The organism is Rhizobium sp. USDA 3886, assembly GCF_056279785.1.
Genome location: NZ_JBWCDC010000001.1, coordinates 1,231,063 through 1,342,582 on the forward strand (window position 1 = coordinate 1,231,063; position 111,520 = coordinate 1,342,582).

At 60.4% G+C, this 111,520-nt stretch carries 115 protein-coding genes and 4 pseudogenes (1 of these 119 cut by a window edge); 59 read left to right on the forward strand and 60 right to left on the reverse strand.

All coding sequences use genetic code 11. The features are described 5' to 3' along the window. Positions 1–87 precede the first annotated feature (87 nt). On the reverse strand, positions 88–471 hold the full coding sequence (locus ACZ9BX_RS06390; RefSeq protein ID WP_027511915.1) for a YciI family protein: 384 nt from the start codon (positions 469–471) through the stop codon (positions 88–90). 319 nt (positions 472–790) lie between these two features. Here ACZ9BX_RS06390 and ACZ9BX_RS06395 point away from each other — a divergent pair, with 319 nt between their 5' ends. After that, positions 791–937 (forward strand): hypothetical protein, encoded by a 147-nt coding sequence (locus ACZ9BX_RS06395; protein ID WP_476216508.1) that lies wholly within the window; start codon positions 791–793, stop codon positions 935–937. 10 nt (positions 938–947) lie between these two features. Here ACZ9BX_RS06395 and ACZ9BX_RS06400 read toward each other — a convergent pair whose 3' ends face one another. Beyond that, positions 948–2,114, reverse strand: coding sequence for a GGDEF domain-containing protein (locus tag ACZ9BX_RS06400; RefSeq protein WP_476216510.1), 1,167 nt, complete (start codon positions 2,112–2,114; stop codon positions 948–950). 144 nt (positions 2,115–2,258) lie between these two features. Beyond that, a complete protein-coding gene (locus ACZ9BX_RS06405; protein WP_476219906.1) occupies positions 2,259–3,509 on the reverse strand; it encodes an MFS transporter in 1,251 nt (416 codons plus the stop codon). A gap of 385 nt (positions 3,510–3,894) precedes the next feature. Here ACZ9BX_RS06405 and ACZ9BX_RS06410 point away from each other — a divergent pair, with 385 nt between their 5' ends. The 4 genes from ACZ9BX_RS06410 to ACZ9BX_RS06425 all read left to right on the forward strand — a co-directional run bounded on the left by ACZ9BX_RS06410 (position 3,895) and on the right by ACZ9BX_RS06425 (position 8,647). Next, positions 3,895–4,716 carry a helix-turn-helix domain-containing protein gene (locus ACZ9BX_RS06410; protein WP_244914964.1) on the forward strand — a complete coding sequence of 274 codons (822 nt, stop codon included), beginning with the start codon at positions 3,895–3,897 and terminating at the stop codon, positions 4,714–4,716. Positions 4,717–4,853: 137 nt separating this feature from the next. Then, positions 4,854–5,462 (forward strand): (2Fe-2S)-binding protein, encoded by a 609-nt coding sequence (locus ACZ9BX_RS06415; protein ID WP_476216513.1) that lies wholly within the window; start codon positions 4,854–4,856, stop codon positions 5,460–5,462. Positions 5,463–5,465: 3 nt separating this feature from the next. Beyond that, positions 5,466–6,443 carry an FAD binding domain-containing protein gene (locus tag ACZ9BX_RS06420; protein WP_476216515.1) on the forward strand — a complete coding sequence of 326 codons (978 nt, stop codon included), beginning with the start codon at positions 5,466–5,468 and terminating at the stop codon, positions 6,441–6,443. Next, positions 6,440–8,647, forward strand: coding sequence for a xanthine dehydrogenase family protein molybdopterin-binding subunit (locus ACZ9BX_RS06425; RefSeq protein ID WP_476216516.1), 2,208 nt, complete (start codon positions 6,440–6,442; stop codon positions 8,645–8,647). Before ACZ9BX_RS06420 ends, ACZ9BX_RS06425 begins: the two co-directional genes overlap by 4 nt. Before the next feature lie 7 nt (positions 8,648–8,654). Here the strand turns inward: ACZ9BX_RS06425 and ACZ9BX_RS06430 are convergent, their stop codons facing one another. Next, positions 8,655–8,981, reverse strand: a complete 327-nt coding sequence (locus ACZ9BX_RS06430) for a hypothetical protein (RefSeq protein ID WP_476216518.1) — start codon at positions 8,979–8,981, stop codon at positions 8,655–8,657. 30 nt (positions 8,982–9,011) lie between these two features. Next, a complete protein-coding gene (locus ACZ9BX_RS06435) occupies positions 9,012–9,671 on the reverse strand; it encodes a dihydrofolate reductase family protein (protein WP_476216520.1) in 660 nt (219 codons plus the stop codon). A 203-nt stretch (positions 9,672–9,874) separates the two neighbouring features. On the opposite strand from ACZ9BX_RS06435, the gene ACZ9BX_RS06440 reads away from it, so the two are divergent. From ACZ9BX_RS06440 to uvrB, 4 genes and pseudogenes are all read left to right on the forward strand, one after another. After that, positions 9,875–10,438 carry a GNAT family N-acetyltransferase gene (locus ACZ9BX_RS06440; RefSeq protein ID WP_476216522.1) on the forward strand — a complete coding sequence of 188 codons (564 nt, stop codon included), beginning with the start codon at positions 9,875–9,877 and terminating at the stop codon, positions 10,436–10,438. 253 nt (positions 10,439–10,691) lie between these two features. After that, positions 10,692–11,138 (forward strand): SRPBCC family protein, encoded by a 447-nt coding sequence (locus ACZ9BX_RS06445; protein ID WP_476216524.1) that lies wholly within the window; start codon positions 10,692–10,694, stop codon positions 11,136–11,138. Between the two features lie 96 nt (positions 11,139–11,234). Next, a pseudogene (locus ACZ9BX_RS06450) lies at positions 11,235–12,294 on the forward strand (adenylate/guanylate cyclase domain-containing protein). Between the two features lie 93 nt (positions 12,295–12,387). Beyond that, the gene (gene uvrB / locus ACZ9BX_RS06455; RefSeq protein ID WP_476216526.1) at positions 12,388–15,393 is read left to right on the forward strand and encodes an excinuclease ABC subunit UvrB; all 3,006 of its coding nucleotides are present in this window, start codon (positions 12,388–12,390) and stop codon (positions 15,391–15,393) included. 82 nt (positions 15,394–15,475) lie between these two features. Here the strand turns inward: uvrB and ACZ9BX_RS06460 are convergent, their stop codons facing one another. Beyond that, positions 15,476–15,787: a putative quinol monooxygenase gene (locus ACZ9BX_RS06460; RefSeq protein WP_476216528.1), complete on the reverse strand. Its 312-nt coding sequence runs from the start codon at positions 15,785–15,787 to the stop codon at positions 15,476–15,478. 564 nt (positions 15,788–16,351) lie between these two features. After that, positions 16,352–16,957 (reverse strand): J domain-containing protein, encoded by a 606-nt coding sequence (locus ACZ9BX_RS06465; RefSeq protein ID WP_027511930.1) that lies wholly within the window; start codon positions 16,955–16,957, stop codon positions 16,352–16,354. A gap of 367 nt (positions 16,958–17,324) precedes the next feature. Between ACZ9BX_RS06465 and ACZ9BX_RS06470 the strand changes: the two genes are divergently transcribed. After that, positions 17,325–17,624 carry a hypothetical protein gene (locus ACZ9BX_RS06470; protein ID WP_476216530.1) on the forward strand — a complete coding sequence of 100 codons (300 nt, stop codon included), beginning with the start codon at positions 17,325–17,327 and terminating at the stop codon, positions 17,622–17,624. Positions 17,625–17,945: 321 nt separating this feature from the next. Beyond that, positions 17,946–18,158: a cold-shock protein gene (locus ACZ9BX_RS06475; RefSeq protein WP_027511931.1), complete on the forward strand. Its 213-nt coding sequence runs from the start codon at positions 17,946–17,948 to the stop codon at positions 18,156–18,158. A gap of 66 nt (positions 18,159–18,224) precedes the next feature. Here the strand turns inward: ACZ9BX_RS06475 and dusA are convergent, their stop codons facing one another. Further along, entirely contained in the window at positions 18,225–19,262 is a 1,038-nt protein-coding gene (gene dusA, locus ACZ9BX_RS06480; RefSeq protein WP_476219908.1) for a tRNA dihydrouridine(20/20a) synthase DusA, read from the reverse strand. A gap of 94 nt (positions 19,263–19,356) precedes the next feature. Here dusA and ACZ9BX_RS06485 point away from each other — a divergent pair, with 94 nt between their 5' ends. From ACZ9BX_RS06485 to ACZ9BX_RS06495, 3 genes are all read left to right on the forward strand, one after another. Continuing rightward, positions 19,357–20,439, forward strand: coding sequence for a site-specific integrase (locus ACZ9BX_RS06485; protein WP_476216533.1), 1,083 nt, complete (start codon positions 19,357–19,359; stop codon positions 20,437–20,439). Positions 20,440–20,532: 93 nt separating this feature from the next. Beyond that, the gene (locus ACZ9BX_RS06490; protein ID WP_476216535.1) at positions 20,533–20,808 is read left to right on the forward strand and encodes a hypothetical protein; all 276 of its coding nucleotides are present in this window, start codon (positions 20,533–20,535) and stop codon (positions 20,806–20,808) included. A gap of 107 nt (positions 20,809–20,915) precedes the next feature. Further along, positions 20,916–21,833: a hypothetical protein gene (locus ACZ9BX_RS06495; protein ID WP_476216537.1), complete on the forward strand. Its 918-nt coding sequence runs from the start codon at positions 20,916–20,918 to the stop codon at positions 21,831–21,833. Between the two features lie 372 nt (positions 21,834–22,205). Here the strand turns inward: ACZ9BX_RS06495 and ACZ9BX_RS06500 are convergent, their stop codons facing one another. Both ACZ9BX_RS06500 and ACZ9BX_RS06505 read right to left on the reverse strand, forming a co-directional pair. After that, entirely contained in the window at positions 22,206–22,502 is a 297-nt protein-coding gene (locus ACZ9BX_RS06500; RefSeq protein WP_476216539.1) for an HNH endonuclease, read from the reverse strand. Continuing rightward, positions 22,468–22,803, reverse strand: coding sequence for a hypothetical protein (locus tag ACZ9BX_RS06505; RefSeq protein ID WP_476220084.1), 336 nt, complete (start codon positions 22,801–22,803; stop codon positions 22,468–22,470). The genes ACZ9BX_RS06500 and ACZ9BX_RS06505 overlap by 35 nt, the downstream gene beginning before the upstream one ends. Before the next feature lie 103 nt (positions 22,804–22,906). On the opposite strand from ACZ9BX_RS06505, the gene ACZ9BX_RS06510 reads away from it, so the two are divergent. From ACZ9BX_RS06510 to ACZ9BX_RS06555, 10 genes are all read left to right on the forward strand, one after another. Continuing rightward, a complete protein-coding gene (locus ACZ9BX_RS06510; RefSeq protein WP_476216541.1) occupies positions 22,907–23,236 on the forward strand; it encodes a helix-turn-helix domain-containing protein in 330 nt (109 codons plus the stop codon). Between the two features lies 1 nt (position 23,237). Continuing rightward, complete coding sequence (locus ACZ9BX_RS06515) at positions 23,238–23,729, forward strand: hypothetical protein (protein WP_476216543.1); 492 nt, start codon at positions 23,238–23,240, stop codon at positions 23,727–23,729. A 63-nt stretch (positions 23,730–23,792) separates the two neighbouring features. After that, on the forward strand, positions 23,793–24,371 hold the full coding sequence (locus ACZ9BX_RS06520; RefSeq protein ID WP_476216545.1) for a hypothetical protein: 579 nt from the start codon (positions 23,793–23,795) through the stop codon (positions 24,369–24,371). Positions 24,372–24,545: 174 nt separating this feature from the next. Continuing rightward, positions 24,546–24,914, forward strand: coding sequence for a hypothetical protein (locus ACZ9BX_RS06525; protein ID WP_476216547.1), 369 nt, complete (start codon positions 24,546–24,548; stop codon positions 24,912–24,914). Positions 24,915–25,073: 159 nt separating this feature from the next. Further along, positions 25,074–26,627 (forward strand): IS21 family transposase, encoded by a 1,554-nt coding sequence (gene istA, locus ACZ9BX_RS06530; protein WP_027513949.1) that lies wholly within the window; start codon positions 25,074–25,076, stop codon positions 26,625–26,627. A gap of 18 nt (positions 26,628–26,645) precedes the next feature. After that, positions 26,646–27,422 carry an IS21-like element helper ATPase IstB gene (istB, locus tag ACZ9BX_RS06535; RefSeq protein ID WP_132568962.1) on the forward strand — a complete coding sequence of 259 codons (777 nt, stop codon included), beginning with the start codon at positions 26,646–26,648 and terminating at the stop codon, positions 27,420–27,422. Between the two features lie 225 nt (positions 27,423–27,647). Next, positions 27,648–28,091 carry a helix-turn-helix transcriptional regulator gene (locus ACZ9BX_RS06540; RefSeq protein ID WP_476216551.1) on the forward strand — a complete coding sequence of 148 codons (444 nt, stop codon included), beginning with the start codon at positions 27,648–27,650 and terminating at the stop codon, positions 28,089–28,091. Then, entirely contained in the window at positions 28,088–28,630 is a 543-nt protein-coding gene (locus tag ACZ9BX_RS06545; RefSeq protein WP_476216553.1) for a helix-turn-helix transcriptional regulator, read from the forward strand. Before ACZ9BX_RS06540 ends, ACZ9BX_RS06545 begins: the two co-directional genes overlap by 4 nt. A 107-nt stretch (positions 28,631–28,737) precedes the next feature. After that, the gene (locus tag ACZ9BX_RS06550) at positions 28,738–29,514 is read left to right on the forward strand and encodes a hypothetical protein (RefSeq protein ID WP_476216555.1); all 777 of its coding nucleotides are present in this window, start codon (positions 28,738–28,740) and stop codon (positions 29,512–29,514) included. A 64-nt stretch (positions 29,515–29,578) separates the two neighbouring features. Then, a complete protein-coding gene (locus ACZ9BX_RS06555) occupies positions 29,579–30,151 on the forward strand; it encodes a hypothetical protein (RefSeq protein ID WP_476216557.1) in 573 nt (190 codons plus the stop codon). Between the two features lie 46 nt (positions 30,152–30,197). Here ACZ9BX_RS06555 and ACZ9BX_RS06560 read toward each other — a convergent pair whose 3' ends face one another. The 3 genes from ACZ9BX_RS06560 to ACZ9BX_RS06570 form a co-directional block, all read right to left on the reverse strand. Next, complete coding sequence (locus ACZ9BX_RS06560) at positions 30,198–30,467, reverse strand: hypothetical protein (RefSeq protein ID WP_476216558.1); 270 nt, start codon at positions 30,465–30,467, stop codon at positions 30,198–30,200. Positions 30,468–30,693: 226 nt separating this feature from the next. Further along, positions 30,694–31,107 carry an avidin/streptavidin family protein gene (locus ACZ9BX_RS06565; RefSeq protein WP_476216559.1) on the reverse strand — a complete coding sequence of 138 codons (414 nt, stop codon included), beginning with the start codon at positions 31,105–31,107 and terminating at the stop codon, positions 30,694–30,696. Positions 31,108–31,354: 247 nt separating this feature from the next. Next, positions 31,355–31,741: an avidin/streptavidin family protein gene (locus tag ACZ9BX_RS06570; RefSeq protein WP_476216561.1), complete on the reverse strand. Its 387-nt coding sequence runs from the start codon at positions 31,739–31,741 to the stop codon at positions 31,355–31,357. Between the two features lie 315 nt (positions 31,742–32,056). Here ACZ9BX_RS06570 and ACZ9BX_RS06575 point away from each other — a divergent pair, with 315 nt between their 5' ends. Then, positions 32,057–32,212 (forward strand): hypothetical protein, encoded by a 156-nt coding sequence (locus ACZ9BX_RS06575; RefSeq protein ID WP_476216563.1) that lies wholly within the window; start codon positions 32,057–32,059, stop codon positions 32,210–32,212. 3 nt (positions 32,213–32,215) lie between these two features. After that, positions 32,216–32,671 (forward strand): hypothetical protein, encoded by a 456-nt coding sequence (locus ACZ9BX_RS06580; RefSeq protein ID WP_476216565.1) that lies wholly within the window; start codon positions 32,216–32,218, stop codon positions 32,669–32,671. A 185-nt stretch (positions 32,672–32,856) separates the two neighbouring features. Here the strand turns inward: ACZ9BX_RS06580 and ACZ9BX_RS06585 are convergent, their stop codons facing one another. The 11 genes and pseudogenes from ACZ9BX_RS06585 to ACZ9BX_RS06635 all read right to left on the reverse strand — a co-directional run bounded on the left by ACZ9BX_RS06585 (position 32,857) and on the right by ACZ9BX_RS06635 (position 39,635). After that, on the reverse strand, positions 32,857–33,186 hold the full coding sequence (locus tag ACZ9BX_RS06585) for a hypothetical protein (RefSeq protein ID WP_476216566.1): 330 nt from the start codon (positions 33,184–33,186) through the stop codon (positions 32,857–32,859). Beyond that, positions 33,183–33,380, reverse strand: a complete 198-nt coding sequence (locus ACZ9BX_RS06590) for an anaerobic dehydrogenase (protein WP_476216568.1) — start codon at positions 33,378–33,380, stop codon at positions 33,183–33,185. Before ACZ9BX_RS06590 ends, ACZ9BX_RS06585 begins: the two co-directional genes overlap by 4 nt. A 49-nt stretch (positions 33,381–33,429) precedes the next feature. Further along, the gene (locus ACZ9BX_RS06595) at positions 33,430–33,825 is read right to left on the reverse strand and encodes a hypothetical protein (protein WP_476216570.1); all 396 of its coding nucleotides are present in this window, start codon (positions 33,823–33,825) and stop codon (positions 33,430–33,432) included. Beyond that, positions 33,822–34,115: a hypothetical protein gene (locus ACZ9BX_RS06600; protein ID WP_476216572.1), complete on the reverse strand. Its 294-nt coding sequence runs from the start codon at positions 34,113–34,115 to the stop codon at positions 33,822–33,824. The genes ACZ9BX_RS06595 and ACZ9BX_RS06600 overlap by 4 nt, the downstream gene beginning before the upstream one ends. Next, positions 34,112–34,642, reverse strand: coding sequence for a peptidoglycan recognition protein family protein (locus tag ACZ9BX_RS06605; protein ID WP_476216574.1), 531 nt, complete (start codon positions 34,640–34,642; stop codon positions 34,112–34,114). The genes ACZ9BX_RS06600 and ACZ9BX_RS06605 overlap by 4 nt, the downstream gene beginning before the upstream one ends. An 18-nt stretch (positions 34,643–34,660) precedes the next feature. Then, on the reverse strand, positions 34,661–34,954 hold the full coding sequence (locus ACZ9BX_RS06610) for a hypothetical protein (RefSeq protein WP_476216576.1): 294 nt from the start codon (positions 34,952–34,954) through the stop codon (positions 34,661–34,663). 86 nt (positions 34,955–35,040) lie between these two features. Beyond that, entirely contained in the window at positions 35,041–35,673 is a 633-nt protein-coding gene (locus tag ACZ9BX_RS06615; RefSeq protein ID WP_476216578.1) for an HK97 family phage prohead protease, read from the reverse strand. After that, positions 35,670–36,944, reverse strand: a pseudogene (locus tag ACZ9BX_RS06620) (phage portal protein). Before ACZ9BX_RS06620 ends, ACZ9BX_RS06615 begins: the two are co-directional and overlap by 4 nt. 112 nt (positions 36,945–37,056) lie before the next feature. Next, positions 37,057–38,484, reverse strand: a complete 1,428-nt coding sequence (locus tag ACZ9BX_RS06625) for a terminase TerL endonuclease subunit (RefSeq protein ID WP_476219909.1) — start codon at positions 38,482–38,484, stop codon at positions 37,057–37,059. Positions 38,485–38,758: 274 nt separating this feature from the next. Next, positions 38,759–39,184 carry a P27 family phage terminase small subunit gene (locus ACZ9BX_RS06630; RefSeq protein ID WP_476216580.1) on the reverse strand — a complete coding sequence of 142 codons (426 nt, stop codon included), beginning with the start codon at positions 39,182–39,184 and terminating at the stop codon, positions 38,759–38,761. A 112-nt stretch (positions 39,185–39,296) separates the two neighbouring features. Continuing rightward, positions 39,297–39,635, reverse strand: a complete 339-nt coding sequence (locus ACZ9BX_RS06635; protein WP_476216582.1) for an HNH endonuclease — start codon at positions 39,633–39,635, stop codon at positions 39,297–39,299. Between the two features lie 70 nt (positions 39,636–39,705). On the opposite strand from ACZ9BX_RS06635, the gene ACZ9BX_RS06640 reads away from it, so the two are divergent. Beyond that, entirely contained in the window at positions 39,706–40,392 is a 687-nt protein-coding gene (locus ACZ9BX_RS06640; RefSeq protein ID WP_476216584.1) for a hypothetical protein, read from the forward strand. A gap of 344 nt (positions 40,393–40,736) precedes the next feature. After that, entirely contained in the window at positions 40,737–40,922 is a 186-nt protein-coding gene (locus ACZ9BX_RS06645) for a hypothetical protein (protein ID WP_476216586.1), read from the forward strand. A 128-nt stretch (positions 40,923–41,050) separates the two neighbouring features. Here ACZ9BX_RS06645 and ACZ9BX_RS06650 read toward each other — a convergent pair whose 3' ends face one another. From ACZ9BX_RS06650 to ACZ9BX_RS06675, 6 genes and pseudogenes are all read right to left on the reverse strand, one after another. After that, positions 41,051–42,145 (reverse strand): DNA-primase RepB domain-containing protein, encoded by a 1,095-nt coding sequence (locus ACZ9BX_RS06650; RefSeq protein ID WP_476216588.1) that lies wholly within the window; start codon positions 42,143–42,145, stop codon positions 41,051–41,053. Then, positions 42,123–42,398 carry a hypothetical protein gene (locus ACZ9BX_RS06655; RefSeq protein ID WP_476216590.1) on the reverse strand — a complete coding sequence of 92 codons (276 nt, stop codon included), beginning with the start codon at positions 42,396–42,398 and terminating at the stop codon, positions 42,123–42,125. Before ACZ9BX_RS06655 ends, ACZ9BX_RS06650 begins: the two co-directional genes overlap by 23 nt. Before the next feature lie 3 nt (positions 42,399–42,401). Next, positions 42,402–42,971, reverse strand: a complete 570-nt coding sequence (locus ACZ9BX_RS06660) for a hypothetical protein (protein ID WP_476216592.1) — start codon at positions 42,969–42,971, stop codon at positions 42,402–42,404. Positions 42,972–43,077: 106 nt separating this feature from the next. After that, positions 43,078–43,302: a helix-turn-helix transcriptional regulator gene (locus ACZ9BX_RS06665; RefSeq protein ID WP_476216593.1), complete on the reverse strand. Its 225-nt coding sequence runs from the start codon at positions 43,300–43,302 to the stop codon at positions 43,078–43,080. A gap of 450 nt (positions 43,303–43,752) precedes the next feature. After that, positions 43,753–44,070 (reverse strand): annotated as a pseudogene (locus tag ACZ9BX_RS06670) (Pycsar system effector family protein); the annotation flags it as partial. Between the two features lie 80 nt (positions 44,071–44,150). After that, positions 44,151–45,470 carry an LLM class flavin-dependent oxidoreductase gene (locus ACZ9BX_RS06675; RefSeq protein WP_476216595.1) on the reverse strand — a complete coding sequence of 440 codons (1,320 nt, stop codon included), beginning with the start codon at positions 45,468–45,470 and terminating at the stop codon, positions 44,151–44,153. Positions 45,471–46,154: 684 nt separating this feature from the next. Here ACZ9BX_RS06675 and ACZ9BX_RS06680 point away from each other — a divergent pair. The 19 genes from ACZ9BX_RS06680 (at position 46,155) to ACZ9BX_RS06770 (ending at position 68,310) form a co-directional block, all read left to right on the forward strand. Continuing rightward, positions 46,155–47,183 carry a ketopantoate reductase family protein gene (locus ACZ9BX_RS06680; RefSeq protein WP_476216597.1) on the forward strand — a complete coding sequence of 343 codons (1,029 nt, stop codon included), beginning with the start codon at positions 46,155–46,157 and terminating at the stop codon, positions 47,181–47,183. A gap of 51 nt (positions 47,184–47,234) precedes the next feature. Continuing rightward, the gene (locus ACZ9BX_RS06685; RefSeq protein WP_455873322.1) at positions 47,235–47,804 is read left to right on the forward strand and encodes a TetR/AcrR family transcriptional regulator; all 570 of its coding nucleotides are present in this window, start codon (positions 47,235–47,237) and stop codon (positions 47,802–47,804) included. 12 nt (positions 47,805–47,816) lie between these two features. Continuing rightward, a complete protein-coding gene (locus ACZ9BX_RS06690) occupies positions 47,817–48,419 on the forward strand; it encodes a DsbA family protein (protein WP_476216599.1) in 603 nt (200 codons plus the stop codon). A 65-nt stretch (positions 48,420–48,484) separates the two neighbouring features. After that, on the forward strand, positions 48,485–49,363 hold the full coding sequence (gene sseA / locus ACZ9BX_RS06695; RefSeq protein ID WP_476216601.1) for a 3-mercaptopyruvate sulfurtransferase: 879 nt from the start codon (positions 48,485–48,487) through the stop codon (positions 49,361–49,363). Continuing rightward, positions 49,360–50,736, forward strand: a complete 1,377-nt coding sequence (locus ACZ9BX_RS06700) for an FAD-binding oxidoreductase (protein ID WP_476216603.1) — start codon at positions 49,360–49,362, stop codon at positions 50,734–50,736. Before sseA ends, ACZ9BX_RS06700 begins: the two co-directional genes overlap by 4 nt. Before the next feature lie 50 nt (positions 50,737–50,786). Then, complete coding sequence (locus ACZ9BX_RS06705) at positions 50,787–53,180, forward strand: molybdopterin guanine dinucleotide-containing S/N-oxide reductase (protein WP_476216605.1); 2,394 nt, start codon at positions 50,787–50,789, stop codon at positions 53,178–53,180. Between the two features lie 382 nt (positions 53,181–53,562). Beyond that, on the forward strand, positions 53,563–55,215 hold the full coding sequence (locus tag ACZ9BX_RS06710; protein WP_476216607.1) for an ABC transporter substrate-binding protein: 1,653 nt from the start codon (positions 53,563–53,565) through the stop codon (positions 55,213–55,215). A gap of 38 nt (positions 55,216–55,253) precedes the next feature. Beyond that, on the forward strand, positions 55,254–56,264 hold the full coding sequence (locus ACZ9BX_RS06715) for an ABC transporter permease (protein ID WP_476216608.1): 1,011 nt from the start codon (positions 55,254–55,256) through the stop codon (positions 56,262–56,264). Continuing rightward, entirely contained in the window at positions 56,261–57,109 is an 849-nt protein-coding gene (locus ACZ9BX_RS06720; protein WP_476216610.1) for an ABC transporter permease, read from the forward strand. Before ACZ9BX_RS06715 ends, ACZ9BX_RS06720 begins: the two co-directional genes overlap by 4 nt. After that, on the forward strand, positions 57,088–58,812 hold the full coding sequence (locus ACZ9BX_RS06725) for a dipeptide ABC transporter ATP-binding protein (RefSeq protein ID WP_476216612.1): 1,725 nt from the start codon (positions 57,088–57,090) through the stop codon (positions 58,810–58,812). Before ACZ9BX_RS06720 ends, ACZ9BX_RS06725 begins: the two co-directional genes overlap by 22 nt. After that, positions 58,809–59,915, forward strand: a complete 1,107-nt coding sequence (locus tag ACZ9BX_RS06730) for an LLM class flavin-dependent oxidoreductase (protein ID WP_476216614.1) — start codon at positions 58,809–58,811, stop codon at positions 59,913–59,915. Before ACZ9BX_RS06725 ends, ACZ9BX_RS06730 begins: the two co-directional genes overlap by 4 nt. A gap of 136 nt (positions 59,916–60,051) precedes the next feature. Beyond that, the gene (locus ACZ9BX_RS06735; protein ID WP_476216616.1) at positions 60,052–61,155 is read left to right on the forward strand and encodes an LLM class flavin-dependent oxidoreductase; all 1,104 of its coding nucleotides are present in this window, start codon (positions 60,052–60,054) and stop codon (positions 61,153–61,155) included. Positions 61,156–61,279: 124 nt separating this feature from the next. Then, positions 61,280–62,461 (forward strand): acyl-CoA dehydrogenase family protein, encoded by a 1,182-nt coding sequence (locus tag ACZ9BX_RS06740; protein WP_476216618.1) that lies wholly within the window; start codon positions 61,280–61,282, stop codon positions 62,459–62,461. 60 nt (positions 62,462–62,521) lie between these two features. Then, positions 62,522–63,082, forward strand: a complete 561-nt coding sequence (gene msuE / locus ACZ9BX_RS06745; RefSeq protein ID WP_476216620.1) for an FMN reductase — start codon at positions 62,522–62,524, stop codon at positions 63,080–63,082. A gap of 294 nt (positions 63,083–63,376) precedes the next feature. Continuing rightward, the gene (locus ACZ9BX_RS06750) at positions 63,377–64,411 is read left to right on the forward strand and encodes an ABC transporter substrate-binding protein (protein WP_476216622.1); all 1,035 of its coding nucleotides are present in this window, start codon (positions 63,377–63,379) and stop codon (positions 64,409–64,411) included. Positions 64,412–64,497: 86 nt separating this feature from the next. Beyond that, positions 64,498–65,319, forward strand: a complete 822-nt coding sequence (locus ACZ9BX_RS06755) for an ABC transporter ATP-binding protein (protein WP_476216624.1) — start codon at positions 64,498–64,500, stop codon at positions 65,317–65,319. After that, positions 65,312–66,214, forward strand: a complete 903-nt coding sequence (locus tag ACZ9BX_RS06760; RefSeq protein WP_476216626.1) for an ABC transporter permease — start codon at positions 65,312–65,314, stop codon at positions 66,212–66,214. The genes ACZ9BX_RS06755 and ACZ9BX_RS06760 overlap by 8 nt, the downstream gene beginning before the upstream one ends. Positions 66,215–66,235: 21 nt before the next feature. After that, positions 66,236–67,246, forward strand: coding sequence for a C-terminal binding protein (locus ACZ9BX_RS06765; protein WP_476216628.1), 1,011 nt, complete (start codon positions 66,236–66,238; stop codon positions 67,244–67,246). Further along, on the forward strand, positions 67,243–68,310 hold the full coding sequence (locus tag ACZ9BX_RS06770; RefSeq protein ID WP_476216630.1) for an LLM class flavin-dependent oxidoreductase: 1,068 nt from the start codon (positions 67,243–67,245) through the stop codon (positions 68,308–68,310). The genes ACZ9BX_RS06765 and ACZ9BX_RS06770 overlap by 4 nt, the downstream gene beginning before the upstream one ends. A 460-nt stretch (positions 68,311–68,770) precedes the next feature. Here the strand turns inward: ACZ9BX_RS06770 and ACZ9BX_RS06775 are convergent, their stop codons facing one another. Then, complete coding sequence (locus ACZ9BX_RS06775; RefSeq protein ID WP_476216632.1) at positions 68,771–69,310, reverse strand: Pycsar system effector family protein; 540 nt, start codon at positions 69,308–69,310, stop codon at positions 68,771–68,773. Between the two features lie 115 nt (positions 69,311–69,425). Here ACZ9BX_RS06775 and ACZ9BX_RS06780 point away from each other — a divergent pair, with 115 nt between their 5' ends. From ACZ9BX_RS06780 to ACZ9BX_RS06795, 4 genes and pseudogenes are all read left to right on the forward strand, one after another. Continuing rightward, positions 69,426–73,046: a FecR domain-containing protein gene (locus ACZ9BX_RS06780; RefSeq protein ID WP_476216634.1), complete on the forward strand. Its 3,621-nt coding sequence runs from the start codon at positions 69,426–69,428 to the stop codon at positions 73,044–73,046. After that, on the forward strand, positions 73,046–75,028 hold the full coding sequence (locus tag ACZ9BX_RS06785; protein WP_476216635.1) for a CHASE2 domain-containing protein: 1,983 nt from the start codon (positions 73,046–73,048) through the stop codon (positions 75,026–75,028). The genes ACZ9BX_RS06780 and ACZ9BX_RS06785 overlap by 1 nt, the downstream gene beginning before the upstream one ends. A 75-nt stretch (positions 75,029–75,103) precedes the next feature. After that, positions 75,104–75,805 carry a fumarylacetoacetate hydrolase family protein gene (locus tag ACZ9BX_RS06790; protein ID WP_476216637.1) on the forward strand — a complete coding sequence of 234 codons (702 nt, stop codon included), beginning with the start codon at positions 75,104–75,106 and terminating at the stop codon, positions 75,803–75,805. A 10-nt stretch (positions 75,806–75,815) separates the two neighbouring features. Then, positions 75,816–76,347, forward strand: a pseudogene (locus ACZ9BX_RS06795) (gamma carbonic anhydrase family protein). Positions 76,348–76,363: 16 nt separating this feature from the next. Here ACZ9BX_RS06795 and ACZ9BX_RS06800 read toward each other — a convergent pair. From ACZ9BX_RS06800 to ACZ9BX_RS06810, 3 genes are read right to left on the reverse strand one after another with little or no spacing between them, the layout of a single operon-like run. After that, positions 76,364–76,762 carry a Fur family transcriptional regulator gene (locus tag ACZ9BX_RS06800; RefSeq protein WP_027513248.1) on the reverse strand — a complete coding sequence of 133 codons (399 nt, stop codon included), beginning with the start codon at positions 76,760–76,762 and terminating at the stop codon, positions 76,364–76,366. Further along, positions 76,759–77,571, reverse strand: a complete 813-nt coding sequence (znuB, locus tag ACZ9BX_RS06805; RefSeq protein WP_132566635.1) for a zinc ABC transporter permease subunit ZnuB — start codon at positions 77,569–77,571, stop codon at positions 76,759–76,761. Before znuB ends, ACZ9BX_RS06800 begins: the two co-directional genes overlap by 4 nt. Then, positions 77,564–78,427, reverse strand: coding sequence for an ATP-binding cassette domain-containing protein (locus ACZ9BX_RS06810; RefSeq protein ID WP_476219910.1), 864 nt, complete (start codon positions 78,425–78,427; stop codon positions 77,564–77,566). The genes znuB and ACZ9BX_RS06810 overlap by 8 nt, the downstream gene beginning before the upstream one ends. Positions 78,428–78,528: 101 nt before the next feature. Between ACZ9BX_RS06810 and ACZ9BX_RS06815 the strand changes: the two genes are divergently transcribed. Then, positions 78,529–79,530, forward strand: a complete 1,002-nt coding sequence (locus ACZ9BX_RS06815) for a zinc ABC transporter substrate-binding protein (protein WP_476216640.1) — start codon at positions 78,529–78,531, stop codon at positions 79,528–79,530. A gap of 78 nt (positions 79,531–79,608) precedes the next feature. Beyond that, entirely contained in the window at positions 79,609–80,814 is a 1,206-nt protein-coding gene (gene zigA, locus ACZ9BX_RS06820) for a zinc metallochaperone GTPase ZigA (protein ID WP_476216641.1), read from the forward strand. A gap of 238 nt (positions 80,815–81,052) precedes the next feature. Here the strand turns inward: zigA and ACZ9BX_RS06825 are convergent, their stop codons facing one another. After that, the gene (locus ACZ9BX_RS06825) at positions 81,053–81,790 is read right to left on the reverse strand and encodes an adenylate/guanylate cyclase domain-containing protein (protein WP_476216643.1); all 738 of its coding nucleotides are present in this window, start codon (positions 81,788–81,790) and stop codon (positions 81,053–81,055) included. Between the two features lie 224 nt (positions 81,791–82,014). Between ACZ9BX_RS06825 and ACZ9BX_RS06830 the strand changes: the two genes are divergently transcribed. After that, the gene (locus ACZ9BX_RS06830) at positions 82,015–82,665 is read left to right on the forward strand and encodes a glutathione S-transferase family protein (RefSeq protein ID WP_027513254.1); all 651 of its coding nucleotides are present in this window, start codon (positions 82,015–82,017) and stop codon (positions 82,663–82,665) included. A 39-nt stretch (positions 82,666–82,704) separates the two neighbouring features. On the opposite strand, the gene ACZ9BX_RS06835 is transcribed toward ACZ9BX_RS06830, so the two are convergent. The 12 genes from ACZ9BX_RS06835 to ACZ9BX_RS06890 form a co-directional block, all read right to left on the reverse strand. Beyond that, positions 82,705–83,136: a nuclear transport factor 2 family protein gene (locus ACZ9BX_RS06835; RefSeq protein WP_476216645.1), complete on the reverse strand. Its 432-nt coding sequence runs from the start codon at positions 83,134–83,136 to the stop codon at positions 82,705–82,707. Positions 83,137–83,306: 170 nt separating this feature from the next. Beyond that, positions 83,307–83,621 carry an RcnB family protein gene (locus ACZ9BX_RS06840; protein WP_476216647.1) on the reverse strand — a complete coding sequence of 105 codons (315 nt, stop codon included), beginning with the start codon at positions 83,619–83,621 and terminating at the stop codon, positions 83,307–83,309. Positions 83,622–83,768: 147 nt separating this feature from the next. Next, a complete protein-coding gene (locus ACZ9BX_RS06845; protein ID WP_476216649.1) occupies positions 83,769–84,275 on the reverse strand; it encodes a GNAT family N-acetyltransferase in 507 nt (168 codons plus the stop codon). Between the two features lie 2 nt (positions 84,276–84,277). After that, positions 84,278–85,891 (reverse strand): glycoside hydrolase family 43 protein, encoded by a 1,614-nt coding sequence (locus ACZ9BX_RS06850; protein WP_476216651.1) that lies wholly within the window; start codon positions 85,889–85,891, stop codon positions 84,278–84,280. An 83-nt stretch (positions 85,892–85,974) separates the two neighbouring features. After that, complete coding sequence (mgrA, locus tag ACZ9BX_RS06855; protein WP_476216653.1) at positions 85,975–87,006, reverse strand: L-glyceraldehyde 3-phosphate reductase; 1,032 nt, start codon at positions 87,004–87,006, stop codon at positions 85,975–85,977. 69 nt (positions 87,007–87,075) lie between these two features. Then, entirely contained in the window at positions 87,076–88,209 is a 1,134-nt protein-coding gene (locus tag ACZ9BX_RS06860; RefSeq protein WP_476216655.1) for a Gfo/Idh/MocA family protein, read from the reverse strand. Positions 88,210–88,217: 8 nt separating this feature from the next. Then, complete coding sequence (locus ACZ9BX_RS06865) at positions 88,218–88,979, reverse strand: sugar phosphate isomerase/epimerase family protein (protein WP_476216657.1); 762 nt, start codon at positions 88,977–88,979, stop codon at positions 88,218–88,220. A 35-nt stretch (positions 88,980–89,014) separates the two neighbouring features. Beyond that, the gene (locus ACZ9BX_RS06870; RefSeq protein ID WP_476216659.1) at positions 89,015–91,480 is read right to left on the reverse strand and encodes a beta-mannosidase; all 2,466 of its coding nucleotides are present in this window, start codon (positions 91,478–91,480) and stop codon (positions 89,015–89,017) included. Between the two features lie 123 nt (positions 91,481–91,603). After that, on the reverse strand, positions 91,604–92,689 hold the full coding sequence (locus ACZ9BX_RS06875) for an ABC transporter ATP-binding protein (protein ID WP_132566658.1): 1,086 nt from the start codon (positions 92,687–92,689) through the stop codon (positions 91,604–91,606). Between the two features lie 2 nt (positions 92,690–92,691). Beyond that, positions 92,692–93,594 (reverse strand): carbohydrate ABC transporter permease, encoded by a 903-nt coding sequence (locus ACZ9BX_RS06880; RefSeq protein ID WP_132566660.1) that lies wholly within the window; start codon positions 93,592–93,594, stop codon positions 92,692–92,694. 11 nt (positions 93,595–93,605) lie between these two features. Next, positions 93,606–94,496, reverse strand: a complete 891-nt coding sequence (locus ACZ9BX_RS06885; RefSeq protein WP_132566662.1) for a carbohydrate ABC transporter permease — start codon at positions 94,494–94,496, stop codon at positions 93,606–93,608. Between the two features lie 89 nt (positions 94,497–94,585). Continuing rightward, positions 94,586–95,824, reverse strand: coding sequence for an ABC transporter substrate-binding protein (locus tag ACZ9BX_RS06890; RefSeq protein ID WP_132566664.1), 1,239 nt, complete (start codon positions 95,822–95,824; stop codon positions 94,586–94,588). 455 nt (positions 95,825–96,279) lie between these two features. On the opposite strand from ACZ9BX_RS06890, the gene ACZ9BX_RS06895 reads away from it, so the two are divergent. Then, complete coding sequence (locus ACZ9BX_RS06895; protein ID WP_132566666.1) at positions 96,280–97,320, forward strand: LacI family transcriptional regulator; 1,041 nt, start codon at positions 96,280–96,282, stop codon at positions 97,318–97,320. Positions 97,321–97,645: 325 nt separating this feature from the next. On the opposite strand, the gene gndA is transcribed toward ACZ9BX_RS06895, so the two are convergent. Further along, a complete protein-coding gene (gene gndA, locus ACZ9BX_RS06900; RefSeq protein WP_198521611.1) occupies positions 97,646–99,097 on the reverse strand; it encodes an NADP-dependent phosphogluconate dehydrogenase in 1,452 nt (483 codons plus the stop codon). A gap of 157 nt (positions 99,098–99,254) precedes the next feature. On the opposite strand from gndA, the gene ACZ9BX_RS06905 reads away from it, so the two are divergent. Together ACZ9BX_RS06905 and ACZ9BX_RS06910 are read left to right on the forward strand one after the other, a co-directional pair. Further along, positions 99,255–99,653 carry an SRPBCC family protein gene (locus ACZ9BX_RS06905; RefSeq protein WP_476216666.1) on the forward strand — a complete coding sequence of 133 codons (399 nt, stop codon included), beginning with the start codon at positions 99,255–99,257 and terminating at the stop codon, positions 99,651–99,653. A 3-nt stretch (positions 99,654–99,656) separates the two neighbouring features. Further along, entirely contained in the window at positions 99,657–100,013 is a 357-nt protein-coding gene (locus ACZ9BX_RS06910) for a VOC family protein (RefSeq protein ID WP_476216668.1), read from the forward strand. A gap of 79 nt (positions 100,014–100,092) precedes the next feature. Here ACZ9BX_RS06910 and ACZ9BX_RS06915 read toward each other — a convergent pair whose 3' ends face one another. From ACZ9BX_RS06915 to ACZ9BX_RS06965, 11 genes are all read right to left on the reverse strand, one after another. Further along, positions 100,093–100,674, reverse strand: coding sequence for a dienelactone hydrolase family protein (locus tag ACZ9BX_RS06915; RefSeq protein ID WP_476216669.1), 582 nt, complete (start codon positions 100,672–100,674; stop codon positions 100,093–100,095). 137 nt (positions 100,675–100,811) lie between these two features. Beyond that, complete coding sequence (locus ACZ9BX_RS06920) at positions 100,812–101,525, reverse strand: PAS domain-containing protein (RefSeq protein ID WP_476216671.1); 714 nt, start codon at positions 101,523–101,525, stop codon at positions 100,812–100,814. Between the two features lie 190 nt (positions 101,526–101,715). After that, the gene (locus tag ACZ9BX_RS06925) at positions 101,716–102,651 is read right to left on the reverse strand and encodes a lipid A biosynthesis lauroyl acyltransferase (RefSeq protein WP_476216673.1); all 936 of its coding nucleotides are present in this window, start codon (positions 102,649–102,651) and stop codon (positions 101,716–101,718) included. A gap of 4 nt (positions 102,652–102,655) precedes the next feature. Next, complete coding sequence (locus ACZ9BX_RS06930) at positions 102,656–103,684, reverse strand: zinc-binding dehydrogenase (protein ID WP_087002688.1); 1,029 nt, start codon at positions 103,682–103,684, stop codon at positions 102,656–102,658. Positions 103,685–103,739: 55 nt separating this feature from the next. Beyond that, positions 103,740–105,026 carry a beta-ketoacyl-ACP synthase gene (locus tag ACZ9BX_RS06935; protein ID WP_132566676.1) on the reverse strand — a complete coding sequence of 429 codons (1,287 nt, stop codon included), beginning with the start codon at positions 105,024–105,026 and terminating at the stop codon, positions 103,740–103,742. An 11-nt stretch (positions 105,027–105,037) separates the two neighbouring features. Next, positions 105,038–106,243: a beta-ketoacyl-ACP synthase gene (locus ACZ9BX_RS06940; RefSeq protein ID WP_476216676.1), complete on the reverse strand. Its 1,206-nt coding sequence runs from the start codon at positions 106,241–106,243 to the stop codon at positions 105,038–105,040. Beyond that, complete coding sequence (locus ACZ9BX_RS06945) at positions 106,240–106,722, reverse strand: 3-hydroxyacyl-ACP dehydratase FabZ family protein (RefSeq protein ID WP_476216678.1); 483 nt, start codon at positions 106,720–106,722, stop codon at positions 106,240–106,242. Before ACZ9BX_RS06945 ends, ACZ9BX_RS06940 begins: the two co-directional genes overlap by 4 nt. A gap of 114 nt (positions 106,723–106,836) precedes the next feature. Continuing rightward, complete coding sequence (locus tag ACZ9BX_RS06950) at positions 106,837–107,154, reverse strand: acyl carrier protein (RefSeq protein ID WP_087002718.1); 318 nt, start codon at positions 107,152–107,154, stop codon at positions 106,837–106,839. Between the two features lie 13 nt (positions 107,155–107,167). Continuing rightward, positions 107,168–107,371, reverse strand: coding sequence for a hypothetical protein (locus ACZ9BX_RS06955; protein ID WP_476216680.1), 204 nt, complete (start codon positions 107,369–107,371; stop codon positions 107,168–107,170). Between the two features lie 24 nt (positions 107,372–107,395). Beyond that, positions 107,396–107,677 (reverse strand): hypothetical protein, encoded by a 282-nt coding sequence (locus ACZ9BX_RS06960; protein WP_476216682.1) that lies wholly within the window; start codon positions 107,675–107,677, stop codon positions 107,396–107,398. Beyond that, positions 107,658–108,494, reverse strand: coding sequence for a DUF899 domain-containing protein (locus ACZ9BX_RS06965; protein ID WP_476216683.1), 837 nt, complete (start codon positions 108,492–108,494; stop codon positions 107,658–107,660). The genes ACZ9BX_RS06960 and ACZ9BX_RS06965 overlap by 20 nt, the downstream gene beginning before the upstream one ends. 121 nt (positions 108,495–108,615) lie before the next feature. On the opposite strand from ACZ9BX_RS06965, the gene ACZ9BX_RS06970 reads away from it, so the two are divergent. Then, complete coding sequence (locus ACZ9BX_RS06970; RefSeq protein ID WP_476216685.1) at positions 108,616–109,836, forward strand: helix-turn-helix domain-containing protein; 1,221 nt, start codon at positions 108,616–108,618, stop codon at positions 109,834–109,836. A 42-nt stretch (positions 109,837–109,878) separates the two neighbouring features. Next, positions 109,879–110,508 carry a Vgb family protein gene (locus ACZ9BX_RS06975; RefSeq protein WP_476216687.1) on the forward strand — a complete coding sequence of 210 codons (630 nt, stop codon included), beginning with the start codon at positions 109,879–109,881 and terminating at the stop codon, positions 110,506–110,508. A gap of 79 nt (positions 110,509–110,587) precedes the next feature. On the opposite strand, the gene cbiB is transcribed toward ACZ9BX_RS06975, so the two are convergent. After that, positions 110,588–111,520 carry the 3' portion of an adenosylcobinamide-phosphate synthase CbiB gene (gene cbiB / locus ACZ9BX_RS06980; RefSeq protein WP_132566690.1) on the reverse strand. It continues 48 nt past the right edge of the window, so only the last 933 of its 981 coding nucleotides appear in the window; the start codon falls outside the window, past its right edge — the gene reads right to left on this strand; it ends in the stop codon at positions 110,588–110,590.

A 111,520-nucleotide genomic window follows, 5' to 3' on the forward strand; every position in this document is an offset into this window, starting at 1 on the left:
TCAAGGGCTTACGGGGACATGCCGCAGCTATTCCCCACCGAAAACTTCGGCATTATAGTGCGAATGCCACCAGTGGCAGCGCGTGGCCTAGCCCTCATCCCGGGATGTCAGCGGCGCACCAGGGAGATAAAGCGAAATCGGCCGGATTTCATAGACTGCGGACGGATTGGCGCGGCGCAGGTCGCGCGCTGCTGCGACGGCCGTCTCAAGCGTTGGATAGTCCACGACATAGAAGCCGAGCAGTTGCTCCTTGGTTTCGGCAAAGGGGCCGTCGGTGATCATGCCGGCACCAGCCCCCCGCAAGGTCACGGCGCGCCCTGTTGGGCCAAGCCGCGCGGCCGGTCCCAAATGTTTCTCCTGGACAAGGCGATCATTGACCTGGAGTAGTTCGGTCATCAGCGCCGCATCCTCCTCCTTGGTCCAGGATTCGACTACTCCCTCTTCGTGATAGGCCAGGATAGCGTAAAGCATGGATCGTTCCTCCTCGTGCGCCCTTCAGTTTCCGCCACTCGAACTTCATCGCGCACAACCCCGGAGTCCAGCGAATTCGACCGAAGTCAAAACCTACTAAACGCGGTTGATTGCACAGGTTTGATACCTGGCGAGCAAGTTCGCCCCATCCTCAGATACCGCAAGACTCTGGCCGATCGCAAGTCGGTCCAATTATACACCATCAGGTTGCGAGCTATTTATTCAAATCACCTTGAGATATGGATTCCTATGTCTGCCTGAGGGGGCGGCTTCGTTCGACGTCCCGGCTTAGCGCAGGGGTCCCGGCGGCGTCGGTTTCGTGATCGGCTGGACCGGCCCGCCTGACGCTGTTGGCGGCAACCAGTCGCACACAGTCAAGCGGGCAACATTCGAGAGGGTCGGCCCGGATGCGAACGGCAGGAAGACCGCCGAATTCGTCCCCTATCTGATACCGGTTATCGTGTGATGCGGGGTCGTCAGCTGCCCGTGGCCACGTGGAGTGCGGGCGCTTCCTCGTGCGGCTCGCCTTCCAGCATCACTCTGTTGCGCCCTGCCGCCTTCGCCGCGTAAAGCGCGGCATCCGCCCGGCCGATCACCCCGTGCAGCGATTGATTGCCGACCGCCGCTGCGGCGACACCGAAGCTCGCGGTAACCTTGCCGGTCTCCGCCGTTCCGTTGGCTGAGGAAAAGGCCTGCCTGAGCGCGTTGGCAAACGTGCCTGCCTCGGCAAGGCCGGCACCGGGAAGGAAAGCGACGAACTCCTCGCCACCGAAACGTGCGGCGAAGGCGTCTTTTGGCACGCGCTCCAGCAACAGCTGCGCCAGCCCGATGATCACGGTATCGCCTGCCGCATGCCCTAATGCGTCGTTGATACGCTTGAAATGGTCGATATCGCAGACGACGACGGCCCCCGAGGCGCCCTTCAATCCTGTCACCACTCGCTCGAAGCCACGGCGGTTCAAGAGGCCGGTCAGCGGATCCCGATCCGCGACGTCGCGGTAAGCGGCAATCGTATCGACGGTCACCGCCCCCAGTGCAGAAAGCGCGAAGAACAGCGCCAAAACGGATGCGCCGGCCTGCATGAAGAACGCGTAATCCGACACCAGGAAACCATCCGCGCCGCCGTATGACGGCACGGCGAAAATCAGGATCGCGTTGCGGGCGATGATCTCCATCACCACGAGACCCGAAACCGCAAGCAGCAGTGCGTCGGCGGTGTGCTTCACATGGCGCGCCGTTTTGAACAGGGTAAAACTCAGCAGCGACGCACAGGCAAAATCGTTTAGCAGCAGTTCCGCCGGAACGCTCTGCGCAACAAGAACTGCGTAAAGGGTCGCAGCATAGATGATCGAGGCGAAGGCGATCCGCAATGCTGCGAAGGAAGGCCGGCTGAAGCGGCAAAGAAGCACGCCGCAGTAGAAATAAAATGCGGCGAGGAACAGCGCATCGGCAATCAGCGAAGCCATCTGGGCCGAAACCGCAACAGGCGTCAGCGGCATGGAAAACGCAGCAGCGGCAAAGATATAGCCCGCACCCCAATGCCTCGCTTCGCGTGATCCGAACCGGGCAACGATCAGGAACGTGCAGCCGAAGGTCAGCATCATGACCGGCAGCAGAAAAGCGAAATTGTCGGTGGAAGCCATCAAACCCTCGCGGCGGGACGCAGTACATAACCTCCGCACGGGAAACATTAGCTTCGGCAGTTAAGAAAAGCCTAGGCAAGATCGCGCGGCCGAATAGGAATGAAACAGAAGGCCAAGCACGGTGGTGGCCAGCGCCTCTTGCCCTCAGCTTCGTAAAGCGCCCGGCGGTGCTTCGGCCTCCTCCGTACCGAAACGCACGTCCTTCTTCTCGTAGCCGAACCCGGAGAGGACCGCGACGGCCACCGTTACCACGGTAGCGGTGATCAGCAGCGCCGTCGCATAGTCGCCGTTCCAGTGTGCGGCAAGCCCCGCCTGCATCGTCGCGTTGCCGGAAGCGAGCAGGTTGCCGAGCTGATAGGCGAAGCCCGGGAAGGTGCCGCGCACCTCGTCGGGCGACAGCTCGTTAAGGTGCACCGGCACAATGCCCCAGGCACCCTGAACGAAGAACTGCATCAGGAAGGCGCCGATCGCGAGCAGCACCGGTCCCGGCGCATGGACCCAGAGCGGCGCGACGGGCACGGCGAGCAGCGCGGCGATGACGATCGCCCGCTTCCGTCCGATCCGCTGCGACAGCGCCCCGAAGAACAGCCCGCCGCAGATCGCGCCGATATTGTAGACGATGGCGATCGCGCCGGTCGTATAGCTGTCGTAGTTTCGTTGCGTTTCCAGGAAGGTCGGGTAGATGTCCTGCGTCCCATGGCTGAGGACGTTGAACGCCGTCATCAAGAGCACCGACCAGACGAACAGCGGAATGTTCTCCCTGAGCACGGTGAGGAACGGCCGCCGTCCCTCCGCCTGCCGCTTCAGGAAGACCGGACTTTCCTCGACATTGCGGCGGATATAGAGCACCAGCAGCGCCGGAGCCGCGCCGATGAAGAACATGGCGCGCCAGCCGATCACCGGGAAGAGCAGGAAGAAGACGATCGAGGCGATGAAATAGCCGGAGGGATAACCCGCCTGCAGGATGCCGGAGACGATACCACGGGAATTCTCCGGCACGGTCTCCATGACCAGCGAGGCGCCGACGCCCCATTCGCCGCCCATGGCGATGCCGTAGAGCGCGCGGAGCACCAGGAACATGGTTAGCCCCGTCGAGAAGCCGGTCAGGAATTCGAACAGCGAATAGAGCAGCACGTCCGCCATCAGCGTCACGCGCCGCCCGAACCTGTCGGCCGCCAACCCGAAGACGAGCGCGCCCACCGCCCGCATCGCAAGCGTCAGGAAGATCGCTACCGAAACGGCCGGGACGTCGGTGTGGAATTCCTCGGCGATGTGTTTAAGAACAAAAACGAGAATGAAGAAATCGAAGGCGTCGAGCGTCCAGCCGAGATAGCTGGCTATAACGGTATTGCGCTGCTGCGGCGTGAGCGCGCGCAGGCTTTCCAATGCGGACATCATGCTTCCTCCGTCCGAAAGCGGCGGCGAGGCGGGCAATGTCCGGATGCCGTCGAAGAGAGGGGGCCCGGAACCGGGGCTGCCGGATGGCAGCGGCGGAGAACGGCAGCACCGCTGCCCTTGTTCCACGTCTGCGACAGTTTGACCGTCCAAAGGGTCGGCTCCAGCCAAGTGCAGCCGGGATGCCCCTGCTTCGAAGGCATATGGGAGCGCAAATTAAGCCAAATTGGGTACGCGGCCAACATTCTCAATCGGCGCGGGAAATGCTACGCATTCCATGAGATGGAGCTCCTGCGGATCGACAAGAGATATCGCCATGGGTGGGAGTGCGCTGGCAAATACGACCGTTCATATTCGCCGTTTGCAGCGAGGCCGAGCGCCACCTGTGATTCCAGAGGTATTTTCCGGCGATACCCGGCTCGTCGGCCGATGGTGGAACGCGCCGTTCGAATACAATCTTCCGCCCTTGAAGGATCATGTTCTCTCTGCGAAATATGCCGGGGAAGGCATGGCTTCGGTCAAGATGGGCCAGCAGACGATTTCCGCTCCCGCAATGGCGGGGACGATAACATTCGCGCCCAGAGGGCATGATGGCTTGTGGCGGGCGGATGGCGCCGTCGAGGTCTCCAACATCTTTCTGGGCCATAGCCGCCTCCTGGCATGCGCCGATCAGGTGGGTACCGGCCGCGAGCCCGAGCTGCTCGACCGCGTGAATTTCAACGATCCCAAACTGTTCGCGATCATGAACCTGATCAACGACGAGATCAGTTCGCAAGACGCGATGTCTCAGCTGTTCATCGAGCAGCTCCTCGATCTTGTGTGCCTCCAGCTGATCAGATCACATTCAGCGGTTCCGGCGCCGATCTCGCCTCCGCCGCGGCGCGGTCTGTCGGGCTGGCAGCTCAAGCGCGTCACGAGCTACATGCGTGAAAATCTCGCGGCGGATGTCAGGCTTCAGGAGCTGGCGGATCTCGCCAATTTGAGCCGCTTCCATTTCTGCACGGCCTTCCGCATGGCGACCGGATATACGCCGCATGAATGGCTGACCCGCCAGCGGATTGCCTATGCCAAGACACTCCTGAAAGAGCAAACGCTGCGCATCACGGACATCGCTCTCGTCGTCGGATACGAGACGCCGTCCTCCTTCTCCGCGAACTTTCGCAAAGTGGCGGGCATCACGCCGAGCGAGTTCCGCCGCCGGCTCTAACGGTCAGCGGCCGTTTCGGCACGATTGTCGCTTCGATCGCCGCAATATTCGAACAATTCCGAAAGATCGCGACAGCAACTTCGCGGCATCGGTCCTATCGTTCGCGCGCTCAACTGCGTTGAAGAGGATGTTCCTTCATGACAGAGAATCCGTCGGAATTGCATCCGCCATTCCCCGTCCTGTCGCGCCGGGAAGCGCTTCAGGTCACGGCCGGCGCCGTCGCGCTGGCCGCGTTGCCGCTTCAGCCCGTGGCGGCAGCAAGCTCCCCAGCAGCCGCCATGAGCGAGACGGCCTTGACGATAACGGTGAACGGCCGCGCTCATACGCTGAGGGTCGATCCGCGTCAGTCCATCCTCGATGTCCTGCGCGAGACGCTCGATCTCACCGGCACGAAGAAGGGCTGCAACCAAGGTGCCTGCGGCGCATGCACCATTCTCGTCGACGGTAGACGCATCGTTTCCTGTCTGACCTTGGCATCCATGCACGACGGCGCCCAGATCGAAACGATCGAAGGCCTCGAGAAGGATGGCGCGCTTCACCCCCTGCAGCAAGCATTCGTCGAGCACGAGGGCCTGCAATGCGGGTTCTGCACGCCCGGCCAGATCATGTCGGGCCTCGGGTGCATCGCCGAAGGGCACGCGGGTTCGCCGGAAGAGATTCAGTTCTGGATGAGCGGCAATATCTGTCGCTGCGGCGCCTATCCGGGCATCGTCGCGGCGGTGGCCGACGTAGGCGGGAGGACCTGATCCATGCTTCCTTTCATCCTGGAAAAGCCACGCAGCACCGAAGACGCTATAGCGGCCGCCGCGGCGGGCGCGCGCTATATTGCCGGGGGCACCACGCTCGTCGACCTGATGCGCGAGGAGGTTGAGCGTCCCGAACGGCTCGTTGACATAAACGCGCTTCCCCTGGGTGGTATCCGTGTGGAGGGCGAGGATCTGGTCATCGGCGCGCTAGCGCGCATGGCCGACGTCGCCGCCGATGCGAATGTCCAGCGCCTGCAGCCGCTGATCGCGGAAAGCCTGATCGAGGGCGCCTCGCCGCAACTGCGGAACATGGCCTCGATGGGCGGCAACCTTCTGCAGCGGGTTCGCTGTCCCTATTTCCGCATGCTCGATGTCGGCTGCAACAAGCGCATGCCGGGATCGGGCTGCGCGGCAATCGATGGGCTGAATGCCGGTCACGCCATCCTCGGCACGAGCGACCATTGCGTGGCAACGCATCCTTCCGATGTCGCCGTCGCGCTGGTGGCGCTCGACGCCACGATGCGGGTCCGGGGTCCGCAAGGCGAACGCAGCTTTCCGGTCGAGGAACTCTTCCCGCTGCCGGGCGATACGCCGCATCTCGAACACACATTGCTGCCGGGCGAGCTCATCATGGAGCTGCGCGTGCCCGGCGGGCCCCGCAGCAGCCGCGCCCGCTACCTGAAGGTCCGCGACCGCGCCTCCTATGAATTCGCGCTCGTCTCAGCGGCTGTTGACCTCTTAGTCGAGGATGACGTGATCCGCGAGATCCGTCTCGCGGTCGGCGGGGTCGGCACGCGTCCCTGGCGCCTGCGCGATTGCGAGGCCGCGCTGCTGGGGAAACGACCGGGCCGCCAGGCATTCGAGGACGCTGCGCAACTGGCCACGCAAGGCGCCCGGCCGCTGCATCACAATCACTTCAAGCTCGAACTCTTGCCGCGGACGATTGTCCTGGCACTCGAAATGGCGGGAGAAATCGTATGAGCGTCAACCTCATCGGAAAGCCCCTGACCCGTGTCGACGGCCGCGCCAAAGTCACGGGCGCGGCACGCTACGCCGCCGATTTCAACCAGCCGGACCAGCTCTACGCCGTGATCGTCAGCGCGACCATCGGTCTCGGCCGAGTGACCGGGATCGAAAGCGCGGAGGTCGAGCGGATGCCCGGCGTCGCCGCCGTGATAGCGCACCGCAACGCGCAACGCCTGCCATATCTGCCCCACAAGGCCGTCATTGATCCGGCAGTGGGCGAACGCCTCCACGTCCTGCAGGACGACACCGTGCGTTTTTACGGACAGCCCGTTGCCGTCGTCGTTGCGGACACCCTCGATCATGCCGAGCGCGCTGCCGCCGCGCTGCGCATTTCCTATGAGGCCCGGCGACCGCTCGTCGATCCAGCCGATCCGAGCACAGAAAGAATTGCTCCGGAGGCGACCGACAGATCACGAGGCGATGCGGAAACCGCCATAGCAGATGCTTCCGTCACGATCGACGAAATCTATGAAATCGCCCGCGAAAACCATAATCCCATGGAGCCGCACGCGACAATCGCAGCGTGGAACGGCGAGCGGCTGACCCTCTGGAGCAAGAGCCAGTACTTGGTGAATGAGCAAGCCGAGATTGCCGCGGTCTTTGGCCTGCCCGGCGAGAATGTCGAGGTCGTCTGCCCGTTCATCGGCGGCGCCTTCGGAACGAGCCTCAGGACCTGGCCGCATGTCACGCTCGCGGCACTTGCAGCGCGCCATGTCGGACGGCCCGTCAAGCTCGTGCTCACCCGCAAGCAGATGTTCTTCACCACCGGCCACCGGCCGCGCACGCTTCAGAGGATTGCGCTTGGAGCAACGCCCGACGGCAAGCTTCTCGGCGTGATTCACGAAGGCGCGGGAGAAACGAGCCGCTACGAGCAATTCACGGAGGCCCTGACCACCGTCACCGACTATCTCTATTCCTGCCCCAACGTGCGCACCCAGTACCGGCTGGTGCAGCTCGACACGGGCACGCCCAACCATATGCGCGGTCCGGGCGAAGCAAGCGGCATCTTTGCCCTCGAAAGTGCAATGGACGAGTTGTCCTATAAGCTCGGGATCGATCCGATCGAGCTCAGACGCCGCAACGAGCCGCGGGTCGATGAAGCTGAAAACAAGCCGTTTTCCAGCCGCTCGCTGATGCAATGTTACGAACTCGGTGCCGACCGCTTCGGCTGGGCTCAAAGGGCGCCCGAACCGCGCTCCATGCGCGACGGGCGTCTTCTGATCGGCATGGGAGCGGCCACAGCCACCTATCCGGCGTTTCACGCGCCTGCCAACGCCAGAGTTCGGCTGCTGACGGATGGCGTCGCCGAGGTCGAGGCGGCCGCCAGCGACATGGGTCCGGGCACCTATACGTCGATGACCCAAGTGGCGGCGGAATTCCTTGGACTGCCGGTCGAGCAGGTCCGCTTCAGGCTCGGCAGGTCGGATTACCCGCAGACACCCTCGCATGGCGGCTCATGGACGATGGCGTCGGTGGGATCGGCAATTCGGGCCGCCTGTCTTGAGGTGCAGGCGCAGGCCGCCGGCCGTGCGGTAGAGGATGCCGGCTCGCCGGCCTTCGGAGCGTCGGTGGACGATCTTGAGTGGAGCGGCGGGCTCCTTCACCGCCGCGGGGAGCCGTCATCGGGTTTGTCCTATCGGGATATCGTCGGCATAACCGGTGTTCCGGTCGAAGCCAACGGATCTGCGCAGCGTGATCCGGAGGTGGCGGAACGATATTCGATGCATTCCTTCGGCGCGGTTTTCGCGGAAGTTGCCATCGACCCCGACGTCGGAACGATCCGGGTGCGCCGCATCGTCGGGGCTTATGGCATCGGACGCGTCGTCAATCCGCTGCTTGCCAGAAGCCAATGCACGGGCGGCATGATCGGGGGCATCGGCATGGCGTTGATGGAGCGCACCGTCCTCGATCCGCGCGACGGCCGGCCGGTCAATTTCCACATGGCCGACTACCTCATGCCTGTGAATCTCGATATTCCGAAGCTGGACGCACTCTTCGTCGACGAGATCGATCCGCATGTGAACCCGCTCGGCGTGAAAGGCTTGGGCGAGATTGCCCTGGTGGGAACCGCTCCAGCGATCGCGAACGCGGTGTTCCACGCAACGGGCAAGCGCGTACGGACCCTGCCGATCCAAATCGAGCATGTCCTGACGGCATGAAAAGCGCTCAGCGCTCAGCGGCCAGCTTTTCGCGAATATGGTCCGGCCCACCGGTCATTCGCCGTGCGAACGGCCGGTCAGGGTCCACGACGCGCCAGAAGGGAGCGCTGGCGTCCTCGCTGATGCGCACCAGGTGTCGCTGCACGGTCACCGGGCAGCACGCATCGGCTCCGTATTTTGCCGCGAGTGCACGTCTCAGCGCCGCCGGGTCCGACAGATGGCCCGGTTGGGCCGCCCGCAGTTCGTCGGCGACCATCGTCTCGCTTGGGATCAGCATGCTCTGCGTCAGGCTTTTGCCTTTGCGCCGCATTTTGATGACCGGAACGTCCTTCATGATTCACCTCCCCAAACGGCGCCCAGAGCCTCAGCTCAGGTTCCTGCGCCGCTCCAATTCGGCCGCGCTTGGCTGGTCGGGTCCAAATGAGCCTGTGACGACGTCGCCGTTGCGAGCGTATTTGTTGATCGTCACGCCGGAGCCGGAGACCCGTGAGCTCACGAGTTTCAGCGCGCCGGGAAAGGCGCCGTCGCCGAACAATTTCTTGCCCTTGCCGAGCACGACCGGAAATAAGAAAACATTGATTTCATCGACGAGGTCGTTTCTGAACAGGGTCTGCAGAAAGTCGGTCGAGCCCTGGGTCAGCAAATCCGGGCCCTCCCCACTTTTCAACGTCCTGAGTGCGGCGACCGCATCGGTACCGAGCAACTGGCTGTTCTGCCAGCTGAGCTTGAAGTCCGGATTGCGGGTCGCGACATATTTGGTGATGCGGTCGAACAGCGGGCCGATCGAGTCGTCGGCATCGACATATGGCCAATATGCGGCGAAGATATCATAGGTCTTGCGGCCGAGCAGAAGGTCGAACGGCTTGGCGAACATCTCGTCCACGGCCTTCCCCATTGCCTCGTCGAAATAAGGCCAGACCCAGCCGCCATATTTGAAGCCACCGACAGGGTCTTCGTGCGGGCCGCCCGGCGCCTGCATGACGCCATCAAGACTGACGAATGCACCGGTGATAACCTTTCTCATGTCTGCTCTCCTCTGTGCGAGCCCTTGTGGCCCTTACCTGCCAAGGACGTGTGGCCGCCGCCTGTCCCGACAACGGCCCCGGAAAAACTTGAAAAGATGCCGGCAGGAACAACATGCCTTCCACAAAGAGCGACCGCAACCGGTGGAAAGCCACTGTGTGGTGCCAGCGTTGAACGCGACAAATCCAGCGAAGGGTATGTTGCATGGAACTCGAGATTCGCCCGCTCACGCCTGACTTATGGCCTTTCCTTGAGGATCTCTTCGGTAAGACCGGCGCCGCCAGCCGTTGCTGGTGCATGTATGGGCGGATCGGTGCGGCCTATCGCAAGCGGCCGGGCGAGGAAAACAAGGCGGCGTTCCGCGAGATCGTCAAGCGCGGCCCGCCACCGGGCCTTCTTGCCTTCCATGGCGATGTCGCGGTCGGCTGGTGCCAGCTCACGCCACGCGACGCGGTTCCTGCGTTGGACCGGCAGTGGCGGGTGAAGCGGGTAGACGATGCTCCAGTCTGGGCGCTGTCCTGCCTTTATGTGCGCAAGGGCTATCGCCGGCAGGGCGTGACGTTCGAGCTGATCCTGGCGGCCTTGAAGACCGCCAGGCTGGCAAAGGCGCCGGCCCTTGAAGCCTACCCCTTCGATGCCAGGGTGTCGCCGAGCGCTTCGGGCAGCGGCTATGCGTCGACCTTCGCGCGCGCCGGCTTCAAGGTCGTCGCCCGCCGGATTCGGGCGCGCCCGATCATGCGCCACGATTTGAAGGAGACCGCCGATTGACCGTTCGTCACCGGCAATGGCTCCCGATACCCCCCGGGGAGAACGTCTGCAGCCATCATCTCCGGCGCCGGCGAGTCCATCGGAATCACGTCACACTTGTCACTCCCATCATTTCGATGGCAAGGGCTAAAGTTGGTGCCATGTTAGGTGCTTGAGGTGCTCTTGTTGAGGGAGCGCTTCCGCCTACATGCTGCGGGGTAGCACTTTGCCATCCTCCGCCCCAGGTGCCATGACAAACACGGGAGAGAGACCGATGCAAGAGTCCCTTGTCGTTCGCCGCGAGACGCATATTCCGGCGCCGCCCTCCGCGGTGTTCGCCCTCCTGACCGATCCGGAGAAGATTCTGCGCTGGATGGGAACGGAGGCGGAGATCGAGCCGCAGCCTGGAGGAATCTATCTGGTCAACGTCACCGGTGCCCGCTTTGCCCGCGGCTCCTTTCGCGAGGTGGTGCCGGTGCACCGCCTGGCCTACAGCTTCGGCTGGGACGGCAGCGAAGTGGTGCCGCCGGGGTCGAGCCTGGTCGAGATCGACCTCGTCGAGCAGCCGGACGGAACACTGCTGCGCCTGACCCATACCGGCCTGCCGAGCACCGAACAATGCGATGGCCATGCGGAAGGCTGGGCTCATTACCTCGACCGATTGGTCGAAGTCGCAGCCGGGCGCGATCCGGGTCCGGATTCCTTCGCCGGCAAAACGTGACAGCGTCCGCTCCCGAAATTGTATGTCCCCGCACGGTGATGCAACAACTGGAGCGGCGCGGATGACAGGCGGCGATCGCGGTGGCATGATCGCGGCATGGATCTGCCCCCGCCCCTCGCCTGGCTGGTGGACGAGGCCGGCGCCTCGCCTAGCCCTGAACGATTCTTGTCCGAGCTCGGCGGCCGGCTGCTGGCCGACGGCCTGCCGCTGGCCGGCGCGGCTCTGACGCTCGCGGTGCCGCATCCGATCGTCGCCCGCCGCACCTGGCTCTGGCGGGCGGAGACTGGCGTGGTGATCGAGGCGCTGGCTTTCCCCGGCGCGGCGCTCAACCAGGCCGGACGCGACTGGCTGGCCGGGCTCGGCCCGGTAAAGGAGCACGTCGCCGGCTCGGCGCCGGACAGTCCGCTGCTCGGCTGGGCCGGGACACGGCCGTTCGACCCAGCCGAGGCCGGCCGGCTGCGGCAGGCCGCGCGTTTTGCCGCGGCACCCTTGGCAGCGCTCGCCGCAAGGGCGGCGCTGGCAGCACTACTCGAAGCCTATCTCGGGCGGCGCAGTGCCGCGCGCGTGCAGGCCGGCGCGCTGCATCGCGGCACCGGGGAGACGATCCGTGCTGCACTGCTCTGTGCTGACTTGCGCGATTTCACCGCCCTCTCCGAAGCGACAGAGCCTGTGGTAATGATCGCCGCGCTCGATGCCTGGTTCGACCGCGTCGCCGGCGCAGTGCACGCCTTCGGCGGCGAGGTGCTGAAGTTCATGGGCGACGGCGTGCTGGCGATTTTCCCGGCTGCCGGCGCGCCGGCCGAACGCCTGCGAGGCGGCGCTGCGGGCCGCCGCCGCCGCCCGCGCCGGCATGGCCCATCTCGACGCGGCGCGGCAGGCGCAGGGATTGCCGCCGCTGCCTTTCGGCGCGGCCCTGCATTTCGGAGAGATGCTGTGGGGCAATATCGGCGCGGCCGACCGGCTGGACTTCACCGCCATCGGCCCCGCCGTCAACCTAGTCAGCCGGCTCGAAGGGCTATGCAAACCCCTTGGCCGCAGCGTGCTGATCTCCGGCGCGCTCGCGCGGGAGACGGCGGCGGCCTTGACCCCGCTGGGCGAGCACCGGTTGCGCGGCATCGCCGAGCCCTGCGCGGTCTTCACCCTGCCGGAGGATTGAGCCCACTGTTGGCGAAATCCGAACGATTCATTCGTTTCCCTTTTGTACTCTTTGCCTCTTCCCTTTCGCCCTGACTCTCGCCATATTCCGCCCATGGCCAAATCGACGAAGAAATCCCCCGCCCCGAACGGCTTCGAGGAAGCCCCGCAGTCGTCCTTTGAAGGCGCTCCGCTGGAGGGCTCCGTCGCCGACTGGGTGAAGCAGTTAGAAGCCGATGCCGAGGCGTCCAGCGTCGAGACGCAGCGCGAGATCGCCTCCAAGGCCGGCAAGCACCGCAAGAAGGTGGAGATCGCCGCCTCCAAATCCGCACGGGGAACGTCGATGGGCGGCTCGACCGACCCGAAGACCCGCGCCCGTGCCGGCCTTAATCCGGTCTCCGGCATGGACACGACGCTGGAGGAGGCCGCCTCGCTGAATGCCGGCACCGCGGTTACGGCCACAGTCGAGGCGCTCTCGGCGCTCATCGAGTCCGGCAATCCGCTGCACAAGAACGGCAAAATCTGGACGCCGCACCGGCCGGCCCGGCCGGAGAAGTCCGAGGGCGGCATCACGATCCGCATGGTCTCCGACTACGAGCCCGCCGGCGACCAGCCGACGGCGATCCGCGACCTCGTCGAGGGCCTTGAGAACGATGACCGCTCCCAGGTGCTGCTCGGCGTCACCGGCTCGGGCAAGACCTTCACCATGGCCAAGGTGATCGAGGCGACCCAGCGTCCCGCCGTGATCCTGGCGCCGAACAAGACGCTCGCCGCCCAGCTCTATTCCGAGTTCAAGAATTTCTTCCCCGACAACGCGGTGGAATATTTCGTCTCCTATTACGACTACTACCAGCCGGAGGCCTACGTCCCGCGCTCCGACACCTATATCGAAAAGGAATCGTCGATCAACGAGCAGATCGACCGCATGCGCCACTCGGCGACGCGCTCGCTGCTCGAACGCGACGACTGCATCATCGTCGCCTCGGTCTCTTGCATCTACGGTATCGGCTCGGTCGAAACCTACACCGCCATGACCTTCCAGATGTCGGTCGGCGACCGGCTCGACCAGCGCCAGCTGCTCGCCGACCTCGTCGCCCAGCAGTACAAGCGCCGCGACATGGATTTCCAGCGCGGCTCATTTCGCGTCCGCGGCGACACGATCGAGCTCTTCCCCGCCCACTTGGAAGACGCGGCCTGGCGCATAAGCATGTTCGGTGACGAGATCGACGCCATCACCGAGTTCGATCCGCTGACCGGCCAGAAGACCGGCGACCTGAAATCGGTGAAGATCTACGCCAACTCGCACTATGTCACGCCGCGCCCCACGCTCAACGGCGCCATCAGGGCGATCAAGGAGGAGCTGAAGCTCCGCCTCGCCGAGCTGGAAAAGGCCGGCCGCCTGCTGGAGGCCCAGCGCCTGGAGCAGCGCACCCGCTACGACATCGAGATGCTGGAGGCGACCGGCTCCTGCGCCGGCATCGAGAATTATTCGCGCTACCTCACCGGCCGTGCCCCCGGCGAGCCGCCGCCCACCCTCTTCGAATATATCCCCGACAACGCCCTGCTGTTCATCGACGAGAGCCACGTCACCGTACCGCAGATCGGCGGCATGTACCGCGGCGACTTCCGCCGCAAGGCGACGCTTGCCGAATACGGCTTCCGCCTGCCGTCCTGCATGGACAACCGCCCGCTGCGCTTCGAGGAATGGGACGCGATGCGCCCTGACACCGTCGCCGTCTCCGCCACGCCGGGCGGCTGGGAGATGGAGCAGGCCGGCGGCGTCTTCGCCGAACAGGTCATCCGCCCGACCGGCCTCATCGACCCGCCGGTGGAGGTCCGCTCCGCCCGCACCCAGGTCGACGACGTGCTCGGCGAAATCCGCGAGACCGCCGCCAAGGGCTATCGCACTCTCGTCACCGTGCTCACCAAGCGCATGGCCGAGGACCTCACCGAATACCTGCATGAGCAGGGCGTGCGCGTCCGCTACATGCATTCCGACATCGACACGCTGGAGCGCATCGAGATCATCCGCGATCTGCGCCTCGGCGCCTTCGACGTGCTGGTCGGCATCAACCTCTTGCGCGAAGGCCTCGACATCCCCGAATGCGGCTTCGTCGCCATCCTCGATGCCGACAAGGAAGGTTTTCTGCGCTCCGAGACGTCCCTCATCCAGACGATCGGCCGCGCCGCACGCAACGTCGACGGCAAGGTCATCCTCTATGCCGACAATGTCACCGGCTCGATGAAGCGCGCCATGGAGGAAACCGGCCGCCGCCGCGAAAAGCAGGTGGCCTACAACCTCGAACATGGCATCACCCCGGAATCGGTGAAGGCCCGCATCTCCGATATCCTCGATTCCGTCTACGAGCGCGATCACGTCCGCGCCGACATCTCCGGCGTCTCCGGCAAGGGCTTCGCCGACGGCGGCAACCTCGTCGGCAACAACCTACAGACCCATCTCAACGCGCTGGAAAAACAGATGCGCGATGCAGCTGCCGACCTCGACTTCGAAAAAGCCGCCCGCCTGCGCGACGAAATCAAACGCCTCAAAGCCGCCGAGCTTGCGGTCATGGACGACCCGATGGCGCGCGAGGAGTCCAGGGCGATGGAGGCCGGTGGAAGAAAGAAGATCGGCGCGGCAAACGCAACCGACTCCCTCCCCCTTGTGGGGAGGGTTGGGGAGGGGAAACCACGATCCGCAACGTCAGCTGCAAATACCCCTCCCGACCCTTCGGGCCACCCCGCCCGCAAGGGCGAGGCAAAGAGCGGCACCTACTTCGCCAAACCCACCCTTGACGACATGGGCCCAGGCACGGACGCCGTAAAACCCCTCTTCCGCAAGAACACCCTCGACGAAATGACCGTCGGCCGCACCGAAAAACCGATCACCGGCAAGCTGCCGGAAAAGCCGCAGACGCAGAGCCCCTCCTCGCTCCAAGGGGGAGAGGATAGTTCGCCCCACGCGGCGCAGCCGGGCGGTTCGGCGAACTTGGTGAGGGGGAATCCCGACGACCCTCGCCCCCTCGTGCGCGGCAAGACCGGCGCCGGCTCCTACGAGGACCCGGCGGAGCAGAAGCGCAAGGGCCGGACGAAAGGCAAGACCGGACGCCCGGGGCGGTGACCCCTCTCTCCCTCATCCCGACTTGATTCGAGACCTGCCGCCGCGCCTCCGCGCGGTGAATGACTCTTTTTCTCCGCCCTCTTCAGTCAAACCGCTCGTCGATATGCTGTACCCGGTCGGAAATCACATTGTCGATCACCACATTCGACAGCAGCTTCGGACCAACGGCCCACAGGGCGCGCATATGATCCGTATCCTCATGCCTGCGATGCGCTTCCTCGCTGGTGAAGGCCTCGGCCAGCAAAATCCTGTCCGGATGGTCCGGCATCGGCACCAGCTCGATATAGAGGCAATCCGGATCGAGCCGGCTCTTCTCCAGATGCTCCCGCGCCGCCTCAAGATAGACCTCGCGCTGTCCGGGCTTGGTGGTAAAGAAACCGACGATGCATTTCATGGCGGCCTCCGAGCCTTGGTCCGTCCCGAAGCTTCGCCTATGCGCTGGCCGAAGACAAGCGCGACACTCTCTCCTCCTCTCCGTCATCCTCGGAGGCCCCCCCGCCTCGCGTCCACGACAAGACGGGCGCCGGCTCCCACGAGGGTCCGGTGAATCAGAAGCGCAAGGGACGGACGAAGGGGAAACGGGCCGGCCGACGCGGTAATATTTTCCGAACTCGACTTCAAACTTATTGATAAATTCCAGAGCTATTCTGCCCTGCTCAATGATCTCGTACGAATTGAGGGTAAACCTCGTTGAGATAGCTGACCGATTGTTTCTCGGTAATAGCCATATCAAGCTGCGTTCTAACGAACTCACGTCTTGAAATGCAATCGTGGAGCAACTGCCCCCATGTCTTGATCCCAAGTCCATTGAATCTCTAACGTATTTGCGCGCCGTTGCAACCGGTAGTGTAGCGTTGTGCCCATGGCACAGCCCTGAACGGAACAAATATTACTGCCAGCAGCATTTGCGGGACGGCGCTTAGCTTAGGTGAAAATCGGGAAGGACCAGATCAGCCCCCTACTCGGCGGCTTCCCCCCGTCGCTCCGTCACGGCCACCATCGCCACCATCTCCACCTCATACGAATAGCCCTCGAGCATCGTATAGGCATGCTCGATCGCCTCGATTTGCCCTTCCGCCTTGCGGATGGCGTCGGTGATCGACTGGCTGCGGGCGCGCAGCATGGAGCCGAGCACGTCGGTTTCCGGGCGGCGGCCGAGGCGGTCGATGTGCTGGCGCACGCGGTTGCGGTGGCGCTCCAGCTCCAGGATATGGAAGCGATTCTTGACGATGTCATCGGAAAGCCTGCGGCGCATGGCGGCGACGGGATCGAAGCTGCCGGGCTCCCGCTCGTCGAGGATGACGTCGTTGACGAGCTTTTCCAGCATCAGCACGCCTTCGAGGTCCTTGGGGTCGGCAAGCTGCGGATCGTAGCCGGTGTCGTCGTAGACGCGGCGGCGCACCGGGTCCTTCAAGAGCTCGTAGGCGGTCTGCAGCCGGCCGAAATGCTCCGCATCGCCGCCCGAGTCGGGATGCGCCGTCTTGGCGGCCTTACGCCAGGCGCTGCGGATCGCCTGCTCGCCGGCATCGCGGTCAAGTCCGAGCAATACATAGGGATCGATCAAACCGCCCACCTGTCCTTTAGCATTCACCTGTCCCCATTCCCGTGACCTACCCCCTCGGCCCGCCCGCATCAAGCCCGAAGCACCGGCGCCCGCCATATTCGGGTCCAGTCGGGACGAAATTATGGTTTGCCTGCAGGCCACGGTCCCCAACGTACAATTTCCGGTACGAGCCTCCCGCAATCTCGCGATACGTTGCAATCGCCTCACCTGCAATTTCTAACACTTTGCCTAAATGTTGAAATTGCTTCCTCTCCCGCAGTGGGGAGGAGCCTTGCTCAGACGTCGCATTATCCGGAACTCGTCTGCCTGACGCGCAGCTGCCGCCGTCATCATCGCTGCGGTCGCGAAGAGAAGACGACCGGCCCTGTTGCTTTTCGACGACGAGCGCCAGCGCTTCGATACCGCCCTGCCGCTGGCCGGGGAACTTTGCCAGCAGGTCATGGCCGGCGAGCACCCGCGCCGCTGGTGCCGGCGGCAGGCGGCGGCGGACGCGGAGCCGCAGAGCGTTAGGGACGCGGTGGAGATAGCGGCCGCGGTGGCGAAGGGTCGCGCGACGGAGGCCAATGTTCCGCAGCGTCCTTCGCGAGCTTGCATCGCCCGCACCGGCGGCGCGGTGCCGTTGTGGTACGGAATCCGCAAATGGCACAGGCCCGGCCGTGGCGTGTAACCTTTCGTCAAGTGTTTGAATCTTTGGCATTTCCGGGCTTGCGGCAGCGCATGCCACAATATTACCGCTTGCTTTTTTCCCGGAATGCTGTCACCAATTGCGGCACTCGGGCATTAGCATGCCGGTGACTGGACAGATGTGGTAAAGCCTTCCGTAGCGGAAGGCGGCGCGGGTAATCCCCGCCTGCGTAGACGTTCTTTCCCCGTACGTGACTTCTCCGACTGACCCTTCGTTCCGGTCTAACGGGACGAAAGCTAAAGCCGTCCGCTTCCTCTCGGGGGCGCGGATACCAGACAGACTAAGGGAAAAGGACTATCCCACATGGCCACCAAGGGCATCGTAAAATTCTTCAACCAGGACAAGGGTTTTGGTTTCATCACTCCGGACGGCGGCGCCAAGGACGTATTCGTCCACATCTCCGCTCTCCAGGCGTCGGGCATCCAGTCGCTGCGCGAAGGCCAGCAGGTCACCTTCGACACCGAGCCGGATCGCATGGGCAAAGGCCCGAAGGCCGTCAACATCTCGGCCAACTAATTCGATTTCTGCGTCAAGCAGGAATGAGAACGGCGCCTCCCCTGGCGCCGTTTTTCGTTTTGATCGTCAGGCGCTCAGCGCCGCCTTGGCACCGGAAAAATCCACCGCCGCAAAGGCCGCCGCGATCACCTCCGGCCCGGCGCCTGCCTTCGCCGCGTCGACCGAGAGAATCTGCCGGTAGCGCCGCGCACCGGGCAAGCCGGTAAACAGCCCCACCATATGCCGCGCCACGTGCTGCAGCCGCCCGCCGCTTGCGATATGCCGCGCGGCATAGACCATCATGCGGTCGCGCAGCCCGTCCCAATCCGGCACCGCCGCCGGCGCGCCGAAGAAGCGATGATCGAGATCCGCGAGGATCCCGGCGTTCTGATAGGCCGCCCGCCCGAGCATTACGCCGTCGACATGCTTCAAATGTCCCGCTGCCTCGTCCAGCGTCTGGATGCCGCCGTTGATACCGATGAAGACGTCCGGCCAACGCTCCTTCATGCGATAGACAATGCCGTAGTCGAGCGGCGGGATCTCGCGGTTCTCCTTTGGGCTCAAGCCCTTCAGCCAGGCCTTGCGGGCGTGAATCCACACCGCATCGGCCCCGGCATCGAGCACCCGCAACAAGAGTTCCGGCAGCGCCGCCTCCGGCTCCTGGTCGTCGACTCCGATCCGGCATTTCACCGTCACTGGTACCTTGGAGACGGCCTTCATCGCCGCAACGCCATCCGCCACCACCTCCGGCGTCAGCATCAGGCAGGCGCCGAAAGTTCCCGACTGTACCCGGTCCGATGGACAGCCGACATTGAGGTTGATCTCGTCGTAGGCGCAGGGGCCGGCGATCCGCACCGCCTCGGCAAGTTTTGCCGGATCCGACCCGCCAAGCTGCAGCGCCACCGGATGCTCCTCGGCGTCAAACGCCAGCAGCCTCTCCCGCGGCCCGTGGATGATCGCGTCGGCGACGACCATTTCGGTATAGAGCAAGGCATTGCGGCTGATCTGCCGGTGGAAGTACCGGCAGTGACGGTCCGTCCAATCGATCATCGGCGCAACGGCGAAAGCTGGAGCCCCAGAAATGCGGGCTTTTTCGTAGAAATTCAATTCGTTAGCCTCGGCCATCTTTGTCATTCTTTGTCAGACTTTTTCCGCCTATTGCACTGTTTTTCACCATCAGGTACTACATTGTAGTACTTCTTGGGAGAAATGTCGTACCATGGGAACCATCAGTGCTCGTAAGCGCCAGGACGGAAGCACCGGATATACCGCCCAAATCCTTAGAAAGAAAGGCGGTAAGATCGTATGGCGCGAGGCTAAGACATTCGACAAGGAACGGGAGGCTAAGGCGTGGATCCGCTTCCGAGAATCGGAACTCGACCAGCCAGGCGCCATCGAACGCGTCACGGCGAAGTCATCCACTCTGGCCGATGTCATTGATCTGTACACGACAGAGAAGAAAGAGATAGGGCGAACAAAGGCTCAGTGCTTGCGCTCTATCAAGGAATACACGATTGCCTCAATGGACTGCGCAGCGATCAAGGCCAGCGACATATCGGCGTTTGCTCGCGAGCTTCTCAACGGCGGCAGGAAACCGCAGACGGTCGGCAACTATGTCTCGCATCTATCGGCCGTGTTTAAGGACGCCCGCGCGCTATGGAACGTCCCTTTGGATTATCAGGCCATGCGCGACGCTCAAGCGGCATTGTCGCGGCAAGAGACCATTAGCAAGTCAGCCAAGCGCAATCGGCGCCCTACCCTTGCCGAGCTCGATCTCATAATGCAGCACTTTGTCGACCGCAAAGCACGCACTCCGCAATCCTCGCCGATGCACAGGATTGTCGCCTTCGCGATCTTCTCTACCCGTCGGCAAGAGGAGGTTGTCCGCATTCGTTGGGATGACCTTGACGAGCCGCACAGCCGCGTTTTGGTGCGCGACATGAAGCATCCCGGCCAGAAGAAAGGCAACGACGTTTGGGTAGAGCTACCGCCCGAGGCACTGCGCATCATCAAGGCAATGCCAAGAAAGAGCGAACGCATCTTTCCGTATAGTGTCGACGCAGTCAGCACGGCATTTACGCGGGCCTGCCAATTCCTCGAAATCGATGACCTACATTTCCACGACCTGCGCCATGAAGGAGTATCTCGCTTGTTTGAGATGGGCCGCACCATCCCCCTCGCCGCAAGTGTCAGCGGGCACCGCTCATGGAATAGCCTGCAGCGCTACGCGCATCTGCGGGAGGTAGGCGATAAGTTTGCGGGGTGGACGTGGCTGGATATCGCCTGTCGCGAACGTCAATAACTTACCGGTATTTTATGAAATACTGTTTAGATATTCGTTGACTCTGTTTAGATCCGCCTCTAGGTTCCAACCATCCAATCAGAGGAAAATGAAATGGATCAGACGACTATCGAGAACCTTGAGGACTTCGCCCACGGTTTGAAGAGCTTTGCAGCAGAGATCACCGAGTTCAGCAACACGATAATAACTATGTCCTCCGAATACGAGGAAATGAAAGCATTGTTCGTCTCGGCTGGGGGACATCTTACAGATGTCGGTCGCGCAGCTATTCTCCAAGGCGAAAAGAACGGGCTTACCCACGCTAGGATCTCTCGGATCCTAGGTATCAGCCGCGGCGCCGTCTCTCAGAACGCTAAGAGATTAAAGTAGCCGGTCTCATCCACTACCGAAGTGATTGATATTGTTATACGAGTCAGTTCTTCGACCGCCACCTCGCACAATTCGCCCCAAATTTACCAAGCAAGAGCGCTGACCCAATGATCCAGCAATCCTCAACGGCGCAGTACTGTCTCTGGCGGGCTGCGCTGGGCTCACATGAAAAAATCGCCATCTCTGACTCTGACTACTTGGAGATCGCGCAAGTCCGCCGACACTTCAACGAGATCACCTCGTTAGAAGAGAAATTCTTCGCTATCAGTGAGAGCTACCGTGACATAGAGATTTTCATTCACAGAGCCACCTTGGACACGTCGCTACGGCGGGTGGTGGACACGCCTGGACTCGTCGGCATCGGCGCGGAATTCGGACGCCTCACTTCGGCGTTTCTCTCTTCGGCGAGGCTGTATCAGGATACCGTCGGAGGACATGTCAGGGATATTACAGACAACGGGGTGGCGGTCGCGACAGTCAAGTCGGTCCTATCCAATGCCTACGATTCGGATTTTACATACCGGTTCATGGAGGCCGTGCGCAATCACACCCAACATCGCGCTTTTCCTGTCCACAGTTCGAATCATCGCGGTAAGTGGGATGAGGAATTTGGCGAGTTAACTTATACGGTGGATTTTACATTTGATCTCGATCGACTCAATGACCTTAAATTTAAGGCATCTGTGAAATCGGAGGTCAAAAGTGCGGGAGGCAAGATCGATCTGAAGGATTCTGTCCGAGGCTATTTTGCGATCCTTGGCGAAATCCATCAAACAATTCGCAAGCTTTTTGCGACGAAACTGGAGGAGGATCAAAAGACAATCCGTGCTTGGCGGGAAAAGTGGACAAACGAGACCGGTGACGAAACGTTCACCGGTGTTGCTGCAGCACGTTTGAAGGGGGATCTATTAGATAAGAGCGTCCCCATGATCTACCTGACCCCTCGCCTGGATGAATATCGTGAGCGACTGGTGGCACAAACCTCATCTCTCTCCAACTTGGCACTTCGAAAACTGAAACTATAGGTCGAACGGTCGAACTATCCGTTCTCCTCATGCTTTCCAATGCCCGCAACAGCGGGTTTAGTTGTTGCGTCGGAGTCTCGCGTTTAGGCTGGCCCCGAAGGGCTGCGAGTCGAGACATGGCCCCTGAGGGCGGTACTACGGCACCTATGTGTCCACGTCGATTTCGTAGCGAAACTCTGCTTTGCAGTCAAGATAACCGGTCGGCGCGCTGCTGGTGTGGGCGCAGGAGGTGCTCGCGCCGGCCATTGGTAACTGTGGAATAAAAGAGCCGCGCTCAACGAATAAATCGGAGCGCGGCGACCCTGCGGTCGAAAAGCGGAAGGCGCGCGGCGAATGTGGGTGCCGTGGTGGTCGCGCCGACCTGTGGTGTATTCACTTGATTGGCGATATGAGTTCCCAGAACTCGCCACGGCGATATGTTTTGAATGTCAGCCAGTCCATCGACGATCCTCGCATTCCGTTGCACTCACGACATGCGGCAGCCATGTTGTCGCGCTTCGTCCACCCCTTCCGACGGCCAGTCATCAAGTGCTCGAGCGTAGCCGCATCTGGTCGGTTCTGGTCAGCGTCGCGGTGCGTGATGACCATAGGTCGGTCGCAGTAGCAGCACTTGCCGCCCTGCTTCTGGAAGAGCTCACGAATGAGTGCGCGTTTGACGCCGGTCTTCATCGCGTGCACTCCGCAATCCTTCCTCCAGCATGAGGCGCCGAATGCCGGTCACGCTTTCTGTGATCGCATAGAGGTGGCGGCCAAGTCCGGTTCTTTGGCGTGCGGTGATGACGGCATCTTTTCCGCAGCAGTCGATGATCTGACCAATCTTAAACTTCCACCGGGAGAAGTAAAATCTCACGACGTCGTCGGGGTTGACGCTGCTGCCAACGACCGCGGCCGGCGTGCTCGGTCTTCTGTCGATTAGCGCGCGGGGCAACAGGGTTCTATCACTGAGACTGATCTTGGTATGCTGGGTCATGGTGCGCTCCTCGAGTTGCAGAAAGACAAATCATTTGGTATGACTCTATGCATAATGCATCGCTTGATGCTTAGTCAATACAAAAAACATCGGATGATGCAAAATGTCTATTTCTGCCGGCCAATGCCGAGCCGCCCGAGGGATGGTAGCGTGGTCTCAGTCCGACTTGTGTGAAGCCGCTGGCGTTGGAAGGGCGACGCTTGCCAACTTCGAGGCGGAAAAATCCACCCCGTACGAACGCACGTTGAGGGACATCCAGTCCGCCCTCGAATCCAAAGGCATCGCCTTCCTAGATGGCGATTACTCGGGCTCCGGTGGCCCTGGCGTTCGGCTCGTGACGCCCACTGGCAAGTCGATCGACTCTGACGACACGCAGACGGTTCAATACCGAGAGTACCTCGTGAACGACGCACCTCCCGTCGCAGGTGGTTGATATGGCTCAGGACAACGCGGACGATCTCGCGGCGGAAATGAAGCGCAGAGATCAGGGCATTAGAGATTTACTTGCTGAGATGCAGGCTGGAGCGTTCGCCCATGCGAATACGTATGTCACGATCGTGGTATTCGGCTCCTATGCCGGCATGTTCGCGGTTTGGTCAAATGTGAAGGACCGGCTTTCCGCAGAGATGGTGTATTGGACCGGCATCCTGATCGCACTGAGCATGATGGGTTTTGTCACCTTCGAGATATTTAAGATGGTGATGATGTCCAAAGATATGCTCGCAGTGCGAGCGCTGATTGTCAGGGAAATGTCTGCCGAAGAACGGGACCAGCTTAGGCTCAAGATCGCTAAAGAAGCCAATTTTCTCATTTCGAAAATCGTTATCCCTATCTGGCTTCTCGCGCTGGCCTTTACCGCGGCAACAGGATTTGGGGCTGGCGCGCTCCTGTTGATCGCATTCATAAGAGGACTCACTCGGGTTTGACCTCAAGAGGAGCGCTCTTCTGCTATATCTCAGCATCCAGTTCGAATCATTTGGAACGGATTGATGGATTACCTTTCAAGAGCAGTTGATCTGCTAAAGGCAAGTGGATGGCAAACCGGGTGCATTTCGATCGCTACGGCTGCATTCCTACTACTGAGTTCTGTGGGCGTTCTGCCGCCTCTCCCGGCTACACTCAAACTCACTGCATGGGTTATTCTTTTCTTTTGCGTTGCTCTTACTTGCGCGGCACTCGGTCCTCTATTTGAAGCCGTGATGAAGTCCGCCGCCGCCGATCGCAAAAGGAAGCGGCTAGCCAATAGGCTGGAGACGAAATTTAGAGGCCACCTTCCATACCTATCTGATGAGGAGCGAAAGGTGCTTGGTTATCTCCTGAAAAGGAAGACCAAAGTGTTCACCGGCGATCACGACGCAGGAAATGCCGCGACCTTGCTTGCCCAGGGCTTCATTCAATATATCGGCGCCGCTGGACAGAGCTTTGACCTAGATAAGTGCCCATTTCAGGTGCCGGCGCCGGTGTGGAAGGTCATGGAAGAAGATCCAGCCAAATTTTCTTATACTCCCGAGAAAGGAATCCATGGTGTTGAGCCAGAACCGTGGCGCATAGACTGGACGTTACGCTAATAAAATTACGTCACCCTGCGCATGGCAATACTCGCCTTGACCGCCCTCACCCGACTCGCCTAGCTTCCGATCGCGGCCCACCAATCCGCAAGGCATCCCGACCCACCACCTGGGGCAAACGCAATCGGCATTAGTGCCGGTGGAAAAAATCTTCAACTCTTCCCTTGGTGGGCTATGAAAAAATCCGATTCCCAATACGCCGCCCTCGCCTACGCCCGCTCCGGTCAGCCGTTAGATCCCGAGATGGGCTGGCGGCGCGAAGACGTGCAATTGGCATTCATCGCGGGCTATCGATGCCGCAAGGACGATGAGCAGCAGACGACGCTAGCCGCCGCACCGGCACCCGCCAGTGGACTGAGCACACCAAAACAAGTGGCCCAGTACATCACCGAGTCGAGCGGTGTACACATGTCAGAGCGCACGGTGTGGGAAAAGGCAAAGCGGCTGGGAATAGCCAAGAAGATCGGGCGCTCAACGCTCATTTCGACCGAAGATATTCCCAAACTGCGGGTTTCGGTAATTCGCGGACAGGGGTTCCATTGAATCCCGGACAGCGATTTCACTAAATCCGGGACAGCATTTCCGCTAATTCGCGGACAGCGATTCCGGTAAATCCCGGACAGTCTTTCGGCGATTAAAACATCGACTTTCGCGCGCGCCGTTTTGCCATTCTGAGCCTCGATTTGAACGAGGGGCTGATGAATGGCGAGACGGAAGCAGGCGAGGCTTACGAGTGTGAAGGACATTCGATCGATATTGCGGCTGACGCACGAACAGGGGCTTTCGGTTCGTGCGATATCGGAACGGCTGAAGATCAGCAAAACGACCATTTCGACCTATCTGTTGCGGGCGCGTGAGGCCGGGCTGACGGGCTGGCCGTTGCCGCCTGGGCTTGACGAGGACGCTGTTTTGCAGCGCCGCCTGTTCCATCGTCGCGGCCGCCCGCCCCAGGACATGCACGAGCCCGACTGGGGCAAGATCGCCAGTGAACTGAAGCGAAAGGGCGTGACGCTGACGCTGTTGTGGCAGGAATATCGCGAGCGGCACCCCAACGGTTACGGATACACCTGGTTCTGCGAGCGTTTCGCCGCTTTCGAACAGCGCGCCAGCGCCACCTTCCGCAATCGCCACACTGCCGGCGCGGCGATGCAGACCGACTACGCCGGCCACACCGTCCCGGTGATCGATCCGGCGACGGGCGAGATCCGGTCGGCGCAGATCTTCGTCGCGGTTCTGCCGGCCTCCTTGTACACCTTCGCCTATGCAAGCTTCACTCAACGGCTGCCGGACTGGATCGAGGGTCAGCAACGGGCGCTGAGCTTCTTCGGTGGCGTGACGAAAGCGATCGTCTGCGACAACCTCAAGGCCGGTGTTGCCAAGCCCTTGTGGTTTGAGCCGACCATCAACGCCACTTTTGCAGCATTCGCCGAGCATTACGACACGACGATCCTGCCGACCCGTCCAAAACGGCCGAAGGACAAGGCAAAGGTCGAAGGCAGCGTTCTCATCGTTGAGCGCTGGATCCTGGCGCGGCTGAGAAACGACCGCTTCTTCAGCCTCGTCGATCTCAACGTGCGGATCAGCCAGCTTCTCAACGATCTCAATAACCGGTCGATGCGACGGGTTGGCAAATCCCGACGTCAGCTCTTCGAGGAGATCGAACGCGAAGCGCTTGCACCCTTGCCGGCAACCGCATTCGAATATTCCGAATGGAAATCGGCAAAGGTTCATCCCGACTACCATGTCGAAGTCGACAAGGCTTTCTATTCCGTGCCGCACCGCCTGATCGGCCGCCAGGTCGATGTCCGGCTCACAAGCCGGATCGTCGAGATCTTCCATGATCACCAACGCGTCGCCAGCCACCGCCGGACGTCGCAGCGGGCTGGTCATGTCACCGTCAACGAGCACATGCCGAAGACACATCAGCACTATGCCAACACGACGCCGGCGAGCCTCATCAAGCAGGCTGCAAAGATTGGCCGCAACGCTGCAATCCTGATCGAGCGGCTGATGCGCGACAGGCCCCATCCCCAGCAGGGATACCGCGCCGCTCAAGGCGTTCTATCGCTCGCGCGCCGGTACGGGCCTGAGCGTCTTGAAGCCGCGTGCGCTCGGGCACTGACCATCAATGCGCTCAGCTATTCCTCCGTCAGCACCATCCTCAAATCCGGCCTCGATCAGGCGCCGCCTGTCGCCGAGCCGGTCAAGCCAGCCCCGGCGCATGGCAACATCCGCGGCAGCTCCTATTACCAGTGAAGAAAGGAAGACACTCACATGCTCACACATCCAACCCTCGACCAGATGCACGCACTCGGTCTATCCGGCATGGCGGCAGCTTATCGCGAACTGGCCAATCAAACTGAGGGCAGCGATCTCAACCGCGATGAATGGCTGGGTCTGATGCTCGACCGGGAGATGGCCGTGCGCGGCGACAAGCGCCTGACCAACCGGCTTGCAAGCGCCAAACTGCGCTTCCCCGACGCTTGCATCGAGAATATCGACTTCGCCGCCCAGCGCGGCCTCGATCGCCGACAGCTTCTCTCGCTGGCCCAAGGCGAATGGTTGAAAGCCCATGAGCACCTGATCCTGACCGGTCAAACGGGAACGGGCAAAACCTGGCTTGCCTGCGCCATCGGACGGCAGGCGGCCCGCCTCGATTATTCCGTTCTCTACGTCCGCATGCCTCGTCTCTTCGAGGATTTGGCGCTGGCACGCCTCGACGGTCGGTTTCCCCGATTGCTCGACAAACTGGCGCGCGTCCAATTGCTCATCCTCGACGATTGGGGAACCCATGCGCTCAGCGATCAGCAGCGGCTCGATCTCCTGGAAATCTTCGAAGAGCGCTACTGCAGGAAATCCACTCTGATCACCGCCCAACTGCCCGTGGCCCAGTGGCACGAGATGATCGGGGAACCGACGATCGCTGACGCCATCCTCGATCGTATCGTCCATAACGCCCATCGAATTGCGCTCGAGGGAGACAGCATGAGGAGGCAAAAACCACGACCGCTCTTGACCGAAGCGCGAAACGCCGAAATCAATAACCAATGACATCAACCAGGCGAACGAAAGTCGATCCCGCGAGACTGTCCGGGATCTAGTGAAACGACTGTCCGGGATTTACCGGAATCGCTGTCCCGTTAATCCGAAATCCGCACCCAAACTTCTCCAACCGGAAAAGGAGAAGCCGAGGTCGGTCAGCACAGAAATGGCACTGGCGATGCTTCGGCGGAGCCGGCGAAATGCGCAAAGGGCGAAGCAAAAGGCGACGCAGGAATGACAAGTCAGGAATTGCGTCGCTCGCCAAAAGACAAACGCGACCTCGCCATCCTCGTATCGATAAATGAAGTTGCAAAGATGACGAGCATGTCGCGCACCATGATTAACAAGTACCGCGAGAGCGGTAGGTTTCCCCAGGCCGTTGACCTCGGCGACCGGCGCGTCGCGTTCGTGAAGGCAGAGGTCGTCGAGTGGATCAATGCGAAGATTGCAGCGCGACGTCCTCCGCCAGCTCCTGTTGGCGTGGATCAACTGCGAGCGAAGGTCGCACAGGCTTATCAAGTAATAGCTGTGCTGCTCATGGGGCCGGAACGCAACTCGCTCGACGTTGCCATGCCGGAAGGCAAGCGAGCGCTCGATTACTTCGGGTGCCACGGCTACGACACCAAATTTCTGCCGTTCGTCCATCCGAGCGCGGGCAAGAAGAGGTCAGTGGGGTGACTGACTCCCCTCGCCTCATGGGCCGCAAAGAAGCCGCCGCATACTGCGGAATTGGCGCGTCTACATTCTCTTTATGGGTGGCGACGCACAAGATGCCTCCAGCGATTGCCGGGACGCGTAAATGGGACCGTAAGGCGATTGACGCGAAGCTTGATGAAATCAGCGGGCTGGCAGCCGACCAGCAAGAGGATCCGTACGATAAATGGATGCGCGAAAATCGCGGTGCGGAACAATCCAGTCGCGGTGACAGCCTGCGAGAGTGGCGCGAGAAAAAAGCGAAGCGACAGGCGAAATACAAACCGCAGCTTGGCTTCGATGCTAAGCTCGAGCGGATAATTCTTGTTATGGCCGACCACACATGGTGCGACACGATCGACACCATTCCTTCAGCTGGCCCGGTATTTATGGATCTCTTGATTCAGAGAGGTGCAGTAAGGCGTGCTGGTGTCGATGGCCGCGGGCATGAAAAATTTATTCTCACTGAAGTAGGTGAAGCCGAGGTCGTACGGATTAAAAAGTGGCGACGGTTGACGCCTTAGCCATGTAAAAAGTCCAATAATGGTCATTCTGCACAGCTTCAAAATGTTTCGCCAAATGCGATAATCACGTTCAAGTTGATTCTCGCTTGTGCGCTACTGGTGCAAAAATGACCGAAACCACATTTCCTGATGAATTTCCCGAAGGATCGAAACACGGCAAATTGGCGCGTGGAGCGCTAAACGTTGCGAGCGGGCTAATCCCTCTGGCTGGCGGTCTAATTGCTGCGGCCGCTTCCACTTGGGGCGAGCACGAACAAGATCGCATGAATAACTTTTTTCGGCACTGGGTAGAGATGCTGCGTGCCGAGATGGAGGAAAAGCAGAAAACCATCGTCGAGATCATGCAGCGTCTCGACCTTCGTGACGAACAGATCGCTGAAAGAATTAAGTCGCCGGAGTTCCAGTCGCTGCTTCGCAAGTCATTCCGCGATTGGGCCGGTGCTGAGAGTGACGATAAACGATTGCTGGTGAGGAATCTGCTTGCTAATGCCGCATCGTCTACCGTTTGCAGCGATGACGTGGTCCGTCTTTTTCTTGATTGGATTAAGAATTTATCAGAGCTGCATCTGGCAGTTATTGGGAAAATCTACAATCAAAATGGGATCACCAGAGGTGGCATATGGCAGAGTCTTGGCAGAGTCTTGGCAGAAGTCCAGTGCGGGAGGATTCGCCGGAAGCGGACTTGTTTAAGCTTCTTGTTCGAGACCTTTCTACAGGAGGAATCATTAGGCAGCACAGGGAGACCGACTATTCGGGAAATTTCATTAAAAGTCCTCGCTCACGCGGCGGCCAGAGCGGAAGCAACGTCCACAAATCTGCCTTCGACGACAATGAAACTTACGAACTTACCGCGCTTGGGGATCAGTTCGTACACTATGCTATGACCGACATCCCCATAAAGCTGGCCTATGCGCCAGAGAGATCGAACACAGTTGAGGAGACAGTCCGATGATCATTGGAGACGTTCTGTTTGGGAAGGGTAGCCTGAGCAGTTACTTGAGGGCGCAAACCGATGCCATCGATAACCACGTCCGCAACTATATGACAGCCGACCATCTTGAAATGGACGATGACGCCATTGTTGCCGCGATGGTGGCTGACGCAAAGGTTGGGTCGTTGTCCATTGACTTCAATAATCCTGAGAGAAACGTCAAAGAGCAAAGAGTTTCTGTGAGGGATCACTTCGGAGGAAAGGGCGCAATTGACGGCGTCAGCGTCACGAAATCATTCGCGTACTCTGGACATCGCGATCTTTTTGACCTCCGACCAAGTTCATATGACTCAGGCCCACCACGTGGCGAAGTCCGTCACGGTCGGGTCACCGTCGGCTACGAAGGGTACAATGACCCTGAAGCAATAAAGAGATCAATTGCCGAGCAGGAGGCGCAACTTAAGAAATATCTCGAGTGGAGCAAAATCGAAGTCGACGCCCATGATCATCGCCTACCAGGCCTCCTAAGAGTTGCGGTTGAGCGCAGAAGAAAGGCTCTCGGCGAACTGGGCAAGCTCACTGATTTTTAAATCACATCTCATAAACTGCCGCATTAATCGCGCATCTCGCGCCGCGTCACCGCTCTGAGAGATGCCCCTCCACATATCCGTTCACAAAGTCCCATCTCATGCCGAGGTCCTGCCTAACCAGATCATAATGGTCGTTGAACCGCTTGATGATGGCACCCTCGAGATCCGGTTCCCACATTGTTGCTTCATGGCCGAGCCGGATGCTGACGAACACCGAAAACTCTCGGAGGCCGAACGATCTTTCGTCATCTGCGCGCATGAGCTCGACGAACTCATCAGCAAGGGCGATTATCCGGTTCTGGGTGGTGTTCGACATGACCCAAACCTGCGCTTTGAAGCACGTTTTAGCAACTCGCGATCTGAGTTGTCTATCGCGAGGGGAGAACAATCACTCGCCTTAATGTGAGCTTACCCATGGTAAGGGTGAGGTCGGTGGTTCAATCCCACTCGGCAGCACCAGTTTTCTTAAGCAAATCAGAACGCGAGAGGAGTCAGAGGAGTTGACTATGCTTCTGCGCGCTCGGACTTTACCGCAACGAAGGTCAGGGTTGTAAATCGAACTTGTCGGAGCCGCCGATCAAGATAAGCCCATTCGGGCCGGGATAGGCGAGCGACCAAGTCGTCGTAATGACGGCAGCCGAAATGGTGCCACGCCATTGGGTGACCGTCATGCAATTCTTTGCCACCTCCATCCGGTCAGCAAAGGCTACCGCAAAATAGACTTTGTCGGCATCGATCTTGCCTTCCGCTAAATAAGAATCGTACTTGCAGTAAGTCCCGTCAGCCTTGTTGACGAAGGTGCCTTGGAACTTGCCGTCGGCCTCGACTTTCTCGATCGTCAGAATTGAGCCTTCCCCGTTCACCCAGGTCGAAGGAGCTGCGATCGAACTCTGGGCGAAGGATATATTGAAAGCCGCTGTAACAAACAGGGTTGTGGCTAGTAAAATACGCAACATAGTTCTCTCCTCTCGTTACATTTCCTGAATGGTGACACAGAAACCGCGCCGCCACTTCTACTTGCATCCGCGTCGATTATGAGGTCATGGCGCCATCCGGTTTTCGGCGGCCTTGCGCAGCCATTCAAAGGCGGCCCATAAAAAGGATGTTAGAGTCTTATCTTGACCTAAAACGTCTCGACCGCTGTGCGAAACGCAAAATAGTCAAGATCAGTGAAGGGCATCGCCACTGTGAGAGCTTTTGCAACTACCGATGGAAGCGATCCGTACCCGAAAACACCGACTGCCACATTCCCGTCGGCTCCTGGTTGTCGGGCACGTTCGTTGTCATTTGCCACAGCGTTTCAATAAGATCATGTCCGTTGTCGTTCACAAGCTGTCCGACCCAAGCGGTTATGGCTGCCGAAGGCCAATTGACGACGAACGAGATAAGATCGCCGCTCACGAAACCCGTTAAATCCCCTCTGACAGGGGAGCCACCGCCGCTAACAGCACTGAAGTATTCGCCCTGAATTTTGGCGCCGGTTACTGTCAACGACATTCTGGACCCAAGCTGATTTCTCCATTCACCGCCGAAAGCTGGTGTGACGGCCAATGCACTTCCAGCCTTACCCAACAACACTTCATGTTTCATGAGAGCCCCCCGTAAATTCAACCTCACAGAGACTATACATCAGTTGTTCAATTATACCAGAGATTGTCGCGCCGATACTTACGTTCGGTACATTTGATGCGCCGCCTCCAGGTCCGACGGCGGCCACTCGAGATGTCACGAACCGCTGGGGATCTCAACATTTAGCGGACTCGCCTGTTAACGGGATTGGATCGCGCGGCTACAGCACGTCGTGCGCCCAGTGGTTGGTTATTCGTGACTGTTCTCGCCAATGACGCTAGCTTGATTATGGCAGATGATATACGCTGCAGTCGATTAGGACGGAGGGATGATCACATGTCTAATAAGTCGCGCGAAAACGACGAGAGACAACAGCAGCAGCAGCAGCAACAGATCGAAGAGAAATCGATCTCTACCGGCTATCTCGATGACAAGCTATCGGCTGCAGGTAAGCCAACTCCGGGCGGCAAAGGCAAAAAGAATACTGCTTAGCCCATGGTGGATCCAGTAGCACAGTGGACGTGGGGCGATGCCCTTAGCATTGCGGCAAGTTTGGCGGCCATTATCGCGCTCCCATACGCAGCCTACCAAGTTCGTCAGGCGAAAATCAACGCCTCCGCCAGCGCGGCCGCTATGATTTTCTCGAACGTAAGAACGAGAATTGATGAAGTGGCAAAGCAGAAGGAGGAGGATCGCGGCCTCGATGAGGCCACTATCGCACTTCTCAATGAAATCGAACTATCGTGTGCTCTGTATCTCGATGGGCAATTCGGTGGAAACTCAGGCAAATTAGCCCGTGCGTTTTTAGAGGACATTCTCGGTTCCATTGAACGGAATTCGAGACTGCTTGATTGCGCACAGCGTGCCATACACAAGCCTGACACATTCGATTGCATCAGGAAGTTCTGCGCGAAACATAAAAAGAACTGGAAAGCATTGGAGTATGCCTGACTACGCCGGGAATCCGCATCCCCACTTGCGCACGTCTTGACGCCAAGCGTCGAATTGCTCCTCATCTTCGTTGTCATGGTCTTGGCGCTGACCGCTTCTTATCAACGGCACGGCGCCAGGCGGCCGGCGCAACCTCATTTGAGACACGGCTATCAATCGTTCGAGTTTCTCTAAAGCCATCCGACCTACCCCCGCGCCGTCGTCCGCTCAAACGCGCGATCGAGCCTCTCGTGGAGGCTGTCGATTCTGTTTCCTACGCCCTCGATGGCGCGAAGCAATTGAGCAGTCTGTTCTTGCATGCCCGCCTTGGTGGCGAAGGTCTCTGCGGCCTGCAATTTAAACCCGGCCAAGCCTTCGGCGACTTTATCAGCCTTGTCTTCCGCCGCCTTGATGCGTGTATCGTTGGCCTTCTCTACTTCCTTCACGCGGCTATCGATGCGCCACCAGATACCCCAGCCAGCACCGGCCACGGTCAGGAAGAAGAGAACGGCCTTCATGATTTCTTCAGGGGTCATTTGCGGACCGCCTTGCCAGCGGTCGGCTTGCCCAACAGGCCGGCATCACGATCGGCATAGAAGTCGCGGAGCGCCAAGTGGCGACGGACACACGACAGAAGACGTTCGCGGTCGGTAATCCAGAGTTTTTCAAGTCGCGCCTGTGTCAGCGTGTCTTCCGGCCAGTCGACAGGGCCGACGCACTTACCGAGCAAAACGCTATCCGGACGCGCCAATCTTGGCGGTGGAGGAACGACAACAAGCTTATCGTACCGACTTGATACGGCGCACGCTGGGAGCACCAAGCACAGGCTTGCCAGCATCAGGATCTTGGTCAGCCTCACGCTGTAGCTCCTCAATTTGATTACGAAGGGATTGGGTGATGGCGGCGTCGGCAGCAATGCGTGCGGCCTCGCGCTCTTTGGCTGCGTTGTTGGCAGCATCCTGGCGCTCAATCTCGGCGGCGCGGGCATCTGCGGCCTGCCTTTTCATCTCGGCGATTTCGACTGTGTACTTGGTTGCGGCCGCACCGTATCCGCGGTCATAAATGCCGTCGTAGACGGCGTATCCGGCCCATGCGAAGAGGGCTGCGGCTGCTGTGATGGCAATGGCCTTGACTAGAAATTTGTCCAGCCCCAAGAGTTTCGCAATCCACGTCATGTCAATTGATCCTCCGGAGTGGCTGGCTTGGTCACTGGCGGCTCGGTCGGGTAATAAGCACCCCCCGCCCCGCCCTGTGCGAGCGACTGCACGTAGGACCGCAGATCCAAGTGCCCTACCCCCAAATATGCGCCAGCAATGCCGAGCACGAAGGCGAAGCCGCTAGCCGCCACGTAGGACGCCTGCAGGTAGACGATGGCCAGATAGATCGCGCCCCATGCCAGCGCGACGTTGATGCCGACTAGCCATTTGGAAAAGCGGCGTTTGCTTCGTTTTACAGCCACGGTCATAGGCGTGCCGCCACAGCCGCACGCAGCAGATCGCCGCACGCCTTGGCGCCTTTCACTTCTGGCGCGAACGCCAGCCGCGTAAAGTCCCACTTGCCGCGCTGCTTGATGCCGAGGTTCCCCTGCACTTCGGCGTGGCTAAGCACTGTGCGCGGGCCAACGGGAATGCCGTAGACGCGGCACAGATCAGCAACAACCTCAGCCAGTTTGTCCCACTGCGCCTTGGTCATCGGCGACTTGCCGGGGTTGAACGGCGCTTCCGTCGCCAATGCCATGCAGCACAGCGACACGCCGATCGATCCCGAGTTACAATTCAGTGTATGAGCCGCGTACCCCTTCTTTGCGGGCGACTCGTTAAGCGCAATCGACGGCCGCCCGCGAACAACGTTGCCATCCGACTCAATCAGAATGTGGTAATGCTCGCGGTCGAAATCGGTCGTCGTGTGGCTGCCGGCCGTCCAGTGGCAGATAACGCGCTCCATCTTGGCGCGTGGAAGCCACTCCGCGGGCAGCGTAGTTGTGGTGGTCATGGGGATGTCCTTATTTGGTTACTCGAGCTTTTCGCCCTCGTCCTGGCCGCGGGCTTCACCGTCGCCACCGTTCGGGCGACGCTTTGCACGCTCTTCGGCTGCACGCTCTTCAAAACGCTTCTCGACGGCCGCAAGCTTCTGCTCGCGTTCGATATTCTTTTCGAGCCGGTCGAAGTCGACCATGATGGCGTCGTGGCGAGCTTCCAGCTCAGCAGAGCGCGCTTCGTCGGTGTTCTTTTTGATTTCGTCGAGTGCTTCGCGGGCCTGCGTTACAAGGCGGCCGCGCTTCTCCTGCATCTCAGAGAGATTCATGATGGTCTCCAAAAATATGGTAGTGGGGTTGAATGAATGGCAGGACGATCGTCCGGCCCTCCGGCTAAAGCCGGGTGGACTACGGGTTATCCCTGCCGGATGCCCCGAATTCGTTGTTCCATGGCGGCGCGCTTTTCAGATACACGCCGAGCCGCAGCGGCGGCATTCTCTTCTTTGCGACGCTCTTCGGATTTGGCTGCCTCGGCTTCTGCTCGAGCCGATTCAAGGGAGCGGAGTCCTATGCTGGTGCCGCCATAAGCCGGGTTCGTCACGATCGACACGTCGCTTATCGACACCTTCTTCAGGGTGCGCGTCGGCGGGTCTTTCGTGTCGTCCCACTCTTGCACGTCCGCGCGGAAGGCAAACGACATCTTATTCAGGTCACCACGCTTCATCTTTCCGACAATCGACTTTACGTCGGGATCTTCGGCGTCGAGGGTGGTCTCCATGTAAAGACCGCGAGCGTCCTCACGGAGCGTTAGCGTCCCCGAGCTAGTTCTGGCGAGCGGCAGACCATTGTGATTGATCAGAAAAACGACATCATCCCGACCAATAGCGTCCTTGAATGCTCCGCGTTCGATAACCTCCCGAAAGAAGCCACCGATGTCTGTGGTCTCCCCAAAGACGGCGGCGTATCCGCTGACTTTGATTCCCGCCTCATCAGCGCGAAATTCAGCTGGAATCCCGCCACGCGTTTCTAAGTCAGTAGTGCTCGTCATGCGGCGTCAGCCTCGTCATCAGGTGTATTGTCGTTGGCTGGATCTGTCGGCGGCGTTTTTTCACCAGCCGCATTCTGCTGGCCGTAGGTGGCTGTTCCAAGTGGTGCCGTTGCGCCCTGCAGGAACAAGTCATCGCCGTGCGGCATAGCGGGTCGGTTATCGAGCGCGCGCGCCTCGTTTGGCGTCAACAGTGCGTTCTGCACAGCCTGTGCCAGACCATTCATGCGAGAGACAAAGTCGCCGCGCATAAGGCCGTCGAGAACATGCGAAATGTAGCGTGAGCCGCTGTTGCGGCCGAAGAACTTGAGGTTCAATTCGTCCTCGAGCGCCTTTGCCCACTGGCTGATCAGGTGCTGCACGAGCAACAGATTTTGCTGCTCTGTGTTGGCCATGGTGCCGTGCGTAAGATCCTGAAGGAACACAGGCGGAATCTGGTAAGTGCGGGCGATTTCTTCTATGGAAAAGCGTCGAGCCTCGACCATCTGCCCCTTGGCAGGATCCATGCCGACGGGCTTTAGCTCGTTGCCAGGCGGAATCGGAAAAATCTGGCTGCTGCTCGATTTGGCAGCACCGATCGCGCGTTTAATATCCTCGTGCGCGCGCTTCAGCGCATCCGGCCCCTAGGGCAGCGGTCCAACCAGCGCAAGGGGAGGTACGCCACCGCCTGCGAAGAAGTTCGAACCGTAGTCATTCATGGCGAGCGCAAGCTGAATAGCTTTCGATGCCATGTTGATCGGGCCGTAGTGCTTTAGCCCACAGCTGCGACGCATAAACGGAATGTCGATGACGTCGGCCGCGTCATATTCCTTGTTTTCAAACTTATAGACGACCTTCAGGCCAACACGCTGGATTGTCGTTTTTGCTGGATCCATTGGCCACAAGGAGTCAATTCCTTGCGGAGTCCGTTCGATGTAGGCCAGGCCGCGGCCGCCGGTGAAAACCTGCTGCCAGAACCATGCCCAAAAGCCGAACGAGCCCATCGCGTCGTTGGGCGCGGCGTTGACGACCGTCTCCAACTTGCCGCCGATGCGCTTGGCGCCACCCTTGCCGTCACGATAGGCGTGCCGAGGCAGCGCAGCCAGTGTGCGCGAAAGGAAGGCCACTGCCGCCCATACTGCCGGCACGCTAAGCGCGCTGTCGATCGTGACTGCGGGTAGATTCGCCGATTGCACACCGAAGAAAGCCAGGAAGTTCTCAGAGCTCACCGGGACAGTCGGGTTTTCGATGTTTGAGCGCGATTCAGGCTCATTTCTTTGGCTAAATGGCCACATTAAAAAGCTCCCAAATCAGCAAGTGAAAAGTTCGGATCGTCCCATGCGGAGGTCGCTGGTGGCGTCGAACCCGGTAGGCCGTCAGCGGCCGCTCCTGTGCTCATGGCGATCGTCACCATGCCATCAATACGTCCGCGCGAGCGCTTCTTGTCGAAGGCCCTGTTACCTTGCCGTCGGCATCAACCAAAGCGTTGCCTGCGCACATGTACGTCACAGGCGACGCGTCGATCGTGATCGACTTTTCAAGGATCTTGTCTTCGAGACGCTCGATTGACCGGGGCATGCAAAGCGCGCGATCCTCGAACAGGACACGCTTACCCTGCCCGTGAGCAACCAGCTTGAGCCCGACGCCCTCTGGTTTGTCCGGACCTTCGTACTTCCAAACAGGGAAGCCAATTTGCTCGCATGCGCCGATAAAGTCGGCGATGCCGGCGGGATCGAATGCAAGGAACTGCACATCGTGTGCTGCGCAGAGCTCTTTGATTTCTGCGGCAACGAACGTCTTATCGATAACGGCGCCTGACACGGCGGTGAGATCGACGTTTGGATCTTCCGACCACTCCACGTACTTGGCGTTATCGGCCAGTGCGCGTTGGGCAAGGCCCTCTTTCGTAGTCCAGTACCAGGTCTTCGCATAAAGATGCCCGACCTCGTCAACCCAAACCGCCGTCAGGGCGGTAAGGTCATTTTTGTCGGACAGATCGAGAGATAGCCAGCATTTCCTGCCCTTCTGCTCTGCCACAGAGACAGGCTTTTGAACGGCAGCCCAGGCATCCTCCGAAATCCAGAAATCGGCAGCGCCGATCGGAATTCCGAAGTAGAGGCGCTTGACCGAAAACGCCGTCGACAGCAGAACACGCGCCGTGTTCACTTCGCCGCGGATGTTCTCGACCGGAAATGTAACGCCCAATGCGGGCAGCGATTTCTGCCAAATGGCCTCATTATCAAAGACCGTCTCTCGATCGGCTTTATCCACTCGTGCGATGAAGGCGAATGCCTCATCGTCACCGATCTCGCCGGTGACAACTTTCTGGTAGAACTCGCTGTACTCGGTGCCAACAATCTGCGTCGACGCCGGCGTATTGGTGCCTAACAGCATGAGCGCATCGCCTGGCATTTTGCCGAGGGCGCGTTTCCATGTCTCGATCGACGAGTTGTCCCGAAACTCATGGATTTCGTCGGCGGCAACCATGATCGGGCGCGGGCCACTGATGGCTTGTCCGTTCGCAAGCGACTGGAATTTGCCGCCGACTTCCGGAAATTCGATCTTCCAGGCGTTGTCGCCCTCGCCGCGAATAATGACTTCGCCGCGGGAAACAAGTGTGTCTTCGTCGTCCTCTTCACCGCCTGGAATAGGCGCACGGCACATGGCCACTGCGTCTTTGAACAATACGTTTGCGGTCGCGCGATCCTGGCCTATTGAATAGACTTCAGCGCGCTTCACGCCGTACCAGCCACCCATATAGAGGCCCATAGCGGCCATCCACGGGGACTTCGCCTGTCCCTTGCCCGTCTCCACCCATGCCGAGCGAAAGCGCATGCGACCACTGTCACGGCGCCACCCGAAGAGGCTGCCGGTGCAGAATGAATGCCACGGAAGAAGATTAAACGGTTTGCCCTCAGCGGCACCCGCCGTTATCGACAAAACAGCCGGAGCGAAGTTGATAGCGCGCGCGGCGAGTTCGGGACGCCAGACGAGGCCCCGTTTTCCGCCGTCCCTCAGATCCCGAAGATGCCGCTCCGCTGCCGCGATGTGATGTTCGCCGGCAATAATCCTGCCGGCAACAACATCGGTCGCGTATTGCGTTGTTGGATCAGTCGCCCTTGGGCTTGAGGTACGCGTCGGCCGCTCTGCTTTTCTTCTTGCCACGCACCACCTTCGTCGTCTTACCGCGGCTTACCGGATCCAGCCCGAGCTTGGACTCGAGCACGACGATCCGGGCATCAGCTTGCTGCATCGCGCTCCAGTACGGATTCCACTGGCCAATTTTCGCTCGCTTGCTGGAAAGGAGCGCACCGTGTTCGGCCACATGCTTTGCGGCTTTGCGATACTGCACTCGGAATTCAACTAGACGGACAACGGTATGCCCGTTGGCGTCAGCAATGGTACCGGCTGCCGAAAGATCCGACATGACCGCTTGCCATTGCCGACTAGCTTCTTCGGCATCACTGTGATCGACGTAGCTCGATGCCCAATCTGGCTCATGCTGGATAAGGGATTCGCTATCGTTCACGTTCATCCCCTACGGGGATGGCGAACATCCCCCTACTTCAAAATTAGTCGCAGTGCGTACGCAGGTGGGACACGGGTTCGCTGGCCCGACGGCCAGACCTCGCGATCCACCCCCTCTTTCATCGGTTCCAAGGATGGGCCGGGTCGAGCGGACGGCCATCGACGTCGCATCCGATCACGTGTCCGCGCTTCTCCTCGCGCTGGATCAGGCCGTCGTGATGCGGCTGGCAAACGCTCTCGTGATTGTTCGGGTCGATGAACAAAGCCCAGTCTCCCTTGAAGGGAATGCGATGGTTCACGACGGTCGCCTCTGTCACGATCTCTGATTGAAGACATCGCTCGCACAATGGCTGCTTGGCTCGCTGCGTGTCGCGCGCGATCTTCCAGGCCTTCAGCTGATACCATCGCCGGTACTGCTTCGCATCGACTGAGCGGGCGATTGATTTGGTTGAAGTCATTCGCGGATACGTTGATTGCGATTTATTTGTGCCGTATCAGAAGACTGATCGAATAAACTGAGGGGCAATAATGAATTCGGCACAATTTGCGTCTGAAGGAACGCAGACCATTGCATCGCTAGGTACTCCTCTCCTTGCGGCGGCCCTTACCCAATTCATTACAATCCTTCTTTGGCTTGCAAAGGAGCTCCGATCCGACCGCGAGGCCAGGGCCAAATCAAAAGCAGAAAAAGAAAAATTCCTCCGCGCATTGTATGCTGAAATTGATTTCAACACCCGCGATATGGAATTTTTCATCAGTTATTCGGCCAGTATCGTTGAGGTCACAAAGAAGATAAGAAATAATGCCGATTTTATACCGCACATCACCGATGCCCGTCATAAGGAAGTTTACAAAACCCAGATCAACCTACTTCACCACACAGGTGACGAGTACATCGCTGACGTTGTCACATTTTATGGCATAATGGATAAGATCGGCACAGAAATCCAAGCCGTATATCTTCCAAGCTACAGAACAATTTCTGCGGACGGACGAGCGTCAGTGGTTGATGATATCGTGGAGTTCGCTTTTGAGTGCTGCGCGATCGGGCAATCCATCTTAGCTGAGATGGAAAGGACCTATCCAGAGTATCGACTTCGCCGGAAAATGCGAAAGGCGCCAGAGGATCAATCTAGCGCCCAGTTAAACGTCAGGATGGAGACCTTAGCGTCAGATCTTGATAGGGCCAGGGCCGCGCATATCGTTGACTCCTAGTGGTTGGTTGGGATCAACATCTGTTATGTACGAGTGTTTGTCAACAATTAGCGGAAGGATTTCCGCGACAAACTCTTCTTTTGGTAGCGCATCGAATCCTTGTCCACTCGCTGAATTCCTACAAATGATGCGGGAATTCCTCAGATTCAAGGATTCAATACAAATATATCAAAAGCGGCCGCTCGACACCGCGTTAGCAGTGGAGCAGCCGCAGATCGCCCGTCGCCAGAGGAGGAGTGGCGCCAGGCAATGGGGAAACGACAAAATCGCGCCCACATTGTTATTTTAATTGCTTCTAAATTAGACTTTAGTAGTGTTCTCCCATTAGGGGTGGGAGGATTTCTATGAAACGCATTGAGCCGGCAATTGCAGACTCGAATATGGCAACAAAGGTCTGGTCGGTGACGGAGTTCTGCTCGCGACATCGATTGGACGATGAAGAAGAAACGAGGCTACTCCGGTTATTCGGTCCGTTCGCGACCGCGTGCGAACTCATGTACAACGCCAAACGTGCGCCGAAGTTTAGATAGTTACCCAAGGCTCGCACGCGGCCTCGGGTCCGTCGCAATTATCTGTGCGCCCGGAAGGTTTTGGGATGGTGTCAATTCACCATCCCTTCGCCTAGGTAGGGTTTTCACTTGCAAGAAACTTCCCGCTTCTAGTCCGCCGCCGCATATTCAGCCAGTTCCATCGCCTTCATGAAATTGTCGTTGGCGGCTCGCAGAAGGCGTCGCCCTGCGTCGATGGCATGCCGACCACGATAGCCGCGCTTCTCTCCGAGCTCGCTCAGGCTCTTAGCGCTCATTGCTTCCGTCAGCAGGCGGACATGCTTATCTTGCATGCTGTCGAGCCCACGCTGGAAGGTCTCGCGGTTCTCTTTCTCGGTATATATGTCCTGCCACGCCTGAGAGCCGCTTTCGCCTTTCTTGCCTTTTCGACCACCTAGGAAAAGCTGCCGAAGGTTGGTCGGCCCGGAAGGGAACAGCTCAGCGGCCTGATCGGATATCTCGACGCCATCGATCGTTGGAAGATCGCCCAAATCCGCCGCTGTTGCGGTCACTGGTGCTGCTGCCCAAGGTTCAAGCGCCGTGCGAAGTTCGCCCACTGACGTCAGCGAGCCGTCCCACGCCAGATCGATGACCACGCTGATGGGCTCGGGTGAGCGGCCGCGCTCTAACTTCTTCCGATTCGGCCAATTCAACGAGCCCGGAATGCGCCAAACGTGGGCGACGTCAGCTGTGCCATGGTCACTGCCTGTTGCCCGCTTCAGCGCTGCGGCCAGCGGCTTCGCCTCGGCAGCCGCGACTGCTCGGTCGAAGAGAATGAACGGTTGAAAGTTTCCGGTCGACGTTTCGAGAACCACATTCGGTTCGACCGGCATTTCGCCCGCCTTGCCGGTATCTGCGTCGAGGTCGACAACGAGGCCGAGAACCGCGACGATATCGGTCTCCTTACCACGTGAACCGCGGGCCAAGCCCTTTCGCATCACCTGCAGACCGGTGAAAACGTTGGCGTTCGGAGTGAACGCATGTGCCATGATCGCGTCGACCATTCCATCGATGTCGCCGATGGCATGATGGTTCACGGAGCCGGGGGCGTCAGTATCCCCGGTCGGGTTGGCGTAATACGCGGAGGTCACAAGCACGCCGTCGACGCCCGCGGCAAGTCCATGCAGCATTTCAACGTGGGTGCGGATTGCCAGTTCATCGAAGGCAGCGGCAGGTGCTGGTTTAAGCTTCGGAATTGGTGCCATTGGCGGTATCATGCCCTTCAAATTTAGCGGTTGCAGCTTTGGTGATTTCGGCGGCTAGCTGGGCAGAGAATGTCGCCAGGCGGCGACCTCCATTGCCGTTCGGGGCGTAAACGATCCGTCGCCTGTCCGGCGCTTGCAGCAGGCGGAGGCCATAGAGCCGGACCTCGTCTGAAAGCTCCAGGTCGAACGTAGCGACAAGCTTCATCGATCCGCCGCCAGGATCGGCGGAGGGGGTGAGGGAGAGGATTTTCATCTGTTAGGCTGCCTTTGCAGCACGAAAGTCGAGCGATCCGCCCGGCAACTCCTTGAAGCTCGCCACGCGTCCGACGAGGAGGTCGGCGTCCTCGATAACCGTGATGTCGAGAGCCTTACAAAGGCGCGAGAAGACCCATTGTCCGTCGCTCTGCCGGTCTTTGCTCTTGCTCTGCAGAACGATATCGAACGTAATCGTCTGGCTGTCGCGAAGTCGTGTTGTCGCCAACTTCAAAACGTCTTCACCGTCAACGGCACATACCTCCGTGCCAAAGATGCGAAAGCTGCTTTGCGCTATATCAGCAGCGTCACGCGCGAACTTCTCACAAATGGCGGCCTGTACAAAGGAAGCTGTCCGGTGGTCGGCGCAGAAGACATCGCCCGTCACACGTCTACATTTTGATGAAGCGACCTGCAGGCCGACGTTCTCAATAAACTGCAGGCGCCTAGGCTGATTGTCATTGGAAACGACGATCTCGGGAGAAAGGACCGGCGACCCGTCCAGAAAATATGCGGTGTCACGGTGATGGTCGATGGATAGGGCATAGCCCCGTACGCGCTTGGACGAAGTCAAATAATCCTCCTCGCCGGCGGGCAGCCGGTCGGCAAAATGTTGATGAGGTTGATGCTAGTTATTGTCGGGATGAGCCGACGAATGTCCAGAAAATGGCCGATGTTGGTTACGCGGTCGCCCTCGCGCGAGCGTTATCGTTGGCAAAATCGTAAATCGCCGTTCGACGCATGCCGGCCAGCCAGGCGTCGAGGTCGGATCGGAGATACCGGACACTGCCACCGATCTTCAAATAAATCGGACCCGTTCCAAACATCCGAGTTTTGTTGAGCCAGCTTTCCGATTTACGGATGTAGGCGGCCGCTTCATTAGTTGTGAATTTTTCGCTTGACATACTTTCTCCCTAAGTTTTACAAATTGACACTGAGATTAAAATCTCGCTAGGCGCTCGCGATCGACGCAATCACTGAAATAAGGTTTGAATTTACAAATTTGTCAATGAGCGGTTCTCATTTGCCGACCATGGCTGTTTCTGCGCTTTCGTAGCAGCGCGTGCTCATCTCAGAAAATTCGGTACGACAGGAAGTACGACACGCCCCAGCTTGGCCCTTATTTCAGGCCCGGTCCGTCCAGTCGATCATAGGTGCAACGGCGAAGACGGGGCCATTGGAATAATGCCCCTTGCCGTCCGCCACAGACATCTTGCCTTGCGTCATGATAACTCAATCTCGTTTCGCTGCGCCCCGCTGGTCCGAACCGGCGCATGGAGAGCTCAGCTCACGCGGGACGAGGGCTTATACAGAAGAAACAGGTCCAAGGCCAGCTCGCGTCATCGCTGCATCGCTTAAGCCGCAATGAGCAGTAGCACGTAGGCGATGACGGTCACCATCAGCCCGCGGAAAGCGAACGTCACGCAGCGGTATATGCCGCGCGCGATGGCCGACAGGATGTCGGCATTGTTGAGATATTCGTTGAAGAGATAGACCTCGTCCCGGCGCTGCGCGGCATCCCAGAAGCGATGGCGGTGCTTGCCCCAGGAACCCCAGAAAAGCGAGGTCGACTTGTTCACGTGGCGCGGCAGCACCACGAGGATGGCCGATATGATCGAAAACACCGAGGCTGCGGCAAGCAAGCCTGAGAAAAGCATACTTTGTGGGGAACCTTCAACTCCGATGCACGTCCTCTACAGTGGGCAGCGTGCAGCAGAGCCATATTGGTGCGCATACCCCCCGGCAAACCCCGTTAGGCGAAGAACGCGTTAGCCGGGCGGGGAAGGCCAAAATGTTCGCGAAGCGTCGTTCCCTCGTAATCGTTGCGGAAAAGGCCACGCCGTTGCAATTCCGGAACAAGCCGCTGCGTTACATCGTCCAGACCTTGGGGTAGATAGGGAAAGACGACTGTAAAGCCGTCCGATGCTTCCTCCGAAAGCCAGGCCTCCATTTCATCGGCAATGGTTTGCGGCGTCCCCACGAAAGCAAGTCCGGCATAGCCGCCGTAGCGCTGTGCGAGCTGGCGAACCGTCAGTTTCTCTTCCTGCGCCAAGCGCACGGCCTGGGCGCGTCCGGTTTTGCTGGCATTGGTTTCCGGAATTTCCGGCAAGGGCTGATCGGGATCGAAACCCGATGCATCATGCCCTAGCGCGATTGACAGTGAAGCGATCGCACTGTCGTAGTGTACAAGGCTGTCGAGCTTGGCGCGTTTGGCTTTCGCCTCCTCGACCGTGTCGCCGATCACGATGAGTGCAGCCGGCAAGATCTTCAAATGCTCGGGCTTGCGACCGAACGCTGGCATTCGCCTCTTGATGTCCGCATAAAGCATTTTGGCGGCGGCAAGATCGCGCGGTGAACAGAAGACGAGCTCCGCGGTTTCGGCGGCAAGCTGGCGACCGGGCTCCGATTGCCCCGCCTGTACGATCACCGGCCAGCCCTGGACAGGCCGGGCAATGTTAAGTGGGCCACGCACGCTGAGTTCTTTACCCTTGTGATCGAGCACGTGCATCTTCGCCGCGTCGAAGAAAATGCCGCTTTGCTGGTCGCGGATGAAGGCATCGTCCGCAAAACTGTCCCAGAGGCCGGTGACGACCTCGTAGAATTCGCGCGCCCGCGCATATCGCTCGCCATGTTCGACATGCTCGTCCAGGCCGAAATTCCGGGCGGAATCGGGATTGGACGTGGTGACGATATTCCAGGCGGCGCGTCCGTTACTGATATGATCCAGCGAGGCGAAGCGGCGGGCGACATGATACGGCTCGTCGAACGTGGTCGAAGCTGTGGCGGCAAGGCCGATCTTTTCCGTGACCGAGGCAAGCGCCGAAAGCAGCGTGAAGGGCTCGAACGACGTGACCGTATGACTGCGGACAAGCGCGTCGATCGGCATGTTCAACACGGCCAGATGGTCGGCCATGAAGAAGGCATCGAACTTCGCCTCCTCGAGCTTTTGGATGAACGACCTGATATGGCCGAAATTGAAATTCGCGTCCGGGTAAGATTCGGGATAACGCCACGCTCCCGTGTGCAGGCTGACCGGACGCATGAAGGCTGTAAGATGCAGGGATTTTGCCATGAAGCGGGCTCTCGCAGATATCGTTAGCTCTAAAGGTATGTATGCATCCGCTCGGCGCTAAGGAACGCCGTTGCATCAATGGCAGCGGAAATGAAAAAATTGTCTTGAGAAGAGCTTGGCGGCATCATCGCTCCGGCGGCTGCTAAGACCAGCAGTTTGAGGCTGCAAGCTTCGTCTTCGCCGCAGCGCGTTCTCAGATCCCTTGAAGCTCCCGTGCACAATGGTCGCGGCAAAACAGCAAATCACCAAACTATTTTCTATAAATTCAGCAGAAAAAGAACGACCAGTCTTTCTTGGTGGCGCACTGTTCCCTTAGGCTTCCTGACATGCGGTAGCAAATGGTTTTTGTATCCGCCCGCCTTTGCATGTGGCCTTTAGGAGACCAATGATTATTCCAAGCCTCGTATCCGAACCATCCGTTGGGATCACTCCAGCGGTGCCGGCCATTGGTTCCCCATCGGCTCGGTCGAGAATATCGCCGATCAGTTGCAGGATCGGTGCGAGCGGGGCGCACCGATTGATTCAATTTCCTGGCCTTCACCCTGAAATACGGCCTTTCCGCAGTGACAGATCACCTGATCCCCGAACTGCAGCGGCGCGGGATATTTCCACCATGACTACCAGCACGAGACCCTCAGGCAGAATCTGTGTGTGTGTGAGGCAGGACAGGACGAGGAAAAACAGATGACTCGCTATGTTATCATCGGGGCCGGCGCGGTCGGCGCGAGCCTCGCTGCGCAGTTCGAGCAATCCGGCATCAAATATGCTTTGGTCGGCCGCGGAGCGCAGATTAGCCACATCAGGAAACACGGCCTGAGCTACCAGCGCCCTTCGGGTACGCGGCAGATCAATCTGAACGCCTTCGATCTAGCCGATCCACCCGAATTGACGCCGGACGATATCCTGTTGCTGACGGTGAAGTCGCAGGATGCGGCCGGCGCCCTCGCCTTCTGGTCCTGGCGAAACGTATCGAACTCCACAGGTGCGGCGGCGACAAGCCTTCCGGTGGTAACTTTCCAAAATGGGCTTGCAACGGAAGCGGCTGCGCTCAGGACCTTTACCCATGTCTATGGGGCAAGTATCCTGACGCCGGCACGGTTTACCGAGACGGGCAAGGTCGTTGTGGGCGGAGATCCGCAGGTTGGCGTGGTCACGGTCGGGCGCTTTCCATTTGGGCGTGACGAAACGGGCGACCGGATTGCGGCAGACCTGAACCATGCGGGCTATCTCGTAGAGGCAAGCGCCGAGATCCGTCGCTGGAAATCGGCCAAGCTCCTTCACAACGTGCGAAATGTCCTGGAACTGTTCGATGGGGCCGCCGATCTGCGGGGTGCGATCGGGGAGGCTCTCGTGGATGAGGCGCGACGCGCTCTTCAGGCTGCTGGGTACACACTTGCATTGCCGTCTGAGCGGACCGTCGATATTTCGGATTGGCGCACGGCGCAAAACAGCGGCATCCATCCGGGCCAGCAATCGACCTGGCAAAGTTTTACGCGCGGTGCGTCGAGCGAGGTCGATTTTCTAAACGGCGAGATCGTCTTGCTTGGTCGTCTCCATGGCACATCGACACCTTACAATGCGGCTGTTCAGGTGCTTGCAGGGAGATTGGCACATCAAGGCGACTTCTCGAGCGCGCTGCCGCTTGACGCGATCCTGCCACTGGTCGACAAATCCCATCAGGCGAGACAGACCGGTCTCGCTGCAGCGAGGTGAGCGGCAGTCTGCCGATCCCATGACGATGACACAACGAACCTGAAGAGCCCCATGAGAGAAGCCATAGCAGACCAGATCCTCACCGCCGCCAGCGCGCTTTTTTATCGCGAAGGCATCCGGGCGGTCGGCATAGATCGCATCATAGAGGAAGCGAATGTTGCCAAGGCAACCCTGTACCGTCATTTCCCGTCGAAGGACCATCTCGTTGCAGCCTATCTCCAGGCTCGTCACGATCGGGTTATCCGTTCGCTGCAGGAAGTGTTGGATGCAGCCGGGCCTCCAAGGGATCAGATCAAACTGATCTTCGAGCGCCTGCACGAAAAGGCCGATAGCCCCGAGTTTCGGGGCTGCGCTTTTGCTCTTGCGGTCGCCGAGCACGGCGATTCCGAACGTGTTGTGTCCGTCGCGCGAACCCATAAGGCGATGGTGAGGGACATATTTGCCGCCATCATGGCGAGAGCAAGTGACACCCCGGACCAAGCAGTGGCGCATCTTTCCCTTCTCTATGAAGGAGCACTCGCCACGGTGGCGGTTGGACGCGATCCGCGCGCCGTTCTCGTTGCCCGCGATTGCGCACTTTCCGTCTTCGATACGGCAGTCTCCACCGATCAGCCCTCCTGAAAGCAGCAGACCATGACAAAGACCATCGATTATTTCTTCGGCATCGGCTCGCCCTGGGCCTTCATCGGCCTGGAGCCCTTCGCGGCACTGGCGAGCGAGCATGGCGCCATGATCCGCCCCTATGTCATTCCCCTGATTGAGGACAATGGCGGTATCTACTCGCGCAATCGGCCGGAAGCGCGCCGGGCCTACTGGACGAAGGACCTGAAACGCTGGGCGGCACTGCGGGGAAAGGTGCTTAACTTCGACAACCGCGCCGCCCTTTCAGATCCGACACCGGCCGGCTTCATGGTCATCGCCGCCATCGAGGCAGGCAAAGATTGGCTCAAGCTGACGAAAGCGCTTCAGGAAGCCTTCTGGACGCGCGGCGAGGATATCGGCAACGCCGAGATCCGCAGGGCGATTGCTGACGCTGCGGGCTTTGACGGTGCTGCATTGAATGAGCAGGGCCAGAGCGACGCTGTGCAGGCGATCCGGAAAGCCAACTACGAGACCGCCAAGACCGCCGGCGTGTTTGGCCTTCCGACCTTCGGTTACGAGGATGAACTCTACTGGGGACAGGACAGCCTGCCTTTCCTGGAAAAACATCTCAAAGGCGAAAAACTGGTCGCCTGATTTCTTCGCCAACGGCTGCACGCGACGCAGTTTGCGGCCTACCAGACATATCTCCGGAGTTCTCCATGTCTCTTTCCCTGCCGGGTTCCCTCGTCTCCACCGAATGGCTGGCGGCGCATCTCGACCATCCAGACCTTGTTATTCTCGACGGGTCCTTCAAGCTACCGGGCGTCACGCCTGTCGCTGCCGAGGATTTTGCGGCGCGTCATATCCCCAACGCGCGCTTCTTCGATATCGATGACATTGCCGATCACGAGACTTCGCTACCGCACATGCTGCCCTCTGCCGATGCCTTCGAGCGTTATGCCTCCAACCTCGGCATCTCGAACGACTGCACCGTCGTAGTCTATGATACGCTCGGCCTGATGTCGGCCGGTCGCGTCTGGTGGACATTGCGCACCTTCGGTCACGACAAGGTCGCAGTGCTCGACGGCGGCTTGAGGAAATGGTTGGCGGACGGTTGCCCGGTCACCAATCAGGTTACGCCGGCACGCATGGGCGATTTCCACGCGAGCTTCCATCCTGACGCCGTGCGTTCCAAGGCTCAGGTCCTCGGCAATCTCCATAGCCGGGCCGAGCAGGTCATCGACGCACGGTCCGCCGCCCGCTTCACGGCAGACGAGAAGGAAGCGCGTCCGGGACTGCGCTCCGGCCATATTCCGGGTAGCCTCAACCTTCCCTTCAACGCGCTGACCAATTCCCAGACGGGCGAATTGCTGGATGTCGCCAGCATCGCGAAGGCGTTCGAGACGGCAGGCCTCGATTTCTCAAAGCCCGTTATCGCAAGCTGCGGTTCCGGCGTAACCGCCGCGGCACTCGCCTTCGGTCTTCATCTCGCTGGCAAGGACGACGTCGCGATCTATGACGGCGCCTGGACCGAATGGGGCCAGCCGGGCGACACGCCTGTCGATACGGGTCCGGCTTCAAGCGGGGACGGCAAGTGAGCGTGCTGTCGGCTTCCCTTTCCGAAACGCTGCGCAATCGTTTCGCAGATCGCTTCTCGACATCGCAGGCGCTGCGAGAACAGCATGGCCGTGGTGAATCCCATCACACGCCGGCGGTCCCGGATGCGGTCGTCTTTGCCGAAACCACCGAGGAAGTTTCCGAGATCGTTCGCCTAAGCGCAGCCGAGAACGTGCCGGTCATCGCGTTCGGCGCCGGCACCTCCCTCGAAGGCCACCTGACAGCGGTGCGCGGCGGCATATCGATCGACTTATCGCGCATGTCGCAGATCATGCGCGTCAGCCCGGAGGATCTGGATTGCGCGGTCCAGGCGGGTGTGACGCGTGAGCAGTTGAATACCCACCTGCGCGACATCGGCCTGTTTTTCCCGATCGATCCGGGTGCCAATGCCTCGATCGGCGGGATGGCGTCGACGCGCGCATCGGGCACGAATGCCGTCCGCTACGGCACCATGAACGGAAACGTGCTGGGGCTGACGGTCGTGTTGCCGAACGGTAACATAATCCGCACCGGCGGCCGGGCACGCAAATCGTCGGCGGGATATGACCTGACTAGGCTCTTCGTCGGCTCGGAAGGCACGCTCGGCATCATTACCGAAGTGACGCTGCGGCTCTACGGCATCCCGGAAACGATCTCAGCCGCGCTCTGCTCGTTCGAAAGCGTCGAGCAGGCAGTCGCGGCTGCCATCGCGGTCGTCCAGCTCGGCATTCCAGTCGCCCGCATGGAACTGATGGACCGAGGCCTGATCAAGGCCGTCAACGCCTATTCGAACCTCTCCCTGAAAATCAAGGACACGCTGGCCTTCGAGTTTCATGGCTCGCCGGCCGGCGTGCAGGAACAGGTCGAGATGGTCGCCACGATTGTGGAAGAGAACGGCGGCAGGGATTTCGAGTGCGCCAACGCACCGGAGGACCGCAACCGGCTGTGGAAGGCGCGCCACAATGCGTTTTACGCCATCGTGTCGCAGCGCCCGCACGCCAAGGGCTGGTCATCCGATGTCTGCGTGCCGGTCTCGCGATTGAGCAGCTGCATTCTCAAGTCCCGAGAACTGCTGCGTACCTGCAGCGTGCCCGCCGCCATTCTCGGCCATGTCGGCGACGGCAACTATCACGTCGTCTTCGCCGTCGATCCAACGAACCAGCTAGAACTCGACGAGGTTGCCGCCATCAACAAGAAGATGGTCGAATACGCGATTTCGGTCGGTGGCACCTCGACTGGCGAACATGGCGTGGGCACGGGCAAGATCGAATACCTGCGTCAGGAACACGGCGACGCCGTGGATCTCATGGCCGTCATTAAGAATGCCATCGACCCTGCCGGCATCATGAACCCGGGGAAGATCCTGCCGAGCTAGGCTTCGTCAGGCTCTTGTGAAAACGCATCGATCGCCGAGGAAGCTATTAGATGAATCCGTTCAAGACCCACAGTTCCCATTGGGGAGCGTTTTCGGGCCGGTGTGAAAATAGCAAGCTCGAGATCCAGCCTCATCCGGGCGATCCGCATCCGTCCCCCTTGCTGGGAAATCTTCCAGCGATTGCGGATAGCCAGGTTCGTGTCAGGCGTCCGGCGATCAGGCGCGGCTGGCTCGAAGGCACACCTGGTCACGCGCACAAACGCGGAGCTGACAACTATCTCGAGGTCAGTTGGCCCGAGGCAGAGGACCTCGTCGCGAAAGAGCTTCAGCGTGTTTACGGAGACTTCGGCCCTCGCGCCGTGTTCGGCGGGTCCTACGGCTGGTCGAGCGCCGGACGGTTCCATCATGCACAAAGCCAAATCCATCGCTTCTTGAACGTGCTGGGTGGATATGTACGATCCGTCAACACCTACAGTTCCGGCGCAGCAATGGTCATCATCCCGCATATCTTGGGACCATATGACCATTTCGATCGCAAGAGCGTCACCTGGGATGCCATAGAGCGCAGCAGCGAACTGGTTGTCGCCTTCGGCGGGATGGCAATCAAGAATGCGGACGTGCATGGCGGAGGCATCAGTGCGCATATCGTGCGGCAGAAACTGAACGGCGCAAGTGCCCGCGGCACCCGCTTCATGCTCGTCAGCCCGCTGAAAGACGATTTTCCCGCTGAGGTGAATGCGGAATGGCTTGCGATCATCCCAGGCACCGACGTGGCGCTGATGCTTGGTCTCGCGCATGTACTCGTCAGTGAGGGGCTGCATGACCGCGGGTTCCTGGATCGTCATACGGTCGGCTACGAACGTTTCGAGGATTATCTGTTCGGCCGCACTGATGGAATGCAGAAGAGTCCTGAATGGGCTTCTGAAATCTGTGGCATCGGCGTAGATATCATCAAAGGCCTAGCGCGCGCGATGGCGGGTGCCAGGACGCTGATCACCGTCAGCCATTCCCTCCAGAGGGCCGATTATGGCGAGCAGCCGGTCTGGATGGGCATCGTGCTCGCCGCAATGCTCGGGCAGATCGGACTGGATGGCGGTGGCTACTCCTACTCTCTTGGCGCACTGGGTAACATCGGCAAGCTTCAATTGGCGGTGCCGCTGCCGACGCTCGGTCAATTCCAGAATCCCGTGACGGACTTTATCCCCGTCGCGCGTGTCGCTGACATGCTCCTCAGTCCTGCGGAGGAATTTCACTACAACGGCCAAGCTTTGCGTTATCCCGACATCCGCCTCGTCTATTGGGCAGGCGGCAACCCGTTTCATCATCATCAGGATCTCAACAAGCTGCGGGCTGCTTTCAAGCGCCCCGAGACAATTATCGTACACGAGACAGCCTGGACGTCGTCCGCCCGTCACGCGGATATCGTGCTGCCTGCGACGACGACACTCGAACGTGACGATATCGGCGCGGCAGATCGCGACGAACTCATGATCGCTATGAAGAAGCTGATCGAGCCGATCGGCGAAGCGCGGGACGATTACGAGATTTTTGCTGCGATCGCCCGCCGTCTCGGGAAATACGAAGAATTTACTGAGAACCGGACCAGCCGGGAATGGCTTGCCTTCCTGTTCGAGACGACACACAAGGCGCTCGCAGGCGGGAGCCATTACGCGCCCGATTTCGAAGAGTTTTGGAACAAAGGCGAGCTCCGCCTGCCGCTCAAGTCTGACGATGGTGGACCGGCGCGCTCCTTCCGGCAGGACCCGTCCGCGTATCCGCTGCAGACGCCATCGGGAAGGATCGAAATCTTTTCGCAGACGATCGATGGCTTTGGCTACGATGACTGCGGTGGCCATCCACAGTGGCATCCCGCTAGGCCAGAGCCAGAAACAGACGAGAACCGTTACCCGCTGCATCTGGTCTGCAACCAACCGTATCAGCGCCTGCATAGCCAGCTGGACTATGGCCAATTCAGCCGCTCGACCAAGATCAAGGACCGGGAGCCGGTTCGTATCAACCCCGTTGATGCGGCCAAGCGCGACATCTTGGAGGGCGATATCGTGCGTCTCTTCAACGCGCGAGGCAGTTGCCTTGCTGCAGCTGTGTTGAGTGAAGACGTTCGAAGGGGCGTGATGCAGCTTGCAACGGGCGCATGGTTTGAGCCGGACGACCCGACGGCAGAAAGAGCCATGTGCGTCCACGGTAATCCGAACATCCTCACTCGCGATGTCGGAACTTCCCGGCTGGCGCAGGGCTCGACCGGACAGATCACGAAGGTAGAAGTGGAACGGTTTGCCGGAGAACCGCCGCCGTTGCGGATTTTCGAGGGGATGAAGTTCGGTGTATCGGCCGACAGATCCAGCCCATCAAAGAGCGCCGTGAGCAACGATCGAAAGTCCCCCGAAAAGCTGATCCTAACAGCTGCGAGAACCGCGGCAAAATAATCCATAATTTTAGTAGAAAAAGAACAACTGGTCTTTCTCCATTGAGCGAGCCTGCTAGGCTGTCGCCATGATCTTCTCGTCAAAAAACAAGGGGCGCCGCTCATGACCGGAAAACTATCAGCAAGCATGGTCTTCGACTGAAATAGCCATCGAGCGCTGAGTAATAGCGTCAGCGCCAAGCATTCTTCTGGCCGTCCAGGTGACGTAAGCAGACAGACTTATCTCGGTTTTCAGGCAGGCGTTTCGCCGGCTCGGCAAGGTCGCCGAAGCGGATGCGGTTCGGTGCGCCGTTCGCAGGAAATCTGGATGAGGACGCACTGGTCGAACTGAGACAGCTCGAAATTACAGGCACAGACAACAACTCGAACCATCAGGACCCTTCATGACCGAACGCTCTATCTTGCTCTCCTTTTCCAGGCGCCGGCTGCTGATCACGACATCCGCGGCGGCTGCAGCCGTTCTGGTCGCAACGACGGGGCTTGCTCCGGCCCAGGCTGCCGACAGCCCGCGCGACGGCGGCGACATCACCTTCCTGATCGACTCGCTCGGCGACACATGGATTCCGAACAACAGCGCGATCTCCAGCTTCCAGGGCCACATCTGGGGGCATGTCACCGACAAGCTCCTCTATGTCGACGCCGAGGGCAAGGTCAGTCCCTGGCTCGCAGACCGCTGGGAGCAGAACGAGAAGGCTACCGAATTCACGCTTCATCTCAAGAGCGGCGTGACCTTCTCCGATGGCTCGCCGCTCGATGCAGCCGCCGTCGTCGCCAATCTCGACATCTGGTACGCCGGCCGCAAGAACGAAGGCATCAACCCGATCGGCCTCTTCCCAAAGACCTACGACCATGCGGAAGCGGTCGACGCGACCACAGTCAAGGTCTTCTTCAAGAAGCCGACGCTCGGTTTTATCCCGACGCTCGGCTATCACGGCTCGATCTTGATTTCCCCGAAGACCATCGCGCAGCCCGCTGCCGAGCAGGCTGACCTTAGCAAGACCTCCGGCAGCGGTCCTTATGTGGTCGACTCCTGGAAGGAGGGCGATTTCGTCAAGCTGGTGAAGCGCAAGGACTACAACTGGGGTCCTGCGGCCGTCGGCCATACCGGTCCGGCCTTTCTCGACTCGATCACCTATAAGCTGGTGTCCGAACCCTCACTCCGGGTGGCCTCGGTCCAATCCGGCCAGGCTGACGTCGCCTATAATGCCTCCCCTCAGGAGCTGAAATCCCTTAAAGAGGAGGGATTCACGATCGCGACGCCGCGTTATCTGGGCTTCGTGAATGGCTGGGCGGTCAATACCAAGCTTCCGCCCTATGATGACGTGAAGGTGCGTCAGGCGCTTCAGGCCGGCATCAATCGGCAGGAGATCATCGACACGGTCTACACAGCAGATTGGCAACTGGCGAAATCCTTCATTCAAAGCAACGTGCCCGGCGCGACCGATCACGGCGCCCTGCTGGTTTATGCCCCCGACAAGGCAGAGAAGCTCCTCGACGAAGCGGGCTGGGCCAAGGGCGCGGACGGCACCCGCTCCAAGGATGGCAAGCCCCTGACGCTGACGCTCCACTCCAACCCCTACCTGGCCACCTCCAAGTCGGTCGACGAACTCATTGCCCAGCAACTCGGCAAGCTTGGCTGGAAGGTCAATATCCGGGCCTATGACGTCGTGACCTACGGCGAGAAGGTCAAATATGGCGGCCCGGCCATACCCACTTATGAGGTGACCCGCAGCTTCATCGACGCCGGGACCGTTGCTAGCATCCTGACCAATTCCAACAACGGCGAAAACTGGTTTGCTCTCGATGACCGCGACACGAAGCTCAACGAACTGCGCGACAAGATCGCTGGCGCCGCTTCATTCGAGGAACGGAACCCGCTGCTCGACGAGCTGCAGAAATACGTCCTCAACCACGGCTACTTCATCCCGCGCACGCAGATCGTCCAGCGGATTTATGTGCAGTCGCCGACGCTCAAGGGCGAAGTCTATAACGGCGTCGCCTATGCCAGCTACTACACCGCCTTCATCATCGATTGACTCGTCGCGAAACCGAGCAAAGTGAGGAGGTTGTCGGCATGAGCACTGCCTATCTAACCTATGCCGCAAAGCGGCTCGGCCAGGCTGCCGTGGTTATCCTGCTGGCCTATGTCTTTACCTTCGTTGTGGTGAGCATTCTGCCCGGTGACCCGATCACAAGCGTTCTGCGCAACCCTCAGAATGGATTTACCGATGAAGAAATCGCCGAGATCATCGCCGCACAGGGCTTGGATAAACCCGTTCTGGTGCAGCTATGGAACGCCTTGTCCGGCTTTCTGACCGGCGATCTGGGCATGTCGATGCGGTCCAACCGGCCCGTCGCGACCTTGATCGCAGAGGTTCTTCCCTCGACGCTCATCCTGGCATCCGCGGGCCTGGCCGTCGCTCTGGTCCTTGCGATGTCGGTTGCCTATGGCACCCGCTTTGTTCCCAAGCGCTACGGTCAGGGATTGCTGCGCGGTTTCCCGTCCCTGTTTCTGTCGGTGCCGAACTTCGTGATCGGGCTGGTGCTAATCCACGTCTTCGGCTTCCAGATCGGCCTCTTTCGCGTCATTCAGCCAGATAGCTTCTGGGCAACCCTGTTTGCGGCAATCGCGCTCGGCATACCCGTATCCGCGCAGATCGCCGAAGTTCTCATTGCAAATCTCGATAAAGAGGCAGAGCAAGAATATGCCACGGTCGCCCGCAGCCGCGGCATCGGGCAGATGCGCCTGTTCGCAAAGCATTTGCTCAAGCCAGCCTCCCTTCCCGTCGTTACCGTCATTGCCCTCACCATTGGAGAGCTTCTCGGCGGCTCGCTGATCACCGAGACTGTCTTCGGCCGCACCGGTGTCGGCAGTCTGGTGCAACGCTCGGTGAGCACACAGGACTTGCCCGTCCTGCAGGCGGTCGTCTCGCTCGGGGCGGTGGTCTTCGTGCTCGTCAACCTGATCGCCGATCTTCTCTATCCGCTGCTCGACCCGCGCGTGAAGCTTCTCGGCGGACCGAAGCGTCGTCCGACCACCGCGGACGAAAACTCCATAGGCGCGACCAAGGCGGTGACTCCATGACCTTCGCCCTCAATTCCACTCCCTCGAATGCCAAAACCGCCGGCTGGGCGGGCGCGCTGCGAATACCGCCGATTGTGGCACTCTCGTTCACGGTGATCGCGCTCGTGATCGCGTGGTCGCTTGCGCCAGGTCTGTTCACCAGCCATAGCCCGGTTGTCGGCGTCCCGGCGGACAAATTGCTCGGGCCGAGCATTGCCCATTGGTTCGGCAACGATCACCTCGGGCGCGACGTCTATACCCGCGTGGTCTACGGCACGGCCTCCTCCGTCTCGAGCGCGCTCATCGCGGTCGTGATCGGGGTTGTCGCCGGAGGCCTCATCGGCCTCCTGGCAGGCTTTCTCGGCGGCTGGGTCGATGTCGTATTCGCCCGCCTGGTCGACGTGCTGCTGGCTATTCCAAAATTCCTGCTCGCCGTCATCGTCGTCACCGCAATCGGCTTCGAGACCGTAAACGCCGCCATCGCCACCGGCGTGTCGGCGGTGGCGATCTTCGCCCGCGTGACGCGCGCGGAAGTCATTAAGACCAGGCAAGCGACATTCGTCGAGGCGTCGTTCCTGCTCGGCGGTTCGCGCTGGTATATCCTTTGGCGTCACGTCCTGCCCAATGCCTCGCGATCCGTACTGCCGCTCGCAGTGCTGCAGTTCGGCGAGTCGATCCTGGTGATCGCCAGCCTCGCCTTCCTCGGTTACGGCGACCCGCCGCCGGCCTCCGACTGGGGCCTGCTGATCTCGATCGGCAAGGACTACCTCAAGTGGCCGTGGCTCGTATACGCCCCCGCTTTCGTCACGATCTTGACCGTCCTCTCCGTGAATAGGATCAGCCGATGGCTTCGCAAGACAGATTGACCGCCACTCTCATCCGCACCGCTCCAGTGGCGCCAGCGCCGCGATACGCTGCCCCCGTACTTCGAATCGATGGCCTCTCGGTCTCCTACGGAAGCAACGAGGTCGTTCGCAACGTTGGGTTCGACCTGGACCGTGGCAAGAGCCTTGCCCTCATAGGAGAATCTGGCTCGGGCAAATCGACCATCGCCCGCGCGGTGCTGCGGCTTCTCCCCAGCGGCGCGCAGGCGACCGGACATGTCCAGTTCGATGGTCAGGAACTGCTGGCGCTACCCGAGCGTCGGTTCCGGCCGTTGCGGGGACGGGCCATTGGATTTGTACCCCAGGATCCCGGCAACGCACTCAACCCGGTGCGAATGATCGGTGTGCAGGCGATGGAGGCGGCGGCGCTTACCGACGAGGCCGATGCGGCCATCCGCAAGGCGCTCATTCTCGAAACATTTGCCCAGGTCGGGCTCGACAACCCTCAACGGGTCTACGATTCATATCCTCACCAGCTGTCCGGCGGCATGCTACAGCGGGTACTGATCGGCCTTGCGGTCCTGCCGCGACCCGCGCTCCTGGTTGCGGACGAGCCGACATCGGCGCTCGACGTCACGATCCAGAAGCGGATCCTCGACCTGCTCTCGCGCTTGCAGCAAGAGCTGGATATCAGCCTGCTCCTTATCACCCATGACTTGGCAATCGCGGCGGAGCGGGCGGACCAACTGGTGGTCCTCAAGGACGGCCTCGTGCAGGAAGCAGGCAAAACATCGGCTGTCTTTTCGTCGCCGGCTTCGGCATATGCCAGGAAACTGCATGCCGATGTTCCGGCCCTCAACCCTGATCGTTATGCGAGGCTGCGTGACCCAGGCTTTCGTTTGCGAGGTGCCAGCGAAGCGCCGAAGATCGAAGTCAGCGCCGTCACCAAGCGGTTCGCGGTCGATGGGAATATCCTGACCGCGGTCGACGACGTTTCCTTCACCGTCCCGGCCGGTACGACCCATGCGCTGGTCGGCGAATCGGGTTCAGGCAAGACGACGACGATCCGGCTGCTGCTGGGGCTCGAAGAACCGGACGCTGGCGAAATCTCGGTTGCCGGCGAGCGCCTTGTCGGTCGCTCGCACCAGTCGCTGCGGGCCGTGTGGCGCCATCTTCAGCTTGTCTACCAGAACCCGTTCATCTCGCTGGACCCGACGTGGACTATCGAGCATCTGGTGCGCGAGCCTCTGGACCGGTTCAAGATCGGGACGCCCAAGGAGCGGGCGGAGCAGGTCCGCGAAGCGCTCGCCAATGTCGGGCTCGGCGAACACCTCCTCACGCGCAAGCCCGGAGCCCTGTCAGGCGGTCAGCGCCAGCGCGTGGCGATCGCTCGGTCGCTGGTCCTTAAACCCGACGTGATCGTGCTGGACGAACCCACCTCCGCTCTCGATGTCAGCGTTCAGGCGGACATCGTCGAAGTCCTGCTTTCTCTGCAGGCCAGGCTCGGCCTGACCTATGTGTTCGTCTCCCATGACCTGGCGCTTGTTCGCCAGCTCGCGCACACCGTCTCCGTGATGCACCGGGGCCGCATCGTCGAACATGGGACGGTCACGGATATCTTCGGCAATCCGCAACACCCCTATACCGCATCGCTGCTGGAATCGATCCCGTCGAGCATCGCCGATCCCGTCCGCGTGCCGCAGCCAAAATCTCGGCAAATTCTCCGAAAGGAACAGATCGCATGACCATTGCTGCACCTGCCAGCACCCTGCCCGCATCGTTCCGTCCGAAGCAACGGCTGGGCTTCAACACCCGCGTGTCGTTCAACGACGAGGCCGGGCCGGCTGAGGGGCTGCGGGACGGGATCGAACTATTCAGACAGGCCGAACAGCTGGGCTACCAGTCCGGCTGGGCCTACCAGCGACATTTCGATCACTACCTGTCTTCACCGCTTCCGTTCTTCGCTGCCGTTGGCCAGCATACCAGGCGTATCAGGCTCGGATCCGCAGTCATCCCGATGCGCTATCAGGACCCGATCCTGCTCGCGGAGGCGGCAGGGACGACGGATCTGCTGATCGATGGCCGGCTGGAACTCGCCATTTCGACCGGTGCCAACGCGGCCTTCGATGCTGTGTTCGGTGCAGTCGATGCCGACGCACGAACGGAAGCGAAACGCCGTCAGGCACGCTTCCTCTCCGCAATTTCAGGTGACGTCCTGCACACCGTCGTCGAGCCGGGCCAGGGCGCGCCGCAAGGTGCGGAGCTGCGCGTGACACCGCATAGCCCGACCTTGCGGGCCCGTATTCGGCAAGGCTCGGCCAGTCTAAGCTCGGCGGTGCAGGCAGCCGAACTGGGCATCGGGCTCATCTCGGGAACCGTACTGCACGACCACGATGAGGGCGAGACGTTCGGGCAGTATCAGGCCCGCATCATCGAGACCTTCCGCACCACCTGGCGCAAGACCTGGGCAACGGAGCCGCCAGCGGTGGCCGTCGCCGCCTCCATCCTGGTCGGCACCACCGCAGAGCTGCGCGAGAAATATGCGGCCTATGACCTCGAGCGTCGCACCAAGGGAATTGCAGCGTCGCGCCCCAAGGGTGCACTCGCACCTCCCAGCCAGCCTGCCGGCATCCTGATTTCGCCTGTCTTCCAAGGCACTTCCGACCAGGTGATCGAGGCGGTGTTCAATGACCCCGGCCTTGCAGCGGCGGACGAGGTCGTGCTCTTTCTGCCCCCGGCCTTCGGACTTGCCGAAAACGTGCGGCTGTTGACCGATTTGGCGCAGACGGTGGCTCCAGCGCTTGGATGGTCGCCGGCCACGCACCATGAGCGTGCAACAACGCCATAGCGGTGGCTCACTCCTATCTCGCGGACCATCATAGAGAATATTTTCTATAAATTCAGTAGAAAGAGAACGACCTGTCTTCCTTGGTTCGTCGCTGCGGCCTACCTTCGTGTTACTGTTCGGAACCCAAGGAGATGACATGGCTGCGGAATTCATCAGCGTAAGCTTTCCCAATGCGTCGAACGACCTGAACCCGATACCCGACGCCCCCGTGGATCCTCGCTATCTGGAGCGATACGCGCGCGCCCTCGACGACTACGGTTTCAACTATACGCTGATCCCCTACGCGTCGTCGTCCTTTGACCCCTTCACAATTGGCGCCACCGTGCTGGCGCACACGAAGAACATCAAGATCATCGTGGCGCTCAGGCCAAACACCGTCTATCCGACGGTCGCAGCCAAATCGCTGGCCACCCTCGATCAGTTGAGCGGCGGGCGCGTTGTGGTCCACTTCATTGCCGGCGGCAGCGACGAAGAGCAGGCGCGCGAAGGCGACTTTCTCACCAAGGAGGAGCGCTACGAGCGGCAGGAAGAATACATCCGCATCCTGCGCCTTGCCTGGACGTCGAAAGAACCTTTCGATTTCGACGGCAAATTTTACCAGTTCAAGCAATTTCGCAGCGCCGTGCGCCCGACAAACGGGCTCGTTCCGATTTCCCTCGGCGGCTCATCGGATGCCGCCTATCGCATCGGTGGTTCGCTCTGCGATATCTTCGGGCTCTGGGGCGAGCCGCTGGCCGAAACAAAACAGCAGATCGAGCGGATCTATGCAGAAGCGGCAAGGGCGGGCCGGACAGACCGTCCGCGCATATGGGTCACCTTCCGGCCGATCGTCGCCGAGACCGACGAGTTGGCGTGGGAAAAGGCCCATAAGGTTCTGGATCGGCTGAACGAGAACCGCCAGAAAGGCTTGGCACGCGCGCCCATCAACGCCGCACCGCCGGCCAATGTCGGTTCGCAGCGGCTGCTGGACATTGCATCCCGCGGCGATGTGCATGACCGCGCCCTCTGGTACCCGACGGTCACCGCCACCAACGCCAGCGGTGCCACCACCGCGCTCGTTGGATCTCCGCGCACGATTGCAGACTCCATTCTCGATTACATCGATCTCGGTGCCGATCTGATCTCGATCCGCGGCTATGACAATTACAACGATGCGGTCGATTACGGACGCTACATCCTGCCGCTCGTGCGTGAAGGCATTCGCGAACGGGAAGATGCGAAGAAAAAGGCGGCTGCATGATGCGCGCGGTCTGGCCCCCTCGCCAGACTGCAAGCCCTCTTCCTCTCTTCTAAGGAGCAGAGGGAGTTATCTGTCCTTTCGTGAAGGATGCCGCTCCCTCGCCAGCCAGAAAGCCCTGAGCCGCATGTCCCATGATCCAACTGTTCTCAACGCAACGGTGCGCGTTCTCGCAGAGGCCGCACCGGATGCGGATCAAACCGGTCAGTTTCCCTGGACCGGTATCCGTGCCGTTCATTCGGCCGGCCTTCTCGAAAGCACCGTTGCAACCCGCTACGGCGGTGAAGGTGCCATGCTGAGCGATGCGGCCCACATTCTGGCGGCACTGGGACGCGGCGATCCTTCGGTGGCGCTAATCAGCGCCATGACGGTCTTCAACCATCTCGGCCAAGCGACGAAAGGCCATTGGCCGGACGATCTCTACAGGCGTCTGCTGGCAGAGGCGAAGCAACGTCCGCTATTGCTCAACGCCGCTCGCGTCGAGCCGGAACTGGGGTCGCCGGCGCGGGGCGGCCTGCCAGCGACAATTGCTCGCCGCACCGCCAACGGCTGGTCAATCACCGGTCGCAAGCGCTTCGTAACAGGCGCTTATGGCCTCACTCACTTTCTCGTCTGGGCGCATACGGACGAGACGGCCTCGCGCGTCGGGACGTTCGTCGTGCCGAACGGTCTGCCTGGCATCCGGGTCATCGAGAACTGGAAAAGCCTCGGCATGCGCGCCACAGGGTCGCATGATGTAGAATATACTGACGTCGAGATCCCGGCGGAGAACGTGCTGGAGCTCGTCGATCCATCGGTGGCCCAGCAGGACAATCGTGGCCATGCGGCGATCACCTTGGCGCTGACCGCAATCTACCTAGGTGCAGCGGAGGCCGCACAGGAAGCCTTCATCCGCTTTGCGCATGAACGTGTGCCGGCCAATCTGGGTCATCCCATCGCTCGCACCGAGCGATTCGTTGCGCTCTCAGGCGAAATTGACCTGCTCGTCTCCGGCGCCCGCCAGATCATCTTTGGCGCGCTTGAAAGCGAGCTCGACGAAGCGGAGAGGCTTATAAGGGCGCGGCTCCTCGCCGGCCGGCAGATCCGCGAAGCCGTGCAGATGGCAGTCCGCGGAATCGGCAATCCGGGCCTCAACGCCGATCTGGGCCTTGAACGGCATTTCCGGGATATCCAGTCCGTGCTCGTCCATGCTCCGCAGGAAGATACGTCCGTCTCCATTCTCGGTCGCGCTGCCTTCGACCGATGGAACCGGGCCGAGGCCGCCCAATCGGGCTATCAGAAGACCCTATCCATTCTCAAGACGGCCTGACGGGAAGGAATGGACGTCGTTTCCTCCTAGCCTTCTGAACACTTTTTGAAAGGAATTGGAATGAGTAACAATCTAATCGTCGGCTTTTCCGGCAACATCTCCCGCCCGTCGAGCACAAGACGTTTCGTCGAAAGCGTGACCGAAGCTCTGGCGAAACAATCTGGCCTGCAGCATGTGGTGTTTGACGTCGAGGATCTCGGATCATCTCTGACGGCGGCGAGATCGGTGACCGATCTGGATCCCGTTGCTCGTAGGGTGATCCGAACGATTATCGAGGCCGACGCGCTCGTCATTGGATCCCCAACCTACAAGGGAAGCTATACCGGACTGTTCAAGCATGTCATCGATCTGCTCGATCCCTCCGATCTGCGTGGCAAACCGATCGTGCTGACGGCTACGGGCGGCGGAGACCGGCATTCGCTGGTTGTCGAGCACCAGTTGCGCCCGCTTTTCGCATTTTTCGAAGCCTTCGTCACGCCGACCGCCATCTATGCCTCGGGCCGTGATTTCACCGACGGCGCCCCCTCGCCTGCCATCCTCGGCCGCGTGAACCAGGCGCTTTGCGAGGCCGCCATGCTTATCAACGCACGCTCGACCTCTGCGGCGATAGCGGCGGAGTAGTAATCCCGCCGCCGCCCGCATCGTACCGAAGAAATCCCACCCGCGAAGTCGCCTGCTTCGAGCAGAACACCGCGCGCCAAGTAGATTTTTCGACATTTCGACTGTACCGAGCGATTCTGCTCTCATTTCACGCGCCAGAATAGAACACCACTATATTGATAGATTTCCTCATGAACCTTAGCCTGTCAGCATAAAGCTGGTTCTTCAGCGAAGATGCAGCTTTCCAAGAATCCACGCGGAGAAGCACGCGCTTCAGCGCGTTCACTTAAATCATTTCGCCAAATAGAGGTATTTATGAAGGCACTTGGCCTTACGACATTGAGCGTCAAATCTGGTCGCCGCACGGCTCTTGGCGCGGCATTCGGCATTGCCGCCACGCTGCTCGCAGGACAGGCCGCAGCCGAGGGCAAGATCAGGATCGCACAGCAGTTCGGCATTTCCTACCTGATCCTGGATGTCGTTCGCGACCAAAAACTCATCGAAAGACATGGCAACGAAGCTGGCGTCGACATTGACGTCGAGTGGGCGAGCATTTCCGGCGCGACCGCGATGAACGAGGCGCTTCTGGCCAACAATCTCGACATCGTCTCGGCAGGCGTGCCGCCTGCGTTGACGATGTGGGATCGCACCAAGGGTGACGTCAAGCTAGTGGCAGCCCTTGGCTCCTTGCCGAACTATCTCATCACCACCAATCCGGATGTCCATACGCTGAAGGATTTCAGCGACAAGGACCGGATCGCTGTGCCTGCCGCCGGTGTTGGCTTCCAGTCGCGGACGCTGCAGATCGAGGCTGCCAAGCTCTTCGGCGCTGACAATTTCCAGAAGCTCGACCAGATTTCCGTTAGCCTGCCGCATCCGGATGCGACCGCGGCATTGATTTCCGGCGGCACTGAGGTGAACTCGCATTTTTCCTCTGCGCCTTTCTATTACCAGGCGTTGCAGGCAAATAAGGCAGTCCACAAGGTTATCAGTTCCTATGACATTCTGGGCGGGCCAGCGACGTTCAACGTTCTTTATACCAGCACGGCCTTCCACGACGAAAATCCGAAGACCTATGCAGCCTTCTACGCCGCCCTGCGTGAGGCTGCAGATTGGATCAACGCAAACAAGCAGAAGGCTGCAGAAGCCTTCATCCGTCAGCAGGGTTCGAAGCTGTCGCCGCAGCTCGTTGTCGATATCATCAACGATCCCGAGAACGATTTCACGATCAGGCCTCAGAACACCTTCGTTTATGCGGCCGAGCTGCACAAGCTTGGGGTCCTGAAAAACCAGGCAGGTTCCTGGAAGGACTATTTCTTCCCCGAGGCATACGGCGAAAACGGCAGTTGATACCGCATCACAACCTTCACGGCTCAGGACTGGATGCGATGCAAGCCTGTTCTGGGCCGTCAACGATGGAATTGAGAATGGACGGCATGACTGCACACGTTCGGGAGAACGGTGTTCCGCCTCCCCCGCCCCTTCTTTCGGTCGAGGGCGTCACCCTCGAATACCAGGCGCCCGGCCGGGTGGTGCGCGCCACGCAGAATGTCAGCTTTGACGTCTGGGAAGCAGATCGCTTCATCCTGCTCGGGGCTTCTGGCTGCGGCAAGTCCACCCTGCTGAAAGCCGTCGGCGGCTTCATTGCACCTCGCCAGGGACGGATCCTGCTGGATGGGCGGCCGGTGCACGGCCCCGGTCCGGATCGCGTCGTCGTTTTCCAGGAATTCGACCAGTTGCCGCCATGGAAGACGGTGCGGGAGAACGTGGCGTTCCCGGTGCGGGCTTCAGGCCGCCTCAGCCGCAAAGAGGCCACCGAACGCGCCGAGCACTATATCGAGAAAGTCGGCCTAACCCGTTTCGCCGATGCCTATCCGAACACGCTGTCCGGCGGCATGAAGCAAAGAGTGGCCATTGCTCGCGCGCTTGCCATGGAACCGCGCGTCCTGTTGATGGATGAACCCTTCGCCGCTCTGGACGCGCTCACGCGGCGGAAAATGCAAGAAGAGCTCCTGGCGCTCTGGGAAGAGGTTCGCTTCACATTGCTGTTCGTGACCCATTCCATCGAGGAAGCTCTGGTGGTCGGCAACCGCATCGCGCTTTTGTCGCCGCATCCGGGGCGGATGCGGGCCGAGATCAACAGCCATGACTGGGATCGCAAGAGTGGCGGGAGCCCGCAATTTCAGGCAGCTGCAAACCGCATCCACCGCCTTCTTTTCGAAGAGGCCGAAGCCGTTGATGGAGCCAGGCATGACTGAAGTCTTGAGCACAGGCGCCAAGACCGGGACGCCCCCTGTACCCCCTATCCGCCCCGAATACGAGTTGCCGCTCGAGCCGCTTGCTGAATCAAAAAGCGAAGAGGCTCTGCCGCTGTACGAACGCCTCTGGCAGCGCACCTGGCTGCGCAAGAGCCTGATCCTGATCTGTCTTGCCTTGCTGTGGGAAATTGCCGCCAGGCTTCAGGGAAATGAGCTGCTCCTGCCGTCGTTCACCGCCTCGATAAAAGCCTTGGTGGAGGATATTTCCAGCGGCATTATTCCGAGCCGAGCCATGAACTCGCTCGATGTCCTGATCAAGGGTTATGCGGCAGGTGTCGTTCTGGCCTTCGTGCTGACATCGCTTGCCGTCTCAACCCGGATCGGGCGCGACCTCCTATCGACCCTGACCTCAATGCTCAATCCCCTGCCGCCGATCGCCTTGCTGCCGCTGGCGCTCCTGTGGTTCGGGCTGGGACAAGGGAGCCTCGTCTTCGTGCTGATCCATTCGGTGCTCTGGCCGCTGGCGCTCAACATGTATACCGGCTTCACGAGCGTGCCGGAAACCTTGCGGATGGCGGGCCGCAATTACGGACTGCGCGGCTTGCGGTATGTGCTTTTGATCCTTGTACCAGCCGCTCTGCCATCGATCATTGCGGGGCTCAAGATCGGCTGGGCCTTCGCCTGGCGCACCCTGATTGCGGCCGAGCTTGTCTTCGGCGCCTCCTCCGGCAAGGGCGGGCTCGGCTGGTACATCTTCCAGAACCGCAACGAGCTTTACACCGACCGGGTTTTCGCCGGGCTGATCATGGTCATCCTGTTCGGCCTTCTGGTCGAAAACGTCCTGTTCCGCCAGTTGGAGCAGCGAACGGTGGCGAAATGGGGAATGACGCGCTAGCGCCAACGCATCGGGACAAGAATGACAGATCGTAAGAAATACGCGGGCGGGATAACCGACCACATGATCGGCGCCCCCGATCTTGAAGCGGACGTGCTCGGCGATGATGTCGAGATAGACTTCTTCGCCAGCACGGATGAGGCATCATTCGCCCCTGATCGCCTGGCAAGGCTCGATGCCCTGATGGTCTGGGGCGCACCGCTCGGGCAAAAAAGCATCGCGCACCTGACCCGCTGCAGGGGCGTGGTGCGTTATGGCGTCGGTTACGAGAAGATCGATCTCGCGGCGCTCGGCAGCGCCGGCATCCCCTTCGCCAACAATCCCGATTATGGCACCGAGGAGGTCGCCGATCATGCGCTGGCGATGATCCTGTCCTTGCATCGGCGGCTCTGGGAACATGACGCCCGCGCTCGTGGATATACGTCCGGTTGGCAGGTCCATAGCCTCAAGCCACTTCCGCGCTCCAACAAGGCCACGGTGGGTGTCGTCGGCGTCGGCAGAATCGGAACGGCAGTCGTCAACAGGCTGAAACCCTTCGGTTTCCGCATCCTTGGTTACGATCCCGGCCAGCCGCCCGGGCATGAAAAAGCCATCGGCTATGAACGCACGGACCGACTGGAGGAGCTTTTCGCCCAGTCGGACATCGTCACGCTGCATTGCCCGGTGAACGGCGAGACGCGCGGCACTCTTGACGCTGATGGTCTCGCCCGGCTGAAGCCCGGAGCCATTGTCGTCAACACTGCACGCGGCGAGTTGATCGAAGATCTCGATGCGCTTGAGGCAGCGCTGCGGAGCGGACATCTCGCCGCCGCCGCGATCGATACGCTGGTCAAGGAGCCGCCCGCAGACCATCCGTTGCTGACAGCGTGGCGGAACCGCGAGGACTGGCTTGCGGGGCGGCTGGTGATCACACCGCACAATGCCTTTTATTCCGATCATGCGGCCGTCGAGATGCGCCGCAATGCGGCAAAGACGGTCAGGTTATTGCTCGACGAGGGCAAACTTCGAAATCAGGTCACGGATAGATCATGAGCAGTCATTCCGAATTCCTCTGGTACATTCCTAACGACGTCAAAGCCGGCCACCGAGGCGATGCGGCTGATCCGGATCACAACAGCCTGGACACCCTGACGAGCCAGGCAGAAGCTCTGGAACAGCATGGCTGGAAAGGCGCCCTGATCGGCACGGGCTGGGGACGGCCCGACACTTTCACCATCGCAACTGCGCTCGCCGCCCGCACGACGACCTTCGAGCCACTGATCGCGGTTCGGCCCGGCTATTGGAGACCGGCAAATTTCGCTTCCTCAGCAGCGACGCTCGATCATCTGAGCGGCGGTCGTGTGCGGGTCAATGTCGTGTCCGGGCCGGATGCGCTTGCAGCCTATGGCGACCAGGAAGGTGACCAGGTGCAGCGTTATGCCCGCACCAAGGAATTCATGCGGCTGATCCGCAGGCTCTGGACCGAAGAAGACGTCACCTTCAGTGGTGAGCATTTCCAGGTAACCGGATCCACGGCGGCGCCGCGGCTCGCACCGATCGGCGATCGCCGTCATCCCAAACTCTATTTCGGAGGTGCCTCGGAAGCGGCCGAGCGGGTCGCCGTGACCGAAGCCGACGTGCAGCTCTTCTGGGGCGAACCATTGGATGGCGTGCGGGAGCGGATCGAGCGGCTGAAGGCACTCAGCAAGACACTCGATCGCGACCTGCAGCCACTGGAATTCGGCCTCAGGATCACCACTCTCGTTCGGGACACGACGGAGCAAGCCTGGGCGGATGCGGATGCGAGGGTTGCCAAAATGGCCGAGGGAGCGGCGGGAAGCTGGCAGGACCATCGCCACGGGGTTGCCGTCGGTCAGCAACGCCTCCTGGACCTTGCCCGGCAAGGCGACGTGCTGGATGACAATCTCTACACGGCGCCGGGAAAATTCGGCGGAGGTGGAGCGGGAACCACCTGGCTGGTCGGGTCAGCCGAGGACGTTGCGCGCTCGCTGCGCAAATATGAAGAGCTTGGTATTACCCATTTCGTGCTCTCCGATACGCCATACCTTACGGAAATAAAACGGCAGGGCAGCCAGTTGCTCCCCCTTCTTGCCTAGAGAACCCGCAGGAGATTGGTAAGACGAAAGCGCCGTGCCTTCGCCTAATTAGAAAACATCCGATCGCTCAGAAGCGATGCAGTCGAATTTCGGGCGTCGACATATCCGGCTTCGCGACCGACATGATGGAGGATCGCCGCTAGATCCTCTGTGGCTGGAAACTCGCTCTTGGCAGATTGAAAGCTGGAAGGCTTATAACAAGGCAGTTCGCCTGTACTTTGATGGTCGACTTCGACGCCATAAATCACTCCAAGCACGGCGCTTTACCAGATCGCCAATGCCTACGAGCACGGCACCATTGACCTGTACAAGCTCAACGGATGTCTGACGAAAATTATGGAAGCTCGATTCGATAGAATACAAAAAGATCAGCATCGTCACGGCCGAGCAAGCTTCCAGGAAGCCAGGGCTTATACAGAAGAAACAGGTCCAAGGCCAACTCGCGTCATCGCTGCATCGCTTAAGCCGCAATGAGCAGTAGCACGTAGGCGATGACGGTCACCATCAGCCCGCGGAAAGCGAACGTCACGCAGCGGTATTTGCCGCGCGCGATGGCCGACAGGATGTCGGCATTGTTGAGATATTCGTTGAAGAGATAGACCTCGTCCCGGCGCTGCGCGGCATCCCAGAAGCGATGGCGGTGCTTGCCCCAGGAACCCCAGAAAAGCGAGGTCGACTTGTTCACGTGGCGCGGCAGCACCACGAGGATGGCCGATATGATCGAAAACACCGAGGCTGCGGCAAGCAAGCCTGAGAAAAGCATACTTTGCGGGGAACCTTCAACATAGCGCGTCAAGGTAAACACGCTGCGCACATCGCTGGAGCTCACCAAAAAGGCGAGCATGAAAGTAAAGATATAGGCAGCCTTCTGGTCGGAAATCTTGATTTGGTCGTAAAAAATATCGTTGATCTTCTTGATGTGATCAAAATATTCAGTCCCGATATCCTCGGTCGAAGGCCCACTCCTCATCAGTTCGGCCGCACTTTCAAAATCCGTCACGTTCTCAACTCCAGCCCCAAAGTGTTTCCCTGATATTACACTTCACAGACAAAGCAATAGTGCGGATACGGCACGGCTTGACTTTTCAACTTCATATAGACACACGCTTTTAGACATGAGGGGTAGATTCATCAATTTAATGTCCGCCGTTGCGGCGTTGGCTGTCGCGGCGCACTGTCTTGCGCGGCCGGCAGCCGCTGAACCCGTGCGGCGCGCGGCATCGGCCGCAGGCTCCGTCATCGACCGCAAAATCGGCGAGGAGGTCCGGTTCGTCGACCTGTCGAACTGGCAGAATATCGACCTGCACCAGGACCTCTTGGGCGGCGATGTGCTGCGCACCAATGCCACCGGCCAGCTCGCAATCCTTTTCGCCGACCACACGCAGGTGCGCCTCGGCCGGAACTCCTCGCTGCAGGTCAAGCAGATGGCCCCGGCGGGCGATACGATCCTGAACCTCCAATCCGGCACGATGTGGGCCCGCGCCCAGCGCGGTGGGTCTGGCCTGACCGTTCAGACACCGGCCGCGGCAGCCGCCATCCGCGGCACCGACTGGACACTGACGGTCAAGGGCGACCAGACCTCGCTCATCGTTCTGGAGGGCCGCGTGGAGCTGAAAAACGAACACGGCAGCGTCGAGGTTGCGCAGGGCGAAGCGGCCGTCGCCACCATCGGCCAGGCACCCCGCAAGCTTGTGATCGTGACACCCGACGACCGCGAGCAGATGCTGTTCTACCTCACGCTGCGCAGCGGCTTCACCTTCATGCCGGCCTCGCCGCTTCCCGTCCAGAAGATGCGCAGCGAACGCAGCCGCATCGAAGCCAAGGCGCCTGAGGCAAGAAGTGCGGAGGATTGGCTGACGCTCGCCGAGGTGCAGCTCTCGCTCGACGGCCGGCAAAAGGCGCTGGAATCGCTGACGAAAGCTCGCGCCTTCAAGCTTTCCACCGCGCAACGTGCCCGTGCCGACCTGATCGAAGCCCTGATCGCCGGCGCCGAGAAGCGGTACGACGAGGCGGCAAAATTGTTCTCGCGGGCCGAGCGGTCGCTCGATCCGCAGCGCCGCGGCATCGCAGCCTATGGCGGTTATTATTCGCGTTCGCTACGCGATCCGGACCATACTGAAAAGCCGCCGGCAAACGTCACCGGTCCCTACGCTGCCGTGATGAAGGCGTATACGGCAGGCTTCCTTGAGGATATTCCGGCAGCAATCGCGACAATGAAGCAGGCGGAAGCGCGATATCCGAACGATTCCACCCTGCCCGCCTTGCGCGCGCAGCTCGCGATGCTGATCAACGACCGCATCCAGGTGAAGGAGGCGATCGACCGCTCGCTCGCGATCGACCCAACCGACCCTAACGCGCTGCAGGCCCGCGCCCGCATGCGCGCCGACTATGAGGCCGATCTCGACGGTGCGCTGGAGGATCTGAACAACGCGATCAAGGTCGCACCGGGCTCGACCATGGCCTGGAACGATCTTGGCCTGCTCCAGGATGCCCGCGGCGCGACGCGTGAAGCGGAAGCCGCACTCAAGAAGTCCATCGAGCTCGATCCCGACGATCCGGTTGGCCACGCCAATCTCTCGATCCTCTATCTCGACCAGTCGCGGATGAAGGAGGCAAAGCGCGAGATCGACCTGGCGTTGGCTGCCGATCCGGCTTTCGACATCGCGCTACTGGCGCGTGGACGCTATTATCTGCAAACCGGCGAGATGGACAAGGCAATCGAGGACCTACTGGCCGCCTCGACCGCCAATCCCGGCTATTCGCAGGCCCAGTTGATGCTCGCCGCCGGCCACTACGAAAAGGGCGACCGCGATCCCTCAAACCAGGCGCTCGACAATGCCGATCGGCTGGACCAGAACGACCCGGTCATTTCCTCTTTCCGCACCGCCGTCGCCATCGATGACTACGATGCCGATGGCGCAATAAAATATGCACAGGAGTTCCTGCGACGTTCGAAAGCGCGCGGCGGTCACTACGGATCGCTTGGCGCGAACCAGGACGCCGGCTCAACGCTCAACAATGCCTTCCGGCTGCAGGGATTGAATGCCTGGGGCCGCTACTATGGTGACGCCGTCTTCGATCCGTTCGCCGGCAGCGCCTATGTCGACCAGTCGATCCGCGGCAATATCCGGCCGTTCGCAAATACTGAAATCTTCGACGACGAGATCGATCTCTACAAGCTCAGCACTAACAGCTTCTCCGCATTGCTGCAGGGGCTGCTGCTGGATCCGCACATGCTGTCGGGACGATCTCGTTCGGCCAATCTTTTGAGACGGCCATTCCTCGAAGGTTCGCTTGGTGCGGGGGTCATGAACTCCGCCGGGGAAAACAAGCTGATCGGCGAGGCCGAAATTCAAGGCTTCTCCAACGAGCCTTTCCCGGTCAGCGGCTTTGCGAATGTCACCTGGGACCAGATTCCGGTCGAGGGCGTGTATGGCCCGTTCATCGGGGCAGGTGGCTTTAACAGCGAACATCGTATCCTTTCTGGAAGCGCTTACCTGACGCTGACACCGGATCCCGACAACCGCTTTGTACTGTATGCCAATCACTCAGACAGTAAGTTTGATGAGGATATCAGCTTTCCCGGATTTGGGCTCGGAGAGGACAGCCGGACACGAGCGACAACTGCTGGGCTCGGCTGGAGCCACACGTTCGGTTATCGGAATATTCTCAACGCCGCGCTCTTTTACACCGATACGAGTTTTGATCGCGACCAATCAATAATCCTATCTCCGGTAGGGCCAATCCATGCCAAATCAAAAAGCTCTCAGCAAAATTACGTCGCAGCCATCAATCACCTCTACGGTGACGATGAATTGACATGGCGATACGGCATCGAGGGAGGCTTCATAGATGTTGACACGAGCACTTCGGGTAGCGAAGAAATCAACGCCGGTCGAATTTACATAGACCTGCTGCATGAAATCAGCCCTAGCCTTAAGGCCGAATATGCCCTTTTTGGCACCTTGATGGATGGCCAAGCAGTAGAAGAGAGGAGGCTGGAGCCAAGGCTGGGTTTGGCGTGGATTCCAATCGACGATCACTGGCTGCGGGCGGCCTTCATGCGGCAGAGCTTTGACTTTGGTTCACCGACGTTATCGCCTATCGGTGTCCTCGGGCTTCAGTCCAATCAGCCGTTCATCGGCATAGGCGGGTATACTGACACCATTGCGCTTCAATGGGATGCACAATGGACGGATCGTCTCTTTACGAGCGTGGACTATCAGCATCAGGAAATCCGCGACATTGATCTGGCCTATCCGGTAACTGCGCCCTTTCTTTTTTATCCAACTGAACTGAATGTCAGCGACGGTCGCATTGATCGTGTCAGCTCCACAGCCAACATCGCATTGGAGTACGGATTTGGTCTGTCGGCAACAGTCGCCTATGCGGATTCCAAGAACGAAGATCCGGCAAGTCCAGGTTTCGGAAGGCCCCTGCCCTTCGTGCCTGATCAATCGGGACAGTTTGCCATCACCTGGGTCAATGAATCGAATGTCAAAGTCAACGTTGCGGCCAACTACATCGGCGAGCGCGAAGGTGATGACGGCGCTTTAGGCAGCGTCCGCCTCGATGACTATTGGACGCTCGACGCCAACCTGGTCTGGGAGCCTCTCGACAAGCGCTTCGCCCTTGAAGCGGCTGCCTTCAATCTTCTCGATGAAGATTTCGAAGTGTCGCCAGGCGTTCCGGGCTGGGGCCGTGCGGTGAAGGCCACCCTCAAAGTCCGCTTCTGATGATTGCGGCGGTCGGATCGGAGCATAAAGTATATCCACCCGGCTGGCCGTTCAGCAGCCGGCCGGTCCGGCTGGCGGTACTGGTGCTGGTGACTCTCATCGCCATTTCGCTGCTCTCGCGCCTGCCCGCCTGGTCGCTGCTGGAACTGCGGAGCTTCGATTACCTCTCCACGGTCGATGATCCGCTGCCGCCTGCGGATGCGCCGGTGATCGTGGCGATCGACGAACCGTCTCTGGCTGAGATCAATGAGCAATGGCCCTGGCCGCGCAGCTTGCATGCCCGGCTGGTTCGGCAGCTGCGCGCGGCCGGTGCCAAGGCGATCGGCCTTGATATCATCATGGCCGAACAGTCTTCGCGAGAAAACGACGCGGCCATCACCGCGGCCGTCGGCCCGGATGTCGTGCTGGCCGGCGACGAAACGCTGATCCAGACGCCGCAGGCCGACCAGCTGATCCGCGCCACGCCGATGCCGCAACTGACTGCGGCTGGCGCGAGAACGGGCATCGCCTCGATCAACCTTGGCGGCGACGGCGTCTTTCGCAATATCCCGTCCTATGCGGATGGATTTGCGATCACGCTTGCGCAGGTCGCCGGCAAGGCGCCCGACCGCCTGCCCTCCGACGCCCTGATCCAATCCTTCGGGCCGTCGCGCAGCTATCCCACTGTCTCCTATTACCAGGCATTGGATCCCGAGAATTTCCTGCCGAAGGATGTCTTCAAGGACCGCGTGGTGCTTGTCGGGCTCAGCCTGCAGAATGCGCCGGAAATCGACAAAGGCGGCGCCGATGCCTTTGCAACGCCTTACACGGTCCATACCGGCAGACTGGTCGCCGGCGTCGAAATACAGGCGACGATTTACGACAATATCGTGCATGGCTATTCGGTCGCGCTGGCGCGCCTTCCGGTGGTTGCCTTCGCCATCCTGATTGCCGCTATGCTCGCTGCCGCGACCGTCTGGAAATCCACGGGCTGGCCGACATTTGCTGCTACGGTTGTGTTCATCGGCGTGGCTGCGGCGCTGAGCTATGCCGGCATCCGTTTCGGCAATCTGTTCGTCGCGCCGCTCGGTCCGACCGTAGCCTTCGTCTCGGTCGCCTTCGGACAAGGCGTGTTCGATTTTGCCGAGGAGCGCCGCAAGAAGAAGCAGATCACTCTCGCTTTCTCGCAATACATCTCGCCCGATCTTGTCAAGCGGCTTTCGGTGGACCCTTCGCAGCTGAAGCTCGGCGGCGAGCGGCGCACCCTTTCCGTCCTGTTTTCGGACGTGCGTGGTTTCACGACGATCGCCGAGACGCTGAAGGACGATCCGGAGCAGCTGACAAGACTCATCAATCGCCTGCTGACGCCGCTTTCCGATGTCGTGATGGATCACGGCGGGACGATCGATAAATATATGGGCGACTGCATCATGGCTTTCTGGAACGCGCCGCTCGACGACCCGGACCATGCCCTGCATGCCGTCGCCTCCGCCCTCGCGATGCAGGAGGCGATCGCGGTCCTGAACAGGCAACTCGAGAAAGAGTCCCGGATAAACGGCACGCCGCTGCATACGCTGAAAATGGGCCTCGGCATCAATACTGGCGAATGCGTCGTCGGCAACATGGGCTCGAACAGGCGTTTCGACTATTCCTGCCTCGGGGACGCGGTCAATCTCGCGTCGCGGCTGGAAGGTGCCTCGAAGAACTACGGGGTTGCTTTGCTTCTCGGCGAAGAGACGGCAAGGCTTGTAGAGGGCACCTATACTATCGCCGAGCTGGACCGTGTCTTGGTCAAGGGCAAGACCCTTTCCACCCCGGTCTTCACAGTGCTGCATCATGCGGATGCCGCGGCGCTGGCAGCACATCGGGCCTTCGTGGAAATGAAATATGCTGGCAAGCTTTCGCCGGACGATCCCGTTTTTGAGACGATGCCGCAGATGATCCCCGAACTTGCGGCCTATTATGCGATCGTTTGCAGCGATGTCTCGGGCACGGAAGGATAATCGTCCCGTTGCGCTTTCCCCGGCTGCGATTTTCCGTTTAAGATCGCGGGACTCGATAACAACAAGAGCATTTTCATGTCCACAGCAGATCCCGCCACCGTCATCCCTCTTCCGCAGCCGGTCCTGCTTCCCATCGAGGGCAGCAACGAGCTTTTTCCGGTGCGCCGGGTCTATTGCGTCGGACGCAATTATGCCGACCATGCGATCGAGATGGGGCATGATCCGAGCCGCGAGCCGCCGTTTTTCTTCCAGAAAAACGCCGACAACCTGCTGCCGCCCGGCAAGCCGTTTCCCTATCCGCCGCTGTCGAACGATGTGCATTACGAGGCCGAATGCGTGATTACGCTGAAATCCGGGGGCGCGAACATTCCCCTCGAAAAGGCACTCGACTGCATCTACGGCTATGCCGTCGGCATCGATTTCACCCGCCGCGATCTGCAGGCCGAGGCAAAGAAGCTCGGCCGCCCCTGGGAAGCGGCGAAGGCGTTCGAATATTCGGCCCCCGTTTCGGCAATCGTGCCCGCAAGCCGCCTCGGCCATCCGGAGGCGGGCCGCATCTGGCTCGACCACAATGACAAGCGTGTTCAGGACGGCGACCTCAGCCAGATGATCTGGAAGATGCCGGAGATCATTGCCGAGCTTTCTAAGCTGTTCATCCTGGCGCCGGGCGATGTCATCATGACTGGCACACCGGCAGGTGTCGGCGCCGTCAAGAGAGGCGACCGCGTCGAATGCGGCATCGACGGTATCGCAACACTGACCGTCACCGTCGCCTGAGGAGGTCACCATGCCCGTCTACGCACTTGGAGGATTGTCGCCGAAACTGCCGGCGAGCGGGCTCTACTGGATTGCGCCGGATGCGCAGGTGATCGGGCAGACGGAGCTCGGCGAAGGCGTCGGCATCTGGTTCGGCGCGGGTGCTGCGCGGGGACAACGAGCCGGTCACCGTCGGCCGGAAGACCAATATTCAGGAGGGCGCCATGCTGCATACCGATCCGGGCTTTCCGGTGACGATCGGCGAAGGCTGCACGATCGGCCACCATGCGATCGTCCACGGCTGCACCATCGGCAACAATTCGTTGATCGGCATGGGGGCAACCGTGCTCAACGGTGCAAGGATCGGCAGCAACTGCCTCGTCGGCGCCAATGCGCTGGTGACGGAAGGCAAGGAATTTCCGGATGGCTCGCTGATCGTCGGCGCGCCTGCCCGCGCGATCCGGACGCTGGACGAAAAGGCAATCGATGGACTGAAGCGCTCGGCCGAAAAATACGTCGCCAACTGGCAGCGTTTTGCCCGCGACCTCAAGCGGATCGACTAGCTCCCCTGGAATTGCGTTAGGCGGCGCAGCGCTCGCAGAGGCCGCGGATTTCGATCGTCGTCTTCTCGGCCTTGAACTTCTTGCCGCGCGTCCAGTCCATCAGCCGGTGATCGACCTCGTGGTCGTGGAATTCCATGACTTGGCCGCAGCTTTCGCAGATGGCGAAGGCAACGGAGCCGTGGCTGTGGCAGTTCTCGTTCGGATGGGCGCAGACGACGAAAGAATTGATGCTCTCCAGCCGGTGCACGACGCCATATTCGAGCAGCTTCTCCAGCGCCCGATAGACCTGCAACGGCGCGCGGAAACCGTGGTCGCGCAGCTTGTCGAGGATCGTATAGGCGCTGAGCGGCCCGTCGGCCTTTTCCAGCACATCGAAGACCAGCGCCTGGTTCTTGGTCAGTTGCGGTGCGTTCATGAGCCTTGTCCTTGCGGTTCCTTGCGCCCCAGCCGCGGCAGCAGGCTGAGGATGAAGAGTATGAGTGCGGCAACAACGATCGACGGGCCTGATGGCGTGTCGTAGGTGAGCGAGCCGAACAGGCCGCCGACGACGGCAACTGCGCCAATCAGCGATGCGAGAACGGCCATGACCTCGGGCGTCGGTGAGAAACGGCGGGCCGCGGCAGCCGGGATGATCAGCAGCGAGGTGATCAGCATGATGCCGACGATCTTCATGGCGATGGCGATGACGACCGCCATCAGGAGCATGAAGAAGAGCCGCGCCCGCTCCGGCTGCAGCCCCTCGGCCTCGGCGAGTTCCGGATTGACGGTCGAGGCCAGCAGCGGCCGCCACAGCCAGGCGATCGCCGCAACGACGAAGAGGCCGCCGCCCCAAATCAGCGCGATGTCGGTCTTCGAGACGGCAAGGATATCGCCGAAGAGGAAGGCGATGAGATCGATCCGCACCCAGCTCATGAAGGCGACCATCACGAGGCCGATCGCGAGCGTGGCATGCGACAGGATGCCGAGTAGAGCGTCGGCAGACAGCGCCTGACGCTTCTGCAAGAAGAGCAGCAGGACCGAGACTGTTGCCGCGACGGCGAAGACGGCCAGCGTCAGGTTGAACTCGAAGAGCAGCGACAGTGCGACGCCGAGCAGTGCCGAATGGGCGATCGTATCGCCGAAATAGGCCATGCGCCGCCAGATGATGAAGCAGCCAAGCGGCCCGGTGGTCAGCGCCAGGCCAACGCCGGCGAGGATCGCGCGGACGAAGAAATCGTCAAGCATGACGCTCTCCCGCATGATGATGGTGGCTGTGCTCCGGATCGTCGTGATCGTGGTGGTGGCCGTCCTCGGGGTAGCAATGATCGGTCACCGAACCATCCGAATGCAGCACGCGGCCGTCCGGCAGGTGCGTATGGTCGTGGCGGTGGCTGTAGACGGCGAGCGTCTTTGCCGCGCGGCTGCCGAAGAGACGCACATATTCCGGGCTCTGGCTGACCGTCTCCGGCGTGCCGCGGCAGCAGACATGGCCGTTGAGGCAGATGACCGTGTCGGTCTCTGCCATGACGACGTGTAGGTCGTGCGAGATCAGAAGGATGCCGCAGCCTGTGGAGTTGCGGATCTGCTTGATGAGATCGTAAAGCGCAAGCTCGCCGGAGAAATCAACGCCCTGCACCGGTTCGTCGAGCACCAGCAGATCGGGTTTGCGAGCAATGGCGCGCGCCATCAGCGCCCGTTGGAACTCGCCGCCGGAAAGGTGCTGCACCTCGGCATCCGGCATATGAGCCATGCCGGCGGCTTCGAGGGCTGCCATCATCTCGCGTTCGGAAAGCGGGCCAGTCAGCGTCATGAGGCGCCGGACGGTAAGCGGCAGCGTCCAGTCGATCGCAAGCTTCTGTGGCACGTAGCCGACTTTGAGGCCGCTTGCGCGCTCCACCCTGCCCTCGTCGGGCTTCAGCACGCCGATCGCCGCCTTCGCGCTCGTCGACTTTCCGGAACCGTTCGGACCGATCAGCGTCACGATCTCGCCGGGTGAAATCGAAAAGTCCACACCGCGAACGAGCCAGCGGCCGTCGCGCCGGACGCCCACATTGTGAAGGGAAACCAGCGGCTTCGAGGCAGGGTTTGCGGGAGATAACATCATTTTTCCGACAGTGCTGTTGCGTCTTGCTATCGCACACGTTATAGCATTACGCAATTGATGTAATAACATTACAACTGCAATTCAAGCGGAGCGTGAACATGAAACTGGGCCTTACCCTCGCGATCCCGGCAATCCTGCTGGCCGGGGCATCCAAGGCGGCTGATGCGCCGGCCGTCGTGACCTCGATCAAGCCGATCCATTCGCTGGTTTCGGCAATCATGCAGGGCGCCGGCACGCCGGAACTGATCGTCGATGGCGCAGCCTCCCCGCATACCTACAATCTCAAGCCGTCGGATGCGAGCGCGCTGCAGAATGCCAAGGTGATCTTCTGGGTCGGTCCAGGCCTCGAAGCCTTTCTCGAAAAGCCGCTGGAATCGCTGGGCTCCGGTGCCACCATCGCCGAATTGGAGGATGCACCCGGGCTCGTGAAGCTGAAGTTCCGCGAAGGCGGCGCGTTCGAACCGCATGATGACGGCGACGAGGCGTTAGCCGGACACGAGCACGAAGAGGCCGGGCACGAGGAGGCGGGGCACGATCACGATGCGCATGCGGAAGGCGAGCATGATGACGGTCACGGCGAATTCGATACGCATCTCTGGCTCAACCCAATGAATGCCAAGGCCCTGGCCGCGGAAATCACCACGACGCTGGTGGCGGCCGATCCCGCCAATGCGCTAACCTACCAGGCCAATGCCAAGGCGCTCGACGAGAAGATCGATGCGCTCGACAAGGAAATTGCCGGGATCGTGGCGCCGGTGAAGGACAAGCCCTTCATCGTCTTCCACGACGCCTACCAGTATTTCGAGCACCGCTATGCCGTCCGTGTTGCCGGCTCGATCACGGTCAGCCCGGAAACCATGCCCGGCGCCGAGCGTATTTCGGAGATTCACAAGAAGGTCGGCGATCTCGGCGCCACCTGCGTCTTCGCCGAGCCGCAGTTCGAGCCGCGCCTGGTCAATGTCGTCATCGAAGGCACCGATGCGAAAGCCGGCGTTCTCGACCCGGAAGCGGCAACGCTGGAGGCCGGTCCCGATCTCTATTTTACGCTGATGCGCGGCATCGCCAACAGCATGAAGGATTGCCTTTCGCGCGAAAGCTGAGAGCAAACGGGCGGGCCTCGGCTCGCCTTTTTCAGATATCGTAGTGTCATGTTATAACATTACTATATGGAGAAAACGATGGATAAGAGACTTCCCGTCACCGTGCTGTCCGGCTTCCTCGGAGCGGGAAAGACGACACTGCTGAACCATGTGCTCGGCAACCGCGAAGGCCTGCGCGTTGCGGTGATCGTCAACGACATGAGCGAGGTGAACATCGACGCAGCACTGGTGCGGGACGGCGGAGCGAACCTCTCGCGCACCGAAGAGCAGCTCGTCGAAATGACCAACGGCTGCATCTGCTGCACCCTGCGCGACGATCTCCTGAAGGAGGTCAGGCAGCTCGCCGACCAAGGCCGGTTCGACTACCTGCTGATCGAATCGACCGGGATTGCCGAGCCCCTGCCCGTCGCGACCACCTTCGAATTCCGCGACGAGGATGGTGCAAGCCTTTCGGATGTCGCCCGACTCGACACGATGGTGACGGTGGTCGACGCCGCCAATCTCCTGGCTGACTATGCCTCCACCGATTTCCTCGCCGACCGCGGCGAGACGGCGGGCGACGGCGACAGCCGCACCGTCGTCGATCTCCTCGTCGAGCAGATCGAATTTGCTGATATCGTCGTGCTGAACAAGGTCGAAACGGCAACGCTTGAACAGCGCGAAGCGGCGCGCAAGATCATCGCTGGGCTCAATCGAGATGCGAAGCTGATCGAGACGGATTTCGGCCGCGTTCCGTTGAAGGATGTGCTGGGAACCGGCCGTTTCGATATCGACAAGGCCGAAACCCATCCGCTCTGGTACAAGGAGTTGCACGGCTTCAAGGACCATGTGCCGGAAACCGAGGAATATGGCATCATCTCTTTCGTCTATCGCGAAAGGCGGCCGTTCGACCCGATGAAGCTGCAGGCCTTTCTCGACCGGACATGGCCGGGCGTCATCCGCGCAAAAGGCTTCTTCTGGCTGGCGACGCGGCCGCATTATGTCGGGGAGATCAGCCAGGCGGGCGCGATCGTCAGGACCGGCAAAATGGGGCTTTGGTGGTCGGCCGTTCCGAAGGACCAGTGGCCGCGCGAACCGGGCTTTGAGAAGGCGATCGGCCCCTATCTCGACCCCGTCTGGGGCGACCGCAGGCAGGAGCTCGTCTTCATCGGCGCCGATCCGATGGACGAGGATTGGATCCGAAGCGAACTCGACGCCTGTTTGATCAGATCGGACAACTTCACGCCCGAGAAATGGCGAAACCTGCCGGACCCCTTCGCAAGCTGGGCGCTGCGTGCCGCATGAGAACAGCCGCAATCAAGCCGTTCCGTTGCGTTTGCGAGGAATGCGAACCGCTGCCGCCGATCGAGGGGCTGAGCGAGCCGCTCGATAACGAGGCTGCGTCCCGCGGAGTCTCGCCAAAGGAGGTTTGGCTATCTGTAGCGCAAAAAGATGCGTCGGAAACGGAAAGCCGGCTAAGCGCGTCACGTGTCCCCGCCCGTAAATGTGCGGCATTCAAACGACGACCCGACATCAACGGTGCTCAGATCGAGTAAAGCTCAATCGGCGTCTCAAAGCCCTTCAGGCGGTATGCCCGGCCTTCGCTTTCGGCCGTTTGGCTCTGCGCCCGTTCGCAAACGGCCTTGGTGACGAGAATCCGTCCGGCGTCAGCAACCGACTGCGCCCGAGCGGCAGTATTCACAACCGTTCCAATCGCAGTGAGGTCGCGATGCGATCGGCCGAACTCTCCGAAGCTGGCCTCGCCCGAGTCGATGCCGATACCGATGCCGAGTTCGCTTCCGTCCAGGCCAGCGCCTTCAGCCACGTGACGTTCACGACGCAACTGGCAGCGACGCTGAATCTCCCGCGCGGCGCGCACGGCGCGTTCGGCGTGGTCCTGGTGGCGGATCGGAAAGTTGAATATTGCCATGATGGCGTCCCCGACCGTCTTGTTGAGAAGGCCGTCATATTCCCAAATGGCTGTGGCACATTCATCGTAGAAATCATCCAGCAGCAACGAGACGGCATCGGCCGAAAGCGACTGCGAAAGCGTCGTATAGCCTCTCAGATCTGCAAAAAGCACGGACACATCGACCGTGATCTTGCGGGCTTTCATGACGCGCGTGAACATGAGTTCGCAAATCGTGCAGGTGTTCGGATTCATCCGGCTCGGGCGGATGCCGAAGGCGCGGAATGGAATGGAAGCCGGTCCGCGCAGAGGCACCGGCAGACGCATCTGCTCCCAGCAGCCCTTGCAAATCCTGGATTGAGAAACCGACATGTTGCCGCCCTGTTTGCGTGCCGTTCCGCGACTTTCGCACATCCGCGCCAGAAAATCTCCAGAAAAGCCTGCAGTTGCTTAGCAACTAGGACCGCATCCCATTCCACGATCTGCGACAATACAAACTGGAGAAATTCATGGATGAAGCGACGATCGCAGACATGGAGTGTCGGAATCTCGTTTAGCCAGTCGTCTTCAAGATAGACAAGCTACGGAGAACAGAAATGACAATCACGATTACCGCCTTTGAACGGTCGCCCGATCGCGGCAAGGGTCTGGCGCGTGACATGCGCGTTCGCTGGGCGCTCGAAGAAGTAGGCCAGCCTTACGAGGTTCGTCTTCTTTCGTTCAAAGCGATGAAGGAACCCGCGCATCTCGCGCTTCAACCTTTCGGGCAGATTCCAACCTACGAAGAAGGCGATCTCGCCCTGTTCGAGTCGGGGGCGATCGTGCTCCATATCGCCGAGCGCCATGCGGGCCTGTTGCCAGACGATGCGAATGCCCGGGCGCGCGCGATCACATGGATGTTTGCCGCGCTCGACACGCTGGAGCCGCCGATCTTCGACCGCGCCCTCGCCAATATCCTCGAGCGCGACGAGCCTTGGTACGAGCAACGCCTCCGTTTCCTCGAGGACAGCATCCGGAAACGGCTGGGCAGCCTTTCCGGTCGCCTTGGCGATGCCGATTGGCTCGACGGCGCGTTCAGCGCCGGTGACCTGCTGATGGTGACGGTGCTGCGCAGGTTGAAAGGATCGAGTTTACTGGAGGAATATCCAAACCTCTCCGCCTATGTCGCCCGCGGTGAAGCGCGGCCCGCCTACAAGCGTGCTTTCGACGCTCAGTTGGCGGTGTTCACCGCCGCATCCTCCGGCTGACAAAGGCCGTTCTGGGCTCGAGTGGTCGTGAGTCGGACTTCAGATGATGCCGTGCTTCCTTAAAAGCGCCTGCTCGTCGCCTGACACCCAGCCGAATACTTTCGGCTCCCCATCCAGCTCTTGGACGAAGTAGTGAACATCAAAATCTATCGCTACATCCGGTTGATCCTTGCGGATATAGGTTGCCGTCCAAGCAACATTGGCCACGCAATGATGCGCGTCTATGGGCGAGAGGCGGACATTGCGTATCCGCATCTCCTTCGTCCCTATCGCCCGATAGTGCTGATAGCCTTGCGCCATGGCTTGCTTGAATTGATCGTCGTTCTTTCCGGTCATAACCCCGGCAGGCGCGGCACCTATGAACTCGGAAGCATAGAGCGATGCGACTTCGTCCATGTTTGTGTCGCCGCCGAGGGACCGATTAAAAAGGCTCTCGTATCGCTGGAAGAGCTTCCTTACGCTGGTCTCCATGATTTCCTCTCGGAGTGCGGCCATGGTCGGCAGGGGTCGCGCAACAGTCTTCTTCGTCAGCAGGTCAAGCTGCCCGCAGCGTTTTTCTGCGAGCGACTTTAGAGCCCAAAGGTGGTTCATTTAAGTTAGGGCCGGGTCACGCAGCCCGCGCATCCCTCAAAGTCACTCGCTCATCGAGCCGCGATGATGCTCGAGACGATGCCGCTCGTGATGCCGATCAGCAGGAAGTCGTTGTCGGCCCTGACCCAGCGGTAGCCGCGCGGCGGTGCCGACAGGCGGTAGCGGCGATAGTCGCGGACCTCGGCCATGTGCCGGCGCTCGGCGGCGGTCATGCGATGGCCCTTCGTCCAGCGGTATTTGTGGACAACGACCTTCTTCTCGACGATGACCGGACGGCGGTGTTCGGCGGCACTCGCCTGCGATGCGAAAGCAATCGGCGTAAGCAGGAAGGAGGCGGAAAGAAGGGCGGCAAAAATCTTTTTCATCGGGGGATCCTCGTGTTGAACACGCCCCGAAACTAGGTCTGCGAAGGTGAACCGAATCTGAAAATTAAGTTAAATTTTCGTAATGGAAATCGAAGCTTACGAGCATAGGCTTATATTTTAGTTTCGCCTTTTAAAGCGGCCGCGCATTCAAGCCCGACTGAAGATCAAAGCCATATTGACGACGTCGAGATAGCGGCCATCGATATGAACGGCATCCTTGCTTACGCCCTCACTGACGAAGCCGACCCTCTCGTAAAGGCGGATTGCGCGGGCATTGTCGGCATGGACGCTGAGCTCGACGCGCCCGATGCCGTATTCCCTCGCCTGCTTCAGCGTCGTCTCCATGAGACGTAATCCGAGACCTTGTCCGCGGTAGGCGGGGATGATGCCCATGCCGAGCGATCCCCGGTGCGCATGCGACGGAAAGAAGTGCCGGCGGATATCACACCAGCCGATCACTTCACGGTCGCTCAAAGCCACGAACTGCGGATGCTTGTCTTCGATCATGCCACGAACGAACTTCCGCGTGTCTTCGAGCGGCGGCGCCTCCAGGAAGGTCAGATATCTACGTTCGCGCGCGACGAGGTCGAGAGCCCGGTGATAGCTCTCGATGTGCCGGACGGCGATGGGCTCAATGATGATATCGGGTGCCACTTTCAAAGCTCTTCGTAATTGAACCAGTCGAAATCCGCCGTCTTGGCGCGGCCCGAGGTGTCGAATGCGAAGACGCCGGCAAAGGCGCCGGTGAAGGAGCCATGCTCGCCGCGCCCGCCCTCGTCGGAGACGACACCGGCATCGAGAACCGGGCCAATCGGCTGCCAGGCGCCCTTGCCTTCCGTCTGCCAGAAGAACTGCAGGTCGTTGTCGCGGATTTCCATGGAAAGCTGGACGCGGCCTTCCGCCGGAAGGGCGACGCCGCTGCCCGCGGAGAAGCTGAGGCGGCCGTTCGGATAGTCCCCGTTGCAGGAAAGGATCGTGACGCAGCGGCCGAGCTTTTCGTGCAGCGTCACGGCAACGGCGTGGAACTTGTGGCGATTGTAGTAATGCGTCAGCCCGGCGACCTGCTGGTAGGTGTCGGGATCGAATTCCACGACCGTCTCGGCGCGGAAGCTGTGATGCTCCTGACGGCGGGCGACGAGCGCCTGCTCGAACCATGAACCGATGCTTTCTCGGGCGATGAGGCGCAGATGGCCGGGGCGGTCGGTGAGGTTGAAGATGCGTTCCGGCCGCGGCGTGCGCAGCCACTGGAAATCTGCAGGCAGCTTGCCGCCATCGAAACTGTATTCGGTGCGAACCGGCTTTTCGATGCAGACTGCACCCATCAGGCCCGGAACCTCGACGTCTGGCACCGTCGTGCCATTTTCGAGATAGAGCCAGCCGTCTTCCTTCCAGGCGCATTTCTGCAAGGCGGCTTCGCGGCCGAGCGTGCAGCGGCGCTTCGGCGGCAGCGGGCGGCCGCAAAGATGGGTGTGATAGACCTGCCCGTCCGGCGTCTCGACATATTGGCCATGCCCTGCCCGCTGCAGAACGGCCTCCGGATTGTCCTTGGCGGTGATGAGATGCACGTTCGGATGCATCTCGTAGGGGCCGTCAATGGTGCGCGAACGCGCCATGGTGACCGCATGGTCATAGCCGGTGCCACCTTCGGCGGTCGTGAGATAGTAGTAGCCATTGCGCTTGAAGAGATGCGGGCCTTCGACGAGGCCGAGCGGGCTGCCGGCGAAGATGTTCTTGATCGGCCCCTTCAGCGCCTGCGTGACCGGGTCCCATTCCTGCAGCAGGATGCCATCAAAGGCCGGATGCTTCGGCGCGCCGCCATAGCTCTCCGTGCGGTGGTTCCATTGCATATTGAGGAACCACTTGCGGCCGTTATCGTCATGGAAGAGTGAGGGATCGAAGCCCGAGGAGTTGACGTAGACCGGCTCCGACCACTCGCCCTCGATCGTCGGCGAGGTGACGATGTAGTTATGCGCGTCCTTGAAGTTGCCGTCGAAGCGCTTGACGTCGGTATAGACCAGCCAGAACTGCCTGTCGGCATAGGAGAGGCACGGCGCCCAGATGCCGCAGCTGTCGGGATTGCCGCGCATGTCGAGCTGCGACTGGCGCTCCAGCGGACGGCGCACCAACGTCCAGTTCACCAGGTCGCGCGAATGGTGGATCTGCACGCCCGGATACCATTCGAAGGTCGAGGTCGCGATGTAATAGTCCTCTCCGACGCGGCAGATGGATGGATCGGGATTGAAACCCGGCAGAATGGGATTGCGGATCATGAGACTTCTCCTCCGGATGCGGCACGTACATCATACTCAATTCGCCAGCGCCCGGTCGTTTCCTTCCGGACACTGCCGTTTCGCTATTCGCGCTCGGCGGACTTTGCCCAGAGGTTGACGTCGGCCTCGCGGGCGTAGACATCGATCTCCTTCAGCTCCTCCGCCGTGAACTTAGGATTGTCGAGCGCCTTGACACAGTCGACGATCTGCGACGAGCGGCTGGCCCCGATCAGCGCGGAGGTGACCCGGCCGCCGCGCAGCACCCAGGCGATCGCCATCTGCGCCAGCGTCTGGCCGCGGCGTTCGGCAATGCCGTTCAGCTTGCGGATGTTGTCGATGATCGATGGTCGGATGAAGTCGCGCTTCAGAAAGTGGTTCTGCGCGGCACGGCTGTCTTCCGGGATGCCGGCGAGATATTTAGTCGTCAGCATGCCCTGGGCGAGTGGTGAAAAAACGATCGAGCCCATGCCGGCCTCGTCCAGCGTATCGAGCAGCTTGTCGTCTTCAACCCAGCGGTTGAGCATCGAATAGCTCGGCTGGTGGATGAGGCACGGCGTGCCGAGATCCTTCAGGATGGCGGCTGCTTCCCGCGTGCGCTGCGCACTGTAGGAGGAAATGCCGACATAGAGAGCGCGGCCGGAGCGGACGATATAATCGAGCGCGCTGCAGGTCTCCTCGAGCGGCGTATCCGGATCGAAACGGTGCGAATAGAAGATGTCGACATAGTCGAGGCCCATGCGCTTCAGACTCTGATCGCAGGAGGCGATCAGATACTTGCGGCTGCCCCACTCGCCGTAAGGCCCGGACCACATTTCGTAGCCCGCCTTGGACGAGATGATGAGTTCGTCGCGCAGGCCCGCGAAATCGGTGCGCAGGATTTCGCCGAAGGCGGTCTCGGCGCTGCCGGGCGGCGGGCCGTAATTATTGGCGAGGTCGAAATGGGTAATGCCGAGATCGAAGGCGGTGCGGCACATGTCGACCTTGCGCTCATGCGGCGTGTCGCCGCCGAAATTGTGCCAGAGACCGAGGGAGACGGCAGGAAGCTTCAGGCCGGAACGGCCCGTGCGGTTATACTTCATCTTCGAATAGCGGTCGGAAGCCGGTTGCCAGCTCATGGTCCTGATCCTTTTGGAAAAGTGTGCGCGGGCCAGGAACGCCCGCGCCGAAAATAGCCCTTTGGAGGCCTACTTCAAGAGCGCCTGAGCCTCTTCGATGCCGAGCGCGGCCGGCTGCGTGCAGGTCGTCGTGAGTTCAACGAACCTGCCCTCCTCGCCCGATTTCAGGATCGAGGTCATGACATCGACGCCATGCAGCGTGCGCTCAAGCGAGCAGCGAGCATCGCGGCCGTCGATGAGCGCGGCCACCATATCGGCAAGGCCTGCCGTGCGGTAGTTGGCGCGCGGCCCCTGCGGGCTTTCCTGGTTGAACTTGCCGAAGGGATGCTCCCAGGCTTCAAGCGGCTTGATCTCCTTGTCGCGCCCGCTGGCCTCGACGACGCCGCCGAAGAAGTTCGGGTCCGGCACGAAAAGGGTGCCATCAGTGCCGTAAAGCTCCATATTGGCATGGCGATGCGACCAGACGTCCCAGCTTGCCGTCAGCGTCACCGTCGCACCGCTGACGAATTCCAGCAGTGCCTGGACGGTCGTCGGCGTCTTGACCGGAATCGTCTCGCCGTGGCGCGGCTGGCTGGTGATCGTGCGCGTCTCCGATGCCATGGACGTAATCGCACCGACGCGCTTCACCGGGCCGATGAAATTGATGAGATTGGCGATGTAGTACGGCCCCATATCGAGGATGGGACCGCCGCCCGGCAGGAAGAAGAAGTCCGGGTTCGGATGCCACATCTCCATGCCCGGCCCCATGACATAGCAGGAGCCGGAGGTGATGCGGCCGATGCCACCCTCGTCCACATATTTGCGGGCAAGCTGGTGCGCGCCGCCGAGGAAGGTATCCGGCGCGCAGCCCACGGAGAGTTTCTTTTCCTTGGCGATGCGGCGCAGATCCTCGCCCTGTTCCAGCGTCAGCACGAGCGGCTTTTCGGAAAAGACGTGCTTGCCGGCCTCAAGCGCTGCCTTCGAGACCGGATAGTGCGCATCGGGGATCGTCAGATTGACGACGACGTCGATCTCGTCATTGGCGAGAAGCTGCTCGATCGTCTGGGCGGTGACGCCGTATTCCTCGGCGCGCAGTTCCGCCGCCTGCACGTTGATATCCGCGCAGGCGAGCATTTTCAGCCCCTTGAAAAGGGGCGCAAGCGAAAGGTAGGTCGTGGAGATGTTGCCACATCCGATGATGCCGACGCCAAGTTCCTTGGTCATGGTTTGCCTCAGTAGGTCTTGAAGGATGCGATCGAGCGGGCAATCAGGCGATCGATGTCGCTCGGATTGTCATGTTCGACGACGTAATGCTTGGCGTTGGTGGCCTTCAGCGCCGCGATCAGCTTCGGCCAGGCAAGCGTGCCGTGACCGACATCGGCCCAGCCGTCCTCGTCCTTGTTTTCGCCGGCCGGCGCGATGTCCTTGACGTGGACAGCGGTGATGCGGGAGCCGAGCTTTTCGATCCAGGCGAAGGGATCGCCTCCGCCGCGGACGACCCAGGCGATGTCCGCTTCCCAGGAAATACCGGGCGCGCCTTCGAAGATGCGCTCGATCGGCAGCGAACCGTCGGCAAGCTTCACGAATTCGAAGTCGTGGTTGTGCCAGCCGAACTCGTAGCCGGCATCCTTGTAGGGCTTGGCCATCTCCTGCAGGCGCTTGCCGAAGGCGAGCCAGCCGGCGCCGTCCGCCGGGCGCTGGTCTGCGGCAAGATGCGGTGCGTAGATCGAATCCATGCCGAGCGTTTTGGCGATCAGCAGCGACTGCTGGACATTGTTTTCGAGGAAATCCGGGCTGAAATGGCCAGTTGCCATCACGAGGCCATTCTTGTCGAGATCGGCGCGCAGGCTCTTCAAACCGGCATCATCGAGCTCGGCATAGATGCCGCCGAAACCTTCGACCTCCGAATAGCCGGCCTTGCCGAGCTTTTCGAAGATTGCCGAATAGGGTTGGAAATTGCGGGCGCTATAAAGCTGAAAACTCAGTTTCGTCATCACTTTCTCCTCGGGCCTCGTGCCCTTTCTTCAAATCAATCTGCCGACTGGCAGGAATGCAGGTCGTAGAAGCGGAAGTCCGGCAGCGTGTCTCCTTCAAGCGGTTTTGCCGGAGTAAAGAGGATGCGGCGGGTCTCGCCAGCCGCCAGATCGAAGGCGTTGTCGGAATATTTGCCGTCCGTCTCGGTCTCGATCATCACGAAAAGCGCCAGTCCCTTGGCGGTGACGTTGAGGCAAACCGAACCGTCTTCCTCAACATATTCACGGGTCACCTGGAGACCGGAAGGCTCCAATTCGAGCGCCTTGTAGGTGCCGTGGACGTAGTGTCCCTCGCCGCCCATGCCGTTCGACGCCGTGAAGCGCCAGGCAAGCAGCGTGCCTTCCGGAATGTCCGAGACATCGATCGTCGCCGCCGTCACGGCGGCATCCGGGGTGCAGACGGCCTGGACATCCTTCAGGTGCCTGCGCTCGCCCTTCATCGTCAGAATGGAAATCGAAAGGTCGGCGCTGATTTCCGAAAGCGTGTCGTTGACCAGTGAGAAATGGATCGACTTGCCGTCCTCGGACGGGATGGCGGCGACCGCGACCGGCTGGAAGAAGCGCTTGACGAGATAGTGCATCGCCTTCCAGCGCCCGCCATAGTCGAGGCTCGACCAGGACGCGACCGGCCAGGTGTCGTTGAGCTGCCAGTAGATCGTGCCCATGCAATGGGGTTTGAGCGACCGCCAGTATTCCACCGCCGTCTTGATCGCCAGCCCCTGCTGGATCTGGCTCAGATAGACGAAGTTCGGAAAGTCCCTCGGGAAGCGAAAATAGCGGAACATCGTGCCCGCGATGCGTTCGTTGCCGCCAGCGTTCTTCTGGTGCAGTTCCATGACCGGAGACGCGACGTTCATGTCCTTCTTGTCGGCATAAGTCTTGATGACCGGAAGCGACGTGTAGGACTGGAAGCCGAATTCCGAGCAGAAGCGCGGGCGCACCGAACGGTAATTGTCGAACGACTTGTTCTCGTGCCAGACCGACCAGTAATGCATGTCGCCGGAGCCATCGGCGTGCCAGGCATCGCCGAAATCCAGGTAGCCGGAGGCCGGGCTGGACGGCCACCAGATGGCATCGGGTGCGGCGTTCTTCATCGCCTGCTCGATCGTGCGGTTCAGCCGATCGTAGGAGACGAGGTAGCGGTCGCGGTTCTTCTTCGGTTCATCGAACCATGTGAGCGCGCCAACCAGCTCGTTATCGCCGCACCAGAGCGCGATCGACGGATGCGAGGAGAGCCGCTTGACCTGGTAGTCGACTTCGAGCGCGACACCATCGAGGAAATCCTCAGTCGACGGGTAAAGATTGCAGGCAAACATGAAATCCTGCCAGATCATGAGGCCGAGGCGATCGCAGAGATCGTAGAACCAGTCGTGCTCGTAGAAGCCGCCGCCCCAGACGCGGATCATGTTCATGTTGGCTGCTTTTGCCGATTGCAGCAGGTCCTCGGTCTTCTCCGGCGACGACAGTGAAAAGAGCGCATCCGCCGGAATCCAGTTGGCGCCGCGGCAGAAGATTTCGCGGCCGTTGACCTTGAAGGCGAAACGGCTGCCTGCGGCATCCGGCGTGGTGATGAGCTCGACAGTACGAAGGCCGATCTGCTTCGTCACCTCATCTGACGGCAGGTCGACAGCGAGCGCATAAAGCGCCTGCTCGCCGCTGCCGGCGGGCCACCAGAGGCGCGGCTTCTCGACAAGGAAGATATGATTGACCACCGTCTCGCCGGCGCTGACGCCGACATCGAGCCGGACACGCTCGCCATCCAGCGAAAAATGCACCGGCACGATGCCCGGATCCTTCGCGAAGAGCGTTGCCGTGACCTGCAGCTCGACGCTACCGTCAAGATTGTGGGCCTGGCGGGTCGTGACGTGCTCGATGCGCGCGGTTTCGAGCTTCTTCAGCGTGATCGTCCCGTAAAGCCCGAGCGGCGCGATCGCGATGTTCCAGTCCCAGCCGAAATGGCATTGCGGCTTGCGCAGCATATTGCCGTTGGCGATCGGCGAATTGCCAGGGTGGTAAGGAATGTAAAAGGGCTGTTTGGCCTGCCGCTCAGCGCCGGCGGCGATACTCGAATGCAGCACGATGCGGATCGTGTTTTCGCCGGCCTTCAGCACGCTTGACACATCCGGCCGGTAGCGGCGGAAGCAGTTGTCGGCCGCGAGCACCAGAAAGCCGTTGACGAAGACCGAGGCGACGGTGTCGAGGTAATCGATGTCGAGATACCAGTCGCCGTCGCTCTGCGGCAGCGTGAAGCGCCGCTCGAGCGCCCAATCGCGGTGCGCGACCCACTGCACCTGTTCTTCGTTGCGGCCGAAATAGGGTTCCGGAATGCGTTCTGCTGCGTGAAGCGCCGTATGGACGTCGCCCGGAAGCGTGATCACTGTGGTGACTTCGCCATCGGCTGACGTGAGTTGCCAGGAACCGGAAAGATCGATGCTGGACACAGTCTGCGGCAAGGAAGTCATAGCATTATCCCGATCAGGCCGCCTTGGGAGGTGCCGGACGATACCGGACCATGGCCGAACTTGGACGGCCGGATGGCCGCATGGAAGATCGGGCGGAGCTTTCAGCCCCGCCCGTATTGCGGTTCAGATCCGGTCTTCGGTCTCTGCATCGAAGATCGATGCCAGCGACATGTCGAAGCTGAGCTTCACCGGCGTTCCCACCTTGAAGCGGCGCGCGCCGTTGATGCGCACCGACATCGTATGGCCGGCATGCTTCAGCCAGAGGAGGTTGTCGGCGCCCATCGGCTCTTCGATATCGACGGTCGCATCATGCACCTCGGGGCCAAGATTTTCGTCGACCTTGATGTGCTCCGGACGCACGCCGAGCACCACCTTGCGGCCTGCCTGTAGCGGTTGGGCCGCATCGTAGCCGTCAAGCGAGAAGCTGACGCCATTCGAGCTGAACACCGTCTTGTCGCTGTTCTTGGTCAATTCGCCATGCAGGAAGTTCATCGACGGCGAGCCGATGAAGCCCGCAACGAAAAGGTTGCGCGGCCTGTTGTAGATGGTCGTCGGATCGTCGAGCTGCTGGATGATGCCGCTTTTCATGATCGCGATGCGGTCTGCCAGCGTCAGCGCCTCGATCTGGTCGTGGGTCACATAGATCATCGTGTTCTTCAGCGACTGGTGCAGGCGCTTGATCTCGACGCGCAGCTCCGAACGCAGTTTGGCATCGAGGTTGGACAGCGGCTCGTCGAACAGGAACACATCGACATCGCGCACGAGTGCACGGCCGATCGCCACGCGCTGGCGCTGGCCGCCGGAAAGTTCGGCGGGCTTGCGCTTCAGAAGCGGCTGGATCTGCAGGATTTCGGAGGCGCGCGCCACGCGCTTGTCGATCTCGGCCTGCGGCACCTTTGCGACGCGAAGACCGAAGGAGAGGTTCTTCTCGACGCTCATCTGCGGATAGAGCGCATAGGACTGGAACACCATGCCGATGCCACGGTCCTTGGGCTCTTCCCAAGTGACGTTCTTGCCCTTGATGAAGATCTGCCCCGCGGAAGCATCGAGCAGGCCGGCGATGCAATTGAGCAGCGTAGACTTGCCGCAGCCGGACGAGCCAAGCAGGACCAGGAATTCGCCGTCATTGATATCGAGATTCAAGTCCTTGAGGACGCTGATGGAGCCGAAATTCAGCGACAGATCCTTGATGGAAACGCTTGTGTTCATGATCAACCTTTCACTGCGCCAGCGGCGATACCGCGGACGAAGAGACGTCCGGACACGAAGTAGACGATAAGCGGCACCGCGCCGGTGAGCAGCGTTGCGGCCATGTTGACGTTGTATTCCTTCACGCCCTGGACGGCGTTGACGATGTTGTTGAGCTGCACAGTCATCGGGAAATTCTGGTTGCCGGCGAAGATCACGCCGAACAGGAAGTCGTTCCAGATACCGGTGATCTGGATGATCATCGACACGACGAAGATCGGCAGCGACATCGGCAGCATGATTCGGAAGAACACCTGCCAGAACCCTGCCCCATCCACACGCGCAGCCTTGAAGAGTTCAGGAGGCAGTGATGCGAAGTAATTTCGGAAAAGCAGCGTGTTGATCGGCATGCCGAAGATCGTGTGCACCAGGACGACGGCCCAGATGGTCGAGAAGATGCCGAGTTCGCGCATGATGATGACGAGCGGATAGAGCATCACCTGATAGGGGATGAAAGCGCCGAAGAGCAGGATCGTGAAAAAGAGTTCCGACCCCTTGAAGCGCCAGTAGGACAGGCCGTAGCCATTCACGGAAGCGATCGCCACGGAGATGATGACGCTCGGAATGGTGATCTTGACCGATTTCCAGAAACCGACACTGATGCCGGAGCAATCGAGGCCGGTGCAGGCCTGGCTCCATGCCTTGACCCAAGGCTCGAAGGTGATCTGCACCGGCGGGGCGAAGATGTTGCCCATGCGGATTTCGGTCATATCCTTGAGGGAGGTGACGACCATCACGTAGAGCGGCAGAAGATAATAAAGCGCGGCGACCGTCAGGATGCTGTAGAGTATGATGGTCGAGGGTGCGAACATACGCTTCGGCCTTGCGCCAAACGGTTCGACTGCAGAGACAGAGATGTTTGCCATAGTCGGGCTCCTCAGGATCGCTTCTGGCGGAACTCGGCGAGAGCCCACGGAACCAGGATGATGAAGACAGTGACGAGCATCACGGTCGAAGCCGCGAGGCCCTGCCCGAGATTGGCGCGCTCGAACATGAACGAATAGACGTATTTGGCGGGCACTTCCGATGCGAAGCCGGGGCCGCCCTGCGTCATCGCGACGACAAGGTCGTAGACGCGCACGATGCCGGAGGCGACGATCACCAGCGTGGTGACGAAGACGCCGCGCATCATCGGGATGATGATGAAGAGGTATGTGCGCCATGCTGGAATCCCGTCGACGCGCGACGCCTTCCAGATTTCCGAATCGATGCCGCGCAGGCCGGCGAGCATCAGCACCATGACAAGCCCCGTCCCCTGCCAGAGGCCGGCGACGACAAGCGCATAGATGACGGTATTCTTGTCGCCGAGCAGCGCGAGGCTGCCGCCTGGAAGGCCGAGGTCGTTCAGAACCTTCGGCACACCAAGGCCGGGATCGAGAATCCACTGCCAGACAAGACCCGTCACGATGAACGACAGGGCGAATGGGTAGAGGAAGATCGTGCGGAACGTGTTCTCGAAGCGGATCTTCTGATCGATGAGAACAGCCAGCAGGAAGCCGATGATGAACACGAACGTCAGCACGCAGACGCCGTAAGTGGCGAGATTGAGAACCGACTGGTTCCAGCGCGAATTGCCGAAGAGGCGGCTGTACTGGTCGAAGCCCACGAAATCGCTCGTCGGCAGCAGCCGCGACGACGTGAACGAGTAGAAAACGGTCCAGAGCGTGCAACCGATGAAAATCACGATGACGGTCAGCACCATCGGGATTGCTGCGATCTTCGCATTGAGGTTGCGAAATAGACCAAAGGGCCGGCCGGCGTGGGCCATCAATACCTCCTGTTGGCGGCAGGGCGCGGGCAGACCGAAAACCGTCCGCGCCCCATTAGCCGTCTCAAGTGATGAGAGCGTCTATGGCCTTACTGGGCCTGCGAGATGATGTCGGCCTGACGATCGATTGCATCGTCCACGGACATCTTGGAGCTGAAGAATTCGAGCGCGAGATCCTGAAGCTGACCCTGCGTATCGGAATCGAGCATCTGCTCGGTCGAAGGCAGGACGTTGTTAAGGTCCGACAGGATTTCGATGCCCTTCTTCATGCAGGCGTTTGCGGCTTCGAGGTCGACATCGCCGCGAACCGGCAGCGAACCCTTGACCAGGTTGAACTTGACCTGAACTTCCTTGGAGAGAAGCATCTTGGCGAGTTCAAGCTGCGCCTTGGTGATTTCCGGATTGCTGTTCTTCGGGAAATAGAAGGCGTCGCCGCCCGTATCGAGCTGCGCATTGAAGCCGAGACCGGGCAAGCAATCGTAGTCGGTGCCGGCAACCTTCTTCGCAACGCCGAATTCACCCTGCGCCCAGTCACCCATGATCTGAGCGGCAGCCTTGCCCTCGATCACCATGTTGGTGGCAACGTTCCAGTCGCGGCCGGAATAAGCCGGATCGACCATATCGCGGGCCTGAGCGAAAGCGGTCCAGACCTTCTTGTTCTGGTCGCTGCGGACGGCTTCCTCGCTCTTCTTGTCGTTGATCTGCAAGTAGAGATCTTTGCCGCCGATACCGGCCTGCATGACGTTGCGAATGCCTTCGACCTGCCACGGGGCGCCGGTGGCGAGCGGCGTGATGCCCTTCTCCTTCAGCTTCGGCGCGTCGGCTGCGAGCTCGTCCCAGTTCTTCGGAACAGCCATGCCGTTGTCTTCGAAGACATGGCGGTTGAGCCACATCCACTGCCAGGAGTGAATGTTGATCGGCACGCAATAGATCTTGCCTTCATAGACGCAGGCGTCCAGCAGCTTGGCGGGACGGATGACGTCCTTCCAGTGTTCTTCTTCGGCAAGTGGCGTCAGGTCCGTCATGAGGCCGGCCTTGATGAGCTCTTCGGCGTCGCGGCCGGTGTTCATCTGGGTAGCGCCCATCGGGTTGCCGCCGAGAATACGGCTGATGATGATCGGATTGGCGGTGGAGCCGGAGCCGGCAATAGCACCGTCGACCCACTTGTTGTTGCCACTCGCATTGAAACTGTCGGCAAGAACCTTGACGGCAGCGGCTTCACCGCCGGATGTCCACCAATGGGTGACCTCGAGATCGGTCGCGTTGGCCGCACCAAGCGGCAGCACGACGGACGCGGCAAGTACAGCCGCCATCGAACGAAAATTCATGAGTTTTCCTCCCTCACTGAAACGTTGCCGGAAAAACTTAGTGCAATCGATATTTTGGCGCAACAGTCCGCCTGCAAAATTTTATGCGAAACTCGCCATTGCTACCCATGCCTGTTCTTGCTCCACAATTTCGCGACATATGGCATTAAGTTGAGCACGCATGGCCGCAGAACGGAGAACAATCCAACATATTGATATAACGTCATGTTTTTTAGTCCTGGACATGTCATTTGAAGAAAATGTGTTCGCAAGTGCAAAAAAATCATGCTTGAATCGTCGATTCAACCTAAGCGTCTATCGATGCACAGAACATCATAAAAAGTGCTCGACATTTCTACTGTATCGTTACAGATTTCATTACTCAGAGGGGAGCGCTTTGAGTGAGGAGTGCGCTTACGGTGCTACGAAAAACAATCTACAAGCGAACCGAAATCGCGCGAAGGTGACCTAAAGGGATGGAAAACAAGAGAAATTCTGGAGGAGCGGCAGCGGCTATCCAGCGCGAGCGGCCGACGCTGAAGACAATCGCCTTCATGACGGGCCTGGGCATCACCACGGTTTCACGGGCTCTCAAGGACGCACCGGATATCGGCGCGGAAACCAAGGAGCGCGTGCGCATGGTGGCGCGCCAGCTCGGCTACCAGCCGAACCGCGCCGGCGTACGGCTCAGGACCGGCAAGACCAATGTCATCGCGCTCGTCCTTTCAATCGATGAAGAGATCATGGGCTTCTCGAGCCAGATCGTCTTCGGCATTTCCGAGGTGCTGACCGGCACGCCGTACCACATCGTCGTGACACCGCACTCACACAGCAAGGACCCTATGCTGCCTGTGCGCTACATCCTCGACACCGGCTCTGCCGACGGCGTCATCATTTCTCGCATCGAGCCCGACGATCCGCGCGTGCGGTTGCTCGCCGAACAGAACATGCCCTTCGCGACCCACGGCCGGACGGATGCGGGGCTGGTGCACCCCTATCACGATTTCGACAACGAAGCCTTCGCGCACGAGGCGGTGAAACGGCTCGTCGAGCGCGGCCGCAGGCGCATCGCCCTGCTCCAGCCGGCGAGCAAGCTCACTTACTATGCCCATACAAGGATCGGCTTCCAGACCGGTCTACACGACTATGGCGCGGAGGAAGTTCCCCTGCGCGTCAACACCGATACGCCGTTGGAGGAGGTCAAGAACGCAGTCGAAACGATGATGCGCTCGCCGAACGCACCCGACGGCATCGTCTGTTCGGCCGGAAGTGCGGCCATTGCCGTCAACGCCGGCATCGAGGCGGCGAGTAGGCGCGTCGGCGACGATATCGACATGGTCTCCAAGCAGTCCGCGTCGATCTTGAACTGGATCAGGCCGGAGATCATCACCGCCAATGAAGACGTTCGCCACGCCGGCCGCGAACTGGCCAAGGCCGTCATCGCCCGCATCGACGGCATCGAGCCGGAATTGCTGCAAAGCATCAGCAAACCAGTCTGGCCGGATGATCGCAGATAGGCGGCGCATGCTTCATGGCGGTTCAAAACCGCACTCTCGATGCTTTATGCGCCTGTTACGATCATTTCAGGTGCAGAGGACATCACACCTGGTCTTAAAGTGAGCGCCGCACAAGCAAACTCCGCCCACAAAGGCCGCTTACTGACTATTCCGGATTGCGGGCATTACGTGCCGCTGGAGAGGCCTGAACGCCTAAATGAAATCCTGCGAGATGTCATATCCGCTCAGGGTGACCCTCTATAATTCAAAGAGCATTTTCGCCGCTGAGGCCGGACAGAATTCGAAGTTCTGCGTCCGGCTTCAGCGTCAGCGAGTATATTCCGCCTCAGAACGTCGAAGCACCGCTGCCCCAGGGGCCGTGGTGGAAATCCTTGCCGTCGAGGCGGTCGAAGCCGTGGGCGCCGAAGAAGTCGCGCTGGGCCTGGATGAGGTTTGCGGTGCCGCGGCCCTGGCGGTAGGCGTCGAAATAGGTGAGCGCCGAGGTGAGCGCCGGGACCGGCAGACCTGCCTGCAAGGCTGCCGCAACGACGCGGCGGAGCGACGGGATCGACTCCTTGACCATTTCCGAAAAGGCCGGCGTGACGACGAGGTTCGCAGCATCCGGGGCCTTGGTGAAGGCCGAGGTGATCTCGTCCAGGAACTGCGAGCGGATGATGCAGCCGGCGCGCCAGATCTTGGCGATCACCGGCATGGGCAGCGACCAATTGAACTCGCGGGAAGCTTCGGCCATCACCGCAAAGCCCTGCGCATAGGCGCCGATCTTGGCGGCAAAGAGCGCCAGTTCAAGGTCCTTGTCGAGGTCCGGACCGTAAGCGATCGGGAACTCGTATTTCGGCCTGCCGAAGATACTCTCGGCGGCTTCACGCTGGTCTTTCATCGACGAAATACTGCGGGCCGCAACGGCAGCCTCGATGGCGGTCGCCGGAATGCCCATGTTCTGCGCTTCGATCGCCGACCATTTGCCGGTGCCCTTCTGGCCAGCCTTGTCGAGGATCATGTCGACCATCGGGCCGCCCGACACGGGATCGGCCGCGGCCAGCACCTTTTCGGAAATCTCGATGAGATAGGAGTTCAGGCGGCCCTTGTTCCATTCGCCGAAGATCTTGCTGATCTCGCCGGCGCTCTTACCCAAGCCGTCGCGCAGGATGCCGTAGATTTCGGCGATCATCTGCATGTCAGCATATTCGATACCGTTGTGGATTGTCTTGACGAAGTGGCCGGCGCCGTCGTTGCCTAGCCAGGCGACGCAGGGATCGCCGTTGTACTTGGCGGCGATCGAGGTCAGCACCTTTTCGACGCGCTTCCAGGAATCCTCGGTGCCGCCGACCATGATCGACGGGCCGTGGCGGGCGCCTTCCTCACCGCCGGAAACACCCATGCCGATGAAGGTGAGGTCCGTATCCTTGAGGCGGTCGAACCGGGCGATGGTATCGCGGAAATTGGCGTTACCGGCGTCAATCATGATGTCGCCCTTGGAAAGGTGGGGGCGAAGCGCTTCCATCTGCTGGTCGACGGCGTCGCCGGCCTTGATCATGATGATGATCGGGCGCGGCGGGCGAATCGCATCGACGAATTCCTCGATGGTCTTGCAGGGAATGATCTGCTTCTTGAGATCACCGGCGCTTTCGTAGAACTCGTCTGTCTTTTCGGGAGTGCGGTTGAAGACTGCGATCTTGTTGCCTTTTTCCGCGATGTTGAGCGCCAGGTTGGAACCCATGACGGCAAGGCCGATCAGCCCGATTTCTGCCTTTTCCACGATACACCTCCGATGAGTCATTTTGGACCGGTGTTGTGGCATTCTCCGGGTAAAACGGCAAGTCTGGGAGGGCGCCAATCAGTTCGGCAGCGCGCAGTTCGAAAGCGCAACGGCCGTTTCCTTCAACGCCACCTTCCTGTCTGCTATTATCGTCTGCGGAGACACTGAGGAAAATCCGATGAGCACCCTGCCCGCCAAAATCGTCCACTGCTCGATCAGCCAGCACTGGAAGGACGTCTACGACTTTGCCAGCAAGCCGGAGAATATGCCGCTCTGGGCCTCGGGGCTGGCCTCCGGCCTGGAACCGGAAGGAAGCGACTGGGTCGCGCACGGCCCTCTCGGAACTGTGCGCGTGAGCTTCGTTCCGCACAACGAGTTCGGCGTCATCGACCATACGGTCACGATCGAAAGTGGACTGCGGGTTTACAACGCGCTGCGGATCGTGCCGAACGGCGACGGCTGCGAGGTAATGTTCACGCTGTTGAAACGGCCGGGCATGACGGACGAGCAGTTCGCAGAGGATGCGGCCCATGTGCAGAGGGATCTCGGCGCCTTGAAATCACTGATGGAGAAATAACCGATGGAAAAGAGCGCAAACGACCTGAAGATCGACTACATCGAATTCACCGTCGCCGACATAGAGGCGGCCAAGGCCTTCTACGGCAGTGCATTCGGTTGGAGTTTCACCGACTACGGCTCCAGCTATTGCGAATTCAATGACGGCCGCCTGGCGGGCGGCTTCACCAATATCCAACCGCCCCGCGCCGGTGGCGGTCCGCTTGTGATCCTGTACGCCGACAAACTCGAGGAAGCCCTGGACAAGGTCGAACGTGCCGGAGGCACGATCGCAAAGCCGATCGCCGCCTTTCCGGGCGGGCGGCGCTTTCATTTCCTCGATAAGGACGGCTATGAGTTGGGCGTGTGGAGCAAGTCTTAGGGTAAGAAGTCAGCGGCGAAATCCGACGCTTGGTACAACGCTTCCGTTTGCGCCTCAGCCAAGCCCTCGCCAGCATGGGTTAGACACGGTTCAAGAACTCAATCACCCGTCGGGTAAGCAGCGCAGTGGCATCCGCATCGTACGACGGCAGCGAGCTGTCGGCAAAGTAGTGCTGGTCGCCAGGGTACAGGAAAAGCTCAGCATCGGCCACCTTCTCCACGATCTCGCGGGCGGCGTCGATGTCGCCTTCGCCGACGAAGATCGGGTCATTGTCCATGCCATGAATTTGGACCGGGACGCCATCCGGCCAGGGTCCGAAGGCCCACTCGCCGCTAATCGGGAGGCAGGAATATAAGAGCAGGGCTCCGCGGGTTCCGGGCCGTGACTGCGCGAGCTTCTGCGCCGGCAGCACGCCGAATGAGAACCCTGCGTATACGAGCTCGGGGGGCAGTTCGTCCGCGACGCGGACGCCTTTCTCCCGCATGTCGTCGAACCCGATCTCGCCGATGTATGCGACACCCTCGTCGATGTTTCGGAAGGTGCGTCCGTCGAACAGGTCCGGCGTGTGCACCGTGTGCCCGGCGATCCGCAAGTCGTCAGCGAACGCACGCACACCGGCGGTCAGCCCCTGTGCGTGATGGAACAGTAGAACCTCGGCCATGGGGAAGCTCCAAATCGGACGCGAATTCCAATAGTAATAGCGAATCTGTGCGCGGATCAGCAAGCGTAGGATGCAGACATCTCAGATGCGTCGAACCGGTATTCCAGCTCGGGGTAACAAACGCCAGATTTTTGCGACTAAGCCGCAATCGTCGAAACCGCGCCGGCATCGGCAGCTTCGAGAACGACGAGCGCGCCCAGAACCTGCCCGGACAGGTCGCGCAAGGGCGACATGCGGCAACGCGTGGCCTTGGATTCTCCGCGCTGGGCGTAGTTGTATTCGACATGCTGCCCCGCAAAACAGGCATCGAAATTGGCCTTCGCCTGCGTCAGAAACAGTTCCTCGCCGATGAACTCCATCACATGGCGGCCGATCATCTCGATCGGCTTTCGTCCGAGATATGCACAGTTCACCGGATTGGAATAAAGATAGCGGTAGTCGCGCGTGAGCACGGCGACGCGATCCGGCAAGGTCTCCAAGATCGCCGAATTCAAAAAATTGCCGTTGTCGACATTGGGCACATAGGCCTTCGGCGCAGGCAGCGGCCATTCCGGGGGTGGCGCAAACTCCGGACGCGGCGACGCACCGAAATAGCGCTCCAAAAGAGATGTGAGAACGGCTGCGTAATGGCTGACGCTGGCAGCATCGTCTGCTTCCTGCTGCAGCAGATAGCCGACAAACTGAAGCTGCATGTACATCTCCATCAGGTTGACTGCCTCGTGGCCCACAATTGCCTGGACCAAAAGATCGATTCCACCGTCAAGGGTTGCAACACGCACATCATCACCGAGACGAATCGCCTCGTCGATCTGCGAGCAGCGTAACGAAAAAGCCTGCAAAAGTTCGAGCAAGGCGCCTCCATGTCCCTCATTCTTCAGAGGGATTCATATTCTCCCCGCTTTTACGGAATTCAACGCAGACGACATTAATATGAATTCCGCTACTCGCCCTAGTAGCGATGGGTAACATGAACAGCGTTCACATTCAACGCGAACGACACATGGGTTTTAGTAGATAAGATATGAGAGGCTGGCGCCTCTTTCACTTCAACAATTCGTGCTTTATCTTCCAGCGGTCGTGGTACCAGAGCCATTGGGCTGGATATTCCCGCACCCAGCTTTCGACCTTGTCATTCAGAATCTGCGCAGTCGCCGTCACGTCGAGATTGCCCTTTTCGTCACGCGGCATGTCCAGCTTCGGCTCGATCTCCAGCCGGTAGCGATTGCCGGGAAGCCGGATGCAGCGCGCAGGATAAACCTCGCAGTTGAACTGACGGACGAGTTTCGGCAACAAGGGGTTCGTTTTGACGTCCAGGCCGAAGAAGGTGGTCTTCAGGCCCTTGCGGAACTTCTGGTCGACGAGTACGCCAACGCCCTGCCCGGCTTCGAGCTGACGCGCCAGGGCAAAGGACGAGCCGGCATGCGACGGCACGAGCTTGCCCATGCGGGCGCTGCGGAAATCAAAGACCTTCTGGGCGACATAAGGATTGTTCGGCGGACGGAAGAGAACCGTCACATGCAGGCCGAAGGCAGCGCCGCCGACGGGCAGAAGTTCGAAATTGCCGGTATGCGCCGTAAAGACGATGAACGGCCGGGGATTGTCCCGCAGGTCGAGGAAGATCGGGATGCCCGAGACCTCCACCCTGCCTGGCTCGGTTCTTTCCGGATCGAAATCGAACAGCCGGTCGAGAAAGACGTATTCGGCGGCGAGCCTGCCCATATTGCCCCAGCTTGCGAAGGCGATCTGTTCTATTTCCGCATCGCTCTTTTCGGGAAAGGCGTTTTTCAGATTGTAGAGCATCAGCTTGTGACGCGGCGTGTACGGGCCGATCTTGCGGGTCAGCCAATCAGCAAACCGGATCGCACCATCAGCCGGAAACAGCTTCAGGAAATTCATGAAGCCGAAAGCAGCCTGAGCGATCAGCCATTGGCGAAAATGCTCGAGCTTCAGAACGATCCGGGTGAGGAAGAGCTTCACCGGTTCAGTCCATCTTCAGGATGATCTTGCCGAAGATCTGCCGGGATTCCATCCGCTCAAGCGCGCGGTCGATATCGTCGAAGCCGACTTCGGTATCGATGACCGGATGAACGAGGCCGCGGCCCATCTTCTGCATGGCGTTTGCCATGTTCTCCATGCGGCAGCCGAAGGAGCCGAGCAGCTTCAGCTGCTGCTGGAAGAGCATCATCAGGTTCATGTCGGTGGAAACGCCCGACGTCGAGCCGCAGGTGACGAGGCGGCCGCCGCGCTTCATGCACAGCATCGAGCCGGCCCAGGTATCCTTGCCCACGTGTTCGAAGACGACATCAACGCCCTTCTTCTTCGTGAGCTTGCGCACGACGCCCTCGAAGCGATCGGTGCGGTAGTTGATGACGTGATCGGCGCCGAGCGCCTTCGCCCTCTCGATCTTGTCGTCCGAGCCAACGGTGGTGATGACCGTGCAGCCGATCTTCTTAGCGAGCTGGATGGCAGCCGTGCCGATGCCTGAACCGCCGGCATGGACGAGAATCGTCTCACCGGGTTCGAGCTTGGCATTGTCGAAAAGCATATGCTCGACCGTGCCGAAGGTGACAGGCGCCAGAGCCGCGCCTATGGCATCGACACCGGGAGGGGCCGGAACGAGCAGGCGGGCGGGAAGGTTCACCTTCTCCTGCGCGAAACCGTCGAGATGGAAACCGTGAACGCCGGAGACGTGTTCGCAGAGATTGTCGCGGCCTTCGCGGCACGGACGGCAGAGGCCGCAGGTGCGCGCGCCGTAGATCGCAACGAGCTGGCCGGGCAGGACATTCGCAACGCCAGGACCAATGGCCTCCACGACGCCTGAAGCCTCCGCTCCGATGACGAGCGGCATCTTGCGCTTGGCAAATGCCATGCCGCGCCAGCCCCAGACATCAATATGGTTAAGGGCGACTGCCTTGACGCGCAGCGTCACCTCGCCGGCAGCCGGAGCATCCGGTTCCGGCAGGTCGGTGATCTCAAGCTTGCGGTCGTCGACCAATTGCAAAGCGCGCATACGAAAACCTCTCGCCTCGAAGGCGGTTTATCTCTCTTGTTTTGTCGGCAACCGCTTAAGCCGGTTCGAGCGCCATGACAAGGCTGGCGTTCTGTCCGCCGAAGCCGAAAGAGTTCGAAAGCACGGCTGAAACCTGCTGTTCGCGCTTCTTGTTGGGCACGACATCGAGAACGATCGTCGGATCCGGGTTGTTGTAGTTGATCGTCGGTGGCAACGTGCCTGTGAGCATGGTCTGCAGCGAGAACACCGCTTCGACCGCGCCGGCCGCCGTCAGCGTATGGCCGATCATCGACTTGTTGGACGACAGCGGAATGGAGGCCATCCGCTCGCCGAAGACGGCAAGCATGGAGCCGTACTCCATCTTGTCGTTTTCCGGCGTCGACGTGCCATGCGCGTTGATGTAGCCGATGCCGCTTTCATCGATACCCGCATCGGCAAGTGCTGCACGGATCGTCGCGATCGCCGGGCCGCCATCGGGCGACGAACGGGTGCGGTGGAAGGAATCGGCTTTTTCGCCGGCGCCCTTCATGATCCCGAGCACCTTGGCGCCTCGCGCGACTGCCGCTTCCAGCGATTCAAGGACCAGCGTTGCTGCACCTTCGGCAATGACGAAACCGTCGCGATCCTTGCTGAAGGGCTTGGAAGCCTTGGTCGGCGGATCGTTCTGCGTCGACAACGCGGACAGCAGCGAGAAGCGGATGAGTGCTTCAGCGCTCAGCGACCCGTCGGTGGCAACGGCAAGGGCGCGATCGGTCCGGCCCTGGCGGATCGCCTCAATGCCGAGCTGGATCGCCGTCGCGCCCGAGGCGCAGGCGGTCGACAGCGTGACCGGCAGCCCGCGCGTACCGAAACGGTCGGCCAGACGCTCGGAGATCGCGCCGAACAATGCCGCTTCATGGAAGGCCGCATCCGTCCGCTGGCGCATCGCAGCGAGGAACCGCTCGTAGGCGTCACCCGGATGACCGGACGGCGGCGAGCGGTCGGCGAGATCGAAGCGGGCGCTCCATTCCGGCTCGATCGGCGGCGCAGCAAGGAAGAGCGGACCGTTGAAATCGCCGGAGATGCCGGCATCGGTGAGCGCTTCGATCGTCGTTTCGCGCGCGAAGGCATAGGAGCGCTCGACGGCGTTCGGTACCGGGATGTCGATGAAATCGACAGTGCCGGCGATGCGGGTCGAGAGTCCGTCGGTCGGAAAGCGCGTGATGCCGTGGATCCCGGAGGTGCCGGAGGTCAGCGCGGCCCAGTTGTCCTTGAGACCCTGGCCGAGCGAGGTGATGATGCCCATACCCGTGACCGCGACGATCGGCCGGCCGAGATGATCCTTGTAAGTCGCTTCTGTCATATGATCACTCCTCACGCATCCGCGGAAAGAACGGCGACACCCTCGCCGCGCTGGTGGCCGATCGTGGTCACGACTGCGGCCGTGGTACCAGCATTCATCGGCTTTTCATGGGCAGCGTCGAAAGGCGGCACCTTCGCCTTGCTGTCGACGGCGAGTGCCGCAAAAGCAAGGCCAAGGGTAAACTGCGCTTCGATGGCATGGCCGGACACGCCGCTGAAACCGCGGACGGCCGCACCCGGAAGCTGATGCTCCAGGACAACCTTCTCGCGCTCTGCCAGGTCATGCATTCCGGTCGAGCCCGAGAAGATCGCAGTCGTTTCCGGCGCAAGCGTCTTGGCCGGCTGTAGCAGGCGCTCGAGACGGGCCTCGAGGTTACCGGCATTCCGACTGCCGCGGTCGCCTTCGATGGAATCGATCGTCGCGTAGATATGCGCGCCTCGCGCCTCCGCATGCTCACGCGATTCCAGAATGAGAAACGACCCGGCCGTACCGAGGATCATGCCGCCGCCTTCGCTATCCTTGCGCGACCAAAGCGGCGCCCATTTGCCCTGCAGGTGCGCGCCGATCGCTTCGGGCAGCAGGATCATGTCCTGCCGCTCGGCGGCAAAGGCGCCGCCGACGAGTGCGTGCGTGGATTCACCCGACTTGATCCGGTGGAACGCGGTTTCTACCGCGGAGATGCCGGCAGCCTCCTCGCCCATGAAGGTGCGCGAGGAGCCGGTGACCTTGTGGACGATCGAGATATTGCCGGCGAGCAGGTTGGAAAGCTGCGCCAGGAAGAGCGTCGGGCGCAGTTCCGTGGTCAGCTTCTCGTTGAGCAAGAGCTCGCGATCATTGCGCTTCAGGCCTTCGTCGACGATCAGCGTATCGACATTGATGTCACGCTCGCCGCCGCCGGCCGCCACGATCATGTCCATCGTGCCGCAGGCTTCCGCATTCTCCTTGAAGCCCGCGTCATCGAGCGCCAGGCCGGCGGCAAAGACGCCGATGCGCTGCCAGTTCTCCATCTGGCGCTGATCGCCACGCTTGGCGATCTGCTGCGACCAGTCGATTTCCGGCAGCGGATGCACCGGATAGGGCTTGAACTTCTCCGTCTCGACGATCGGCTCCGGCGCCCGGCCTGCCGTCAAAAGCGCGACATGCGCATCCTTGCCGACGCCCTGACAGGTGACGATACCGACGCCGGTGATGACGACATCATTTTGAGCCTTGCTCATCCCTTTACTCCCTGCGCGGCGATCGCATCCATCAAACCAACCTCGCCCGCACGCTTTTTCACGATATCGCCGAGCGGAACCTCGCTGAAAGGCATGGTGCGCAGCTTCAATTGCGCATCGCAGACCTTCTTGCCGCCGCTCGTGATCTTTGCCTTGGTCACGGCAAAACCGGACCCGTCATGCTCCAGAAACGCCTCGATGTCGAGAACCGCCTCGGGTTCGACAAAGGTGCGCATTTTGGCGCCGTCGACCGACATCAGGAATGGCATCGCGGCAAAATCGGTCACGGCCAGCACCAGCATGCCGGAGGCCTGCGCCATGGTTTCGATGAGAAGCACGCCCGGAACGAGCGGCATCCCCGGAAAATGGCCTTCGAAGACAGGGCTTTTCGCCGGCACGACGGAACGCGCCTTGAGCACACCCTTTTCGAGGTCGACCGCTTCCACGCGGTCAATCATCTGGAAATATTCCAGCAGCATCGGATCCTCCGGCCCGGCAGGGAAGAGAGCGCCGGATACGCCTAGTTAGGAACAAAACCGCCCGGCCGCTACGATTCGCAGAGGCAGGGCGGAGAAAAAAGATAGCTGTGTCGCTCAGGCCTTGGCGGCGCGAAGCTCATCGATCTTGGCACAGAGGTTCTTCAGCACGAAATATTCCTCGGTGGAAACCTTGCCCTCGTTGACTTCCTGCGTCCACTTTTCGAGCGGGATCTTGATGCCGAATTCCTTGTCGATGGCGAAAACGATATCGAGGAAATCGAGGCTGTCGATACCGAGGTCGTCGATCGTATGGCTCTCCGGCGTGATCGTCTCGCGATCGATCTCGCTGGTTTCTGCAATGATGTCGGCAACTTTATCGAATGTAGCGGTCACGCACTGTACCTCTTTGAATGACGAATTTATCCCCCTCATAGGCAAATCCATTTCAAAAGCCAATGCTTTCGCACAACCTGCTTTCAAATTTGACGGACAACTGTTGCCGAAACAGCAGTCCGGGCAAGGCCCGGAACGTCGATCCGGCAGCCTTGCCCGCGATATTCGGCAGCAAATGCCACTCGTTGATTGCGCCGCAGATCGCTTTAATACCGATCATGCTGGCGTAGCCACTCCGTCGTGAATTTGAGGCCATGCTTGCCGCGAGGCAAGCATCAGATCAAGACCGGCGCGCACCGCCTCGCCGGCTGGAGATCAGCTTCAGCCACGGCGCCAAATGGAAGGCGCTCATGAGCAAGTACATCGGGATCATTCCGGTCAGCGGTGACGCATCGGCTGCGGCAGAGCAGATCATGTCCGCACCGCCAGAGACCCCTGTCAGCAGCGCCATGACCGCGAAGGTCGGGGCCGCCGCAAGGGATAGCCAATCGGCGGCACCGAGGGCGGCCAGGTTGCCGCTTCCGCCCGAGGCGCCCGCAGTTTCACGCTGAGCAGCAATCATGGTTTTGAACCTCCCGGCGAATTTGCTTGCCGTACTCGTCGTTGTGGCGCCACCAGACGCCGTGCTCGTTGCGTCCCTTGGGCGCACGGTCGAGCCACTGGTACATGCCCCACAGGCCGTCCAATCCGCGCGCATAACTGGAATAGGTGTGGTAGACGACGCCGTCTTCGAGCACGAACGCGCTGAGACCAGGCCTGTCGCGCGTATAGGTGGGAACGTCGGTTCCGGTCATGGCCGCGATCTGCGCGACCGGCCCTTCACTGCCGCGCAACTGCCATTCCTGAACGGTCTTTCCGGCGAGCGGCTCGGGTGCCGGCGGTTCACGGCGGAAGTTGTATTCAATGTTGCCCTCACGCTGCTCCTCCTCGGTGAACCAGACGCTGAAGTCACGGTTGAAGTCGCCGCCGTTCGACGACGCCCAGGGAAAGGTCCAGCCCATCCGCTGCTTGAACGCCTGCAGCTTTGCGAGCGGCGCGCGCGAGACCGCCGAGAAGGCGACGTCGTGGTTCTCAAGATGGACGACGATGCCGTTGAACCCATCGGCGATCGAAGAGCAGGACGGGCATCCGGCTGTATAGTCGGGGCCGAACATGAAGTGGTAGACGAGAAGCTGCGAGCGCCCGCCGAAAAGGTCCGCCAGCGAGGCGCTTCCTTCGCCGGTTTCGAACCGGTAGTCCTTGTCGATCCGGACCCGGGGCAGTTCCTGACGGCGCAGCGCCAAAGCGTCGCTGCGCCGCGTCAGTTCCTTCTCATCCTCAAGCAGGTCGAGCCGTGCCGACAACCACTCTTCGCGTGTTCCGGTTACGTGTGCCGTCATCATTCTTCTCCTTTGGCTGTTTGTCGCCGTCCATTTTCGGTGCGGCGTGTTGCTTGCTGGTCGTGAATAGACTAGGGCCGGTTATCGACATGGTGGGAGTTACAAGTGTGACGGGATTCCGATGGACTCGCTGATCACTGCTGCGGCACGCGCCCTCGCGGCGGGCGATCCCCTCGGCGCACTGAAGCGGGTCGCCCTCCGTGACGACGCGCCGGCGCTTGCGCTCAGAGGCATCGCGATGGCGCAGCTCGGCGATCTCGACCGGGCCAAGGCTCTGCTCAAGAGTGCGGCGCGCGCCTTCGGTCCGAGAGAAGCTATGGCCCGCGCGAGGTGCGTCGTCGCCGAGGCCGAGATCGCACTCGTCTCGCGCGACCTGACCTGGCCGGCGAAGGCGCTCGACGCCGCGCGGGCGACACTCGAAGCACACGGCGACCATATCAACGCCGCGCATGCCAGCAATCTCGAGGTCCGGCGGTTGCTCCTAATCGGCCGCCTCGACGAAGCTGAGCGCATTCTTGCAGGCCTCGATCCCACGCCGCTCCCGCCTGCTTCGAGGGTCGCCCATGAGTTGGTAGCCGCGGGGATCGCGATCCGGCGCCTGCAGACGAAGGCGGCGCGGGCCGCGCTCGTTCGTGCCGAACACGCCGCACGCGAAGCGGCTATCCCGGCGCTGAGCGCGGAGGTCGAAAGCGCGTCCCTCCTCCTGATAACGCCGGCGGCGCGCCTGATTTCGCGTGGCGAGGAACGCCCGCTCCTGCTCGATGAGGTCGAAACGCTCCTGGCGTCGGAGGCGCTCGTCGTGGATGCGTGCCGCCACGTCGTGTGGAACGCAGGCGTGGCGGTCTCGCTCGCCACACGCCCGGTCTTGTTCGCGCTTGCCCGCGCGCTCAGCGAAGCCTGGCCCGGGGACGTGTCGAGGGGCACGCTTCTCGCTCGCACGTTCCGGGCAAAGCATGCCGATGAATCGCATCGCGCGCGGCTGAGGGTGGAAATCGGCCGGCTGCGCGCTGAGCTTCGGGCGCTGGCAGATGTTAGGGCAACGAAGCGAGGCTTCGCGCTGGCACCGCGTCATACCCGCGAGATCGTCGTGCTGGTGCCGCCCGTCGAAGAGCAGCATGCGGCGGTGCTCGCCTTTCTCGCCGATGGCGAGTCGTGGTCGAGCTCGGCACTCGCCATTGCGCTTGGAGCAAGTCCTCGCACCGTGCAAAGGGCGCTCGAGCAGCTTGCGGCAGCAGGCAAGGTGCAGTCTTATGGCCGCGGACGGGCGCGCCGCTGGATGACCCCGCCTGTACCGGGATTCCCGACAATCTTGTTACTCCCCGGTCCGCTGCCGGGTAATTAAGGTCAGGGCCTGAGTTGAAACCTGAAATGACAGGGTGGAATCATGAAAAGATCCGCAGCTGAAATCCTCCGTGAATATGGACCCTTTCCGGGTGCCGAGGACGTGGCCGGCGTCACCTTCGATGGCCAGCACGTCTGGTTTGCCTCCGGAGACAAACTGAACGCCCTCGACCCCGCGAGCGGAGAGATGGTGCGCTCCATTGATGTTGCCGCGCACGCAGGGACGACCTTCGACGGCGAGCACCTGTTTCAGATCGCTGAGGATAGCATCCAGAAGATCGACCCGAAGACCGGCCGCGTGCTCGCCACGATACCGGCACCCGGCGGCGGCGACTCCGGGCTTGCCTGGGCCGAGGGGACGCTCTGGGTGGGGCAATACCGGGACCGGAAAATCCATCAGATCGATCCGCAAACGGGCGCTATTCTTCGCACCATCGATTCCAACCGCTTCGTCACCGGCGTCACCTGGGTCGACGGCGAGCTCTGGCACGCCACCTGGGAAGCCGACGAAAGCGAGGTGAGGCATATCGATCCGGAAACGGGCAAGGTTCTGGAGAGCGTCGAAATGCCGCCTAGAATGGGCATTTCAGGGCTCGAGTCGAACGGCAGCGATCAATTCTTCTGCGGCGGCGGACGAAGCGGGAAAGTGCGGGCCATTCGCCGGCCCACCTGAGGATCGGCGGCCGGCGGCGGCACCGAAGCATTCGCCGGCTCCACAAACGGGTAGTCGAAGCGGCCTTGCGGAACCGCCGTCAGAGCAGAACAGCGAATGCCAGAAACACCGTGATCGCCAGTATCATGCAGCTCGCATTGAAGACCGCAACGCCGTCCTCGACATCCTTGACGGTCGCGGTGCCGCGGCCTGCGCCGTTGATCATCGGTTCGCTGACGACGATGCCGGAATAGACGCGCGGGCCTGCCAGTTGAACATCGAGCGCACCGGCCATCGCCGCCTCGGGCCGGCCGGAATTCGGTGAGCGATGCAGACCGCCGTCGCGGATCGCAACCCGCAAGGCCTCACGGCTGGCGTTTGCACCGCGCCGAAGCCAGGCGCCCGCGGCGATCAGCAGGATGGCAAGACGCGCCGCGGGCCAGTTCGCCAAGTCATCCAGGCGGGCAGAAGCCCAGCCGAAATCGACATACTTGTCCGACTTATGGCCGATCATCGAGTCGGCGGTATTCAGCATCTTGTAGATGAACAGGCCGGGCAGGCCGAGGACGGCATACCAAAGCGCCGGCGCAACGACGCCGTCGGAGAAATTCTCGGCGAGGCTTTCGATCGCCGCGCGGCAGACCCCCGGCTCGTCCAGTGTTTCCGGATCGCGGCCGACAATGCGGGAGACGGCCCTGCGTCCGCCGACTATCCCCTCGCCGCGCAAGCCTTCTGCTACCGCGGAGACATGATCCGCTAGGCTCTTCTGCGCCAGGAAGACCGCGACGCAGACAACCTCGAGCAGAATGCCGACAAAGCCGAACAGGCCGAAGAACCAGTGCAGCACGAGCCCGGCGACGGCGCTGAATGCGAGCAGGACAGTTATCGAAACCGTGCCGTTCAGCCGCCGCTCGGCCTTCGTCAGCGTCTCCCGGTTGAACTGCCGGTCGAAATGCGAAATCGCCTTTCCAAAAATGACTACGGGATGCGGCAGCCGCGACCACAGCCAATCCGGGTCGCCGACGATCCGGTC

Bases quoted from the DNA above. Each gene is read 5' to 3' on its own strand.
- ACZ9BX_RS06645 (WP_476216586.1), top strand. From the start codon at position 40,737: ATGAAACGCATTGAGCCGGCAATTGCAGACTCGAATATGGCAACAAAG.
- ACZ9BX_RS06405 (WP_476219906.1), bottom strand. From the start codon at position 3,509: ATGTCCGCATTGGAAAGCCTGCGCGCGCTCACGCCGCAGCAGCGCAAT.
- msuE (WP_476216620.1), top strand. From the start codon at position 62,522: ATGAGTAACAATCTAATCGTCGGCTTTTCCGGCAACATCTCCCGCCCG.
- ACZ9BX_RS06780 (WP_476216634.1), top strand. From the start codon at position 69,426: ATGAGGGGTAGATTCATCAATTTAATGTCCGCCGTTGCGGCGTTGGCT.
- ACZ9BX_RS06495 (WP_476216537.1), top strand. From the start codon at position 20,916: ATGATCCAGCAATCCTCAACGGCGCAGTACTGTCTCTGGCGGGCTGCG.
- ACZ9BX_RS06965 (WP_476216683.1), bottom strand. From the start codon at position 108,494: ATGACGGCACACGTAACCGGAACACGCGAAGAGTGGTTGTCGGCACGG.
- ACZ9BX_RS06575 (WP_476216563.1), top strand. From the start codon at position 32,057: ATGTCTAATAAGTCGCGCGAAAACGACGAGAGACAACAGCAGCAGCAG.
- ACZ9BX_RS06955 (WP_476216680.1), bottom strand. From the start codon at position 107,371: ATGGCCTCAAATTCACGACGGAGTGGCTACGCCAGCATGATCGGTATT.
- ACZ9BX_RS06735 (WP_476216616.1), top strand. From the start codon at position 60,052: ATGGCTGCGGAATTCATCAGCGTAAGCTTTCCCAATGCGTCGAACGAC.
- mgrA (WP_476216653.1), bottom strand. From the start codon at position 87,006: ATGAGCTGGCAACCGGCTTCCGACCGCTATTCGAAGATGAAGTATAAC.
- ACZ9BX_RS06945 (WP_476216678.1), bottom strand. From the start codon at position 106,722: ATGCTGCTGGAATATTTCCAGATGATTGACCGCGTGGAAGCGGTCGAC.
- ACZ9BX_RS06505 (WP_476220084.1), bottom strand. From the start codon at position 22,803: ATGACCCAGCATACCAAGATCAGTCTCAGTGATAGAACCCTGTTGCCC.
- ACZ9BX_RS06850 (WP_476216651.1), bottom strand. From the start codon at position 85,891: ATGATCCGCAATCCCATTCTGCCGGGTTTCAATCCCGATCCATCCATC.
- ACZ9BX_RS06875 (WP_132566658.1), bottom strand. From the start codon at position 92,689: ATGAACACAAGCGTTTCCATCAAGGATCTGTCGCTGAATTTCGGCTCC.
- ACZ9BX_RS06770 (WP_476216630.1), top strand. From the start codon at position 67,243: ATGAGCAGTCATTCCGAATTCCTCTGGTACATTCCTAACGACGTCAAA.
- ACZ9BX_RS06830 (WP_027513254.1), top strand. From the start codon at position 82,015: ATGACAATCACGATTACCGCCTTTGAACGGTCGCCCGATCGCGGCAAG.
- ACZ9BX_RS06860 (WP_476216655.1), bottom strand. From the start codon at position 88,209: ATGACCAAGGAACTTGGCGTCGGCATCATCGGATGTGGCAACATCTCC.
- ACZ9BX_RS06400 (WP_476216510.1), bottom strand. From the start codon at position 2,114: ATGGCTTCCACCGACAATTTCGCTTTTCTGCTGCCGGTCATGATGCTG.
- ACZ9BX_RS06420 (WP_476216515.1), top strand. From the start codon at position 5,466: ATGCTTCCTTTCATCCTGGAAAAGCCACGCAGCACCGAAGACGCTATA.
- ACZ9BX_RS06725 (WP_476216612.1), top strand. From the start codon at position 57,088: ATGGCTTCGCAAGACAGATTGACCGCCACTCTCATCCGCACCGCTCCA.
- sseA (WP_476216601.1), top strand. From the start codon at position 48,485: ATGTCTCTTTCCCTGCCGGGTTCCCTCGTCTCCACCGAATGGCTGGCG.
- ACZ9BX_RS06710 (WP_476216607.1), top strand. From the start codon at position 53,563: ATGACCGAACGCTCTATCTTGCTCTCCTTTTCCAGGCGCCGGCTGCTG.
- ACZ9BX_RS06440 (WP_476216522.1), top strand. From the start codon at position 9,875: ATGGAACTCGAGATTCGCCCGCTCACGCCTGACTTATGGCCTTTCCTT.
- ACZ9BX_RS06640 (WP_476216584.1), top strand. From the start codon at position 39,706: ATGAATTCGGCACAATTTGCGTCTGAAGGAACGCAGACCATTGCATCG.
- ACZ9BX_RS06605 (WP_476216574.1), bottom strand. From the start codon at position 34,642: ATGACCACCACAACTACGCTGCCCGCGGAGTGGCTTCCACGCGCCAAG.
- ACZ9BX_RS06890 (WP_132566664.1), bottom strand. From the start codon at position 95,824: ATGAATTTTCGTTCGATGGCGGCTGTACTTGCCGCGTCCGTCGTGCTG.
- ACZ9BX_RS06915 (WP_476216669.1), bottom strand. From the start codon at position 100,674: ATGGCCGAGGTTCTACTGTTCCATCACGCACAGGGGCTGACCGCCGGT.
- ACZ9BX_RS06560 (WP_476216558.1), bottom strand. From the start codon at position 30,467: ATGTCGAACACCACCCAGAACCGGATAATCGCCCTTGCTGATGAGTTC.
- istB (WP_132568962.1), top strand. From the start codon at position 26,646: ATGCTCACACATCCAACCCTCGACCAGATGCACGCACTCGGTCTATCC.
- ACZ9BX_RS06690 (WP_476216599.1), top strand. From the start codon at position 47,817: ATGACAAAGACCATCGATTATTTCTTCGGCATCGGCTCGCCCTGGGCC.
- ACZ9BX_RS06835 (WP_476216645.1), bottom strand. From the start codon at position 83,136: ATGGAGACCAGCGTAAGGAAGCTCTTCCAGCGATACGAGAGCCTTTTT.
- ACZ9BX_RS06490 (WP_476216535.1), top strand. From the start codon at position 20,533: ATGGATCAGACGACTATCGAGAACCTTGAGGACTTCGCCCACGGTTTG.
- ACZ9BX_RS06790 (WP_476216637.1), top strand. From the start codon at position 75,104: ATGTCCACAGCAGATCCCGCCACCGTCATCCCTCTTCCGCAGCCGGTC.
- ACZ9BX_RS06880 (WP_132566660.1), bottom strand. From the start codon at position 93,594: ATGGCAAACATCTCTGTCTCTGCAGTCGAACCGTTTGGCGCAAGGCCG.
- ACZ9BX_RS06650 (WP_476216588.1), bottom strand. From the start codon at position 42,145: ATGGCACCAATTCCGAAGCTTAAACCAGCACCTGCCGCTGCCTTCGAT.
- ACZ9BX_RS06750 (WP_476216622.1), top strand. From the start codon at position 63,377: ATGAAGGCACTTGGCCTTACGACATTGAGCGTCAAATCTGGTCGCCGC.
- ACZ9BX_RS06930 (WP_087002688.1), bottom strand. From the start codon at position 103,684: ATGCGCGCTTTGCAATTGGTCGACGACCGCAAGCTTGAGATCACCGAC.
- ACZ9BX_RS06460 (WP_476216528.1), bottom strand. From the start codon at position 15,787: ATGAAATGCATCGTCGGTTTCTTTACCACCAAGCCCGGACAGCGCGAG.
- ACZ9BX_RS06445 (WP_476216524.1), top strand. From the start codon at position 10,692: ATGCAAGAGTCCCTTGTCGTTCGCCGCGAGACGCATATTCCGGCGCCG.
- ACZ9BX_RS06520 (WP_476216545.1), top strand. From the start codon at position 23,793: ATGGATTACCTTTCAAGAGCAGTTGATCTGCTAAAGGCAAGTGGATGG.
- ACZ9BX_RS06475 (WP_027511931.1), top strand. From the start codon at position 17,946: ATGGCCACCAAGGGCATCGTAAAATTCTTCAACCAGGACAAGGGTTTT.
- dusA (WP_476219908.1), bottom strand. From the start codon at position 19,262: ATGGCCGAGGCTAACGAATTGAATTTCTACGAAAAAGCCCGCATTTCT.
- ACZ9BX_RS06705 (WP_476216605.1), top strand. From the start codon at position 50,787: ATGAATCCGTTCAAGACCCACAGTTCCCATTGGGGAGCGTTTTCGGGC.
- ACZ9BX_RS06435 (WP_476216520.1), bottom strand. From the start codon at position 9,671: ATGAGAAAGGTTATCACCGGTGCATTCGTCAGTCTTGATGGCGTCATG.
- ACZ9BX_RS06430 (WP_476216518.1), bottom strand. From the start codon at position 8,981: ATGAAGGACGTTCCGGTCATCAAAATGCGGCGCAAAGGCAAAAGCCTG.
- ACZ9BX_RS06570 (WP_476216561.1), bottom strand. From the start codon at position 31,741: ATGAAACATGAAGTGTTGTTGGGTAAGGCTGGAAGTGCATTGGCCGTC.
- ACZ9BX_RS06895 (WP_132566666.1), top strand. From the start codon at position 96,280: ATGGAAAACAAGAGAAATTCTGGAGGAGCGGCAGCGGCTATCCAGCGC.
- ACZ9BX_RS06685 (WP_455873322.1), top strand. From the start codon at position 47,235: ATGAGAGAAGCCATAGCAGACCAGATCCTCACCGCCGCCAGCGCGCTT.
- istA (WP_027513949.1), top strand. From the start codon at position 25,074: ATGGCGAGACGGAAGCAGGCGAGGCTTACGAGTGTGAAGGACATTCGA.
- ACZ9BX_RS06390 (WP_027511915.1), bottom strand. From the start codon at position 471: ATGCTTTACGCTATCCTGGCCTATCACGAAGAGGGAGTAGTCGAATCC.
- ACZ9BX_RS06940 (WP_476216676.1), bottom strand. From the start codon at position 106,243: ATGAGCAAGGCTCAAAATGATGTCGTCATCACCGGCGTCGGTATCGTC.
- ACZ9BX_RS06730 (WP_476216614.1), top strand. From the start codon at position 58,809: ATGACCATTGCTGCACCTGCCAGCACCCTGCCCGCATCGTTCCGTCCG.
- ACZ9BX_RS06840 (WP_476216647.1), bottom strand. From the start codon at position 83,621: ATGAAAAAGATTTTTGCCGCCCTTCTTTCCGCCTCCTTCCTGCTTACG.
- ACZ9BX_RS06550 (WP_476216555.1), top strand. From the start codon at position 28,738: ATGACCGAAACCACATTTCCTGATGAATTTCCCGAAGGATCGAAACAC.
- ACZ9BX_RS06595 (WP_476216570.1), bottom strand. From the start codon at position 33,825: ATGACGTGGATTGCGAAACTCTTGGGGCTGGACAAATTTCTAGTCAAG.
- ACZ9BX_RS06785 (WP_476216635.1), top strand. From the start codon at position 73,046: ATGATTGCGGCGGTCGGATCGGAGCATAAAGTATATCCACCCGGCTGG.
- ACZ9BX_RS06655 (WP_476216590.1), bottom strand. From the start codon at position 42,398: ATGAAAATCCTCTCCCTCACCCCCTCCGCCGATCCTGGCGGCGGATCG.
- ACZ9BX_RS06825 (WP_476216643.1), bottom strand. From the start codon at position 81,790: ATGTCGGTTTCTCAATCCAGGATTTGCAAGGGCTGCTGGGAGCAGATG.
- ACZ9BX_RS06625 (WP_476219909.1), bottom strand. From the start codon at position 38,484: ATGCGCTTTCGCTCGGCATGGGTGGAGACGGGCAAGGGACAGGCGAAG.
- ACZ9BX_RS06635 (WP_476216582.1), bottom strand. From the start codon at position 39,635: ATGACTTCAACCAAATCAATCGCCCGCTCAGTCGATGCGAAGCAGTAC.
- ACZ9BX_RS06630 (WP_476216580.1), bottom strand. From the start codon at position 39,184: ATGAACGTGAACGATAGCGAATCCCTTATCCAGCATGAGCCAGATTGG.
- ACZ9BX_RS06610 (WP_476216576.1), bottom strand. From the start codon at position 34,954: ATGAATCTCTCTGAGATGCAGGAGAAGCGCGGCCGCCTTGTAACGCAG.
- ACZ9BX_RS06935 (WP_132566676.1), bottom strand. From the start codon at position 105,026: ATGACAGAAGCGACTTACAAGGATCATCTCGGCCGGCCGATCGTCGCG.
- ACZ9BX_RS06600 (WP_476216572.1), bottom strand. From the start codon at position 34,115: ATGACCGTGGCTGTAAAACGAAGCAAACGCCGCTTTTCCAAATGGCTA.
- ACZ9BX_RS06910 (WP_476216668.1), top strand. From the start codon at position 99,657: ATGGAAAAGAGCGCAAACGACCTGAAGATCGACTACATCGAATTCACC.
- ACZ9BX_RS06580 (WP_476216565.1), top strand. From the start codon at position 32,216: ATGGTGGATCCAGTAGCACAGTGGACGTGGGGCGATGCCCTTAGCATT.
- ACZ9BX_RS06885 (WP_132566662.1), bottom strand. From the start codon at position 94,496: ATGGCCCACGCCGGCCGGCCCTTTGGTCTATTTCGCAACCTCAATGCG.
- uvrB (WP_476216526.1), top strand. From the start codon at position 12,388: ATGGCCAAATCGACGAAGAAATCCCCCGCCCCGAACGGCTTCGAGGAA.
- ACZ9BX_RS06740 (WP_476216618.1), top strand. From the start codon at position 61,280: ATGTCCCATGATCCAACTGTTCTCAACGCAACGGTGCGCGTTCTCGCA.
- ACZ9BX_RS06415 (WP_476216513.1), top strand. From the start codon at position 4,854: ATGACAGAGAATCCGTCGGAATTGCATCCGCCATTCCCCGTCCTGTCG.
- ACZ9BX_RS06515 (WP_476216543.1), top strand. From the start codon at position 23,238: ATGGCTCAGGACAACGCGGACGATCTCGCGGCGGAAATGAAGCGCAGA.
- ACZ9BX_RS06565 (WP_476216559.1), bottom strand. From the start codon at position 31,107: ATGTTGCGTATTTTACTAGCCACAACCCTGTTTGTTACAGCGGCTTTC.
- ACZ9BX_RS06555 (WP_476216557.1), top strand. From the start codon at position 29,579: ATGATCATTGGAGACGTTCTGTTTGGGAAGGGTAGCCTGAGCAGTTAC.
- ACZ9BX_RS06810 (WP_476219910.1), bottom strand. From the start codon at position 78,427: ATGTTATCTCCCGCAAACCCTGCCTCGAAGCCGCTGGTTTCCCTTCAC.
- ACZ9BX_RS06485 (WP_476216533.1), top strand. From the start codon at position 19,357: ATGGGAACCATCAGTGCTCGTAAGCGCCAGGACGGAAGCACCGGATAT.
- ACZ9BX_RS06870 (WP_476216659.1), bottom strand. From the start codon at position 91,480: ATGACTTCCTTGCCGCAGACTGTGTCCAGCATCGATCTTTCCGGTTCC.
- ACZ9BX_RS06905 (WP_476216666.1), top strand. From the start codon at position 99,255: ATGAGCACCCTGCCCGCCAAAATCGTCCACTGCTCGATCAGCCAGCAC.
- zigA (WP_476216641.1), top strand. From the start codon at position 79,609: ATGGATAAGAGACTTCCCGTCACCGTGCTGTCCGGCTTCCTCGGAGCG.
- ACZ9BX_RS06975 (WP_476216687.1), top strand. From the start codon at position 109,879: ATGAAAAGATCCGCAGCTGAAATCCTCCGTGAATATGGACCCTTTCCG.
- ACZ9BX_RS06425 (WP_476216516.1), top strand. From the start codon at position 6,440: ATGAGCGTCAACCTCATCGGAAAGCCCCTGACCCGTGTCGACGGCCGC.
- ACZ9BX_RS06680 (WP_476216597.1), top strand. From the start codon at position 46,155: ATGACTCGCTATGTTATCATCGGGGCCGGCGCGGTCGGCGCGAGCCTC.
- ACZ9BX_RS06960 (WP_476216682.1), bottom strand. From the start codon at position 107,677: ATGATTGCTGCTCAGCGTGAAACTGCGGGCGCCTCGGGCGGAAGCGGC.
- ACZ9BX_RS06865 (WP_476216657.1), bottom strand. From the start codon at position 88,979: ATGACGAAACTGAGTTTTCAGCTTTATAGCGCCCGCAATTTCCAACCC.
- ACZ9BX_RS06755 (WP_476216624.1), top strand. From the start codon at position 64,498: ATGACTGCACACGTTCGGGAGAACGGTGTTCCGCCTCCCCCGCCCCTT.
- ACZ9BX_RS06800 (WP_027513248.1), bottom strand. From the start codon at position 76,762: ATGAACGCACCGCAACTGACCAAGAACCAGGCGCTGGTCTTCGATGTG.
- ACZ9BX_RS06815 (WP_476216640.1), top strand. From the start codon at position 78,529: ATGAAACTGGGCCTTACCCTCGCGATCCCGGCAATCCTGCTGGCCGGG.
- ACZ9BX_RS06720 (WP_476216610.1), top strand. From the start codon at position 56,261: ATGACCTTCGCCCTCAATTCCACTCCCTCGAATGCCAAAACCGCCGGC.
- ACZ9BX_RS06665 (WP_476216593.1), bottom strand. From the start codon at position 43,302: ATGTCAAGCGAAAAATTCACAACTAATGAAGCGGCCGCCTACATCCGT.
- gndA (WP_198521611.1), bottom strand. From the start codon at position 99,097: ATGACTCATCGGAGGTGTATCGTGGAAAAGGCAGAAATCGGGCTGATC.
- ACZ9BX_RS06510 (WP_476216541.1), top strand. From the start codon at position 22,907: ATGTCTATTTCTGCCGGCCAATGCCGAGCCGCCCGAGGGATGGTAGCG.
- ACZ9BX_RS06950 (WP_087002718.1), bottom strand. From the start codon at position 107,154: ATGAGGGGGATAAATTCGTCATTCAAAGAGGTACAGTGCGTGACCGCT.
- ACZ9BX_RS06615 (WP_476216578.1), bottom strand. From the start codon at position 35,673: ATGACGAGCACTACTGACTTAGAAACGCGTGGCGGGATTCCAGCTGAA.
- ACZ9BX_RS06675 (WP_476216595.1), bottom strand. From the start codon at position 45,470: ATGGCAAAATCCCTGCATCTTACAGCCTTCATGCGTCCGGTCAGCCTG.
- ACZ9BX_RS06970 (WP_476216685.1), top strand. From the start codon at position 108,616: ATGGACTCGCTGATCACTGCTGCGGCACGCGCCCTCGCGGCGGGCGAT.
- ACZ9BX_RS06760 (WP_476216626.1), top strand. From the start codon at position 65,312: ATGACTGAAGTCTTGAGCACAGGCGCCAAGACCGGGACGCCCCCTGTA.
- ACZ9BX_RS06540 (WP_476216551.1), top strand. From the start codon at position 27,648: ATGACAAGTCAGGAATTGCGTCGCTCGCCAAAAGACAAACGCGACCTC.
- ACZ9BX_RS06765 (WP_476216628.1), top strand. From the start codon at position 66,236: ATGACAGATCGTAAGAAATACGCGGGCGGGATAACCGACCACATGATC.
- ACZ9BX_RS06500 (WP_476216539.1), bottom strand. From the start codon at position 22,502: ATGAAGACCGGCGTCAAACGCGCACTCATTCGTGAGCTCTTCCAGAAG.
- znuB (WP_132566635.1), bottom strand. From the start codon at position 77,571: ATGCTTGACGATTTCTTCGTCCGCGCGATCCTCGCCGGCGTTGGCCTG.
- ACZ9BX_RS06585 (WP_476216566.1), bottom strand. From the start codon at position 33,186: ATGACCCCTGAAGAAATCATGAAGGCCGTTCTCTTCTTCCTGACCGTG.
- ACZ9BX_RS06715 (WP_476216608.1), top strand. From the start codon at position 55,254: ATGAGCACTGCCTATCTAACCTATGCCGCAAAGCGGCTCGGCCAGGCT.
- ACZ9BX_RS06525 (WP_476216547.1), top strand. From the start codon at position 24,546: ATGAAAAAATCCGATTCCCAATACGCCGCCCTCGCCTACGCCCGCTCC.